This is a genomic window from Flavobacterium aquidurense (assembly GCF_001404985.1).
In the GTDB taxonomy this organism is placed as follows: Bacteria; Bacteroidota; Bacteroidia; order Flavobacteriales; family Flavobacteriaceae; genus Flavobacterium; species Flavobacterium aquidurense_B.
The window spans coordinates 173,014-288,356 of the sequence record NZ_JRLF01000015.1; the positions used below are offsets into that span (position 1 = coordinate 173,014).

Annotated in this window: 86 protein-coding genes (2 of these 86 only partly in view); 39 read left to right on the top strand and 47 right to left on the bottom strand. The window is 32.7% G+C overall.

From position 1 onward, the window contains the following. The 12 genes from RC62_RS19260 to RC62_RS19315 form a co-directional block, all read right to left on the bottom strand. Positions 1 to 938, bottom strand: partial view of a sensor histidine kinase gene (locus RC62_RS19260; protein ID WP_055097938.1) — the 5' portion only. 649 nt of this gene lie to the left of the window's left edge; 938 of the gene's 1,587 nt are visible here — the first part of the coding sequence; it begins with the start codon at positions 936 to 938; its stop codon lies off the left edge, out of view. 59 nt (positions 939 to 997) lie between these two features. Continuing rightward, a complete protein-coding gene (gene coaE / locus RC62_RS19265; protein ID WP_055097939.1) occupies positions 998 to 1,594 on the bottom strand; it encodes a dephospho-CoA kinase in 597 nt (198 codons plus the stop codon). A gap of 1 nt (position 1,595) precedes the next feature. After that, positions 1,596 to 2,594: a glycosyltransferase gene (locus RC62_RS19270; RefSeq protein ID WP_055097940.1), complete on the bottom strand. Its 999-nt coding sequence runs from the start codon at positions 2,592 to 2,594 to the stop codon at positions 1,596 to 1,598. A 124-nt stretch (positions 2,595 to 2,718) separates the two neighbouring features. Further along, positions 2,719 to 3,909: an enoyl-ACP reductase FabV gene (gene fabV, locus RC62_RS19275; RefSeq protein ID WP_055097941.1), complete on the bottom strand. Its 1,191-nt coding sequence runs from the start codon at positions 3,907 to 3,909 to the stop codon at positions 2,719 to 2,721. 65 nt (positions 3,910 to 3,974) lie between these two features. Next, positions 3,975 to 4,685, bottom strand: coding sequence for a hypothetical protein (locus RC62_RS19280; protein ID WP_055097942.1), 711 nt, complete (start codon positions 4,683 to 4,685; stop codon positions 3,975 to 3,977). Between the two features lie 54 nt (positions 4,686 to 4,739). Then, positions 4,740 to 6,392 carry a DNA repair protein RecN gene (gene recN / locus RC62_RS19285; protein ID WP_055097943.1) on the bottom strand — a complete coding sequence of 551 codons (1,653 nt, stop codon included), beginning with the start codon at positions 6,390 to 6,392 and terminating at the stop codon, positions 4,740 to 4,742. A gap of 54 nt (positions 6,393 to 6,446) precedes the next feature. After that, a complete protein-coding gene (locus tag RC62_RS19290; RefSeq protein ID WP_055097944.1) occupies positions 6,447 to 7,331 on the bottom strand; it encodes a DUF4835 family protein in 885 nt (294 codons plus the stop codon). Positions 7,332 to 7,401: 70 nt separating this feature from the next. Next, positions 7,402 to 8,616: a bifunctional phosphopantothenoylcysteine decarboxylase/phosphopantothenate--cysteine ligase CoaBC gene (coaBC, locus tag RC62_RS19295; protein WP_055097945.1), complete on the bottom strand. Its 1,215-nt coding sequence runs from the start codon at positions 8,614 to 8,616 to the stop codon at positions 7,402 to 7,404. 11 nt (positions 8,617 to 8,627) lie between these two features. Beyond that, the gene (locus RC62_RS19300) at positions 8,628 to 8,945 is read right to left on the bottom strand and encodes a DNA-directed RNA polymerase subunit omega (RefSeq protein WP_012025451.1); all 318 of its coding nucleotides are present in this window, start codon (positions 8,943 to 8,945) and stop codon (positions 8,628 to 8,630) included. 9 nt (positions 8,946 to 8,954) lie between these two features. After that, positions 8,955 to 9,749, bottom strand: coding sequence for an outer membrane protein assembly factor BamD (locus RC62_RS19305; RefSeq protein ID WP_055097946.1), 795 nt, complete (start codon positions 9,747 to 9,749; stop codon positions 8,955 to 8,957). A gap of 136 nt (positions 9,750 to 9,885) precedes the next feature. Continuing rightward, positions 9,886 to 10,767 (bottom strand): 4-hydroxy-tetrahydrodipicolinate synthase, encoded by an 882-nt coding sequence (gene dapA, locus RC62_RS19310; protein ID WP_055097947.1) that lies wholly within the window; start codon positions 10,765 to 10,767, stop codon positions 9,886 to 9,888. Between the two features lie 15 nt (positions 10,768 to 10,782). Further along, positions 10,783 to 11,295 carry a DUF6913 domain-containing protein gene (locus RC62_RS19315; protein ID WP_055097948.1) on the bottom strand — a complete coding sequence of 171 codons (513 nt, stop codon included), beginning with the start codon at positions 11,293 to 11,295 and terminating at the stop codon, positions 10,783 to 10,785. 47 nt (positions 11,296 to 11,342) lie between these two features. Between RC62_RS19315 and RC62_RS19320 the strand changes: the two genes are divergently transcribed. Together RC62_RS19320 and RC62_RS19325 are read left to right on the top strand one after the other, a co-directional pair. Then, the gene (locus RC62_RS19320; RefSeq protein ID WP_055097949.1) at positions 11,343 to 12,122 is read left to right on the top strand and encodes a 5'-nucleotidase C-terminal domain-containing protein; all 780 of its coding nucleotides are present in this window, start codon (positions 11,343 to 11,345) and stop codon (positions 12,120 to 12,122) included. 126 nt (positions 12,123 to 12,248) lie between these two features. Then, complete coding sequence (locus RC62_RS19325) at positions 12,249 to 13,160, top strand: bifunctional metallophosphatase/5'-nucleotidase (RefSeq protein ID WP_055097950.1); 912 nt, start codon at positions 12,249 to 12,251, stop codon at positions 13,158 to 13,160. On the opposite strand, the gene RC62_RS19330 is transcribed toward RC62_RS19325, so the two are convergent. From RC62_RS19330 to rpsF, 10 genes are all read right to left on the bottom strand, one after another. Beyond that, positions 13,146 to 13,841, bottom strand: a complete 696-nt coding sequence (locus RC62_RS19330) for a lysoplasmalogenase family protein (RefSeq protein ID WP_055097951.1) — start codon at positions 13,839 to 13,841, stop codon at positions 13,146 to 13,148. The two genes, RC62_RS19325 and RC62_RS19330, sit on opposite strands and share 15 nt — an antisense overlap. Then, complete coding sequence (gene ligA / locus RC62_RS19335) at positions 13,828 to 15,834, bottom strand: NAD-dependent DNA ligase LigA (protein WP_055097952.1); 2,007 nt, start codon at positions 15,832 to 15,834, stop codon at positions 13,828 to 13,830. The genes RC62_RS19330 and ligA overlap by 14 nt, the downstream gene beginning before the upstream one ends. Before the next feature lie 245 nt (positions 15,835 to 16,079). Continuing rightward, a complete protein-coding gene (locus RC62_RS19340) occupies positions 16,080 to 18,014 on the bottom strand; it encodes an OmpA family protein (protein WP_055097953.1) in 1,935 nt (644 codons plus the stop codon). A 12-nt stretch (positions 18,015 to 18,026) separates the two neighbouring features. After that, the gene (locus RC62_RS19345; RefSeq protein ID WP_055097954.1) at positions 18,027 to 18,959 is read right to left on the bottom strand and encodes a type IX secretion system membrane protein PorP/SprF; all 933 of its coding nucleotides are present in this window, start codon (positions 18,957 to 18,959) and stop codon (positions 18,027 to 18,029) included. A gap of 46 nt (positions 18,960 to 19,005) precedes the next feature. Next, a complete protein-coding gene (locus RC62_RS19350; protein WP_055097955.1) occupies positions 19,006 to 29,421 on the bottom strand; it encodes a gliding motility-associated C-terminal domain-containing protein in 10,416 nt (3,471 codons plus the stop codon). Positions 29,422 to 30,682: 1,261 nt separating this feature from the next. Continuing rightward, complete coding sequence (locus RC62_RS19355) at positions 30,683 to 31,156, bottom strand: DUF6495 family protein (protein WP_055097956.1); 474 nt, start codon at positions 31,154 to 31,156, stop codon at positions 30,683 to 30,685. Positions 31,157 to 31,268: 112 nt separating this feature from the next. Continuing rightward, entirely contained in the window at positions 31,269 to 34,439 is a 3,171-nt protein-coding gene (locus RC62_RS19360; protein WP_055097957.1) for a TonB-dependent receptor, read from the bottom strand. Positions 34,440 to 34,539: 100 nt separating this feature from the next. Continuing rightward, positions 34,540 to 34,980, bottom strand: coding sequence for a 50S ribosomal protein L9 (rplI, locus tag RC62_RS19365; protein ID WP_055097958.1), 441 nt, complete (start codon positions 34,978 to 34,980; stop codon positions 34,540 to 34,542). A gap of 67 nt (positions 34,981 to 35,047) precedes the next feature. Next, positions 35,048 to 35,344: a 30S ribosomal protein S18 gene (gene rpsR / locus RC62_RS19370; protein ID WP_002987043.1), complete on the bottom strand. Its 297-nt coding sequence runs from the start codon at positions 35,342 to 35,344 to the stop codon at positions 35,048 to 35,050. Positions 35,345 to 35,349: 5 nt separating this feature from the next. After that, complete coding sequence (gene rpsF, locus RC62_RS19375) at positions 35,350 to 35,691, bottom strand: 30S ribosomal protein S6 (protein ID WP_007810575.1); 342 nt, start codon at positions 35,689 to 35,691, stop codon at positions 35,350 to 35,352. 177 nt (positions 35,692 to 35,868) lie between these two features. Here rpsF and RC62_RS19380 point away from each other — a divergent pair, with 177 nt between their 5' ends. After that, positions 35,869 to 36,567, top strand: coding sequence for a LytR/AlgR family response regulator transcription factor (locus RC62_RS19380; protein ID WP_055097960.1), 699 nt, complete (start codon positions 35,869 to 35,871; stop codon positions 36,565 to 36,567). Here RC62_RS19380 and priA read toward each other — a convergent pair whose 3' ends face one another. From priA to nadC, 7 genes are all read right to left on the bottom strand, one after another. Further along, complete coding sequence (gene priA / locus RC62_RS19385; protein ID WP_055097961.1) at positions 36,568 to 39,018, bottom strand: primosomal protein N'; 2,451 nt, start codon at positions 39,016 to 39,018, stop codon at positions 36,568 to 36,570. A 58-nt stretch (positions 39,019 to 39,076) separates the two neighbouring features. Then, positions 39,077 to 39,481 (bottom strand): PIN domain-containing protein, encoded by a 405-nt coding sequence (locus RC62_RS19390; protein WP_055097963.1) that lies wholly within the window; start codon positions 39,479 to 39,481, stop codon positions 39,077 to 39,079. After that, positions 39,481 to 39,717 carry a hypothetical protein gene (locus RC62_RS19395; RefSeq protein WP_055097964.1) on the bottom strand — a complete coding sequence of 79 codons (237 nt, stop codon included), beginning with the start codon at positions 39,715 to 39,717 and terminating at the stop codon, positions 39,481 to 39,483. Before RC62_RS19395 ends, RC62_RS19390 begins: the two co-directional genes overlap by 1 nt. A gap of 79 nt (positions 39,718 to 39,796) precedes the next feature. Continuing rightward, a complete protein-coding gene (gene bla-B1-FLAV, locus RC62_RS19400; protein ID WP_055097965.1) occupies positions 39,797 to 40,531 on the bottom strand; it encodes a subclass B1 metallo-beta-lactamase in 735 nt (244 codons plus the stop codon). 15 nt (positions 40,532 to 40,546) lie between these two features. After that, complete coding sequence (locus RC62_RS19405) at positions 40,547 to 40,978, bottom strand: DUF2147 domain-containing protein (RefSeq protein WP_055097966.1); 432 nt, start codon at positions 40,976 to 40,978, stop codon at positions 40,547 to 40,549. A gap of 1 nt (position 40,979) precedes the next feature. After that, positions 40,980 to 41,903 (bottom strand): YihY/virulence factor BrkB family protein, encoded by a 924-nt coding sequence (locus RC62_RS19410; RefSeq protein ID WP_055097967.1) that lies wholly within the window; start codon positions 41,901 to 41,903, stop codon positions 40,980 to 40,982. A gap of 90 nt (positions 41,904 to 41,993) precedes the next feature. After that, positions 41,994 to 42,851, bottom strand: coding sequence for a carboxylating nicotinate-nucleotide diphosphorylase (gene nadC, locus RC62_RS19415; protein WP_055097968.1), 858 nt, complete (start codon positions 42,849 to 42,851; stop codon positions 41,994 to 41,996). A 235-nt stretch (positions 42,852 to 43,086) separates the two neighbouring features. On the opposite strand from nadC, the gene RC62_RS19420 reads away from it, so the two are divergent. The 7 genes from RC62_RS19420 to rlmH all read left to right on the top strand — a co-directional run bounded on the left by RC62_RS19420 (position 43,087) and on the right by rlmH (position 49,137). Beyond that, entirely contained in the window at positions 43,087 to 44,187 is a 1,101-nt protein-coding gene (locus RC62_RS19420) for a DNA alkylation repair protein (protein WP_055097969.1), read from the top strand. 420 nt (positions 44,188 to 44,607) lie between these two features. Further along, on the top strand, positions 44,608 to 45,489 hold the full coding sequence (locus tag RC62_RS19425; RefSeq protein ID WP_055097970.1) for a pirin family protein: 882 nt from the start codon (positions 44,608 to 44,610) through the stop codon (positions 45,487 to 45,489). A gap of 3 nt (positions 45,490 to 45,492) precedes the next feature. Then, positions 45,493 to 45,888 carry an OsmC family protein gene (locus RC62_RS19430; protein WP_055097971.1) on the top strand — a complete coding sequence of 132 codons (396 nt, stop codon included), beginning with the start codon at positions 45,493 to 45,495 and terminating at the stop codon, positions 45,886 to 45,888. A gap of 6 nt (positions 45,889 to 45,894) precedes the next feature. Continuing rightward, positions 45,895 to 46,179 carry a GNAT family N-acetyltransferase gene (locus RC62_RS19435; protein ID WP_055097972.1) on the top strand — a complete coding sequence of 95 codons (285 nt, stop codon included), beginning with the start codon at positions 45,895 to 45,897 and terminating at the stop codon, positions 46,177 to 46,179. A 504-nt stretch (positions 46,180 to 46,683) separates the two neighbouring features. Beyond that, entirely contained in the window at positions 46,684 to 48,099 is a 1,416-nt protein-coding gene (locus RC62_RS19440; protein ID WP_055097973.1) for a hypothetical protein, read from the top strand. Between the two features lie 175 nt (positions 48,100 to 48,274). Beyond that, entirely contained in the window at positions 48,275 to 48,577 is a 303-nt protein-coding gene (locus RC62_RS19445; RefSeq protein WP_055097974.1) for an antibiotic biosynthesis monooxygenase family protein, read from the top strand. A gap of 86 nt (positions 48,578 to 48,663) precedes the next feature. Beyond that, a complete protein-coding gene (gene rlmH / locus RC62_RS19450) occupies positions 48,664 to 49,137 on the top strand; it encodes a 23S rRNA (pseudouridine(1915)-N(3))-methyltransferase RlmH (protein ID WP_029269532.1) in 474 nt (157 codons plus the stop codon). Positions 49,138 to 49,167: 30 nt separating this feature from the next. On the opposite strand, the gene RC62_RS19455 is transcribed toward rlmH, so the two are convergent. Further along, positions 49,168 to 49,800: a hypothetical protein gene (locus RC62_RS19455; RefSeq protein ID WP_055097977.1), complete on the bottom strand. Its 633-nt coding sequence runs from the start codon at positions 49,798 to 49,800 to the stop codon at positions 49,168 to 49,170. Between the two features lie 157 nt (positions 49,801 to 49,957). Next, positions 49,958 to 50,782 carry a dihydropteroate synthase gene (gene folP, locus RC62_RS19460; protein ID WP_055097978.1) on the bottom strand — a complete coding sequence of 275 codons (825 nt, stop codon included), beginning with the start codon at positions 50,780 to 50,782 and terminating at the stop codon, positions 49,958 to 49,960. Between the two features lie 220 nt (positions 50,783 to 51,002). Here folP and RC62_RS19465 point away from each other — a divergent pair, with 220 nt between their 5' ends. The 4 genes from RC62_RS19465 to tpiA all read left to right on the top strand — a co-directional run bounded on the left by RC62_RS19465 (position 51,003) and on the right by tpiA (position 54,549). Next, positions 51,003 to 51,542 (top strand): DUF1599 domain-containing protein, encoded by a 540-nt coding sequence (locus tag RC62_RS19465; protein WP_055097980.1) that lies wholly within the window; start codon positions 51,003 to 51,005, stop codon positions 51,540 to 51,542. 49 nt (positions 51,543 to 51,591) lie between these two features. Beyond that, positions 51,592 to 52,713 carry a BT_3928 family protein gene (locus RC62_RS19470; protein ID WP_055097981.1) on the top strand — a complete coding sequence of 374 codons (1,122 nt, stop codon included), beginning with the start codon at positions 51,592 to 51,594 and terminating at the stop codon, positions 52,711 to 52,713. Positions 52,714 to 53,206: 493 nt separating this feature from the next. Next, positions 53,207 to 53,701 carry a TlpA family protein disulfide reductase gene (locus tag RC62_RS19475; protein WP_055098585.1) on the top strand — a complete coding sequence of 165 codons (495 nt, stop codon included), beginning with the start codon at positions 53,207 to 53,209 and terminating at the stop codon, positions 53,699 to 53,701. A 95-nt stretch (positions 53,702 to 53,796) separates the two neighbouring features. Continuing rightward, positions 53,797 to 54,549 (top strand): triose-phosphate isomerase, encoded by a 753-nt coding sequence (gene tpiA, locus RC62_RS19480; RefSeq protein ID WP_055097983.1) that lies wholly within the window; start codon positions 53,797 to 53,799, stop codon positions 54,547 to 54,549. 142 nt (positions 54,550 to 54,691) lie between these two features. Here the strand turns inward: tpiA and RC62_RS19485 are convergent, their stop codons facing one another. Together RC62_RS19485 and RC62_RS19490 are read right to left on the bottom strand one after the other, a co-directional pair. Next, positions 54,692 to 57,031 carry a hypothetical protein gene (locus RC62_RS19485; protein WP_055097986.1) on the bottom strand — a complete coding sequence of 780 codons (2,340 nt, stop codon included), beginning with the start codon at positions 57,029 to 57,031 and terminating at the stop codon, positions 54,692 to 54,694. Continuing rightward, positions 56,991 to 58,127, bottom strand: a complete 1,137-nt coding sequence (locus RC62_RS19490; protein WP_055097987.1) for a hypothetical protein — start codon at positions 58,125 to 58,127, stop codon at positions 56,991 to 56,993. Before RC62_RS19490 ends, RC62_RS19485 begins: the two co-directional genes overlap by 41 nt. 113 nt (positions 58,128 to 58,240) lie before the next feature. Here RC62_RS19490 and prmA point away from each other — a divergent pair, with 113 nt between their 5' ends. From prmA to RC62_RS19545, 10 genes are all read left to right on the top strand, one after another. After that, the gene (gene prmA, locus RC62_RS19495) at positions 58,241 to 59,074 is read left to right on the top strand and encodes a 50S ribosomal protein L11 methyltransferase (protein WP_055097988.1); all 834 of its coding nucleotides are present in this window, start codon (positions 58,241 to 58,243) and stop codon (positions 59,072 to 59,074) included. 136 nt (positions 59,075 to 59,210) lie between these two features. Then, a complete protein-coding gene (locus RC62_RS19500; RefSeq protein WP_055097989.1) occupies positions 59,211 to 59,486 on the top strand; it encodes an ATP-dependent Clp protease adaptor ClpS in 276 nt (91 codons plus the stop codon). A 300-nt stretch (positions 59,487 to 59,786) separates the two neighbouring features. Beyond that, on the top strand, positions 59,787 to 61,058 hold the full coding sequence (locus RC62_RS19505) for a sterol desaturase family protein (protein ID WP_055097990.1): 1,272 nt from the start codon (positions 59,787 to 59,789) through the stop codon (positions 61,056 to 61,058). Between the two features lie 6 nt (positions 61,059 to 61,064). After that, positions 61,065 to 61,742, top strand: a complete 678-nt coding sequence (locus RC62_RS19510) for a lysoplasmalogenase (RefSeq protein ID WP_055097991.1) — start codon at positions 61,065 to 61,067, stop codon at positions 61,740 to 61,742. Between the two features lie 131 nt (positions 61,743 to 61,873). Next, the gene (locus tag RC62_RS19515) at positions 61,874 to 62,326 is read left to right on the top strand and encodes a hypothetical protein (RefSeq protein ID WP_055097992.1); all 453 of its coding nucleotides are present in this window, start codon (positions 61,874 to 61,876) and stop codon (positions 62,324 to 62,326) included. A 41-nt stretch (positions 62,327 to 62,367) separates the two neighbouring features. Continuing rightward, positions 62,368 to 63,156 carry an arylamine N-acetyltransferase family protein gene (locus RC62_RS19520; RefSeq protein ID WP_055097993.1) on the top strand — a complete coding sequence of 263 codons (789 nt, stop codon included), beginning with the start codon at positions 62,368 to 62,370 and terminating at the stop codon, positions 63,154 to 63,156. 700 nt (positions 63,157 to 63,856) lie between these two features. Beyond that, on the top strand, positions 63,857 to 64,675 hold the full coding sequence (kdsA, locus tag RC62_RS19530) for a 3-deoxy-8-phosphooctulonate synthase (protein ID WP_055097995.1): 819 nt from the start codon (positions 63,857 to 63,859) through the stop codon (positions 64,673 to 64,675). A 19-nt stretch (positions 64,676 to 64,694) separates the two neighbouring features. Then, positions 64,695 to 65,606, top strand: a complete 912-nt coding sequence (locus RC62_RS19535) for a hypothetical protein (RefSeq protein WP_055097996.1) — start codon at positions 64,695 to 64,697, stop codon at positions 65,604 to 65,606. Positions 65,607 to 65,861: 255 nt separating this feature from the next. After that, on the top strand, positions 65,862 to 66,545 hold the full coding sequence (locus tag RC62_RS19540; protein WP_055097997.1) for a YiiX family permuted papain-like enzyme: 684 nt from the start codon (positions 65,862 to 65,864) through the stop codon (positions 66,543 to 66,545). 174 nt (positions 66,546 to 66,719) lie between these two features. Beyond that, the gene (locus RC62_RS19545) at positions 66,720 to 67,820 is read left to right on the top strand and encodes a PAS domain-containing sensor histidine kinase (protein ID WP_055097998.1); all 1,101 of its coding nucleotides are present in this window, start codon (positions 66,720 to 66,722) and stop codon (positions 67,818 to 67,820) included. A gap of 68 nt (positions 67,821 to 67,888) precedes the next feature. On the opposite strand, the gene RC62_RS19550 is transcribed toward RC62_RS19545, so the two are convergent. The 12 genes from RC62_RS19550 to corA all read right to left on the bottom strand — a co-directional run bounded on the left by RC62_RS19550 (position 67,889) and on the right by corA (position 88,834). Next, a complete protein-coding gene (locus tag RC62_RS19550) occupies positions 67,889 to 69,277 on the bottom strand; it encodes a M20/M25/M40 family metallo-hydrolase (protein WP_055098586.1) in 1,389 nt (462 codons plus the stop codon). Between the two features lie 97 nt (positions 69,278 to 69,374). Further along, positions 69,375 to 71,294, bottom strand: a complete 1,920-nt coding sequence (locus RC62_RS19555) for a family 43 glycosylhydrolase (protein ID WP_055097999.1) — start codon at positions 71,292 to 71,294, stop codon at positions 69,375 to 69,377. Between the two features lie 5 nt (positions 71,295 to 71,299). Further along, positions 71,300 to 72,088, bottom strand: a complete 789-nt coding sequence (locus RC62_RS19560; protein WP_055098000.1) for a glycerophosphodiester phosphodiesterase family protein — start codon at positions 72,086 to 72,088, stop codon at positions 71,300 to 71,302. Between the two features lie 111 nt (positions 72,089 to 72,199). Continuing rightward, positions 72,200 to 74,500: a beta-glucosidase BglX gene (bglX, locus tag RC62_RS19565; RefSeq protein WP_055098001.1), complete on the bottom strand. Its 2,301-nt coding sequence runs from the start codon at positions 74,498 to 74,500 to the stop codon at positions 72,200 to 72,202. A gap of 92 nt (positions 74,501 to 74,592) precedes the next feature. Continuing rightward, complete coding sequence (locus RC62_RS19570; RefSeq protein ID WP_055098002.1) at positions 74,593 to 75,306, bottom strand: prolyl oligopeptidase family serine peptidase; 714 nt, start codon at positions 75,304 to 75,306, stop codon at positions 74,593 to 74,595. An 8-nt stretch (positions 75,307 to 75,314) separates the two neighbouring features. Then, positions 75,315 to 76,688, bottom strand: a complete 1,374-nt coding sequence (locus RC62_RS19575; RefSeq protein WP_055098003.1) for a glucoamylase family protein — start codon at positions 76,686 to 76,688, stop codon at positions 75,315 to 75,317. A 68-nt stretch (positions 76,689 to 76,756) separates the two neighbouring features. Beyond that, the gene (locus RC62_RS19580; protein WP_055098004.1) at positions 76,757 to 78,220 is read right to left on the bottom strand and encodes a RagB/SusD family nutrient uptake outer membrane protein; all 1,464 of its coding nucleotides are present in this window, start codon (positions 78,218 to 78,220) and stop codon (positions 76,757 to 76,759) included. A gap of 4 nt (positions 78,221 to 78,224) precedes the next feature. Continuing rightward, positions 78,225 to 81,248, bottom strand: coding sequence for a SusC/RagA family TonB-linked outer membrane protein (locus tag RC62_RS19585; protein WP_082421333.1), 3,024 nt, complete (start codon positions 81,246 to 81,248; stop codon positions 78,225 to 78,227). A 244-nt stretch (positions 81,249 to 81,492) separates the two neighbouring features. Then, positions 81,493 to 84,237 (bottom strand): LuxR C-terminal-related transcriptional regulator, encoded by a 2,745-nt coding sequence (locus RC62_RS19590; protein ID WP_055098005.1) that lies wholly within the window; start codon positions 84,235 to 84,237, stop codon positions 81,493 to 81,495. Between the two features lie 99 nt (positions 84,238 to 84,336). After that, positions 84,337 to 85,521, bottom strand: coding sequence for an acetate/propionate family kinase (locus tag RC62_RS19595; protein ID WP_055098006.1), 1,185 nt, complete (start codon positions 85,519 to 85,521; stop codon positions 84,337 to 84,339). A gap of 86 nt (positions 85,522 to 85,607) precedes the next feature. Next, positions 85,608 to 87,701 (bottom strand): phosphate acetyltransferase, encoded by a 2,094-nt coding sequence (pta, locus tag RC62_RS19600; RefSeq protein ID WP_055098007.1) that lies wholly within the window; start codon positions 87,699 to 87,701, stop codon positions 85,608 to 85,610. Between the two features lie 62 nt (positions 87,702 to 87,763). Further along, on the bottom strand, positions 87,764 to 88,834 hold the full coding sequence (corA, locus tag RC62_RS19605; protein WP_055098008.1) for a magnesium/cobalt transporter CorA: 1,071 nt from the start codon (positions 88,832 to 88,834) through the stop codon (positions 87,764 to 87,766). Between the two features lie 1,154 nt (positions 88,835 to 89,988). On the opposite strand from corA, the gene RC62_RS19610 reads away from it, so the two are divergent. From RC62_RS19610 to RC62_RS19655, 10 genes are all read left to right on the top strand, one after another. Further along, the gene (locus RC62_RS19610) at positions 89,989 to 90,684 is read left to right on the top strand and encodes a hypothetical protein (RefSeq protein WP_055098009.1); all 696 of its coding nucleotides are present in this window, start codon (positions 89,989 to 89,991) and stop codon (positions 90,682 to 90,684) included. Further along, positions 90,681 to 93,032, top strand: a complete 2,352-nt coding sequence (locus RC62_RS19615) for a DEAD/DEAH box helicase (protein ID WP_055098010.1) — start codon at positions 90,681 to 90,683, stop codon at positions 93,030 to 93,032. The genes RC62_RS19610 and RC62_RS19615 overlap by 4 nt, the downstream gene beginning before the upstream one ends. Before the next feature lie 210 nt (positions 93,033 to 93,242). After that, positions 93,243 to 94,436: a hypothetical protein gene (locus tag RC62_RS19620; RefSeq protein WP_055098011.1), complete on the top strand. Its 1,194-nt coding sequence runs from the start codon at positions 93,243 to 93,245 to the stop codon at positions 94,434 to 94,436. Then, positions 94,429 to 96,732 carry a hypothetical protein gene (locus tag RC62_RS19625; RefSeq protein ID WP_055098012.1) on the top strand — a complete coding sequence of 768 codons (2,304 nt, stop codon included), beginning with the start codon at positions 94,429 to 94,431 and terminating at the stop codon, positions 96,730 to 96,732. The genes RC62_RS19620 and RC62_RS19625 overlap by 8 nt, the downstream gene beginning before the upstream one ends. Before the next feature lie 183 nt (positions 96,733 to 96,915). Further along, complete coding sequence (locus RC62_RS19630) at positions 96,916 to 98,475, top strand: ATP-dependent nuclease (RefSeq protein ID WP_055098013.1); 1,560 nt, start codon at positions 96,916 to 96,918, stop codon at positions 98,473 to 98,475. Further along, positions 98,460 to 99,497 (top strand): DNA helicase UvrD, encoded by a 1,038-nt coding sequence (locus RC62_RS19635; protein ID WP_055098014.1) that lies wholly within the window; start codon positions 98,460 to 98,462, stop codon positions 99,495 to 99,497. The genes RC62_RS19630 and RC62_RS19635 overlap by 16 nt, the downstream gene beginning before the upstream one ends. 460 nt (positions 99,498 to 99,957) lie before the next feature. Then, the gene (locus RC62_RS19640; RefSeq protein WP_055098015.1) at positions 99,958 to 101,061 is read left to right on the top strand and encodes a hypothetical protein; all 1,104 of its coding nucleotides are present in this window, start codon (positions 99,958 to 99,960) and stop codon (positions 101,059 to 101,061) included. A 1-nt stretch (position 101,062) separates the two neighbouring features. Then, complete coding sequence (locus RC62_RS19645) at positions 101,063 to 101,545, top strand: hypothetical protein (RefSeq protein ID WP_157472587.1); 483 nt, start codon at positions 101,063 to 101,065, stop codon at positions 101,543 to 101,545. Positions 101,546 to 101,668: 123 nt separating this feature from the next. Beyond that, positions 101,669 to 103,819 carry a P-loop NTPase fold protein gene (locus tag RC62_RS19650; protein ID WP_055098017.1) on the top strand — a complete coding sequence of 717 codons (2,151 nt, stop codon included), beginning with the start codon at positions 101,669 to 101,671 and terminating at the stop codon, positions 103,817 to 103,819. Positions 103,820 to 103,913: 94 nt separating this feature from the next. Further along, positions 103,914 to 106,856 (top strand): type I restriction enzyme HsdR N-terminal domain-containing protein, encoded by a 2,943-nt coding sequence (locus tag RC62_RS19655; RefSeq protein ID WP_055098018.1) that lies wholly within the window; start codon positions 103,914 to 103,916, stop codon positions 106,854 to 106,856. Positions 106,857 to 107,443: 587 nt separating this feature from the next. On the opposite strand, the gene RC62_RS19660 is transcribed toward RC62_RS19655, so the two are convergent. Together RC62_RS19660 and dnaK are read right to left on the bottom strand one after the other, a co-directional pair. After that, entirely contained in the window at positions 107,444 to 108,703 is a 1,260-nt protein-coding gene (locus RC62_RS19660; protein ID WP_055098019.1) for a site-specific integrase, read from the bottom strand. A 551-nt stretch (positions 108,704 to 109,254) separates the two neighbouring features. Continuing rightward, on the bottom strand, positions 109,255 to 111,138 hold the full coding sequence (gene dnaK, locus RC62_RS19670) for a molecular chaperone DnaK (RefSeq protein ID WP_055098021.1): 1,884 nt from the start codon (positions 111,136 to 111,138) through the stop codon (positions 109,255 to 109,257). A gap of 380 nt (positions 111,139 to 111,518) precedes the next feature. On the opposite strand from dnaK, the gene RC62_RS19675 reads away from it, so the two are divergent. The 5 genes from RC62_RS19675 to RC62_RS19695 form a co-directional block, all read left to right on the top strand. Then, positions 111,519 to 112,787, top strand: a complete 1,269-nt coding sequence (locus RC62_RS19675) for a Na+/H+ antiporter (RefSeq protein ID WP_055098022.1) — start codon at positions 111,519 to 111,521, stop codon at positions 112,785 to 112,787. Positions 112,788 to 112,934: 147 nt separating this feature from the next. Next, the gene (locus tag RC62_RS19680) at positions 112,935 to 113,597 is read left to right on the top strand and encodes a hypothetical protein (RefSeq protein WP_055098023.1); all 663 of its coding nucleotides are present in this window, start codon (positions 112,935 to 112,937) and stop codon (positions 113,595 to 113,597) included. Between the two features lie 32 nt (positions 113,598 to 113,629). Beyond that, the gene (locus RC62_RS19685) at positions 113,630 to 114,097 is read left to right on the top strand and encodes a hypothetical protein (protein WP_055098024.1); all 468 of its coding nucleotides are present in this window, start codon (positions 113,630 to 113,632) and stop codon (positions 114,095 to 114,097) included. 32 nt (positions 114,098 to 114,129) lie between these two features. After that, positions 114,130 to 114,804 carry a hypothetical protein gene (locus tag RC62_RS19690; protein WP_055098025.1) on the top strand — a complete coding sequence of 225 codons (675 nt, stop codon included), beginning with the start codon at positions 114,130 to 114,132 and terminating at the stop codon, positions 114,802 to 114,804. A 148-nt stretch (positions 114,805 to 114,952) separates the two neighbouring features. After that, positions 114,953 to 115,343 carry the 5' portion of an acyl-CoA thioesterase gene (locus tag RC62_RS19695; RefSeq protein ID WP_055098026.1) on the top strand. It continues 47 nt past the right edge of the window, so the window shows 391 of its 438 coding nt (coding positions 1–391); its start codon is at positions 114,953 to 114,955; its stop codon lies beyond the right edge, outside the window.

Below are 115,343 nucleotides of genomic sequence, written 5' to 3' on the forward strand. Positions count from 1 at the left end.
TCATGCGTCATATTATTTATAAAATCAGTTTTGATTTCAGAAATATGTTTCTGACGCAATAATTGATTCAACGCACTTGTATAGGCAACTATGATAATTAATGTAAAAATTATTGATAGTATTGTAATACTCAACAATTCAGACAGTAAAAATTTCTTTTTGTGAGGAAAAGTTATGAATAACTCATATTTACTATTTCCTTCGTTATCTGTATATATAGGAACATGATAGCTTGCATCTTTATCATAATGAAATCCGTCTGATTTAACCTTTGTTGCAAGGCCGCTATTAAGGACTCCATATTCAAACTTGGTTTTTACACCATATTCTTCCAGTTCTTTCTTTAAAAGTTTTTGAAGCTTATCTTTTGTAATTCTTCCTTCTATAGGTGTCAAAGAAGCAATATCTTTATATTGAATTTGCTGCTGTACTTTATTTAAGATATCTAAACTACCTGATTTTTCGATTTTTAGATCCGGAATTATACTTTGTCCCAGACTATTATTATCGATTCCGTTATTATTGTTATAAACTTCAGTTACTCTTTTAGAACTGAAATTCTTAAATCTCTCACTGCTGAATTTTTTATTAAATAGTGAACCATTAATATCGTAATCCTCAGAGGTAAGTGTATTCGAGTATACTATCGTTTTATTTGTTTTTGTATTTCTCTGAACATAGAGTACTTCAAGCAGATCTTCTTTTTTAGGAGTTTTACCAGTACTGTCTTTTATACGATTGTATTTGTCGTAAAAACTATATTCTTCTTGTTGTTCCAGTTTGTCAGCAACATTACCTATTACTTGTGTAACATGATATTTAAATTGCTCATCATTATTTTTGAACGAAGAATTGAACCAATATACCTGGACAAGAATAATCCCTATTAAGGACAAACTCATCAATAAAACAAGTATTCTAAAAAATAATTTATTCATCGAAACAAAATTAATATTTTAACAATATACTAAATAATACATTAACCAAATATTAACATTTAAGACTGATTTTGTTTTATATTTAAAATTTTAAGAATTTTAACAACTTCTTCTTTAGCAATTTTAAGATTACTGTTATTTATTACAAAATTGCTCAAAGAAATTCTTTTTTCGTCATTCCATTGCATTTTCATTCTGCTTAAAACTTGTTCGCGTGTGATATTATCCCGCTTAACAACTCTTTCAATCCTGATTTCTTCGGGTGCAGTAACAGTTACAATTACATCGCATTCTTTATAGCGGCCACTTTCAAACAAAATTGCGGCTTCATAAATTACATATTCATGTTTTTTATTCTCTAGCAACCACAATTCAAAATCTTTTTTTACAGCTGGATGAACAATGCTATTTAACTTGGCTAATTTATCCGCATTATTAAATACAATTTCGGCCAATTTTGACCTGTTTAAAATCTCCTTTTCAAAAAGAGAATCCCCAAAAGTTGTTTTTATTTGCTGTATAATATCTGCAGACTGCATTACTTTTTTAGCCGCATCATCAGCTATATAAACAGGAACTCCCATTTCTGCAAAATAGTTTGCAATAGTGGTTTTTCCGCTTCCTATTCCGCCTGTTAAGCCAATAACTTTTGTCATATTATACTTTAAAAAACATACGAGGAAAAGCTTCTTGTGGTTTTTTCTTTAAAAGAATAATTTTTATGAAAGATTTTAAAAATCCCGTACCATAACCATAAAACTGTTTCCAGACTGCAATTACAGATAAGTATCCAATTTTAATGCTTTTGTTCTGAACACTTGCTGTAAGAAAAATGATAACGAAATATACGAAATATATTTGTAATAATATATCAATATTGAAAATTAACAGTAAAAAAGCTAATAATAGACCTAGTATAAATACTGATGGAAAAAAGAAAGTTAACTTATTATGCTCTGGATACCAACTATTTAATATAGGTCTTGCTATACCAAATTTATTTACCTGAATAGAAAATTTTTCCCAGTCTATCCTGCGTTTATGATAAACATAAGCCTCAGGAAACAATCTGGTTTCAAATCCCAGGTTCCATAAACGAATAGAAAGATCAGGATCTTCTCCGGGATGAATGTTTCCAAAACCTTTTGAAGCTTCAAATGCTTTTTTTGAAATCCCCATATTAAAACTTCTAGGCTGGAATTTATTGATTTTTTCAGATCCACCACGAATTCCACCTGTAGTAAGAAAAGAGGTCATTGCAAAATTAATAGCTTTCTGAATATCAGAAAAACTGTCTAACGCTTTATCAGGGCCACCAAAACAATCTACATAATCTGCATTTAGTGCTTTTCGAACTTCTGTTAAATAATTGGATGGAATAATACAATCCGAATCAAAAATGATAAAATAATCACCACGTGCTTTTTGCATTCCGAAATTCCTTGAATCTCCTGGACCCGAGTTTTCTTTGAAATAATATGAAATATTCAATTTTCCCTGATACGTCATCACTACATCTTTACACGGTATTGACGAACCATCTTCAATAAGAACAATTTCAAAAGCTTCATTATAATCAGATTTTGACAGACTTTCTAAAAGTTCATCAACTTCATCTGGACGATTATACACGGGTATAATTAAAGAAAAAATCATAACGGGATGTGCGGTATTAGAGTGGCAATTTTTTAAATTCAAAATTTTAACAAAGATATGTTATATTCATAAAAAAACCATCAACTTTTGGTTGATGGTTTCCTATTTATAGTAATTCTTTTATCTACTTGATACTTTCGATTTCAACAACTTCATTTGCCTCTGCGCTGTAATCTACTCCTGCAAATTCAAATCCAAAAAGATTTAGAAAATCATTCTTATATCCTGCTAAATCTCCAATTGCAGGTAATGTTTCAGTTGTAGCCTCTAACCAAAGTTTAGCCACTTTTTCCTGAACATCATCACGCATTTCCCAATCATCAATTCTGATTCTCCCTTTTTCATCTACAGGAACTTCAGATCCATTATACAATCTGTCTTTAAACAAACGTTGGATTTGCTCAATACAACCTTCGTGAATTCCTTCTTCTTTCATAATTTTATACAAAAGAGAAATATATAATGGAATAACCGGAATTGCAGAACTTGCTTGTGTAACCAATGCTTTGTTTACAGAAACATATGCTTTTCCTCCTATTGATTTCAAACTGTCTGTGATCGAGAATGCAGTAGCTTCTAAATCATCTTTTGCACGGCCAATTGTACCTTTACGGTAAACTGCTTCTGTCAATGATGGCCCAATGTATGAATAAGCAACTGTTGTAGCTCCTTCAGCCAATAAATTTTCATCTTTTAAAGCATCAATCCACATAGCCCAGTCTTCACCACCCATTACCGCTACAGTATTAGTGATATCTTCCTCATTTGCCGGAGCAATCGAAACTTCTGTTACGTTTCCGGTATGAAAATCTACTGTTTTATTGGTAAAAGTTTGTCCGATCGGTTTCAAAACTGAACGGTGCAATACTCCTGTAACCGGATGTTGACGTACAGGTGAAGCTAAACTGTAAATTACAAGATCAACCTGACCTAAATCAGCTTTTATTAAATCTAAAGTTTGTCTTTTTATTTCATTAGAAAAAGCATCTCCATTGATACTTTTTGCATATAAACCTGCTTTGTGAGCTTCTGTTTCAAATGCAGCAGAATTATACCACCCTGGTGAAGCTGTTTTACCTTCTACTGGTGGTTTTTCAAAAAATACTCCAATAGTTGCAGCATCAGATCCAAAAGCACTTGTAATTCTTGAAGCTAATCCAAAACCTGTAGAAGCACCAATAACCAATACTTTTTTTGCACCTGCAATTGGTCCTTTTGATTTTATATACTCTATTTGATTTTTAACATTTTGCTCGCTACCTTTTGGGTGTGATGTCAAGCAAATAAATCCTCTCATTCTAGGTTCTATAATCATAATCTATATTATTTCAATTTAATTTGATCTAAATTCTTATTATATTGAGACACTTTTAAGCATCTTTATTGTATAATTTTTACAATATTCTCTCTAACTGATAAAATGTCTATTTTTTTATCTTTACAGTCAATTTGAGTACCGTTATATTTTTCAATAAGCAAATTTAAATCATTACATTCTCTAATGAAATTAAACTCTTTCTTATCAACGTCGAAAATAATCCCTTTCAAGGTGTTCAAATTTGCTCCTATTACTCCGCCTACTGCTCCACCACTACCATAGGCAAAAGCTTTAGACCAGCCATTTGCAAAAGGTCCTTCTAAATACAAAAACTTTCCGTCATTTAAAACTCTGTGATAGGAATTAGGATTATCCCCAGACATATTATGATCTTCTTTTGAAGCAAACTTTTCAAAATATCTTTGTTGAATATAAAGACTACCATTATAAGATATCGCAAAATAATCTGTAATTCTAACGTCATTTTTTTTCCAGTAAAAAAAAGCATGATCCACCACTGCATCTTTTTCTATTGACTTTCTCGAACCAACAATATTTCTTCTTTCCAGCGCATCCCCCATATATATAAATTTCTTTTCAAGAAAATCATCAAATGTTTTATACACACCTTCAGGATAATTTTTTATCAAATATAAAGTATTGTTAGCCTCTGTAGATTTTGGTTCTAATATCGTAGTGGAAACTAAATCTTGTGCTTTAATTTGAATTACGCAAAAAAACAAAAAACAAGTAACTGATAATTTTTTCAACATCTAATTATTCTGGTTTTATTACTAAAGTTAGTCGGGCAAATATAATTTAAATATTTAATTTAATAATTCTTTTGCGTGATTTAATACCGAATCAGAGATGTTTGCTCCTGATAACATTTGAGCAATTTCTATAACTCTTTCGTCCTGAGACAATAGCTTTAATTCTGATTGCGTATCGTCATCAACTGTAGATTTAAAAACTTTAAAATGAGAATCTCCTTTAGCTGCGATTTGTGGTAAATGTGTTATCGCAAAAATCTGCATTGTAGTACTCATTTCTTTCATGATCTCTCCCATTCTGATAGCAATTTCTCCAGAAACCCCTGTATCAATTTCATCAAAAATTAGTGTTGGTAATTTTGAATATTGTGCTAAAATTGCCTTAACTGCCAACATAATACGTGACATCTCACCGCCTGATGCTACTTTTTTAAGTAAACCAAAATCAGTTCCTTTGTTTGCTGAAAATAAAAATTGTAATTCGTCTTTTCCGTTTTGAAAATAACTTTCTGATGGTAAAAGTTCCATATTAAAACGAACATTTGGCATTCCTAATGTTTCTAAAATTGAAATCAATTTTTGAGATAAAACTGGAATTGCATTGGTTCTGTTTTGATGTATTGCTGCTGCAAAAGCATCTAACTCAATACCTTTTTGATCTATTGCTTTGGATAAAACAGCTATCTCTTCTTCAATATTATCAAGTTCCAATAGTGTATTTCCTAAATTCGCCTGAATTTCAATTAGTTCATCAACAGAGGTTACCTGATGCTTTTTTTGTAAGTTATAAATCAATTGCAATTTTTGACTTACCAGTTCTAATTGCGCAGGATCATTCAATAATTTTTCTGAAGCATTTTGCAATTCTTTCGAAATATCATCAAATTCAATCGCCAGACTTGTAATTCTTTCAAATACACTTTGATATTCTGGAGAAAAAAGGGCGATTTTTTGCAAAGCTGTTTTGATTTCATTTAGATTATGAAAAACTCCAAACTGCTCTTCATTAGCAATCACTAACGATTTATCAATAGCTTCTTTTATAATTTCGACATTATTTAATTTCTCAAAATCAGCTTCTAATTCTTCCTGTTCTCCTGATTTTAATTTAGCTGACACCAATTCATTCAATAAAAAAGTATTATACTCTTGCTCTTTTCCTGAATCGCTTTGTTTTTTCAACAAAGCATTTAATTTGGATTTATCCGCTTTATATGATTTTAGTACTTTTTGATAAGATTGAATAGTATCAAAATTATTTGCAATTGCATCAATTATTTTGAATTGAACACCTTCATCTGAAAGTTCATGAGTTTGTTGTTGCGAGTGAATATCGATCAAAAACAAACTTAAATCTTGTAATTCCTGAAGATTTACAGGACTGTCATTTATAAACGCGCGTGATTTTCCTGAAGGCAAAATTTCTCTTCTAATGATGGTTTCATCTTCATAATCAAGATCATTTGTTTCAAAAAACTCTTTAAGATTGTATTTAGAAATTTCAAAATGTGCTTCGATTACACATTTCTCTTCTTTATTTTTCAACGAAGTTAAGTCGGCTCTTTTTCCTAAAACCAATCCTATTGCACCCAATATAATAGATTTACCAGCACCCGTTTCACCTGTAATTATAGAAAAACCTCTTGAAAAATCGATAGTGAGTTTTTCAATCAGGGCATAATTTTTAATCGACAAGGACGTAATCATAAGGAAATTGTGTAAGTATAAAAATTAGTAAAAGAAAGTAAATTGAATAATCAATTAAAATTTAATCTGAGACCATTTAGTAGAATTCAAAGGCGACACTTTATTCAGCACATCTGTTAAGTCTCCTACAGGAATGCTAGGTCCTCCTGAAAAAATAGAAACTATTTCATCTGATTTTGCATCAAAAAATACTCGGGTCAAAAAAGCATTAGGCTTAACCGAATTCAATTTTCCGATGGTAAGTATTGCTGCTTTAATTTTTTCTTTGGATGTTTTTAAATCAAGGCTCATTCCATCTAAACCAGTGTGATAAGCATACATAGTCTGACGTAAATCACTATACATTGGCGAGGTCATATCGTTTATTAAATAATAACGATTCTGAAGTCCATCAGATTGGCTCCAACCTTTAAACCCGCCTTGTTGAGCAACATTAGCAATATTTTGAGCAGTTTCAAGATACTGATTTCCTGCTCCCATTTGAAAGGTATCTGCATCCATTGCTAAAATCAAATAACTGTAGAAAGAAACTACAGAAACTAAATTTGATTCAAAAGTAGTTGGATTAAACAACAAAGGTTCGTATTCTGTATATCTAAAATTAAAATCCTTATCGTTAAAATTAAATACCGGCGAAGAATAGGTCGAGTTATAGATCAATCGGGATGATTGTACCTGAATTGTACCAGTAAATTGATCTGAACTATTTGAAGACAACGTAATATACATCGAGCAATTGATTCGCTCGTTTTGTTTTAAAACTGATCCAGTCCAGTCTGTTTTATTTACAAATTCAGATAAAGATGTCTGAAGTGTTTTAAAAACTTGCTGATTTGGATTTGGCAACCTTTCAGTGTTAATAGTTACAGTACAATTTAACTGTTGTGCTTGTGTAAAGCCAAAAATGAAAAAAGCGAAAAGTGCAACTATTTTATTCATGTGAATGATACTATTTGGTTTAGCAGTAATAGATTTTACTACCCTTGCTTTAAGTTTTTATTCTAAATTGTTACGATTTAAAAAAATGCGCAATCACTTTATTTAAAATATCAACTGCAACAGATTCTTTTGCTTTTAATTCCATTGGTTCGATTTTAAAGTTCTGATCAATAAAAGTCACTTTATTCGTTTCTTTCTTAAAACCGGCACCTTCATCTTGTAAGGAATTTAAAACAATCAAATCTAAGTTTTTTTTCTGAATTTTCAACTTAGCATTTTCAATTTTATTTTCAGTCTCTAAAGCAAACCCTATTAAATACTGATCTTTTTTGATTGCTCCCAGCGATGCTAATATATCTTTTGTTTTTTCCAGTTCTATTGAAAATTCTTCTGATGCTTTTTTTATCTTTTGCAAAGCTACAACTTTAGGCCTGTAATCTGCCACCGCTGCAGCTGCAATAGCCACATCAACATCATTAAAATGCAAATGACAGGCATCATACATATCCTGGGCTGAAATTACATTAATAACTTCTATTGAACTGTTTTTCGCTTTGTAATGCGTTGGACCTGAAACCAGGATTACCTCTGCACCCAGACTAGCAGCCTGATTAGCAATATCAAACCCCATTTTCCCTGAAGAATGATTTCCTATAAAACGCACAGGATCTATAGCTTCGTATGTTGGACCTGCAGTAATTAGTATTTTTTTTCCTTTTAGCGGTAGTTTACTTTCTAAATCAGCTTCAAGAAAAGCAATGATATTTTCAGGTTCCGCCATTCGGCCTTCACCGGATAAACCACTTGCCAATTCTCCATTTTCAGCAGGAATCATTATATTGCCAAACTGTTTTAAAGCAGCAAAACTAGATAAAGTAGAAGGATGCTTGTACATATCCAAGTCCATTGCAGGAGCAAAATAAACAGGACATTTAGCTGATAAATAAGTAGCTATTAAAAGATTATCACAGTTTCCTGTAGCCATCTTGGATAATGTGTTCGCTGTCGCAGGAGCAATTAAGATTAAATCAGCCCAAAGTGCTAATTCAACATGATTGTTCCAAACGGCATCTTCATCATCCTGATTAAAGAAACTGGAATGTACAGGATTTTTTGATAACGTAGATAACGTAAGTGGGGTTACAAAATCCTTAGAAGCAGGTGTCATGATCACTTGGACATGTGCACCTGCTTTTATAAAAAGTCGTACTAATGAGGCTGTTTTATAGGCTGCAATTCCACCAGAAACACCCAGTAAAATTTTCTTCCCGTTTAAAACTGACATTATACTATATATTATTTATTTGAATTTCTGTGGTAAGTTTTACCGTCTAACCATTCCTGAACTGCTAAAGCGTGTGGTTTTGGTAATTTTTCGTAAAATTTAGAAACTTCAATTTGCTCTTTATTTTCAAAAACTTCTTCAAGACTGTCATTATATGTAGCAAACTCTTCTAATTTCTCAGTTAATTCTTTTTTAATTTCAGAATTAATTTGATTTGCTCTTTTAGCCATAATGGTAATTGCCTCATACACATTTCCTGTTGGCTCTTCAATAACTGTTTTATTGTATGTTATTGTATTTACAGGAGCATTCGTCTTTTTTAAATCCATGACTTTATTTTATTTAGTAAATTTTTGTAAATCTGTTTCTACTCTGGCATTCATTTCGTCTGCCTCTTTTTTATATTTTGTAGCGCTATTAAACTTAATTAAGTTGTTATAAGCCACTTTTGCAACATTTAAACGTTCTTCCATTTTTGCAGGAATACTATTTATTGCCAATTTATATGCTGAATCGTATTTGTAAAACAAAGCATCTTCTTTAAAAGGCGTTCCGGGAAAATCAGCTATAAAGTTATCAAATGCAATTAATGCTGATTTATAATCTGAAATTGTATTGTATCCTTTTGCATTTTCGTATGCTTTTTTCTCTAATTTTCCATTCAAAATTTTCACAGATTCATTAGCCTGAGCAATGTATTCTGAATTTGGATAATTATCAATAAAAGCTTGTAATTTCTCTAATGCTTTTTGTGTATCTGTTTGATCTAAACTATAAACCGGAGCTAGTTTTGAATAGCTGTAAGCTCCTAAAAAGGCAGCTTCCTGTACTTTTTCACTACGCGGGTAACCTGAAACAAAACTTTCGAACTGATAACCTGCTAAATAATATTGTTTTGATTTGTAATAAGACTGAGCAAACATATAAAACAGTTTTTCTGCCTGTGGCTTACCTCTATATGAAGGCGCTAATTGTTCAAAAAGTCGAATGGCTTTTGAATATTTACCAGCATCATACATTTTTGTCGCCACATCAAATTTGGCTGCAACATCTTCATTTTTTAATGCTTTTTGATATTCACTACAAGAACAAAAAAGGACAACAACAATTAATAGAGATACTATTTTTTTCATTTTCTTACTTTTATTATGATTTCTTAGACAATTATGCCAAAGCAAAATCACACCGAAGTTCCGGTGGCAAATTTAGTTATTAATTTAGCTACTACAAAATATTTTTTGGTATAATAAAATACCGGCAATCTCACTCTTATTTTATGCTGTTTTTTACAAATTCATTCAATCTTTCTGCCAGAGAATCATCAACGCTTACTAATGGCAAACGAACTGTGTTCTCAGCAATACCAAGGGCTTGAAAGACTTGTTTGATTCCTGCGGGATTTCCCTGCTCAAAAATCATATCAATACAATCTGATAAAAAGTACTGAGTTTTAAACGCTTCACTTACCTTTTTATTTAAACCTAAACGTATCATTTCTGTAAATTCTTTTGGAAAACCTTGTCCGATAACCGAAATTACACCTGCTCCACCGGCTAAAACAATTGGCAAAGCTATCATATCATCTCCTGAAATTACAAGAAAATGTTTTGGTGCATTTTTAATCAATTGCAAAGCCTGGGCCATATCACCTGCAGCTTCTTTTATTGCTACAATATTACTAAATTCATTTGCAAGACGAATTACAGTAGATGGCAGCATATTACTGGCCGTTCTTCCCGGAACATTATAAAGGATAACCGGAATTGGAGATGCCTCGGCAATAGCTTTAAAATGCTGATAAATTCCTTCTTGTGTAGGTTTATTATAATAAGGAGAAACAGAAAGTATGGCTTCAAAAGCAGAGAAATCCCCGGTTTTTAATTCCTCAACAATTTGCATTGTATTATTACCTCCAACTCCAAGTACCAAAGGCAACCTTCCTTTATTTACATCGATTACAGTAGTAATAACCAATTCTTTTTCGGCTTGTGTCAGGGTAGCATTTTCTGCTGTTGTTCCCATAACTACAAGATATTCAACTCCACCGTCTATCGAAAAATTAACGATACGCTGCAAAGCTTCGATATCAATTGAAAAATCTTTTTTAAATGGGGTTACAAGCGCAACACCAGTTCCTATTAATGATTGCATATTCTAATTTATATTTTATTTTATACTCTTTAAATATTTAAACAATTCGTGAACGAAAAGTTTGTAATTCTCTATTGCGGTATCAATCATCCATCGATTTAAATCTTTATCTACAGATGCAAACCCCACTTTGAACTTTGCTTTCGATTTATTGGTTATCATCATCAAAATGGCTGTTTCGATATCATAATAACTAATCAAAAGATCAAATTCTGTCTCTATAAATTCATTTAGAAAAACTGATGTAATTTCTCCATTCCAATTGATATGTTTTTTACCAAAAGCAGGCAGAGAATACGTTTCTTTTTCTTTAAATTTACTCCTATACGCAACAATTTTTATGTTTTGAAGTGCTATTCCCTGCAAAACTATTTCGTTTACTAACTCCTTTGAATGTATAAAATTACTCTCATCAATCAGCAAACCAATTGTTTGTATATTGCTTGTAAAGACTTCGTTTTTGAAATTATTCAAGTTATTATTTAATGTTTTTTTTACAAAAAATTCCTTTATATAATTTAAAAACATAGTACTTTTGCCAGATTACAAAATTAATTATTTAAGTCGCATTTAAGATGGTAAAACTAAAAAAGTATAACGGATTTTTAAAACTTTTTGTTATATTCTTAACACTTTTTTTCATATTATCCTGCAGTCAGAAAAACTACAATTTGACTAAGATAGAAGGAAAACAACTCCCAATCACTGAAAAAGGTAATGAAACCCCAAAAATTGAAGCTTTTATTAAACCTTATCGCGATCATATTAATAAGGATTTAGACAGCGTTCTTGCCTATTGCCCTGAAACGCTTGATAAAAGTACCGGAAAATGGCAAACCAGTATTGGTGATCTTCTGGCTGATGTTTGTGTAGAGAGAGGGAATCTTGTTTTTAAAGCAAGAGAGAAAAAAAGTATCGATTTATGTTTATTGAATCATGGGGGTATACGAGCAATTTTACCAAAAGGAAATGTTACTACAAGAACTGCTTTTGAAATTATGCCTTTTGAAAACAATCTTGTTGTAATAGGCTTAAAAGGTTCTCAGATTCTTGAAATTACTTCTTATATTATTAAGGTACAAAAAGCACAACCATTATCCGGAATGACTTTTACGATTGCAAAAGATAAGACTGCAAAAAATATTCTAATTCAGGGAAAGCCTCTTGACTTAAACAAAGTATATTATGTAGCAACAAATGATTATTTAGCAAACGGTGGTGATAGTATGACTTTTTTCGCAAAAGGTGTTGAAAAATTTGATTTGAATTATAAACTTCGAAATGTACTGATTGATTATTTTAAACAAGTTGATACAATTCCGGTAGCAAAAAATATCAGAATAACAGAAGAATAATAAACAATTAAGAAAAAAGTCCGCCACGAATTACACAAATTTGCACGAATTAAAAAATGCTGATTTATAAAAATTCCTGACAAATCGCTAACAAATACAATATCGTTTCCGCAAAAAATATATAAAATGAAAAGAAGAGAATTTATCGAAAAAACAGCTGCAAGTACTGCCTTATTAAGTTTAGGTTTGTCATTAAGCAGCTTTGAAACCAGCGATATTAAACACTTAACAATTCTACATACAAACGATGTTCACAGCCATATTGATCCGTTCCCGGCTGATGATCCTCGTAATCCTAATAAAGGTGGTGTTTCTCGCAGGGCAGCGCTTATCGAAACAATTCGTCAGGAAAATCCAAATGTTCTTTTGCTGGATGCAGGAGATATTTTTCAGGGAACCCCGTATTTTAACTATTATGGTGGTGAACTAGAGTTTAAGTTGATGAGTATGATGAAATACGATGCATCGACAATAGGAAATCATGATTTTGATAATGGACTTGATGGTTTGCACGCGCAAATGCCACATGCCACTTTTGAATTTATTAATTCAAATTATGACTTTAAAAACACGGTGATGGACGGACTTGTGAAACCGTATAAGATCTTTTATAAAAACGGAATTAAGGTTGGTGTTTTTGGTGTAGGTATCGAACTTGCGGGATTGGTCGACAAGCAGCTTTATAAGGAAACGGTTTATAATAATCCTGTAGAAATTGCTCAGGATATGACACAATTATTAAAAAAACAAGAAAAATGTGATTTGGTAATTTGTCTTTCCCATTTAGGATATAAATACAAGGACGACGAAGAAAAAATCAGTGATTTGAAATTTGCTGAGTTAACTCAGGATATCGATCTAATTATTGGCGGACACACGCATACTTTTTTAGATAAACCTACAATTGTAAAAAACAAAGCGGGACAGGATGTTTTAGTAAATCAAGTGGGTTGTTACGGAATAAATTTAGGCCGAATAGATTTTTACTTTGATAAGGATAAAGCGCACACTAATCAAGGTAAATCAATTATTGTGTAATGCCTTTTTTCGAATTTTGGCTTTTTCTAGAAAGTACTTCACCATAAAGAAATAAGCCAAAATTTGAGTTACATCCCGAATTAAAACCAATACGATTGAATAGGAAAAGTATTCATTGAAAATATAAAATATATCCGAAAATATATAGCTAATCGCCATTAATGACATTAAAAGGGTAATATGTGTTCCTTTAGTTATATAATTTACAAACGCAAAGTAACTCAAAATACTTAACACGATTCCGTACAAAGTATACAATACATTAAATTTCTTCATGTTATCTGATTGCAGGCTTAGTACTGAAACCAGCAGATAAACAATAAATATAACTATTATAGAAACGGGCAGAATATCTTTTCGCCTGAGTTTAATTTTTTCGTTATCTACTATTATCAGTTTTAAGATCAGGATGTAAACAATTAAAAAACTCACAACGCCTCCAATCTCAGAAACTTCAACATCCATTAAATCAAAAACCTGACCTACAAAGCAAAACAGAAACACTAAACTTTGTATTTTATTTATTTTAAATTCACTGCTTATTAAAAAATAAATAAAAATTGCAGGAAGTACAATAGTTTTAGCATAAAGTGCATAAAAATCCTGTTGTGTACAATCAAAAATAATGGTACACAGTAGCGCTGTAAAGAATAAAATCAAAGACGGTTTATTCGCTTTCATTCAATTTTTTTATAAAATCTTCTTCTGATAATATAGGAATATTTAATTTATTTGCTTTTTCTAATTTTGCCGGTCCCATATTATCTCCTGCAACTACAAAATCAGTTTTAGCAGAAATTGAACTTCCTACTTTACCTCCGTTATCTTCGATTGTTTTCTTTAAATCGTCTCTTGAAAATTGTGCAAAAACCCCCGAAACTACAAAAGTTTTACCTATAAATTTATTGGTAGCATTTGGGTTAATTTTTTCTACAATTTCAAATTGAACTCCATAACTTTTAAGGCGTTCAATTATTTTTTTATTTTCTTCGTTTTCAAAAAATTCGATGACACTTTTTGCAATTCTTTCTCCAATTTCATCAACCAAAATCAAATCCATTAAAGAAGCCTGACTTAAGGCGTCGATATTTTTATAATGCTTAGCTAATTTTTTAGCCACTGTTTCACCCACAAAGCGGATTCCTAGTGCAAAAAGAACACTTTCGAACGGAATTTCTTTTGATTTCTCTACACCATTTACCAGATTTTCGGCAGATTTTTTTGCCATTCTTTCCAGGTGCAAAATATCGTCTACTTTTAGTTCGTATAAATCAGCATAATTATGAACCAGATCATTTTTAAAAAGTAAAGCAACAGTTTCTCCTCCAAGACCTTCAATATCCATGGCTTTTCTTGAAATGTAATGTTGGACTCTACCTATGATTTGTGGAGGACAGCCATAGAAATTAGGACAATAATGATTTGCTTCGCCTTCGGTTCTCACTAATTCAGTCTGGCATTCCGGACAATGTGTGATGTAATGTGTAACTTCTGAATTTTCAGGGCGTTTTGACAAATCAACTGCGATAATTTTTGGAATAATCTCGCCTCCTTTTTCAACAAAAACAGTATCATTTATTCTGATATCTAATTTTTCTATTTGATCTGCATTATGCAAAGAAGCTCTTTTTACAATTGTTCCTGCCAATTGTACTGGCGCTAAATTAGCTACCGGTGTTATTGCTCCGGTGCGGCCTACCTGATATGTTATGGAATTTAGTTTTGTCGAAACCTGTTCTGATTTAAATTTGTAAGCAATGGCCCAACGTGGCGATTTTGCTGTGTAACCTAATTCTTCCTGATGTTGTATACTATTAACTTTTACAACAACTCCATCCGTTTCATATGGTAAATTATGGCGATGAACATCCCAATAATCTATAAAGTCAAAAACTTCTTGCATGTTATTGACTAATTTCGCTTCGACAGGTACTTTAAATCCCCATTTTCTGGCAGATTCCAGTCCTTCAAACTGAGATGAAAAAGGTAAATTATTTCCGGTTACAAAATACAGCAAACATTCTAACGGACGTTTTGCAACCTCAGCGCTGTCTTGTAATTTTAAACTTCCTGAAGCTGTATTTCTTGGGTTTGAATAGGGCGTTTCTCCTATTTCTATTAATTCCTGGTTCATTTTTTCGAAACCGGCAAATGGCAAAATAATTTCTCCTCTAATATCAAATCTTTCCGGATAATTTCCTTTTAGTTTTAACGGGATTGATTTTATGGTTTTGATATTATTGGTTACCTCATCTCCCTGAAAACCATCACCACGAGTTAGGGCTTGCACCAATTTTCCGTTTTCATACGTGATGCTTATCGATGCTCCATCATATTTTAATTCGCATGTATACTGCAAATTCACGTTTCCTAAAACTCTCTGGATTCGGTTTTCCCAATCAAGCAAATCTTCTTTAGAATATGAATTATCCAAAGAATACATACGGTATTGATGTGCAATTGTTTTGAAGTTCTTGGTTACCATTCCTCCCACTCGCTGAGTTGGCGAATGTTCGTCAAAAAATTCAGGATGTTTATTTTCTAAATCCTGAAGTTCTTTTAGTTTAATATCAAAATCGTAATCAGAAATTGTGGCATTATCTAATACATAATAATTGTAGTTATGTTGATTAAGTTCGTCTCTTAAAGTCTGAATTGTTTCTTGAATACTCATAAAATATTAAAATACTGGAGGTTGTGTTTTTGAATAACTGAATCTCAAAATTAGGATTATTTTTGTTGAAAAACAGTAAAAAAAGAAACTTTTACAAAATCAAAAATCAAGTTGCAAAACGATGCAACTTGATTTTCTTCTTGCCCATTATTCTTAAAAAGAATTAAACAAAACCAACTTCCAAATGGTTTCTTCGTTTTATATCTCAACACTGATTATCAACAACCTAGCTTGCAAATATAAAACTATTTCTGAATAATGATAAAGTCTGATCGTCTGTTTAACAAATGTTCTTCTTCGGTACATTTTACTCCATTTTTACATTTATTAATTAAGCGTGTTTCGCCATAACCTATGGCGCTTTCTATTCTTGAGGTATCAATACCCTGAGAAATAATATAATCTCGTGTTGATTTTGCCCTGTTATCAGATAGTTTCAGGTTGTAAGCGTCTTTTCCTCTGGAATCTGTATGTGCTTCTATTTTGATTCGAATGTTAGGAAATTTTCTCATTATAAAAACTACTTTCGACAATTCTTCTATAGCCAGAGGTGTAATGTCGTATTTGTCGTAATCAAAATAAATTGGATTAACATCTACTTTTTCAACTCCTTTCTTTTTGACTACTAAATCATCGTAATTACTCAATTCAAAATTAACATCTATAATTTCTCCTTCGTTTTCCTTGGTCGTTTCTACTGTTTTTTCGTCATCACTATAATTTGTTTTTTTAGCGACTAGTCGAACTGTTTTATTACAAGGAACTGTAACGGCATATTTACCTTCGAAATTTGTTTTTGTTTCTGCCAAAATCTCGTTATATGAATTATAGGCCACAACGGTAACATCGCTTATAGGTAATTTAGATTTTCTGTCTAGTGCTTTACCTGAAATATTCTGGTTACAAACCGGTTCTCCTTTTATAAACGAATAAATATCATCATCTCCTTTACCTCCTGCTCTGTTTGATGATAGATAACCATAAGTGCCGGTTCTGTCAATTATAAAAGTAAAATCGTCTTTGTTACTGTTTACCGGTGTTCCAAGATTTCTTGGTGTACTAAATGTTCCGTCTGAAAGAAATTTACTTTCGTACACATCTAAATCTCCTAAGCCATAATGTCCATCTGAAGAAAAATAAAGTACTCCGTTACGAAAAAATGGAAAAAGATCATTACCCAGAGTATTAATTTTTGGTCCCAGATTTTGTGGCGAACTCATTGTTCCATCATCTGCAATCTTTACCACATACAGATCTGTTTCACCATATCCGCCCGGCATATCTGATGCGAAGAAAAGCCATTGACCATCATCACTTAAACTAGGATGCCCAACAGAATAATCATCATTATCAAAGAAAACCTTTTGTGGATTTTCTACTTTTCCGTCGACCATTGTTCCTTTAAGGATTTGAAAATTATTAATCTTATCCCTGTCAATAACTAATTTGTTTTTCTTGATAATATTCGACGAGTAATAAATGGTTTTTCCACTGGCATCAAAACTTGCTGTTGCTTCATGGTATTTGGTCATTACATTAGGCATGAACAAATTTTCGTTAAACAAACTTCCATCGGCCGGATTTCTTTCTGCAACATATAAATTCAGGAAAGGCTGATTGTTCCAATTGTATAACTTCTCTCCAAAATTTGTTGTGTCTCTTGCTGATGTAAATACAATTCTGTCTTGATAAAATGTGGCTCCAAAATCTGATTTGCCGGTATTTATTTCTAAATTTTTAATTTGATACAGAGATTTTGCTTTCGCTATGCTATCGAGTTGTTTTTTTTGGGCAACATATCGATTAATCTCTTTTTGATCTCCTTTTTTATTTAGATATTCTTTTGTGATTTTATCGGCATCGTCATAATCCATAACTGCTTTCATTGTCTGAATGTAACGCAGGTAATAGATATCTGTTAGATTATTTCCTTGCACTTCATATAATCTTTTGTACCATTTTAATGCATTTCTGGCATCTGAAATAAAATAATAAGAGTCAGCAGCATTTTTTATCGTTTGAGCCGATGGATTCTCTATGTTTTGCAAACATTCTTCGTAAGCTTTTGAAGCATCTAAGTAAGAGTAGTTTTTAAACAAAGCATCGGCCTTTTTTAAATTAGTTTGAGCAAAACCAAATGTAAAACTCAATACTAAACTCAGGATATATAATTTTTTCATAGGTTTTTATATTTAGAAGAATCTAGGAGATTTGATTTTACTTTCTTTTTTATTGAATTGATAGCGTAAAATGATTTCATGAGTTCCATCATTGTACTTGTTCAAATCACTAACGGTGTAATCAAAGGCATATCCGATATAGAAACTTTTGGATATTTGAAAACCTGCCAATATACTCACAGAATCATCTGTTCGATAAGATCCTCCAATTACAAATTTCTCTGCAATCATAAAGTTCGCCGATATATCAGCCGTAAGTGGCGCTCCGCTTACTGCTTTTACTAAAAATGCCGGCTTAAACTTTAAATTAGGATTCAGATCAAAAACATAACCTCCCATTAAATAATAATGCAAACGATCGTAATCTATCGATTCCTGAACATCGTCGTAATAATCATTTTGAAGAAAGCTTGGAATAGAGAATCCCAAATACCATTTATCAGTATAATAGTAAACCCCGGCTCCTACAGCTAATTTCATTTGATTGTCAATGTTTTGATTTAATAAAACATCATTATTATTATAATATCTCCCTTTAGACCAATCTACATTCAACATTCTCATACCTGCTTTTAGACCAAATGCTAATCTTTTTTCATATCCTAACGGAATTGAATAAGAGAAATTTCCGTCCAGATATAATTCGTTCGATGGACCAATTTTGTCATTTACGACGCTTAATCCCAAACCTATCATCTCATTTCGCAGCGGTGAATGTATAGAAAACGATTGTGTTTCTGGTGCCCCATCTATTCCAACCCATTGAGAACGGTGTAAAAGTGTGGCTTCTAATGTTCCCGTAGATCCAGCATAAGCTGGATTTACGGACATTGTGTTGTACATATATTGTGTGTACTCCGGATCTTGTTGTGCACTGGCACAAAATGTAATAAAAGAACATATTAAAATGAAATACGTTTCTAATGATTTTATATATAGTTTCATAACGATACTTATTAAGTTTAATTAATTAGATGATTAATACAGCTGATTATCTCATTATGGATAACCATCCTTTTTTAGCCGATCCATCTCCAATGGTTATCACATAAAAATAAGTACCTGTTGGCAACATATCTCCTCTATTAACCACTCCGGATACATTGGCAGTTCCGTCCCAATCATTTTCATAATGTTGTTTACTATATACTAATGAACCGTATCTGTTATAAACTTTCAACTCATTGTTAGGATATGATTCGATACAATCAATTCTGAACAGATCATTAGCTCCATCATTATTTGGAGTGAACTCATTGTAAACTGTCAAACAAATTGGTTCAACAAAAGCTGAAGCCGAATTATTTGATGCATCAACATCTAAAGGAGTCGAAATTTCGACAGTTGCAACGTTAAGGTAATTACCACTTGGCAATACTTCTGCAACTATTGTAAGTACTACGCTTTGTCCGGCATTTAAAGTTGGAATTGTCCAAAGTTGTGTCCCTAAATCGTATGTTCCTACAGTTGTAGATGCACTTACTAAATCATAGCCGCTTGGTAATAACTCGCTTACGATTGTATTGATAAAATTACCCTGACCTACGTTATTTACTGTTACCGTAAATGTTATCTGCTCACCAAAATTAGGTGTAGGATTGCTAACTGTGTTTGTAATCGTTAGATCAGAACAAGTTGCTACAGTAACATTTAAAGTTTTAGTGGTAGTCTCATTGCAAGTATTTGTATACTTAACCTCAACTTTACCCGGTCCAATATCAGACCATGAAACTGTTACAGATCCGTCAGCATTTCCTCCCCCGGAAGTAATTGTTCCGTTGGTAATTGACCAAACGTAATCAGATTTTCCGTTGGCAATTGAATATGTGATTCCCTGAAAAACACATGGCGTATCATCTGTAGTCGTGATTGGTACCAAAGCATCATTTTCAAAAGCAATCGTTACTCCTAATCTGGTAGCGCTCTCACAACCATTTGTTGTATTATTAAGTGCTGCTGCATAATATGTTGTAGCAGTAAGTGGTGTATTTGCTGCTAATGGTGTTCCGCCAGTTGCAGAAGTATACCATACTACATTTGCCTCATTTACAATAATACTTGCAATTGTTGGAACTGCTGACAAACAAAATGTTTGTGTTGTTTTTGGTGTAGTAACAATACCTGGCGTATTTACATTTACTGTAACCGCTAATCTTGCAGGATTTTCACAACCTGAACCACTCGCAATAACACCGTAATAAATACCGCTGGCTAAAGCTGTTGTTCCAGGAATTGCTGTTCCTCCTGTAGGAGTACTGTACCAGATTACATTTGCTTCATTTACCTGAATATTAGAAACCTTTGGCGCATTTACAGAACAGAAGTTCTGAGTTAACGAATTCGTTGTTGGTGTCGCCATTGGATTCACAATCGTAATCATAACCGGTAAACGACTTGCACTTTTACATCCTGTTACAGGATCTGTAATTTCTCCATAATAAGTACCTGAAGTTAAAGCTGTAGTTGCAGGAATTGCTGTTCCGCCTGTAGCAGCAACAAACCAACTTACATTACTTTCGTTCACTTGAATACTTGCAAAGGTTGGAGCACTGGTTGAACAGAAGTTCTGAGCTGCATTATTAGTTGTAGGAGTATTTGAGTTTCCAATTGTGATGGTCACTTTTAATCTAATACTACTTTCACAACCTGTAATTGCATCTTTTAATGCTGCATAATAATCTCCATTTGCCAAAGCTGTTGTTGTAGCAATTGGTGTTCCGCCTGTTGGAGTATTATACCAAACCACATTGCTTTGATTTACCTGAATATTTGCAATAGTTGAATTATTTTCTGAACAAAAAGCCTGTGTAGCCATAGTAGTTGTTGGTGTAGCCGGATCAGTAACATTTATAGTTACTGATAATCTTGTAACACTTTCACAACTTGTAGTTGCATCTTTTAAGGCTGCAAAATAAGTTCCGCTTGTAAGTGGCGTTGTAGACGCAATTGCTGTTCCGCCTGTTAGAGCCGTATACCAAACGATATTTGCCTGATTAAACTGAACACTTGCAAAAGTTGGCGCATTTGCCACACAGAAATTTTGCGTTCCTGCAGTTACCAATGTTGGTGTTCCAGGATCTGTAACGCTAATGGTTACCGATAATCTTGTAACACTCTCACAACTTGTAACAGGATCTACTAATGCCGCAAAATAAGTTCCGCTTGTAAGTGGCGTTGTAGAGGTAATTGCTGTTCCGCCTGTTAAAGCCGTATACCAAACGATATTTGTTTCGTTAAACTGAACACTTGCAAAAGTTGGTGCATTTACAAGACAGAAGTTTTGTGTTCCTGCAGTTACTAAAGTTGGTGTTCCAGGATCTGAAACATTAATGGTCACAGATAATCTTACCGCACTTTCGCAGGTTGTAGTTGCATCTTTTAAGGCTGCAAAATAAGTTCCGCTTGTGAGTGGCGTTGTAGACGGGATTGCTGTTCCGCCTGTTAAAGCTGTATACCAAACGATATTTGTTTCGTTAAACTGAACACTTGCAAAAGTTGGCGCATTTACCAGACAGAAGTTTTGTGTTCCTGCAGTTACCAATGTTGGTGTTCCAGGATCTGAAACATTAATGGTCACAGATAATCTAACAGAACTTTCGCAAGCTGTTGTAGCATCTTTTAAGGCTGCAAAATAAGTTCCGCTTGTAAGTGGTGTTGTAGACGGGATTGCTGTTCCACCTGTTAAAGCTGTATACCAAACGATATTTGTTTCGTTAAACTGAACACTTGCAAAGGTTGGTGCATTTACCAGACAGAAATTTTGTGTTCCAGCAGTTACCAATGTTGGCGTTGCAGGATCTGTAACGCTAATGGTCACTGATAATCTTACAGCACTTTCGCAAGTTGTAGTTGCATCAACTAAAGCCGCAAAATAAGTTCCGCTTGTAAGTGGTGTTGTAGACGGGATTACTGTTCCACCTGTTAAAGCTGTATACCAAACGATATTTGTTTCGTTAAACTGAACACTTGCAAAAGTTGGTGCATTTACCAGACAGAAGTTTTGTGTTCCTGCAGTTACCAATGTTGGTGTCCCAGGATCTGAAACATTAATGGTTACCGATAATCTTACCGCACTTTCACAAGTTGTAGTTGCATCAAGTAAAGCTGCAAAATAAGTTCCGCTTGTAAGTGGCGTTGTAGAAGGAATTGCTGTTCCACCTGTTAGAGCTGTATACCAAACGATATTTGTTTCGTTAAACTGAACACTTGCAAAAGTTGGCGCATTTACCAGACAGAAGTTTTGTGTTCCAGCAGTTACCAATGTTGGTGTTCCAGGATCTGAAACATTAATTGTCACTGATAATCTAACAGAACTTTCGCAAGCTGTTGTAGCATCTTTTAATGCCGCAAAATAAGTTCCGCTTGTAAGTGGTGTTGTAGACGGGATTGCTGTTCCGCCTGTTAAAGCCGTATACCAAACGATATTTGTTTCGTTAAACTGAACACTTGCAAAGGTTGGTGCATTTACCAGACAGAAGTTTTGTGTTCCTGCAGTTACCAATGTTGGCGTTCCAGGATCTGTAACGCTAATGGTTACCGATAATCTTACCGCACTTTCGCAAGTTGTAGTTGCATCAACTAAAGCCGCAAAATAAGTTCCGCTTGTAAGTGGCGTTGTAGACGGGATTGCTGTTCCACCTGTTAGAGCTGTATACCAAACGATATTTGTTTCGTTAAACTGAACACTTGCAAAGGTTGGTGCATTTACCAAACAGAAGTTTTGTGTTCCTGCAGTTACCAATGTTGGTGTCCCAGGATCTGAAACATTAATAGTCACAGATAATCTTACCGCACTTTCGCAGGTTGTAGTTGCATCAAGTAAAGCTGCAAAATAAGTTCCGCTTGTAAGTGGCGTTGTAGAAGGGATTGCTGTTCCGCCTGTTAAAGCTGTATACCAAACGATATTTGTTTCGTTAAACTGAACACTTGCAAAAGTTGGCGCATTTACCAGACAGAAACTTTGTGTTCCAGCAGTTACCAATGTTGGTGTCCCAGGATCTGAAACATTAATAGTCACAGATAATCTTACCGCACTTTCGCAGGTTGTTGTAGCATCAAGTAAAGCTGCAAAATAAGTTCCGCTTGTAAGTGGCGTTGTAGACGGGATTGCTGTTCCACCTGTTAAAGCCGTATACCAAACGATATTTGTTTCGTTAAACTGAACACTTGCAAAGGTTGGTGCATTTACCAGACAGAAATTTTGCGTTCCTGCAGTTACCAATGTTGGCGTTCCAGGATCTGTAACGCTAATGGTTACCGATAATCTTACCGAACTTTCACACGCCATCGTAGCATCTTTTAATGCTGCAAAATAAGTTCCGCTTGTAAGTGGTGTTGTAGACGGGATTGCTGTTCCGCCTGTTAAAGCTGTATACCAAACGATATTTGCTTCATTAAACTGAACACTTGCAAAAGTTGGAGCATCAGCCAGACAGAAATTTTGTGTTCCTGCAGTTACCAATGTTGGCGTAGCCGGATCGTTAATCATTACTGTTGCAACTTTCAACTCTCCATTTTTATTCTGACATGTATTATCACTTTTAACAGCAACATAATAAGAAATAGGACTCATGGCAGTTGTTAAACCTGAAGCTGTTAAAACTCCTGTACTACTCACGGCATAAGTTACTCCATTAATTACCCCATTAGAAATAGGCTGTGTTTTATTTTCATCCAGATACCAAAAGAAAACCGGATTTACTAAACCGCTGGTTGGTGTTAATACTGCATCTGTATCATGACAAATAGAAGCGTTATCTACACTAATATCTGTTATTAAAGAAGTTGGTAAAATAGTAAATGTTACTTGTTTTCTATCAGCTGGTGCAGTTTCACAATATTCATCTGAACTAAGTCCAACATAATAGGTGTAAGTTCCCGGAGCTAATCCGGTTAATACTAATTTAGGAGCAGTTTCTCCCACTATTTCCTGACTGGTTGTACCGTCAAAGCTATACCAGTGATATACCGGATTTGTAAGTACTGGTGTACCATTTAAGACTGCATCAAGTGTTACTGTCCCATCTTCGGCACATACAATTGTACTATTTCCTCCGTTTATCGTTACGTTTGCTATTGTAGCTGCAGGCGTAGTGGCTCTAACTATTACCGTTACTTCACCTCTTTCTAATGCAGGACAACCATAACGAATTGGCTGAATGTAATATTTATACGTTCCGGCAGCTAATGTTTCCGGAAGTGTATAAATCTGACCACTGGCTAACACATTTCCGCCTGTTGGGGAATCATACCAGACATAATCCGCACAAGATTTAGGCGGAACCTGGAGTGTAATATCTGCTCCGGGACAGACTGTTATATTGTTATCAAGATCTCCACCAATAACTTTTGTATTGGTTACACGATCTATAGTATGAACTCTAAGTTGATCTAATACACTTGCTACACCTCCAAAAGTAATAACCGCTTTATCATAAGGTTGAGTTTGCGGCGCAACGATTGTCATTGCCATTGTATCGCCTGAAAGCAATTTTAAAGTCAATAAGCTACTTGTATTTTGTATTGGAGCTCCAACAGGAATATTTCCTGAGTAAAGCTGAATAGTAAATCCGGTAAGTAAGTTAAGATTTAAAAGTGTTCCCGGTTTAGAGATTGTAATTCTTAAACTATCTCCCACCATAGAAGGTGTTCTAAAAGTTGTTGTAAGTTCAGCAGCAGCAAGTACTCCTGCCCCACTAAACATCGTAGCATAGGTTGCAACATCTCCATCAGCAATATTCCAAGGGTTAGAAACCCCTACAGTTGCTGTTAATGCTCCTACGCCTAAATCTCTTACGCCAGAGAAAATATCCTGAATATCACCTTGACCACAAGCAATTTGTGTTACTTGTTTTTTATAGTAAGCATCATAAACATTAATATTTTGCGCTACACTTAAAACAGATCCCAATTCTACACGAATACCATCATAATCCTGAAGACCAGCAGTATTAGAAGGAACAAATGTATATTCGAATGAGTTTTGTCCCGGTAATAAATTCAATAATGATCCTGATACAGATTGTAATGTTCCAATATCAACCGGGTTATTTGATCCGTCACGTTTAGTACCTATTACCGAAATATTTTGCCCTACTGCAAGTAAGCTATTTTCTAAACCTATTTTTACTGTTACCGCAGTTCCTTTAGGAATAGTTGTTGGCCATTGCAGATTTTGCCATGTTGTGCCAATTCCTAAAAGTCCTAAACCTGTAGTAATTGTTGAATATGTACTAGGATCACCATCTACTGCCAAAGGTCCGTTTGTAACTGATCCAGTAACAACTGATCCGGATAATTGAGAATTGGCATACACTCTTTCTAATAATGCATCACAAGCAGCTGCATCAATAACACTAATCGTTACTGTTTGGCTGGTTGTACAAGTGCCATTGCTAGCCACTACAGTATAGGTATAAACACCTACAGTATTAAGAACTCCTGTATTATTTGATGGCAGCACGTTCCCTTGTGGATCATACCATGTAATTGTTCCGTTTGAAGTTGCTGATAAAGCTACCGAAGTTCCTGTGTTAACAGCAATTGAACTCGTTACTCCTGTTAATGTTGGCAATGGATTAACAGTTACTGCAACCGGTACTCTAGCTGACGGACAATCAACACCAACGGTTTGTGCCTGAATAAAATAAGTACCACTTACCAGAATATTTCCTGCAGCTTGCTCTGTAATTGGATTATTTGCTGAATCAAAGAAAGTATAAGTTGTATTTCCTGATGTATCAAAATTTGAAATAGCATCTTTTAAGTTTACTTTACCACAAGCTGAATATGGACTTGTAACTGTTAAAGCTGAACCTGCCGGATAATTTACTATAACTTCTTTTAAAGTTCCATTTAAGTTTTCGCAAGTGCCTCCGTTAAGTACAGATACATAATAAGTATAAGGAGCATTAGCCGCAACAAGCCCACTAATAGTAAGTGCTCCGGTTGTAGCATCTTTTGCATAGGTTACACCTGCTATTGTACCTGTTGTAATTTCTTGTGCTTTATTTTGATCTGTATAATATTTAAATGTTGCTCCCGCTAAAGCAGAGGTTGGAGTCAATACAATACCTCCCGCACATGAAGCAGTTACAGGACTTGTAATTGCAATATCTGCAACTGTTGGAATAGGCAATACAGTAATTGTTACCGGTTGGCGAACGCTATTAATACACCCTCCACGAGTGGCTTCTAAATAATAAGTAGTCGTAACATTTAAAGGTGTAGAATTAACCGCTGCCAAATTTCCTCCTGTTGGAGCATCATACCATGCAAAAGTTTCTGTTCCTGTAGAAGATGCTGTCAAAGTAGGAGTTGTTCCCGCACAAATTGGTGCTGTTGCGCCAGTTATTGTTGCATTTGGAAATCTATAAGAAACCTCATAAATATTTAAGGTCGTTAATAACCCTACCAATGCACCAAATCTAATTTCAACTTTATTAAAAACTGCAGATGTAGGAAAGCTAACTTTAAATTTATTTCCTGATAATACCTGTAAATTCAATAAATTATTATTGATTAAAAGTCTGTCGTTGTTAAATGTTGCTCCATTATAAGTCGCTATACTAACAGATCCTAATAAGGCTACATCAGCAATTCCTCCAGGTAATTCTAATTCAATATCTATAATATCTCCTGCCTGGCCTGGTGTGCCAAAAGTTAATTGTTGTTGTATATAAGCATTCAATACTCCCGCAGGAATAGTCAGACTGGCAAATGTATTAATGTTACCATCATAAGAATTAACTTCATTACTGGATGTACATAAAACACACAATGCAACTGGTAAATTCGTATCTACACTTACCGCTTGCGAGTTTGGTTGTAAACAGCTGCTTATTGTATTAGTTACTATAACATTTATTGCAGCTCTTGAAGCACTTATACAGTCTGTAGCTAAATTTCTTGCCTGCACATAAAATGTTTTATTTGCTGTTAAAGCCGGACTTGGAGTATAAGTACTTGAATTTGCCAATAAAAGATTCCCTCCTGTTGGAGCATCATACCAATCATAAGAAACTCCTGCACTAGTTGTAACAGATAAGGTAACAGTTTGACCAGACTGAATAATTACATTTGAAGATACCGGAACCGGAACTGAAGCAGCCGGATTAACAGTAACTGTTACTGCTGTACGGGTAGGACTTAAACAACTGCCAATTACAGCTTCAACATGATAAGTAGTTGTTGCAGTTAAATTAGGTGTTGTATAAGAAGTGCCTGTAAACAATAAATTTCCTCCACTCGCTGCATCATACCAATTATAAGTTGTGCCTGCAACCGGTGTGTCGATTGTTATTGTTGTTGTTTCGCCACTACATAAACTTGATGGACTTGCAACCACAGGAGTTGGAGCTACAGGATTATTTACTGTAACAGCAACAGGTGTTCTTTCACTATTTACACAACCATTTCGAGTAACCTCTACATAATAAGTTGTATTAGCAGTCAAAGCCGGAGTTGTAATAGCGGCTGTACTAAATAATAAATTCCCTCCTGTTAAAGCATCATACCATTTTATAGTTTCACCCAAAGCAGCACTAGCAACTAAAGTTGCCGTTTGTCCACTGCAAATTGTTGTATTTCCTGAAATTACAGGTGCTTTATATCTGTAAGTTGCCTGATAGATATCTAAGCTTGTTAATACTGCTACCACAGCACCAAATCTGATTTCTACACGATCAAAATTTGCTCCGGCAACAATACTAGCTCTAAATCTGTTTCCTGATAATAATTGTAAAGAAACCAGCGGATTATTAATAAAAACCCTGTCTCCGTTATAGGTTGCTCCATTATAAGTTGCTAAACTAACGCCTCCCAGTAATGCAACATCCGCCAGTCCGCCTGGTAAAGCCAACTCAACATCTACAATATCACCCGTTTTTCCAGGATTATTAAATTGTAATGTTTGCTGGATCCATCCATTTACTAAACCTATAGGCAAAGTTAGTCGTGCCGAAGTAGCACTATTTCCATCAACTGAATTATTTGGTGTTGTAGAAGAACAAAGCAAACAAAGTCCGTTTTGAGCAGTCTGCTGGCTATTTGCTTCTAAACATCCTCCTAATGGGTTAGCCACAACAGTTACTGTAACCGGAACTCTTGTTGTGCTGACACATCCGCCTGCACTATTGCGTGACTCTACATAATATGTTTTGGTCGCCGTAAGTATTGGCGTTGTAAATGTATTTGAATCTCCTAATAATTTAGTTCCTCCGGTAGGTACATCATACCAATCAAGAGTAACACCTGCCTGACTTGTCGAAGCACTTAAAGTCGCATTTTGACCAGATAATATCGAAACACTTTGTGTTAATATTGTAGCTGGTCCAGGAACAGGAGTTGAAGTAACCGTAACCTGAGTACGTGCTGATTTACAAGTACCAATTGAAGCTTCTACATAAAAATTAGTAACTCCTGTAGATACAGTTGGTGTATAGGTATTACCTGTAGTTAATAATGTTCCTGCTGTAGGCGCACTATACCAGGAATAAGTTGTTCCTAAAACCGGATTTACAACTGATAAAGTTGTTGCCTGTGTTGCTCCCGTAGAACAAATTGTTGTTCCTGCAGGACTAATAACAGGTAATACAGGATCTATTACATTAATAGTTACCGGTAAACGATCACTGCTTTCGCAGCCAGCAATTCTTGAAGTGCTTACATAATAAGTAGTTGTAGCTGTTAACGCAGGCGTAGTATAAGTGCTTACGTTCGAAAGTGCTGTAGTAGATGTTGGCGAATCGTACCATGCTACTGTTGTACCAGTTGCAGCAGTTGCCGTAAGTGCAACTGATTGTCCAACACATACAGATTGTGTTTCACCATTAGTAATGGTTGGTTTTGCAAATTGCAAACGCACATCATATATTCTTAAATTCGACAATAAACTAACAAGCCCGCCTACTTGTATTCTAAGTTGATCAGCATCACCAGTTAATGTGTATCTAATAACACCAATTGTGTTTCCGGACAAAAGCTGAATATTTAGCAAAGGGCTATTTAGTGCAACCGTAGCTCCATTAGTATTTGTTGCTGAATTTCTTGCCTGAATACTTGCGTTAGACAACAAACCAACATCTAACAATGGTGAATTTGAACCATAATAAATAACAATTTGATCACCCGCTCTGGCCGTTTGATTAAGTGTTACCGTTTCTTGTGCGAAACAAAGAACACCCAGTGAATTTGTCAGTGTTGCATAAGTGCTTAAATCAGCATCATATGCAAAAGACGGATTAATAATTTCCGTCGTACCCAGACACACACCTCCAATACCTGAAGTATTTGAAATAGGTCTACAAAAAGTTTGTGCAAAGTTTTTATTGCACAAAAGCAATAAAAACAATAAGCCTAATAATCTCTTCTTTACGATGAGATCATAGAAAGTAAAATTTTTTTTCATAATTTGGAAGATTAGAAAATGGACAATAAAATACCTGTTGCGATAAGCACGTATGCTTAGGCAATTTTAAAAAATACTAAAAATCAACTAGTTAAAATGAAATTTAAATCCGTAGTATACTAAGAATGTAAACTCCATCTGAGTAAAAAAATCATGTTGTATTGCGTATACCGAAGTATACTAAAGAGCAGATTTTATTCTGAAAGAATAAAAATTGTCTCAAAAATTTTAGGGAATATTGACCTACATCAATCTTCCAAACGGAGTGATTTGTTAGTGGACTAATTTTCATAAAAGAAAATTTAAGTTGATGTAGAACTGAGGGAATTCTTAATATATAGTATGAAGTCAATATTTATAAAAAGTTGATTAGGCAATCTATAAACTTTGTTGATTTAGAATAAGTTCTAAAAATTGAATTCATTAATTTTAATAGGAGGCATTTTTTACATTTAAAAAAATTTAAACACAAAAATACCTTTCGTCAACAAAGCCGATAATAGGACTTTGAAAATAAAAAACTGACGTAAATAGAAAACTGTTGTGAAAAATTTGTGCTCGAACGAAAATCAGATTTTAAAATAAAACTGAAGATTTTCGATACAATAAAAGATAAAGCTAAAATAATATGTATACCTAGTACAAACTGGATAAAGAAAGTAAATGTCAATTCCATAAGCAAACTAATTAAAGTTATTATTTAAATCTTCAATTTTAAATTTTGAAAAAAAACATAAAAATTGCAATCTGAATCTGTTTAAAAAACAGCAATTAAAATGATGTTCTATTTTATGTTTTTTCAAAAAGCACAAAAACTACTTTGTTTAACTTTTGTATTCTAAAATTAGAAAAAAGTAAAATGCAAAACAAGAATAAAATTCTTATTTTTTTAGAAAATTTAAAAAAAAGAAATGAAAATTACATCCATAACCTCAGAAAAACCGACGTTTTTAACATTAAATCAACTGTTATAATTATCATAAAAAAATGTGAATAAAATTTGTTAAATCTCTAAAAAGTAAGTTTTAGATTACTTTTTATCTTTCTTAATCGTTTGATTTCTAACTAAAAAAGCAAAAATGAAAAGTAAAACTTACATTTTAAATTCAATAACACATTTCTTTACATATTTCAAAAAAAAAGAGTGGAAATACGGGGTAAATAAAATATAAAAGTTTAAACATGTGTTAAAAAAATAAAAAAAGGTAAATAATTTAACATCAATTATTTACCTTTTTTAAAAATATTATACAGCTAAAATCTAGGATTCAATAATAGTATTGATTTGAGTAAATAATTGTCCATCACTCAAAAATGCACCTTGTTGAATTAATTCAAAAATTGAGGCATTTCTATCCTCTGTAAATACCTTTTTACCTACTTTCATTTCTATGTTCTCAGTAAACATATTATCACTCAACCATTGTAAACCGTCTTTAGTCAAAAAATCAGTTTCAGGAACTAATGATTTCAAAACAATAGATTGCACTTCGGTCTCAAAACATTGAAAAAGGAAAATATGATTTTTAGAAAAATGTTCTAAAAATTCAGCTCTTGACAAAACGCCTTCCCAAATTAAATCTGAAAAGACATCCAGCTCCTGTTCCGCCACTTCCGGTTTATTTATTTTAATAGAATCCCATTCTGCTTTATCTATGGCCTGAGTAGCTAAAAAGCTGGCAAATTCTGCATGCAATTCATCAAATTGCTCTTTTGTTAATCTTGCGTATTTCATTCGTGTTTATTTGTCAGATTTATTCAATAGCATTTTTATGCTATTTCAGACTTTTTATAATAAAAAAGCCCTCTTAATTTAAGAGGGCAAATTTACACTATTTTTTATTTTCCTAGAAAATATATCGTATACCAAATTGCATCTGCCATCTTGATGTTAAACTGGCATCATAGCTAAACGTTTTTGTTTGTGTATTGGTAAAAGTATAAGTAGGTGTATTTCCTGCTACAGTAACCCCAATTGGCTGTACACTGGTAGGAACCTGAACTACACCCCAATCTGAATTAATCAAATTACCAAGATTTAAAATATCAATACTGAACTGGATTGTATTCTTTTTTTCTGAAGCTGATGAAACCCTGAAATTATAATCCTGTAAAAATTTAAAATCACATCTTCCCCTCCACGGAGAAATTGCCCCATAGCGCTCAGCATATTGCCCTCTTCTTGTTTTTAAATATTTATCCTGCTCAATATATTTATCAAAAGCTTCTCCTTGTCCCGCTCCAGTAAATGTCATTTGTCCAATTTCAGCTGTTGTAGGGATATAAATCAAATCATTAACGGCAGAACCATCGTTATTAATATCTCCGCCATAAGTATAGTTAAAACGTCCTCCTTGTGCGTATTCAAAAAAAGCAGAAACTGTAGACGCCCACTTATCATTGCTTCCATATTTCCATTTTTTAGAAGCTACACCAATAAAACGATGATTATCACCATATTTAGAGTTCGAAAGAACATCTTTATTCACATTTCCCAATGCAGGGTTAAATGCAAAAGCATCGCCTGTAATTTCAGCCTCGATTGAGTTAACATCTTTAGATACTAAATAGTTATAAGCCACACTTGCGTATAAACCATTATCAAAATTTTTCTGAACTTTAACACTGGCATTAAAAGCAAATCCTTTATTAGAATTTGTCATAACATAGGCATTATTTGCTCCTTTATCTGCTGCAGTATATATCAACCTTGCATCTGCTCCGGAAAGAGTTCCTGTAGGATCTTTTAACCCCCAGTTTTGCACCTGAACACCATTTATATCCTTATTGTATGAAAAATCGAAAGTTAAAATATAATTGCTTTCAAATTTATGATCATATCCTAAACTTGTTCTCCAAACCTGAGGCCATTTGTAATCCGGATCCATAATCTGGAAAAAACTGTCATCAGCACCACTTACCTGATTTCCTAACCAAACAAACGGAATTCTACCGGTAAAAATTCCGGATCCACCTCGCAATTGCGAAGTGGCGTTGCCTTTGACATCCCAGTTAAAACCAATTCTTGGAGACCATAAAATTCTGTCACTAGGTAAATTGGTCGAAATTAATTTAACTGCTTCTCCGGTATCCGGATCATAATAATCAATATTATTATCCCTTCCGGCACCTCCGTTATCAGTATCAATATATTTCTGAATCAAATCAGCAGTATTAAAATACAATGGCTTATCGATTCTTAAACCCAAAGACAATTTAAAATCTTCAGTAACACTAAAATCATCCTGTGCATAAAAAGCCAATTGACCTACGTTTAGTTCCGCGAGTTTCCAGCCTCCATCGCTGCCAACTGCAAATTGACTTTTTGTATTAAAGGTGTCCTGAGCATATTGCAAATTTTGAGCAACTATACTTGTTGCATAGGGCTTTGCAGCATCATCCAAAAAATCCTGTGTAGTAAAATAAGGTGTAAAGAAAGTTCCGGCATAACCATTTGGATTTCCAAAATTGTCATATCCGCCTAAATTAAATGAATTCGCGAATTTAAATTTTTCAAAAGATGATCCAAACGTAAAAGAATGTTTTCCTACTGTGTAAGTTAAGTTGTCTGTAATCTGAATCACTTTCTGATCCAGCGTATTATTGATCGAAAATGGTTCATGACCTGCAATAATATAATTTGATCCCGCACCGTCCTGAATATTAATTACCGGAGCCGGAGTTGAAAACGGATCACGATAATCATTAAAATGGGTATAACCTGCCTGTAGTTTATTAGAAACTGATTCACTGAATTTTGAATTCAATTCCAGCAAAAATGAACTCAGTTTATTATTAATCTGATATCCCGAGTTTTGAAACTGCAAGATAGAAGCATTTGGTCCTCTAAACCCCAAAGCTGTTGGATGCGCAGGTTTATCTTTTGAAGCATCCAGAAAATTATAAATCACAGCTAACTTATGATTATCATTAATATTCCAGTCTACTTTTATAATTCCTTTACTGGAATTAGATTCATGGATAAATCCCTGATATGCACCAGTATTATATCCTAAATTCGCCAATGCATTAGAAACTGCAATCAGGTCAGATTCTAAAACCCTGGATTCATTAATTCCTGTAACGCCATCATTATTATTGGCTATAAAATTAGACCCTAAGTCACTTCTTTTGTCAATTTCAAAATTTCCAAATATAAATAACTTATCCTTTATAATAGGCGCTCCCAAACTAAATCCTGCCTGAGTCTGTTCCAGACTTGGTACAAAGATTTTTTCTCCTTTGATTTTACTTCCGGTTAAATCCTGATTTCTGTAAAAGGCATATGCCGTACCATGAAACTCATTTGTTCCGGATTTCGTAACAGCATTTACAGAAGCACCTGTAAAACCTGATAAAGTCACGTCGTAAGGAGCAGTTGCTACCTGAATTTGCTCAATTGCATCTAACGAAATAGGCTGTGCTCCGGTTTGACCTCCCGGAGTTGCGGCATCTAAGCCAAAAGGATTATTAAAAATTGCTCCGTTTAAAGAGTAATTATTATATTGATCATTTCGCCCTCCAAAAGAACCGCCGCTTGCAGTTGGTTCTAATCTGGTAAAATCTTCAGCTGATCGTGAAATAGTTGGCAGTGCCGTTAATTCCCTTCGTCCAATTGTGGTTTCTGCACCCGTTTTTCCACTCTTAAAAACTTTATCCTTAGATACGATTTTAACTTCTTCTAATGTCTGGCTTTCATCATTTAAAACAACATCTAAATTAAAAGCCTTACCCAAATCAAGATATACATCATTATATTCCTGATTTTGATATCCTACAAAAGTTACTAAGATTTTGTAAGGACCACCAATTCTCATATTTAAAATATTAAACCTTCCGTCTTCATTAGAAAGAGAAGAATATTTTGAACCCGTAGGAGTATGTATGGCGAGGATAGTTGCCCCGGGCAAAAGTTCGTTGCCTGAACTTTTTACAATACCCTTAATACTCGAAGTTGTGGTTTGCCCTGTAACCACAGTGGCAATAAAAACACATAATAAGGTTACGATTTTTTTCATTTTCCTGGTTTTGAGTGAGTTATTCCTCTCAAAATTAGGCAAAAAAAAATCACTCCTAAGAGTGATTTTCATATTTTATTAACAAGAAGTTAACAAAATGTTATTTTTCAGCGATGATCTCGTATGGTAAATCAACGATAACATCTCTGTGTAAACGGATGCTAGCTGAATATTTTCCTGTACGTTTTACGATACCACTAGTAATGAATTTTCTATCGATAGCGTTACCAGATTTCTCTAAAGCTTCAGCAATGTCGATGTTTGTGATAGAACCAAAAAGTTTCTCTCCACCAGCTTTTGCAGTAAGTTTAATCTCAAGAGCTTTTAAAGTTTCAGCTAACGCTTTTGCATCAGCAACAACTTTAGCTTCTTTGTGAGCTCTTTGTTTTAGGTTTTCAGCCAAAACTTTTTTAGCAGAAGGAGTTGCTAAAGCAGCAAAACCTTGAGGAATTAAAAAGTTACGTCCGTAACCCGCTTTTACAGTAACTACATCATCTTTAAATCCTAGATTCTGTACGTCTTGTTTTAAAATAAGTTCCATGTTGTTGTCCTTATATTTGAGAAGTTAGGTTCCATCTTACCGGAAACCAACAACTTTGTTTTTAATATTATTTTAATAAATCGGCCACGTATGGCATTAAAGCTAAGTGACGAGCTCTTTTTACAGCTACAGAAACTTTTCTTTGGTATTTTAATGAAGTTCCAGTTAAACGACGAGGAAGAATTTTTCCTTGCTCATTAACGAATTTCAATAAGAAATCAGCATCTTTATAATCGATATATTTGATTCCTGATTTTTTGAAACGACAGTACTTTTTAGTTTTGTTAGTTTCAATGTTTAAAGGCGTTAAATATCTGATATCTCCGTCTTTTTTTCCTTTTGCAGATTGCTCTATTGTAGACATAATAATTAAGCTTTAGTAGATTTTAATTTGGCTCTTCTTCTTTCAGCCCATGAAATAGCATGTTTGTCTAAACTTACAGTTAAGAAACGCATAACTCTTTCGTCACGTCTAAATTCAGTTTCAAAAGCAATTAGAACTTCTCCAGCTACTTTGAATTCGAATAAGTGATAAAAACCACTTTTTTTGTTTTGGATTTCGTAAGCCATTTTTTTCAGACCCCAATCCTCTTTTGATACCATTTCAGCTCCTCTACTAGTAAGAAATTCTTCAAATTTCGTTACTGTTTCCTTCACCTGAACCTCAGATAAAACGGGATTTAAAATGAAAACAGTTTCATAATGATTCATAAATACAATATTTATTTGTTAAAATTGGGTGCAAAAGTAACCATAAAATTTATATATACAACACTTTTTTGCTTTTATTCGTTGTAAAGTAAAAAATGCAGGCCGATTTTAGTTTTTTTTGCAAAAAAATAATACATTTACTACTGCTATCCTGAATTTATTCTAAATTTTAATGTTATGAAACTAAACTGTGTTGTTGTTGATGATAGTTCTATACAAAGGACCATTATTGCAAAATTAGTTAATAATCACCCAGGTTTGCACTTAATCGGGGATTTTTCTAATGCAATAGAAGCAAAAAGCTGTATATCTCTAAATAATATCGATTTAATATTTCTTGATATAGAAATGCCCGTTATTAATGGATTTGACTTTCTTGACGGCCTGAAATCTAAGCCGCAAATTATATTTATTACTTCTAAAGCTGAATACGCTTTAAAAGCTTTTGATTATGACGCAACTGATTATCTTCAAAAACCCATTGCCGTAGATCGCTTTAATGCTTCTGTCAAGCGGGCTATAGACATGCATTTACTTAAAAAAGATGTAAAAGAAGAAGAAGGCGAACATATATTTATTAAAAGTAATCTAAAAAAACTTAAAATTTTCACGGCAAAAATCAAATGGATTGAAGCATTTGGAGATTATGTGAGAGTCGTTACCGAAGATGATAGCAATTTGGTACTGTCAACAATGAAATCTTTTGAAAATGATTTATCAAAAGAAAAATTCATTCGTGTACACAAGTCTTATATTATTAATATCGATAAGGTTGAACGCTTCAACAGCAAATTTGCCGAAATAGGCATTACCAAAATTCCTTTAAGCCGAAACAAAAAAGAAGATCTGGTTAAAGCTTTGTCAACCTCGTCATAATTAATAAAAATCGACATTGGCAATAACCTTTATGGCGCGATACTGAGCAACAGCTTCGAAACTATTCATCATTTTCTGAATAGTTTTTTTTGTACTTCCCAATGGCAAATTCTGCGGAATCTTAATCAAAATAGTTCTGATATATTCGTTTCTTATTCTGCTGATTGCCGGTTCTTCAGGTCCTAATACGGGCATAGACAAGTTTTGACTTAAAACCTGATACAGCCACATCGAACCTTCTTTAAGTTTATCAAACTCACGATGTTTTAATGTCAGCTTTATGATCCTGAAATAAGGCGGATATTTATAAATCTGTCGATCATACAATTGCTCCTTATACATACCCATATAATTATGATGTGTAACTTGCTGAATTGTATTATGATTTGGATTATAAGTCTGAATCACAACTTTTCCTTGTTTTTCAGATCTTCCGGCTCTTCCCGCAACTTGTGTCATCATTTGAAAACTGCGTTCAAAAGCCCTGAAATCCGGATGATGAAGCATATTATCAGCATTCATAATCCCAACCAGACTAACATTATCAAAATCCAGGCCTTTGGCAAGCATTTGTGTACCGACCAAAATATCTATTTCACGGTTTTTAAAAGAGTCAATTATTTTCTCGAAACCAAACTTACCACGAGTTGTATCCTGATCCATCCTGCCCGTTTTGGCCTTAGGAAAAAGCGAAATCAATTCCTGTTCTATTTGTTCTGTCCCAAATCCTTTTGTTGTTAAATCAATACTGGAACAGCTATGGCAATGCGTTGGCTTTGCAATTGAATAACCGCAATAATGACAGCGTAATTGGTTTTTATTTTTATGAAAAGTCAAACTAACATCACATTGCTGACAATGCGGTACATGACCACAAGTCAAACATTCTATTATTGGCGAATATCCTCTTCTGTTTTGAAACAAAATTACTTGTTCACCCAAAGACAAAGCTTCTGTAATTTCTTCGATTAAAAGATCGCTAAAATGTCCTGTCATTCTTTTCCTGAAATGTTTGTCGGCTAAATCAACCAACACAATTTCAGGCATTCTAACATTATTATAGCGTTCTGTAAGTGTAACCAAACCGTATTTATCCGTTTGTGTATTAAAATACGTCTCAATACTTGGCGTTGCAGATCCCAGAAGGACTTTTGCATTATGAAAATTAGCTAAAACAATTGCCGCATCTCTGGCGTGATATCTTGGTGCCGGATCAGTTTGCTTAAAAGTCTGCTCATGCTCTTCATCAACAATAAGCAATCCTAAATTATTAAAAGGAAGAAATAAAGCGGACCTTGCTCCTATCACAATTTGTGCTTTATCGGCATTTTCAAGTGTTTGTTTCCAAACCTCAACGCGTTCGTTATTGCTGTATTTAGAATGAAAGACCGCCACTTTATCTCCAAAATAAAAACGTAAACGTGATACCAATTGAGTTGTAAGAGCAATTTCAGGCAATAAATAGAGAATTTGTTTTCCGGTTGCCAGGTATTCTTCAATTAATTTAATGTAAATCTCCGTTTTCCCGCTTGACGTTACACCATGAAGCAAACAAACCTCTTTCTCTAAAAAATTATTTTTAATAGATTCAAAAGCACCATTTTGCGCTTCACTCAACAACAACTGTTTATCACTTGCCTGACCTGTAAATGAAACGCGATCATGCTGCAAAAGGTATTCCTCGAAGATTTCTTTATCAATTAAAGCTTTTACTACAGCCGAAGATGAATTTGAAACCTCAACCAGTTTTTTTACCGTAATTGGTTTCTTTTCTGAAGCCATAAGCTGAAAATAAGTCAAAACAATTTCTTTTTGCTTATTGGCACTTTTCAAAACTTCCAACAACTGGGCTAAGCCATTTTCTGATTCGTATTTAGCATGTAATTTTACATATCTAATAAGTTTTGGCTTATAACTTTCTTTCATTTCTTCTTCTAAAACAATAATATCCTTAGATATCATTGTTTGAAGAATCGGTAAGATGTTTTTCTTATTTAGTATCGAAATAATCTCCTGAACTTTCAGTGAACTTTGATGATGCAATGCTTCATAAATTAAGAATTCATCATCAGAAAGTTCAGAATCATTTACTACGATTTCTGCTTTAAGCGAAACTATGGTTTCACTTTCCAGTAATAATCCACTAGGGAAAGCGCCGCGATATACATCGCCAATACCGCACATATAATAAGTAGCGACCCAAAGCCAGTGTTTTATCTGGATTTCGGTTGCAATAGGTTTTTCGTCTAATATTTGATGAATTTCTTTAGCATCATAAAGGCTTGGTTTATTTTGATGAATATCAATAACCAACGCCGTATATATTTTACTCTTACCAAAAGGCACCGCAACCCGCATTCCTTTTTTAATAAAATGAAATTCGGCTTCAGAAATACTATAAATAAAGGTTTTAGCTAAAGAAAGCGGTAGAACAACTTCGACAAAAAACATGTATGTATTTTAAAAAGATTAGGAAAACAATTTGGGCAAGAATTATAAAAATTGAAACTTAATTTCTTTCAAACCAATTCTCTATTTGAATTCCGCTTAAAAGCTTAAAATCCTTAACATTATCAGTAACCAGGGTTAATTGATTTTCAACTGCAGTTACACCTATTAAAAGATCAAATTCGTCATTTATTGGTTTCCCAATTTTTCTAAGTCTTACTTTTTCGATAGCGTATCTTTTTATTGATCCAAAGATTGGAATAATTATTAATCCTTTTAAAAAAACATCTACTGCTTTATTAGACTTAATTGGATCATCACTGTTTTCAGCACCAAACCGAAGTTCAGCAACTGTAATTTCAGAAATATAACAGTTCTCTAACCCGACTTCTTTTACTATTTTATCAAGATTCAATCTTCCTCTTAAAAAGAAAACACAAATGCTTGTATCAAGTAAATATCCCATTAAAATTTAATTTCAGTGTTTTTAAATTTTCTATTGGATTTAATTTCAGAAATAATTTCTTCTGCAGATTTTTCTGAAGAAAATGCACCAAAAGATTTATAAAAATTATTTTCTTTAGATTTAGTTGCTTTTAAAGATTTTGTTAGCCTTTCTATAAGTTCTAATTTATTGGAAAAACTTAGTCCTTCAAATAAATCTGAATAACTTTCAATTATATTTTTATCCGTAATAGTCATTTTACTTCAATTAAATTAATTTCAAATATAAGGAAATTAAACTATTTTAAATAATACAAATGATGAGCCATTTTAATAATTAATGCTGACTTGTATTATATTCCTGAACCAGCTTTAAGGTATGATTTAGTGATTCTGTATTTACCCAATCTTCATGCCCCGGAATAATATAGATTGGATTTTTAAATTTTGCCTGTACTTTTTTAATCGATTTTTCCCATTCCTTTACATCAGAATCCGCTAAATAGCCCAAATCTTTCGCACTTGTACTTTTAATAAAACAAGCTCCATAAAGTACTTTTTCTTTATTAAACCAAACAATAATATTATCCTGTGCATGCCCTTTACCCGGATAATAAACCTGAAAAGTATGCTGTCCTACAGTAAAAGTAGTATCATTTGGGATAATAAATTCTGCTCTATTTTTACCTTCTTTTTCAAGAATCTGATCGGTTAATTTTATCGTATAAGTTTTTATTCCTTTTTGTTTATAAAATCCCAAACCTCCAGCCCTGTCATCATGAGAATGTGTTGCAAAACACATCACAACATCTTTATTATGTTTTGCCTTAATGGTGTCTAATAAAGGCTGAAACTGCGTTTCATCCCAAGGAGCATCAAACAATACAACTCCTTTATTGGTAACAAGATACAAGGCATTTGCTGAAATCAGCATTCCGTTATAATCATGAAACGTTTTATAAACATAAAAGTCACCCGTAAGATGACTTATTTGTAATGGCGAATTCTTAGTTTGTCCAAAACTACTGGAGAAGATTACTAAGAACAAAAGTATCGATGCTAACTTTCGCATTTTATTTTTATGAAATTAATTCTTTACTCGGGTCCAATATTGTGTTCTTCCCATAATAGAAATTCCTACATAACCACGAAGCTTTAGTTTATCAGCAGAATCCAGGGTGATATAACATTTGTATTTTTTTCCGTTTGTAGGATCTAAAATAGTCCCTCCACTATATTCATCACCATCTTTTTTAAGTCCGTTGATAATTACCAAACCTAAAATGGGCTTATTTTTGTCAGCACCATCACATTTTACGCATAAATCTTTTTTATGATCGGCACGAAGTATTTCTACAACTTTACCATATATTTTTCCGGATTTTTCATAAATTTCTACAACTGATTTTGCTTCTCCCGTTTCATCGTCAATCGTTTTCCACTTTCCAATAACGCTTTGAGCTTGTATTGTGCTTAATGCAAAGAAAAAAACACCAATAGTTAACATCCAATTTTTCATATTATTTATCTTTTTTTTGTTTTAATTTTCTGATAGAAGCATTCAATTCGAACCCCAAAAGCAGAATCATACAGTTTATCCAAATATAAAACATTAGAATTAATAATGTACCAATTGAACCATAAAGTTCGTTGTATTTTGAGAATTTTATAACCCAAATCCCAAAAAAGAACGAAGAAATAACAATTAATATGGTTGTAAAAACAGATCCAATGCTAATAAAAGGCACTTTATTATACTGTTTTGTACCATAACGCAATAATATTGAAGATGTTATCAAAATCATTAAGATCACAAACAAATATCGTCCCAAAATAATCAACGGAATACGATCACTCAGAACATCCTGAATAATTGTTTTTTGAATAAATACCTCAAAAACAACAATTGTCGCAACCGTTACAAACAATATTATTGTCATGACAAGCGAAATCGCCAATGCTACTAAATATTGACTAAAAAAGCCACGTTTATCAAAAACATGTTTAGAGGATTCAAACCCGCTCAAAATCCCGTTAATACCATTTGCCATCAAAAATATAGAAAGCAAAAAACCTGACGATAGTAATCCTGAGTGACTATTATTTAAGATATCACTAATAATTTTACTAATTGCGTCATAGGTATTTGGAGGCACACTTTGCTGCACAAACTGCAGAAAATCAGCCTGAAAATTATCTATTGGAATAAACGGAATTAAGTTTAAAATAAACAGTGCAAAAGGAAACAAGGCCATAAAAAAACTAAACGAAACAGCACTCGCATGATACGAAAATGCACCTTCGAGAATACCCATTGTATACATCTCAAGCAAATCATATAAAGAGAACCCTTCCAGCCAAGGCAGTTTTATTCTCTTTAAAAGCCGGGCAAGAGTACGTATCACAGGAAGCTTTTCGATCCGATCTTCTATCTCTTGAGACATATTTTTTTTAGATTTTTAGATTACTGGTTGTTGGGTCTTTCGATTGTTAGATTAGTTATTAAAAGTTAAAATCAACAATTAATAATTAAATTAAAAGGCTTTTAAACTCAAATCCATGTTATAAACGGAATGTGTCAAAGCACCTGACGAAATATAATTTACACCACATAAACCATATTCACGAATCGTTTTTTCGTTGATATTTCCGGAAGATTCCGTTTGGCATTTAGTACCAATTAACTGAACTGCGGTTTTGGTATCTTCATAATTAAAGTTATCGATCAAAATTCTGTGTACACCGTCACTTAAAAGGATTTCACGAATTTCATCCAGGTTTCTGGCTTCAACTATAATTTTCAAGTCTAAATTATTCGCTTTTAGATATTCTTTGGTTTTCTTTATTGCCAAAGTTATTCCGCCGGCAAAATCGATATGATTGTCTTTGAGCATTACCATATCATACAAAGCAAAACGGTGGTTCTCTCCTCCTCCAATTTTCACTGCCCATTTTTCTGCAGCCCTGAAATTTGGAGTTGTTTTACGTGTATCTAATATTTTTGCGCCGGTTCCTTCTAATAACTGTACATACTGATCTGTTTTTGTAGCAATAGCAGACATACGTTGCATGGTATTCAAAACGACTCTCTCTGATTTTAAAATAGACTGAGAACTTCCTGAAACCTCAAAAACAACATCGCCATATTCTACATGCGTTCCGTCTTCTATATAAGTCTTGATTTTTAATTTAGGATCTACAAACTCAAAAATCATTTTTGCAAGAGCAACACCCGCAATAATTCCCTGGTCTTTTACCAATAATTTGGCTTGACCGTGAGCCGTTTCAGGAATACACGCTAATGAACTATAATCGCCTGTGCCTACATCTTCTCGAATTGCATTGCTGATCAATAGTTGTAATTCGGTTTGAAATTGTACTTCGCTAATCATTTTTATTACATTTTATAAGATGCTAAAGTAGGATATATTTTGTGGATTTGAAAGTTCAGGCAATATGAAAAAAAATTAACACCGTAAATTTTTCTTTTTTTCACCCTTAAGATATTAAGAGAAATTAAGCCTAATTCTTAATGAAACTTAATATCTTAATAGTTAAAATCTTTTTATTTTTTTGTTAGCCACCATCAAGAACATTAAATATCTTTGAGGTTCATTCAAACAAATTATGGGATTAATTAAAGATATTTACTCCGTTACTTTTTACGAAAAATTCAGTCAGGCTGTAGCCGATGTGCATCCAACTTTCGATAAACAGAAATTTATTGAAACCATTTATGAAGGTGATTTTGCCCAAAAAGAATGGAAGGACCGCATGAAACATACCACAGTTGTATTTCATCAATTTATGCCTGAAAATTTTACTGAAGCTGTTTCTTTAATTGATAAAATCATTGAAAACCTTAAGAAAAATAACTTTACAGAAGGAAATCTGGCCTTTATATTTTTTGCTGATTATATCGAAATGTATGGTTTGGATGATTTTAAAACTTCGGCAAAAGCCTTTGTTTCTATTACAAAATTTATCAGTTGCGAGTTTGCCGTTCGCCCTTTTATTTTAAAATACAAACAAGAAATGATCGACGAAATGATCAAATGGTCGTTGCATGAAAACCATCATGTTCGCCGATTGTCAAGCGAAGGAAGTCGTCCCAGATTACCTTGGGCAATGGCAATTCCGTATTTAAAGAAAGATCCAACTTCTATACTTCCCATTTTAGAAAATCTAAAAAACGATCCTTCAGAATATGTTCGCAGAAGCGTTGCCAATAACCTAAATGATATTGCCAAGGATAATCCTCAAATTGTACTTGAAATAGCTTCAAAATGGAAAGGTTTCAGCAAAGAAACCGATGCGATTATCAAACATGGCTGCCGAACTTTATTAAAACAAGGACATCCGGAAGTTCTAAGTCATTATGGTTTAGAAAGCACCAATATTGAACTTTCTGGTTTTGAAATTAAAACACCTGTAGTCAAAATTGGAGATTATCTACAGTTTCAATTTCACTTAAATAATAAAAACGAAGAAACTAAAACGATTCGTTTAGAATATGCTGTTCATTATAAAAAGGCAAAAGGACATCTGGCTAAAAAAGTCTTTAAAATCAGTGAGAAAAACTATCTGCCAAATCAATTAATTAAAGTTGATCGAAATCAGTCTTTCAAAATCATTACGACGCGTGTTTTTCATACCGGAATACATCAATTGTCGATTATAATTAACGGAAATGAAAGTGAAGCGCTGGAATTTGAACTTGTTGATTAAAATTCTCACAGTTTTGTCATTTCGAGGAACGAGAAATCTCCGCAAGTAACTCCGCAACGAAAATCCAATCTTTGTCGAGCTTCTAACGGAGATTTCTCGTTCCTCGAAATGACAAACTACACAACAATATTCTTATAAAAATGATTGTCCTGGCCCCGATAGAAGTGGAAATCCTTTTGTGGCGGCCCCGAGGCTTCGGGAGTTACAAAAGATTGAAACGGATAGCGGGATTAGCTCCTGAAAAAAAATGATTTTATCATAGAAATGACAAACAAAACTGCATGAAATAAAATGAATTTGAATTATTCCACATTTTCCTTACTTTTATAAATAATACAAAAACAACTTTTCTTAACCTAAATTAAGTTACAGATTTCTATCACAACTGTAATTTTGTTTTCAAATCAAATCAAAATAACCATGTCAAATATCAGTTTAATTATTGAAGAACGTGCTGCCAATATTGGCAATTTTATGGTAGGGAGATTATTGCCTTTCCGCGAAAAAAGAGCTGTTGGCCCTTTTGTGTTTATCGATCATATGGGACCGGCACATTTAAGTGATCACGAGAATATGGATGTTCCGCCACATCCACATATCGGACTTTCGACTTTGACTTTTTTGTTTGAAGGAAGCATTATGCACCGTGATAGTTTAGGAACTGAATTAGAAATAAAACCAGGCGCCGTAAACTGGATGACTGCAGGAAAAGGAATTGTACATTCTGAAAGAACTCCTGAGTACTTAAGACATTCTGACAAAATGCTTCATGGTTTGCAAATTTGGGTAGCATTACCAAAAGAATTAGAGCAAATGGATCCCAATTTTACTCATGTAGAAGCAGATGATATCCCGGCTTGGGAAGTGGACGGCGTTTCATATAAATTAATTGCCGGAGAAGCTTTTGGAAAAAAATCGCCGGTTCCGGTTTATAGTCCGTTATATTTTATTGAAATAAAAAGTACAGCCGCTAAAAAAATAAATATCGGAAATCATTTATTCGGCGAAAGCGGTTTGTATATTCTTGAAGGAAGCATCAAAAGCGGCGAACACGTTTATGATCCTAAACAAATTTTAATTACAAATGACAGTACACTTTGTGAGTTTGAATTAGCAGAGAATTCTACCGTTTATATTTTTGGAGGGACTCCGTTTCCTGAAGAACATTTTATCTTTTGGAATTTTGTTTCCTCAGATAAAAACCTAATCGAGAAAGCCAAAAAAGACTGGACAGAACAAACTTTCCCAAAAGTTCCGGGCGAAACTGAATTTGTGCCTTTACCTGAACCTAGAATTAAATAATATATGGATACAATATCAGCACAAATTGATACCCGTTTGTATCGAACGGAAATAAAATCAGCCAGCGAAAATATTTTAATTTCTGACGAACCTCAGGAATTGGGCGGTAAAAACTTAGGTTTAAATCCAACAGAACTTTTAGCAGCATCACTAGCTTCCTGCACCGTAATTACTTTACGAATGTATATCAATCGCAAGGAATGGAATGTTTCTGAAATAAATGTCAAAATCGACTTTGACAGGGATTCAGACCGAAATGTTTCTCTATTTACAAGAAAAATCGAAGTAATTGGTGAAGTCGACGAAACGCAAAGACAACGATTAGAAACCATTGCAAACAGTTGCCCAATTCATAAAGTACTAACACATTCAATCGAAATTAAAACCACATTAATATAACTTATAATGGAAATTCAACAAACAAACGATACAAGAAGAGGCTATTTTGAAGCTATAGAAGACGGAAAAGAAGCTGGAAAAATGACTTATACTTGGGCCGGAGATTCAAAATTCATCATTGATCACACTGAAGTAAGTCCGGATTTTAATGGAAAAGGTGTTGGTAAAAAACTGGTGTTGGCAGCCGTAGAATACGCCAGAACTAACAATGTAAAAATTATTCCGCTTTGTCCTTTTGCCAAAAGTGTTTTTGATAAGGTAGAAGAAATTCGTGATGTATTGTTTACTTAAGGTTCTTTTAAAGGTTCAAAGTTACAAAGCAACAAAGGTTCAGAGGTTCAACGGTTTGAACCTATATTAACGTAGAGACGCACAGCAGTGCGTCTTTTTTTGTGCGTAATTTGTCATTCTGAGGAACGAAGAATCTCCGTAAGCAACTCGACAAAGATTGACGACTTATTTTGCGGAATTTCTTGTGTGATTTCTCTCTTCGGTCGAAATGACAAGATTGTCGAAATTACTTGCGTTGAATGGATTAAAATCCATCCCTACAATATAGTTTGTTCCTCCGGAACGTTTATATAGATGCACCAACCTTAGCGAACTTTACTTCAACTTTATTATTAGCAAAAAGACTTTCCGCTCTTTGCGAAAAACCTTAGCGAACTTTGCGGTTAATTCATCTTCTACAAAAAAACTTTACAGTTAAATAAACAGTTCAAATGATCAATTTAAATCCACATTTTAAAATCTCCGCAGAAACTTGTATATTTGCATGTAATTTAAACTTAGAGTATGACGAGGATAATTACACTTTTCTGTATTTTCATAGCACAAATCGGCTTTTCTCAAACGGCTGAAAACTATTTAGAAAAAATTAGAAATAACGAAGCTCTCTTAACAGCTTTTTTTCAACAAATGCCTAAAGGCGGAGATTTACACCATCATTTTTCAGGATCAGTTTATGCAGAACCTCTTTTGGAAAGAGCGATTGCAGAAGATTTTTATTTGAATTTAGAATCGATGGCCGTCTCTAAAACAAAACCTGCAAAAGGCAATTGGCAAACTTTCTCCACTCTTAAAAACGAAGGAAAACTGGCTTTTTACGAACAACAAGTCATGCAAACCTGGTCTGTTAAAGATTACAATGGTTCTGTTCCTTCTGATGACCAGTTTTTTGATTCTTTTATGAAATTCGAACCTACTATTCAAGGTCATTTTACAGAAGGAATGTTAGAATTAAAAAAACGCGCACTTGCTGAAAATGTGAGTTATATAGAAACACAGTTATCCACGATTCCTTGTGATATGAATGTTTCTGACTTAACAGATTTCAATACGAAATTACGCCAGGCTGCAACTCAAAAAGATGAAAAAGCCGTTTTAAAACTTTTAGACGAATTGTATAAATCAATTCAGCAAAAAGATGCTAAAAAATATGCCACAGATTTCAATACTAATTTTATAGCAAAATTGCATAAAGATTTAAAAATTGACGATGAGCGTTTTACAATGCGTTACCAGAATTTTGTACTACGTTTTATGGATCCGGTTGATTTATTCAAGAATCTAACAATCGCTTTTATCTCAGCAAACGACAGTAAACTCGTTGCCGGCGTAAACATCGTTTCTCCGGAACATGGCGAGAACTCTATGAAAGATTATTGGTTACACATGTTAATGTTTAAATATTGCCACTCTAAATTTCCAGATGTAAAATATACGCTTCACGCCGGCGAATTAACCTTAGGATTAGTTCAGCCAGAAGATTTAACATGGCATATTAACGATGCAATTTATGTCGCAGGAGCAAATAGAATTGGTCACGGTGTAGACATTGCTTACGAAGCAAATTCATATGATTTACTGCGTTATATGGCAAAAAACAATATACCGATTGAGATCAATTTAACAAGTAACGAATTTATTTTGAAGGTAAAAGAAAACAGACATCCCTTTACACTTTATAAAGAATTCAATGTTCCCATCGTTATCAGTACAGATGATGCGGGAATTTTAAGAACGAATATGACAGAGCAATATGTTTTATTGGCTAAAAGATATCCTGATGTTTCGTACGCTACAATAAAACAATATGTTTACAACAGCATCAATTATAGTTTTATTCAGGACACATCGGTAAAAAAACAATTGGTGAAGGATTTAGATGCAAGATTTAAAACTTTTGAAGATAAATTTTCAAAGAACTAAAACTGTTCAATCTGTGTGGAAATTGCACGCAGATCTAAACTGATTTAAGCGGATTGACACAGATTTTTGTTTGTGAATACTTAAAATAAAATCTGCTCGATCTGCTAAATCTGCGAGAAAAAAATTACCTCACGCAGATCAAGCAGATCAAGCAGATAAAAATTCAATAATTTATATGATTCTAGAAGCCGTATTTCTTTATATAAAACCAGAGTTAGCACATCAATTTGAAGCTGATTTTGCAAAAGCAAGTCAATACATTTCGTCGATTGATGGTTATTTAGGACATCGCTTAGAGAAATGTCTTGAAGTCGAAAACAAATACCTTTTATTAGTTAACTGGAATACGCTTGAAGATCATACTAAAGGTTTCAGGAATTCTGAAGCTTATCTGGAATGGAAAAAGATTCTTCATCATTATTACGAACCGTTTCCTGTTGTAGAACATTTTGAAACCGTTTTTGAGAATAAAAAATAGTCCACAGATCATACGAATAAAACAGATTAACACAAATTTTTTAATTCGTGCTCATTCGTGAAATTCGTGGCAAAAAAAACTAATCAATGAATATCAAACTTATCGCCATAGGCAAAACAGATAATAAATCGCTTCAGACTTTGATTGACGATTATACCAAACGTTTGTCTTTTTATATCAAATTTGATCTGGAGATTATTCCGGATATCAAAAACGTAAAGAATTTATCTGAAAGTCAGCAAAAAGAAAAAGAAGGCGAGTTAATTCTCTCTAAATTAACGCCAACAGATCAGTTAATTTTATTAGATGAAAACGGAAAAAACTTTTCAAGCGTTGGTTTTTCTGAAGAATTACAAAAGAAAATGAATTCCGGAATCAAAACGCTTGTTTTTGTAATTGGTGGTCCATACGGATTCTCTGATACGGTTTACAGCAAAGCACAAGGGAAAATTTCGCTTTCATTAATGACATTTTCACACCAAATGGTCCGCCTGTTTTTTATCGAACAATTGTATCGCGGTTTTACGATTTTACGAAACGAACCTTATCATCATCAATAGTTTTATTTAAAGTTTTCTCAGTTTCAAGTTTTAGAAAATGAATTCTACCGGAAGCTTATCAAGATTGTAAGTTACATATTTTTGAAGTAAAATTTTATGTTGAATATATTCTTCATAACTCATGTTTTTATCAAATAAGAATACCAAATCTGGTACTTTTTGAAACTTGATGCTATAAAAATATTTTAATATTTCTGATGTTTTTATCTCCATATTTCCCATCAAAACCTGTTCTTTTCCTTTTCTAAAATAAAAGACAAAATTTCCTCTAGTCGGTTTTTCCATTTTATAATACACTTTCGTGAAAGGCAAAAAGGCTAAATTCTTTCCGATAGAATCTGCATAGGAATAATAATTTTCAGCATTTTCGTTTTTGTGAGCGCTGTCGGCTCGCTTTTTTTCCTGTAGTTTTATCACTTCAGGAATTACTAATCTTAAAGGCAAACGTTTGTCGATATTCAAAATCCAGTTGGTCGAAATAATGCTGTTTTTTCGGTTCACATCGGCAATTGTATCTTTTCCTTCTGTTTTAAAGAAAATGTAAATTGGCGAATGGTCCTGAACATCTTTTACAATTGAAACATTTGATTTTGGCAGCAAAACGTCTTCTTTTTTTCCGCAGGAGAAAAGAAGAATTATGAATATTAAACTGAAGTATTTCATATTTATTTTTAGTTAGAATATTAATTAACTCAAAGTATGTCATTCTGAGGAACGAAGAATCTACGCAAGAAACTCAGCAATCAAAAGCAAATCTTTGTCGACTTAGCAACGGAGATTCCTCGTTCCTCGGAATGACATATTAGGGCGTTTGTTTATTTTACAAATTCATTTTCTGAAACAAAGTAACACATTCCACCGCTTCTTTTACATCATGTACACGCAGGATTTTTGCACCTTTCGTTAAAGCAATTGTATTTAAAAACGTTGTTGCGTTTAAAGCTTCCTGCGGTGTGATATTAAGTGTTTTGTAAATCATCGATTTTCTGGAAATCCCAGCTAAAACCGGCAATTCTAATAAATTAAAAAGTTCCATTTTTTGCATGACCTCATAATTCTGATCTGTTGTTTTGGCGAAACCAAAACCTGGATCCAGAATCAAATCGTTAATTCCGAGACTTCTGGCTTTATTTACTTTTTCAGAAAAATAAAAAAGCATCTCTTTTACAATATCCTCATATTGCGTTAGACTTTGCATTGTTTGCGGATTTCCACGCATATGCATCATAATATAAGGAACGTTATAATGAGCAATGACATCAAACATTTTATCATCCAGTTCTCCCGCCGCAATATCGTTTATGATGGCCGCACCGCTTTCTATGCTCGCTTTTGCAACCTCAGCTCTAAAGGTGTCAATCGATAATAATGCTTTCGGAAAATGCTTTAAAATTAGTTCTATCGCCGGAACGATTCGGACAATTTCTTCTTGTTCCGAAACGAATTCGGCGCTGGGTTTGCTCGAATAGGCACCAATATCAATAAATGCTGCGCCTTCAGAAAGCATTTTATCTACCTGAGAAATAATTTCGCTTTCATTTTTATATTTCCCTCCATCGAAGAAAGAATTAGGCGTAACATTCAAGATTCCCATTACTTTAGGAATCGACAAATCTATAAGTTGACCTTTGCAGTTCATCAGCATATGTTTTGTTATTTTTGTTTCAGGTTTTAGGTTAACGTAGATTGCCCAAGCACTTGAACTTGAAACAAAGAAAACCTCAAACTTGAAACTTTTTACAGTTTCTAGTTGTTGGCATTAACACTTTGTTTAGAAAAAACTTGAAACAAAGAAAACCTGAAACTTGAAACTCTTTAATTTAATCCTTATTTTTGAAGAAATTTTAGCAAATATACAGCAATAAATGAAGAATACTTCCCTTGAATTTGATAATGTAATTACGGTTTGCCGCACTTTATTTATCAATAAAATGAAAGATTACGGCAGTGCATGGCGCATTTTAAGATTACCATCGCTTACAGATCAAATATTCATAAAAGCACAAAGAATAAGAAGTTTACAAGAAAACGAGATTCGTAAAGTTGATGAAGATGAAAAAGGTGAATTCATCGGGATTATCAATTATTCGATTATGGCTTTGATTCAGTTAGAGTTAGGTGTTGTAGATCAGCCTGATTTAAGTGTAGAACAAGCAACCGAATTATACGATGCTAAAGTTAAGTTGACCAAAGAGTTAATGGAAGCCAAAAATCATGATTACGGCGAGGCCTGGCGCGATATGCGCGTAAGTTCATTGACTGATTTGATTCTGCAAAAACTGCTTCGCGTAAAGCAAATCGAAGATAACAAAGGAAAAACCCTGGTTTCTGAAGGTATAGATGCAAATTATCAGGATATGATTAATTATTCCGTTTTTGCTTTAATACTTGAACCTATCAAATAAAAATAAAATTCCAAAAAAATAAATTGGAATTTAAATTAAACTGTATGCCATGAAAAACATTATTACCCAATTCTCAAGATTATTCGTTGGAGTATTATTTATAATTTCCGGATTAATTAAACTGAATGATCCGGTTGGATTCTCTTATAAGTTAGCCGAATATTTTAGTAAACCGGTTTTTAATATGCCTTTTTTAGAGCCATTGGCTTTAGGATTAGCCATCTTTTTAGTAATTCTTGAAGTGGTTTTAGGGGTAATGTTATTAGTAGGTTACAAATCAAAACTAACGATTTGGGCTCTATTACTATTAATCGTTTTCTTTACATTCCTTACTTTCTACTCGGCTTATTTTGATGTGGTAAAAGATTGCGGATGTTTTGGAGATGCCTTACACTTAACACCTTGGCAATCTTTTACAAAAGATATTGTATTGTTATTCTTTATTCTGATTCTATTTATCAATAAAAATCTTGTAAAACCTTTATTTTCAAGTGCAGTAACCAATATCATTACTTATGCAAGTGTTGTATTGTGTATTTTTATGGCAGTTTGGGTTTTAAATCACAATCCTATAAAAGATTTCCGTCCTTATAAAGTAGGAACAAACATCGAGAAAGGAATGGAAATTCCTGAAGGTGCACCAAAATCTGTAGTAGAAATGATTTTTATCTACAAAGTAAATGGTGTTGATAAAGAATTTACAGAAAAAGATTTAGCTAATATTCCTGAAGGTGCAAAATTTGTTGACAGAAAAGACAAAGTAATTACAGAAGGTTATGTACCGCCAATTCATGATTTTACAATGGTAAAAGATGATTCTGACTATAAAGAGGAATTATTAAAAGAACCAAAATTATTAGTTTTTGTGACATATGATCTGGCTTTATCTAATCCTGACGGAATGAAAAAACTGGAAGGTTTAACTAAAGATGCTAAAGCAAAAGGATATAAAGTAATTGCTATGACTGCTTCGGGAGCTGATGAAATTGCAAAAGCCAAAAAACAATATGGTTTAGATGTTGACTTTTATTTCTGTGATGCTACGGCTTTAAAAACTGTAGAAAGAGCAAATCCAAGTATTGTAGTAATACAAAAAGGAACAATAATTCAAAAAGTTCATTACAATGATATAAAGGATCTGAAATTATCTGATGTGTCGTATAGTCTTTAAAAAACACTAAAAATAAAGAACGCCAATATCTCTATCTTAGATTTATTGGCGTTTTTTGTATACTACATAATAGCACAATATGTTTCAACATATTTGGTAAATCCCGATTAATTTTGTTTTATTGGTTATTTTTATTGAAGGCTTTTTTTATACCAATCTGACGTTTTTTTCCCTCTAAAACTTCTTCATCAATAAAAAAATGCAACTTATTTTTACGGTTATTAAAATTGTTTTCCACAAAAAACGGTAAAATTGTAGTTTTCTGAACCTACTATTACGATTTCATTATTGTTTTTCTAACCAAAATTTTCCGTTTTGTGATAAAATAAAGCTGTCTTCAAATTTTGTTAATCTCCATTTCTCATTCGATTTGTTTGTTTAACTTTGTTCGGGATCTTTTTATTTTTTGAAATCAACAGGAATTGAAGTCTTAAAAATCAGCAGATCCAAAGATGAATTTAAATCTAAATTAAAAAGCAAATATTATCTCCTTATGAAACAAATAGCACTAGTTGTAATTGCATTTATTACATTTTCATGTTCACAAGCTCAGAAAACAAGTTTTTCTAAAGAAGCTTTGTCAGAAAAATTATTATCGACTGATGAAAGTCAGGTAACTTTTAAAAATATTTTAAAAAAATATAAAGGAAAAACTTTGGTTATCGAAGTTTGGGCTTCTTGGTGTGGTGATTGTGTAAAAGCAATGCCAAAACTAAAAGAATTGCAGGCTAACAATCCTGATGTATCTTACTTATTTTTATCTGCTGATAAAACTGCTGATAAATGGAAAGCAGGAATTGAGAAACACGAACTTAAAGGCGATCATTTTATGATGAACGACGGTATGAAAGGTGTTTTTGGAAAAGCTATAGATTTAGACTGGATCCCAAGATATATCATTGTTGACAAAACTGGCAAAATAGTATTGTACCGTGCTATTGAAACTGATTTTGATAAGATCAATGAAACTTTAAAAAGCCTGAAATAAAATTTACAACAAAGGCAATGTTAAAATTCAATATCAATATTATCATTAGCCTAACAAAACAATAAAAACAAAAAAATAAAATAAAAACTACCAAAATGAGAAAAAAGATTGTTGCAGGAAACTGGAAAATGCATAAAAACGCAGCACAAACTGAAGAATTATTAAGCGAATTAATTACTAAAATACCAGCTCATACTACAGCTCAGGTAATTGTTGCTCCAACATTTGTAAACTTACAGGCAGCTGTTGCAAAAGTTAAAAACACAACTATTGGAGTTGCAGCTCAAAACGTTCACCAAGCTGAAGGCGGAGCTTTTACAGGAGAAATTTCTGCTGATATGTTAACTAGTATTGGTGTTAATACCGTAATTCTTGGTCACTCTGAGCGTAGAGCTATTTTTCACGAAACTGACGCTTTAATCGCTAATAAAGTAGATACTGCCTTGAAACATGACTTAACAGTAATTTTCTGTTTTGGAGAAGAATTAAAAGACCGTCAATCAGGAAATCACTTCAATATTATTGAAAACCAATTGCGTGACGGATTATTTCAAATTGCAAAAGAATCATGGTCTAAAATTGTTTTAGCATACGAGCCTGTTTGGGCTATTGGAACTGGAGAAACTGCTTCACCGGAACAAGCACAGGAAATGCACGAATTTATCAGAGAAGTTGTTCGTAAAGCTTTTGGTGCTGATATCGCTGACGAAGTTTCTATTTTATACGGTGGTTCTGTAAAACCGGACAACGCTAAAGAAATCTTTGGTAAACCAGACGTAGACGGTGGTTTAATTGGAGGTGCTGCTTTAAAAGCAGATGACTTTTTAGCAATCGTTACTGCTATCTAATAAACATTTAGCTATAAAAATAACAAAGGCGTTCGCACTAGCGAACGTTTTTTTTTTACCATATAAGTGATATAAGTTCATTTAAAGTTTTTGAGTAAAGTCAAGCTTAAATTTTCTTATATAACTTATATGGTGAAAAAAATTAATTTATAAATGCTTTTAACAAAGGGCAATTGTATTTTCTGAAATTTGGTGTGGTTTTGTAAACCGAATAAAAATTGACTAACTCCTGCCCTGCTTTAAACGGATTTCTAGCTTCTTCTTCGGCAGAAATAATATTAGCATAATGACTATAATAATTACATTCAAAAATCATTAAGCTTGCCATTGCTTTTTCGTTGTTATTTTTAGACATCTTCAAGGCTTTTTCGTAATACATTTTAGCCATTGTTAAGCTGTAATAATTGCCTTTCTGATATGCTTTTTCATTCTCAGAATTATCACCATAAACATAATCTACATACGATTCTCCAGATGTCCAGTCGTAGGCAACCATCATCCAGGAATTTCCTAAATACGAAACATTAAAATAAGCGTGCGCCAATTGCAAATTACTTGTTGCTGTATTTTGCTTCTTTAACTGAATTAATTTTGCAATAAAATCCGCTTTATTAAAATGATAATCGAATTTTCGCTCTTTGTCATTTTGCAGAATTTTGGGCGTAAATGGATTTTCATTTAAATAATCTTTGTAGGCATAATTCTTATCCCAGAAATCTTTTGGCATACTTGCAAAGGTTTCATAAGCGAGTTCTAAATTGTTATTTCTAAAAGCAATTGTTCCTTTTAGGTCTTTATAATAATTTATATTTAGAGAAATTGTTCCGGAACAAATGTATTTTTCAAAAGGTGTTTTATTTTTCTTTTGCTGTAAAGCGATCAAACGATCTACATCTTCAACAGTTGCAGTTCTGTCAAAATAACCAATATAACTGTAGAGATAAGGATTACTTCCGTAATACGAATATTCTCCTTCGCTTTTAAGATCTGATTTCATCATTAATAATCCAGTCGTAACGCGATCGCCTTGTTTAGAGAAATCTGCGCTGGCAATACGATATAAACTGTATAAATTCTTGAATAAGCCATTATCTGTTTCAACCAGATTTTCTACCGAATCAAAGTATTTGAAAAGCTGATTCTGAATCTTCTCACTTTTCAAATCGTCTTGTTTTAAAGACACCAGAGCCAACTGAATATTTTTTTGCATTTGTATCGATGCATTGGCTTTATCAGAAATCATATTGGTGTATTTTTTACCTGAATCAATATCATCATCTATAAAACAAAGCTGTGCAATTGCTGCCGTGATATACTCTTTTTGCTCGCCTGAAGTTTGTTCCCGAATAGAAATAAGAAAATATTCTAATTCCCTTAAGTATAAGATATCTTTATTAAAGTTTTCCTTTTTGGCTTTAGCATAATTTCCATACCAGTCAGTTCCTTCAAATACAACCGAAGGGCTTCCGTCATTGGTATATTGTGGCGTAAAAATCCAGTCTTCGATTTTATTGATTTCTCTTCCAATCAAAAAACTCAAATTGATACTATTCGGACTTATTTTATAAACTTCTTCGATAGTTTTTAAATCCGGCGCAGGATTTCGAAAACTTTCTATAGAAAGAATTACGCTTCGTTCTTCATCATTTTGAGCCAGAGCCAAAGTTTGTTCTGTTAATTTCCAGTTATAATGCTGTAAAACAGCAAATGATTTCTCTTCACATGTTGCAAAAACTTTACTAAGCAAATAGTTTTGCAAAGGAAAATCTTCTATACATAAAGCTTTATAATACAAAGCCCAAGGTTCTAAAATCGTGTTTTTATTCTCGGTAAAATAAGTGTCGTACAAACGAATCACTTCATTTTTATCCTGCGCATAAAAACTATATCTTAAAATTAAAAAGGCATAACGTTGTTTTAAAAAAGCATCTTTGGCTGATTTTATTTTCTTTTCAAAATCTCCTGTTTCTGCTAATTTATGATCTTTGCTGTTATAACCAATCTGATTCCAGGATTCCCATTTTACATCAGTATTACTATTGTATTCTAACTTTTTGGCAAACAGAATATAGTTTAAGAAAGCTTTGTTTTTTGATAATAATAAGGCTTCGATAAATGTATTTTTTTCGAATGCTTTTTTTAATGTTTTGTTTTCATAAGCTGTTTCAAAAACTTCTCCATCGGTCTCGTACAAAATGGTATGAACATCTTTAGGATCAACTGTATTACCTAATTTTTTCTTCCATTCTAAACAATTCAATTCCTGATCGACGCCAGAAACGGTATTGGTCGAATAGTAATAATCTGCCGAATAATAGAATGGTGTCAGCTTAAAAAAACCTTCTCTTTGCGCTTTAAACAATGCCAAACGACTCGTTTCTGGCGACACACTCCAACCGCAGGCAAAAGAAACCTGAATGCTAAAAACTAAAAGTAAACTACTAAAAACTCTCATAATAGTTAGATATGTTTTGGGTTCCATAATCGTTGATGTATTTTTTATCGAAAGAGAAAAACGTCACTTTGGTTTGATTATCAATCTTGATTTTACTTTTTACAATCGAAATCATTTTCTCCAGTTCCTCTTCAGAAATTTTCTCAATTCTAATTTCGTCTCCGTTTCTTAAATAGGTTTGACCAACTAAAATATCATCTTGCAAAACATATTTTGTGTTTGAAACTTTCTTAAGTTTTATGGAATCATTCCGTAGCTGATCATAATCTGATAAAATTCCTTTGAACTGATTTCCTCTAAAAACAACTGCCCAACTATAAAGCGGTAAAGCAATATCTAATTTTAACTTATATTGATCGTGCGTAATATATTGTGCCAATTCTTCGCTTGTTCCAATGGAATTTTTGGTGCTAAAATCGTCCGGTTTCTCCAGGTTATAACACATTAACAAACCTTTGTCTACGGGAGGAATTCCTGCTTTTGAAGCATATTTATATTGCCAAAGTCGGATTGTAGACGAAATCTGAGCATTTGGAAATCCTTTTTTGATTTGTTTCAGTAAATAAAAGTAATTGTCTTTTGATTTTTCGGACCAATCGCAATCGATCAAAACTTCTTTAAAATCGACTTTTAACTTCGCTAATTCTATTGATTTTACTGAGTCATAATTGATGCGTTTATAGTTTTCCTGCTTATAATAATCTTTTGGATACACAATTGCATTGGCGATTTTATCCGCTTTTGCCTCATTTATATTTACGCCAATCTGCTCGACGCGTTTCGCAATTCTAACGGCTAAACTATCCAATTGTTTTTTATTGGCTTGCAAAACAACTTCATTGGTAATAAAAATACTTGGTGTAATTTCAGGATTACTTTCATTAAGACTTGTGTTTCTGACTGTTGCAACCGGCAAAGGTTCTTTGGCATAAGGATTCCAATCGACATCAAAAAAACGTACGTACATATGCTGTACTTTCAAATCTTTAATGAGAGAATCATCTTGATTTTCAAAATTCAAATCGGTTTTCCAATAACAAAATGACCTTATTACTTCATGTTCCTTCTCACAAGTTGCTCCGTTAAGTACGACAAAGAGCAAAATAAAAATGATATTCTTCATATTTTAAAAATCCTTACAAATTCAAATCAAAATTAACATTAATAAAGGTAAGGATGTCGATTATTTATGAACAACTTCTGCTTTGGATTCTTACCTTTGCAAAAAATTTATTTATGTCGAATATATATTTAGGATATCATTTTACGATTGAACCGAAAGAACCGGGTTCTGAAATTTTAATTGCTGAATTAGGCGAAAAAGCGTTTGAGACTTTTACAGAAACTGAAACTGGGATTTCGGCTTTTGTGAAGAAAGATTTATGGGATGAGAATATTCTGGATGACATTTATATCTTAGAATCTGAGGAGTTTAAAATTGAATATACGATTGAAGAAATCGATCAGGTAAACTGGAATGAAGAATGGGAAAAGAATTTTGAAGCGATTGATGTAGACGGAAAATGTCATGTTCGCGCTCCTTTTCATGAAAAAACCAATGCCGAATTTGATATTGTAATCGAGCCAAAAATGAGTTTTGGAACGGGTCACCACGAAACAACTCACATGATGATCCAGCATTTACTTGAAATGGATGTTAAAGGACTGAAAACCCTTGACATGGGTTGCGGAACTGCGATTCTGGCTATCCTTGCCGAAATGAAAGGTGCTGAACCAATTGATGCGATCGATATTGATAATTGGTGTTATTTGAATTCTATCGAAAATGCTGAACGCAATAATTGCAAACATATTACCGTTTACGAAGGCGATGCAGCTTTATTAGCAGGTAAAAGTTATGACCTGATTATTGCAAACATCAACAGAAATATTTTATTGAATGATATGCAAAGCTATGTTGACTGTTTAAACAAAGGCGGTATTATATTGTTTAGCGGTTTCTATGAAGAAGATATTCCGTTTATTGATGCTTCCTGTACAGAAAAAGGGCTGACATATGTTAAAAAATTTCAAAGAAATAACTGGGTTTCATTAAAATACGTAAATTAGATAGTTAATTATCTGAATATAAATGGCTCACAGATTGATCAATCTGCATATTTACAGCGATTTTAGTTTTAATAATAAATATGTAATCTGCGACAAAACAAATTAGTAATTACAAAAAGTACAAAAACCTAAAAAAATGAGTACTAAAGAAAAAGTAAGAGAAAGAGTTCGCGAAAAGGAAGCGACGGGTTTCAATAACGAAATCATTGTTTATAACGACGATGTAAACACTTTTGATCACGTAATTGACACTTTAATGCGTGTTTGCAGTCACACGCCAGAACAAGCAGAACAATGTTCCTTAATTGTACATTACAACGGAAAATGCACTGTAAAAACGGGGTCAATGGACAAGTTAAAGCCTCAATGTACACAACTTTTGGAAGCCGGATTAAGCGCCGAAATTGTTTAATTGTAAAATATTTTTTAAAAAAAGCATTCTGTTTTATTTTGAATAAAAACAGAATGCTTTTTTATTGAGAGATTAAATATAGTTCTTTTCAAATTTTTAAGGAATGTATCAGCTTTAAGATAAAAAATTAAAAAGATAAAAAATTACACTGCAAACAATTTTCCTAACTAATTGACAGCTTTACGGCTGACTTAAATAAATCATAATTGAATATGATTTATTTATAAGTCGTTTAATTGAAAATAATTTAAAAAACATTCTATTTTATTCTATATTTGAATAAAATAGAATGCTTTTTTTATGGAAGAATATGGAAAGATATTGATTATCGCAACGCCTATTTTTTTAGTATTAATTATAATCGAAAAAATATACGGCATTTACAAAAAGGACGATACCGCTCCTTTAATCGATAGCGTATCGAGTATTAGTTCCGGAATTACCAATTCTGTAAAAGATGTTCTTGGGCTAAGCCTTACGTTCATATCTTATGAATGGATGGTTTCTAAAATTGCAATCTACCACCTTGAAGCTAATGTTCTCTCTTATTGCATTGCTTTTTTTGTTATTGATTTTTATGGTTACTGGAGTCATCGATGGGCGCATCAAATTAATCTTTTCTGGAATAAACATGCGATTCATCACAGCAGCGAAGAATTTAATCTTGCATGTGCTTTGCGTCAGCCTATTGCAAGTTTAGTTAATCTGTTTACTTTTTTGCTAATTCCTGCAGCATTATTAGGCGTTCCCGCTACTGTTATTGCAATTACTTTACCACTGCATTTATTTTTGCAATTTTGGTATCACACCAAACATATTAAAAAAATGGGATTTTTGGAATATATTCTCGTTACACCATCACATCATCGTGTACACCACGCCATAAATCCGGAATATTTAGACAAAAACCATTCGCAGATTTTTATTTTCTGGGATAAACTCTTTGGCACTTTTCAAGCTGAGTTAGCCAATGTTCCGCCTGTTTTTGGTATTACAAGACCTGCAAATACCTGGAACCCGATCCGGATTAATTTTCAGCATTTGACTTTATTGATTAAAGATGCCTGGAGAGCTGAAAACTGGAAAGATAAATTTACCATATGGTTTAAACCAACAGGATGGCGACCTGAAAATTTTGAAATTAAATATCCTGTAAACAAAATTGATAACGTTTTTGAATTTGATAAATACGGAACACAAAACTCGCAACAACTAATATATTGGTCAGTTGCACAAGTTTTAATTACACTTTTGTTTGTGACTTATTTATTTGATAATATTGCAAAAATTGGCTTGCCAAACATTTTTATCTATGGTTTATTTATTTTGGTCACAATCTATAGCTACACAGAGTTAATGGACAAAAGCAAATATGCCCTTTTCTGGGAAGGTTTGCGATTTGCTGTTGCCATTGCTATTATCATATATTATGGAGACTGGTTTGGTTTAAATCATGTTTTCTCTATGAGTAATTACGTTATCATGAGTTACCTAGGTTTATCATTTTTAATTACGATTTACTTTGTCACTACCCATTTTCAGAACCCCAATAAATCAAATATAAATTCATAACCGCTTATGAAAAATGTTACTTTTTTAAAAATATACATTATTTTTAGTATTGCATATCTCATCATTCTATTTTTAGGAGATGATAATTTAGATTTATTTTTAAAACCTGTGTTAATTCCATTATTAGGCTTTGGAGTTTACTTTCATCAAAAATTCAGCTCCCGGAAAACCCTTTTAATTGCATTATTATTTTCTTGGATTGGAGACGTTATTTTGCTTTTTGCTGATATCGCCGAAATCTATTTTATTCTAGGCTTAATTTCTTTTTTAATTGCTCATCTTACTTATTGCTCCCTTTTTAATAAACAAATTGTGGGCGAAATTCAGATCAACAAATTCTTATTTGGCATTGGAAGCCTTCTGATTGCTTTCTACCTCATTGCAATGGTTTTGTTTTTGATGCCTAATTTAGGTGATTTAAAAATACCCGTAATTGTTTACGCTGCCGTAATTTCGATTATGGTTTTATTTGCTTTCAATGGGTATTTAATTTGGAAAAAACCGGGAAGATTACACGTTTTTTTAGGTGCCACAGCTTTTGTAATTTCTGATAGTATTCTGGCAATCAATAAATTTCATGCAACAATAGAAAGAAGTTCATTTTTTATCATGCTAACCTATCTTGTGGCACAATATCTGATTGTAGTTGGTATTTTAAAACTGAATGCAAAAGAGACAGAATAGCCAATATATAAACCATGTTTGCAGTTTTTTTTGCAACAAGATTTGAGGATGAAAGAAGATTTTAAAAAATTTTATAATTCTTTAATCTGTAGCTGAAACATTTTACATTTGCATTACCAATATTTTTAACCATGAAAAAAATAGTCCTTTTTATCGTTTTGTTAATCACTGTAACTTCTTGTGTGAGTACAAGATCGACCTTAAAAAATGTCGATGATAATGCTCCTGATTTAGTTTTAAAGAAAGACAATACTTTTGTTATTACTCTTTTTAGCAATGATAAAAAATATGGCTACGATCCTGATTATCCTGTAAATATATTTTATAGAAATACAAAAGATGAAGCTTTGAACGAAATGCGTTTTTTAAACGCTTTGGCAGGACCAAACGGAGAAAAAATTACGTATACGCGTTTAGAAACCTGTTGTCCTTTCCCTACCAAAAGAAGCGATATGGGTGCGGGATTCCTGAATGTTTATGAATTAAGATGGGATGGACAAAAGAAGCCTGTAAAATTATATCTGAATATTTATGAAAAAGGAATTTTAATGGTTCCGATGGGATTGAGTTTGAAGAAGGAGTGATATTCTTAAATTTCGCAGAGAAATGCATAAAATTTAGTATAATGAAACAATCCAAAAAATATAAAATTGAATCTTCAAGTTTCGATTTACAGCAATATCTAAAGAGAATCAATTTTACGGGAGAAATTGAATTGAACTTAAAAGGCATAAAAAAATTGATGCAAAGCCAGCTATTTAGTGTGCCTTTTGAAAATATCGATGTTCAGGCGGGAAAAACTATATCACTTATTGGTGATGACATTGTAAACCAGATTATAAATAAAAATCGTGGTGGATATTGTTATCAAATTAATGGTATCTTTTCGTTAATGCTTCAGGAAATTGGAGTTCTGCATTATTATATTGCAGTGCGTCCGCTTGTTAATCCGGGTGAGAATGCTAAGACTCATTTGGCAATAATTGCTACAATCGAAAATGAAGATTATCTGATTGATTTAGGGTTTGGCGGCAACAGTATTAGAGAGCCATTGAAACTGAGTGAAATTGGAACTGAAATTCAACAGGGTTATGATACTTTTACTTTGGTTAAAACGGAAGAAGATGAATATTTACTGCAAATACTTATCGAAAAAGAATGGTCTAACTTATATTCGTTTGATTTAACTCCTCAAAGGTGGATCGATTTTAAGCCTGCAAATCATTATAATTATTCACACCCTGATTCTACTTTTACTCAAAAATTAATTGTTGTTTTACAAAATCCATTAGGTAAAAAAATAGTACTTAAAAATGCCGTAAAATCAGTAACAAATGGGGTTACAGAAATTATTCCTTTTGAGGACAATCAATTGAATACTATTTTAGAAAAGGAATTTAACCTGAAGGTATAATTTAAGTTTTTTTTGAGGAGATATTACGTATCAATTTAAAAATAAAACTTTTAGAAATAAAAATCAATTAAAAAAAAGTACTATGCCTCAAATTTTAGTTATTCTTCCTTTACTATTTCAAATTATAGCTGGCAGAAAAGCAATTGGCGAAACTATATCTTTAAAATTCGGAACGGTCTGTTTAATTAGTTTTTTTTCACAAATAGTGTTATCGATAGTAGCTTTTTACATTTCCTCTTATAATTTTAATAGACTTTTAGAAGAAAACCCAAATTCTATTAGATGTGGCATGGGATTTCTTGGCCTCATTATGTTGTCTCTGCTCTTAACTTTTATTCTCATAATCGTCATAATTGTACAGTACTACATTAAAAAATCTTATGAAAATTAATTCTTTTTTGTAAGCTTATTACAACTATTGATTTATCATACTAAAGTCTAATTGAGGAAATATTCCCTGTTGAAAACGATAATTCCACTAAACTCCTAGCCGTGATAGCAGCGAAAATCATTTTTTGAGAAAGCCTGTTTTTTCTGGTTTTAGCAGAGCGACCGGAGGAAGCTCCTGCAAAGACCAAGAAAAAAGGGTTTAGAGAAAAATATTGCAGCGGATAGCGCGATTAGCTTCTTAAAATAATCTTAAATCTTAATCTCGTATTCATAAATCATAACTACCTTTGCACTGTCAAAAAATCATATTATGAACATACAACATATTCCACAAATTAAGCATACTGAAAGCGGAAATTTCTTTTTATTAGCAGGGCCTTGCGCTATTGAAGGAGAAGAAATGGCTTTAAGAATTGCTGAAAAATTAGTTGGTATTACCGACAAACTTCAGATTCCTTATGTATTTAAAGGATCATTTAAAAAAGCCAATCGTTCCAGAATTGATAGTTTTTCTGGAATTGGTGACGAAAAAGCATTAAAAATTTTAAGAAAAGTTTCTGAAACTTTTCATGTTCCTACTGTAACAGATATTCATACAAATGAAGATGCTGATATGGCGGCGCAATACGTTGACGTTTTGCAGATTCCTGCATTCTTGGTACGTCAAACTGATCTAGTTGTAGCTGCGGCTAATACAGGAAAAGTGGTGAACCTGAAAAAAGGACAATTTATGAGTCCGGAAAGTATGAAACATGCTGTACAAAAGGTACTTGATTGCCAAAACGAAAATGTGATGGTTACAGATCGTGGTACTATGTTTGGGTATCAGGACATGATTGTAGATTTTAGAGGAATCCCTACTATGCAGCAATATGCAAGTACGGTTCTTGATGTTACGCACTCGCTGCAACAACCTAACCAAACTGCCGGTGTTACGGGCGGAAGACCTGATATGATTGAAACTGTTGCCAAAGCAGGTATTGCTGTAGGTGTCGACGGTATTTTTATCGAAACTCATTTTGACCCTGCTAATGCAAAAAGTGATGGCGCTAATATGTTACATTTAGACTATTTTGAAGGCTTAATGACTAAATTGGTGGCTATTAGAAAAACAGTTAATTCATTCTAATCATTTTTAAAATAAATAATTGAAAAATAAATTTTTATTCTTGCCTTTCTTCTTAATGTGTTTTGCTGTGAACATGTTTGCTCAGGATGAGATTGCAATACAAGATAAATATACAGCACATAATAAAGGTAAGTTCTTTGTTTCGTGGGGTGGTAATAGAGATAGTTATACTAAATCTGATGTAAACTTTAGAGGTAAAGATTATAATTTTACGGTTGCTGATATGAAAGCTCATGACAAACCGAAAGGATATCATATTGATTATATAAATCCGGCTAACATGACGATTCCTCAGACTAATTTTAGAATGGGATACTTTTTTAGCGATCATTACAGCGTTTCGATTGGTTGGGATCACATGAAATATGTGATGACTCAAAATCAAATCGCTAATGTTACCGGTAATATTAACTTACCTGCTGATCAGGCTGGATCTTATTACAACGGAGATTATAATAATACACCAGTAGATATGTCTCAACATGGCGCTCAGGAAGGTGGTATTGCGGGTGGTACTCAGGGAAATCCTCCTGCTTTTTTAATGTATGAACATACAGATGGTTTGAACTATATTAATACTGAGGTTTCACGACATGATGATATTTCGAATTGGCTGGGTTTACCAAATATTGATAAAGTACAAATTAATTTAACTGAGGGTTTAGGTGCAGGACTTTTATATCCTAAAACAAATACAACTCTTTTAGGAAAAGAACGTCATGACGATTTTCATATTTCCGGTTATGGTTTATCTGCAAAAGCGGGAATTAACTTTACTTTCTTTAAGTATTTTTACTTGCAAGGTGAGCTAAAAGGCGGTTACATCAACATGCAGGATATTAGAACTACACAAAGTAATGATGACAAGGCTTCGCAGGACTTTTTCTTTTTACAGAGAATTATTGCTGTAGGCGGAATCTTTAGAATTTAATATTTCTCTTAAAAACATATTTAAAAATAGTTATCATTTTGGTAACTATTTTTTTTGCCTTTTATTTGTTGGGATTAATAAAAAAAACGCTCAAAGTCGCAGAGTCGCAAAGTTTTTTGTTTCACGCAGATTTAGCAGATTACAGCAGATATAATCTAAAAATTTGCTATTGTAATTATCTGCGTGAATCTGCCTGAATCTTTTTAAAATCTGCGTGAAATATAATTTTGCGATAAAATACCTTAAAACTAAAACATGAAAAAATCAAAATATTTATTTGTTGGCATTACATTTTTACTGAGTTTTGGCTGCGCATTGTTTATTGCAATGCAGGTTTTCCCTAATAATCCATTTTCTGGAAAGCACTCCAAAACTGAAAATACTTTACAGAATAAAATTCAGGATGGTGATCTTATTTTTCAAACTTCTGAATCGAGTCAATGTGAAGCGGTTCGAATTGCAACTAATTCGAAGTTTTCGCATTGCGGACTTATCTATAATATAAATGGAAACTGGTTTGTTTTTGAAGCCGTTCAGCCTGTAAAACTAACTCGCCTTGAAGATTGGATTCAACATGGAAAAGCGAATAAATATCTTGTAAAAAGACTCAAAAATGCTGATAAAGTATTAACTCCTGCAACATTACAAAAAATGAAAGATTACAGTCAGGTATTTATGGGCAAAGAATATGATGCTTATTTTGATTGGTCAGATACCCGAATTTATTGTTCTGAACTGATCTGGAAAATTTATAAAAATGGTGCTGGTATCGAATTATCAAAATTGAAGCAACTAAAAGATTTTAATTTAACTGATCCCCGAGTACAAAAATTAGTAAAGGAAAGATACGGAAATAATATTCCGCTTGAAGAAAAAGTGATTGCTCCGTCTGATTTAGTCGATTCTGATTTGTTGAAAACAGTTATCGATACTTATTAGTGAAATAAGAAAAACCATTTATAAGATTTTACTTCTACAATATTTTATCATTTTTGTTGTTCAACGAATTAAAATGTTTTTGAACGAATATCCAATTAAAATGTTAAAAACACGACATAACTGTAAATTTTTAATGTTATTTTAGTGAAGTAATTTCAAAATTAGGTTTTATCTATGAATAATAGCGTACCTAACCTCACTAAAAAAACTGTTGATTTTTTCAATCAGTTTGAAGAGTTTTTTGATTCTTCGCCGGATCTATTATGTGTCGCCGGATTTGACGGATACTTTAAAAGAATAAATCCATCTGTATCAAAATTGTTAGAATACAGCGAGGAAGAGTTATTATCAAAACCAATAAACGATTTTGTTTTTGAAATGGATAAGGTAACTACAGCTAATTCGAGAAAAAATCTGACACGGAAAATTGGTTTATATAATTTTGAGAATCGGTATGTTACAAAAAGCGGCAATATAGTTTGGTTATTATGGACATCGTTTCCCATACAAAAGGATAAACTTGTTTTTGCAATCGCCAAAAATATCACGTTTAAAAAAGAACTGGAACAAGAACGAAACGCTCATTTAACTGAACTTACTAAAATAAATAATGAGCTTAAACAACTTACTTACACTACTGCTCACGATTTAAGATCTCCTGTTAATAATTTATTGGCTGTTTTTGATCTTCTGGATACATCGACTATTACAGATCCGGAAACACTTGAATTAATTTCGATAATCGAAATCGCAACACACAGCTTAAAAAAAACATTGATTGATCATGTCGCTATTTTGGATAAAAAAAATGAAGAAGACAATCAATTAGAGGTATTAAATCTGGATTTGATTTTAAAAGAAGTTTTGTTTTCTATAAACTCTTTAATTCATAATTCAAAAGCAGCAGTAACCATAGATTTTTCAGAAGCTGAAACTGTTATATTTAATAAAACTTCCTTAAAGAGTATATTCCTGAATTTAATTACCAATTCAATAAAATATTCGCAACCGGGATCTTTGCCTATTATTAATTTTAATTCACACCGGTTTAACGGATCTACGCAACTAACGATTACAGATAACGGAATTGGTTTTGATATGGAAAAGGTAAAGGATAAAATTTTTGGTTTGCATCAAAAGTTCAATTCGCGGGAAGATAGTAATGGTATTGGATTATATCTGGTATACAATCATGTGACTAATCTGGGCGGACATATTTGTCTGGAAAGCAAAATAAATGAAGGAGCAAAATTTACTATTATTTTCAAGGACTGATTTCATAAATTCACAAAAAAAGCTATGAGTAAAACCCATAGCTTTTGTTTATTTGATATTTAGTAAATTTAGTTTGCTGTAGGCAGAACAATTCCGTTTTGATCTATTAAATAAATCAACGAAGTCATTGTTGCAGCACCAAGTTCTAATTCTCTTTTATTAATTGCATCAAATTTATCATTTGCTGCATGATGATAATCAAAATAACGTTGTGAATCTGGCATTAAACCAGCTTTAACAATGGTTTTAGACGTTAAATGCTCAATATCTGATCCGCTGTGTCCTTTTATGAAACTATTTACAAAATACGGCTCAAAAAGAGTTGCATATCCTTGAATTTTTTTCAAATTAGCATCATCTGCTTCTATAGAAAATCCTCTTGGTGTAAATCCGCCTGAATCACTTTCTAAAGCAAAAATATGATTCTCGTTCTTTTGTTTTGAAACTTCTTCATATTTAGCACCACCTTTTCCTCCGTTTTCTTCGTTCATGAACAAAACTACACGAATTGTATTTTTAGGCTTGTAGTTTAAGTTTTTCAGGATACGAACAACTTCCATACTTTGTACTACTCCTGCTCCATCATCATGAGAACCATCAGCCAGATCCCAGGAATCTAAGTGACCGCCTACAACCAGAATATTTTCCGGTGTTACTGTTCCTGTCAATTCTCCAATTACATTATACGATTGTACATCAGGTAATGTTTCGCAAGATTGTTTAAAGTAGAGTTTTAAACCGGGAGTACTTTTTAATAATTTACTCAATAGTTCTGCTCCATTAGTACTAATTGCAGCTGCCGGAATATATTGTTCTTTTGGTAAATCACCATAACTTTGAGCTCCTGCATGAGGAAAATCATCTAAACGAAGGTTTAATGAACGAACAATCGCTCCTATTGCACCAAATTTAGCCGCTTCTTTAGCTCCACTGCGTCTTTGATCTCCAGCCTCAGAATAGGATTCAAAAGTTGCCACATTTTCAGGATTCATTGGTCTGTTAAAGAATACAATTTTACCTTTTACTTTATCTCCTAATTCGTTCAGTTCTTTAATACTTTGCACTTCAACAACTTCTGCAGTAAGTCCGGTTTTAGGAGTTGCAATTGATCCTCCTAAAGCGCAAATTGGCACATTGGTTTTTACTTTTCCGTCCAGAATAAAAGCAGTTTCTTTTTCGCCACGAACCCAATGCGGAACCATAACTTCTTGTAAATAGACTTTATCAAGACCTAATGTTTCAAGCTGTCTTTTGGTATACTCGACACCTTGTTGTGCGCCGGTAGAACCTGATAAACGGCTACCAATGTCATTAGACAAGTATTCTAACCAAGTATAACATTTAGCCTCGGTTAAAGCTTTTTTATAAAATAACTTAATATTTTTTTCATCATTTGACTGTGCAAAAGATGTCAATCCGTTTAAAACTAAAACAGTTAAAAGAATCGTTTTTTTCATAGGTTTAATAGCATTTTTTGGGTTGTTACGCAAAGGAACAAAATTCTTTAGAACTGCCACAGGTTTTATTTAACGATTTCTCAAAATATAATTAAAATTATTTAACTTCAATTAATTCGTTTTTAGTACTAATTCCATTTTCATTAAAGGCTTCAATAGTAAAATAATACTTGGTTCCTTTATCCAAACCTCTAAAATCATATGAAGTTTCATCATATACCATAATAGTATTGTATAATTTATCAGGTGTAATGCCGTAATAAATATTATAACCTATTGCATCTGTTTGTTTTTTCCAGGAAATCATTGCATTGCGCGAATCAGATGCATTTCTGTCTACTTTAAAATCAGTAACGGATTTTGGTTTTTCTGCAAGTCCATTACCAAAAACCCTAAAATCAGAAATAGCAAATAATCCTGAGGCATTATGAATATTTTCCATTTTGATGTAACGTGCTTTGATTGCTTTTGTTAATTCAACATAATCATGCGGAACATCTTTTGCATTTTTAGACTTGTCTACTACCAATTTCCAGTTTACAGCATCATCAGACATGAAGATTTTATATTGATAATAAATATCCATCGCTTTATTATACTGCGTTGCTTTATGATCTGCATAATTAATCTGCAGCGCCTTAATCTGCATTTGTCTGCCTAAATCTAGCTGTAACCATTCTCCGGGACGATCTGTCTTTGCTGACCAATAAGTTTGAATATTTTCATCGGTTAAATTATCGGCTCCATAACAAAACTTCTCATATACTTTTTTACCTCCGTTATCTACTCTGTGGGTTTCGACCTCCATACATTCTTCTGAAGAAGAAACTGTCACAGGCTTTTTGTACGAAAGCAACATCCAGCCTGAAGAAGCTCCTTTTTCCTGATTGCGCTTTTTGGTTGGTAAAACTATAGGAAAATCTCCATAAGAAGTAATAGAATACATTACATCATCTTTATCAAATCCTGCAGGAAACATATCGATACGACGCTCAAAACGATCTTTAATCGATATTTTGCAGGTTCCGGTATTCCAATAATTTCCATAATTATCAGCAAAGGTATTTCCGTGTCCGGCTCCAATTACAAATCCGCCTGGTTTATAAGACATTGGATTGTGTTTTTGATATTCAAAAGGTCCCAACGGACTGTTTCCCACATGAACACCATTTGCATACCCTTTGTACTCTGTTGCCGGCGCTCCGTATTGCATATAATATTTACCGTTGTGTTTGGTCATCCATGCTCCTTCAATAAAATTACCCCAAGGTGCGGGTTCCATATCGTTATTAGGTCCAAAACGTTCCCAACCGTGAGAAGCCGGATCAAGACCTACAACTTCTTTAATTTGACCATATGGACGTTGAATATCCTCAACTTCTGTTGCTTTATATAATTTTTCGTAATCAGCCTGATTCCCTTTTGGAAGCCATGTTTTATAATCTACTTCTACACCAACAAGAGGTAATTTACCACTTGAGCCATAATACATATATACTTTTTTATCATCATCCTGAAAAATAGCAGGATCCCAGGTTGGCAGCATTGCTTTATCTACATGTCTCAACCATTGACCAGATTTTGGATCTGCAGTTTTCCAGATCGGATGGTCTCTTTTCCAGGTTGAACCTACATAAAATAAAGTATCATTTACAACCCACGCGGCAGGTGCGCATTGATCATCATCTGCAGGTTTTCTTTGAAAACTTCCGTAAACAAATTTCCAGTCAGACATGTCTTTACTCCAGAAATATCCTGCCTGGTTTGTAGCAAACAGATAATACTCACCTTTATAAGTAATAATTACAGGATCAGCGCTGGAACGACGGGATTCAGGAATGCCATTATGATTTTCAGTAGTATAATTATACCCTATATTAACTGGATTACAGTAAGTCGTTGCTTTTTTATTAGGATCAAACCATTCTGTTTTTCCGGGAATATTCGTTTTTTGCGCCCCACTATTATTGCATACAAACAAGAGCAATAAAAGTGGTATTGAAAGTAGTTTATGCATTTTTTCTATTTTTTATTTTTTATTCTTTTATTTAATAGTTCAGGTTCATTTGTGGTTATGTAATCGAATTTATTTTCAATAATCCAATCCATAATTTCAGGGTCATTAACTGTCCAGACATTTAAAATAATCTTATTGTCTTTTGCTTCTTTTATCCATTCAGGATGTTTTTGGAAAACGGAATAATGAAAATCAATTCCTGAAATATGATCTGATTTTACTTCTTTTGGAGACTTATTTCCTTCCAGATATTGCAAAGAAGTTACAGGATCTATTTGCCTGATTTGCTTTAGAATTTCATAATCAAAACTGATGTAGCAGGTAATTTTTTCAGCATTAAGTTTTTTAATCGTTTGAACAGTTTTTAAGGCTGTTTGTTTTCCTCTTTCCTTGCTGATTTCCGAAGGTTTTATTTCGCATACCAACAAAGTATTTTTATTGTTTTTTTTACCCTCAGTAATATATTCATATAAAGTTGGCAGTTTTTCTCCGTTGGAAAGTTTAAACTTTATCAAATCAGCGTAGGTAGTTTCTTCAATAAGTAATTTATTAAAATGAGCGTCGTGATTGATTATTAACGAATCATCTGCCGTTCTCCAAACATCAAACTCTGAACCTGTAAGTTTTAAATCTATAGCATGCCTAAGAGAAGCAATTGAATTTTCAGGAAAATTATTTTGCTTCCAGGCACCGCGATGTGCTACAATTCCATTTTTCTTTACAGCACAAGAAGAAGAAAAAACAAGTACTATCAAGACTAAAAAAAATAATTGATATTGTTTATTGGCATTCATTTGTAGAAAATTAAAATTGTAAAAAATTACTGTACTTTTTAAGACTAAAAAGCTAAAAAAAAGCCCTTCGCTAACCAAAGACGAAGGGCAATTAACTAATTAACAAACCAATTATTTAGCTAATTCAAAACTAACTTTCTTATCGGCATTTGAATTTCCTCCAACGAAAATATCAAACTGTCCAGGCTCTGCTACGAATTGTAAATCAGAGTTATAAAATTTTAAATCTTCAACCGTGATATCAAAAGTCACCGTTTGTTTTTCACCTTTTTTAAGTGTTATTTTTTGGAAATTTTTCAATTCTCTAACTGGTCTTGTTACTGAACCTACTAAATCTCTAATGTATAATTGAACGGTCTCTTTTCCGTCATAGATACCTGTATTCGCTACATCAACTGTTACTTTCAATTTTCCGCCTGCATTCATTTTATCAGATGAAATTTTCAGGTTAGAATACTCAAATGAAGTATAACTTAAACCAAAACCAAATGGAAATAATGGCTCGTTTCTTTCGTCGATATAATTAGATCTGAATTTTTCGAATTTGCCTTCTGTGTTAGAAAGTGGTCTTCCTGTATTTTTGTGAGCGTAGTAAATTGGCAATTGTCCAACGCTTCTAGGGAAAGTTGTTGTTAATTTTCCGGAAGGATTTACATCTCCAAATAAAACATCTGCAATAGCATAACCAGCCTCAGAACCTGCGAACCAAACATTCAAAATAGCAGGAACAGTTTCGTTTTCCTCTTTTAAAACTAAAGGACGACCATCAAATAAAACCAATACAACTGGTTTTCCTGTTTTTAATAATGCATTTAATAAATCTTTTTGTGCTTGCGGAATTTCTAAATTTGTACGGCTGCTTGATTCTCCGCTCATTTCTGCAGATTCTCCAAGTGCAGCAACAATTACATCTGACTGATTGGCTACTTTTAAAGCTTCTGCCAATAATTCTTCTTTTGAACGTGCATCACGGTGTAAGGTTTTACCAAACATTGTTGCGTTAGTTTCAAAAGTTTCATCGTAATCTAAGTTACTTCCTTTAGCATATAAAACTTTCGCCGTTTTTCCAGTTACTTCTTTGATTCCTGTTAATAATGATATAGCATTTTCCATTTTTGTAGCTACACTCCAAGTTCCCGGCATATTCTCTTTTGCATCTGCCAATGGTCCGATTAAAGCAATTGTACCTGATTTTTTAAGAGGCAATACCTGACCTTGATTTTTTAATAAAACCAATGATTGTGCAGAGATTGATCTTGCTTCTTTTCTGCTGCTTGCTGTAAAGATTTCAGTTTTTGCTCTGTTAGCATCGCAATATTTATATGGATCCTGGAACAATCCTAAATCATATTTAGCTTCTAAAATAAGCTTAACTGCATTATCGATAGTTTCGATTGTTACTTTTTTCTCGTCTAATGATTTTTTCAAAGTTCCTAAGAAACCTTCTCCAACCATATCCATTTCAACACCTGCATTTAGCGATAAAGCAGAAACTGCTTGTAAATCACCCATACCATGTTCAATCATTTCTGGAATTCCGGTAAAATCAGTTACTACAAAACCTTTAAAACCCCATTGTTTTCTTAAAACATCTGTCATTAACCATTTGTTTCCTGTTGCAGGAATTCCGTCAACCTCATTAAAAGAAGCCATAACAGATCCTACACCTGCATCAACAGCTGCTTTGTAAGGAGGGAAATAATCATTAAACATTCTGATGTGACTCATATCAACCGTATTGTAATCACGTCCTGCTTCTGGCGCACCATACAAAGCGAAGTGTTTTACACACGCCATAATCGAATTATTTTTTGAAAGATCGTGTTGTTGATAACCATTTACCATTGCTTTTGCAATTTGGCTTCCTAAGTACGGATCTTCACCTGAACCTTCAGAAACTCTACCCCAACGAGGATCGCGAGAGACGTCTACCATTGGCGAGAATGTCCAGTTAATCCCGTCAGCACTTGCTTCCTGAGCAGCAATTTGAGCACTTCTTTCGATTAACCCCATATCCCAGGTACAAGATAATCCTAACGGAATTGGAAATGTTGTTTCGTAACCGTGAATAACATCCATCCCAAAAATCAATGGAATTTTCAAGCGGCTTTGTTCAACAGCAATTCTTTGAACTTCTCTAATTTTTTGAACAGATTTAATATTGAATAAACCTCCAACTTTACCTTCAGCAATCTTTTTAGCCACATCAGAACTGTTTGCTTGTCCTGTCGTAATATCTCCGGAAGTTGGTAAATTAAGCTGACCTAATTTTTCATCCAATGTCATTTTTGACAATAACTCTGCTACAAACTCTGATTTTGGTTTAATTTTTACTGCACTTTTAGTATTCTTTTTCTGGGCATAACCCAAAACAGCACATCCTAAAAATAGTAAGACTAATTTGTTTTTCATGTGTATTTAATATTTGTATTTTTAATGGAGTGTGGAATCGCAGTTCTTCATTGTAATTCAAATTTGGAATCATTGCGATTTCATTCTATTATTTATTTGTTGGTATTCTTTTTTATCTGCTTAAACATCCAGTCATATATTTCCGGATTGTCATAAACTCTTGTCCAGCTATCGTGTCCTGCGTCATCAAAAATGGTCAATTGAACATCTTTAGCATTGCATTTTTTCAATTCTTTATAAATACTTATGGCGTAATCAACTTTTACCACATCATCTAATAATCCGTGAAAGATCCTGGTTGGGATATTCGCTATTTTACAGGCACTTTCCATCTCGATCAAATCAACAAAACCAGAAATAGGCACTATTGCAGCAAACATATCCGGATATGAAAGGGCTAAATTCCAGGCTGCCCAACCTCCGGAGCTTAATCCTGTAACATATATTCTTTGAGAATCTATTTTGTTCTCTTTTTGGATTTTCAAAATCAATTCATGAATAGATTCAATATTCCAATTCTCATCTTCCTTACATTGTGGTGCCAAAACATAAGCATCTAATTGATGTGTTTTTAGATATTTTAGAGGTCCATTGATTTTTACTTTTTCAATGTCCGTTCCTTTTTCTCCATCACCAGAAATAAAAACTACTAATGGTTTTTTATCTTTTGTACTGGCTGGCTTATGTAATGCGTAACCTAATTCATAATTGGTTACGACAACTGTTTTTATTTTTCCTGTTGTCTCGCTTTGTGCAAACCCTACAATAGAAAACAACAGTGTAAAAAGTGTTAACTTGAAGTTCATTCTAAATACTATTTAATTCCGTATTTTTCAGATTTAAAGCCCAGCTTCACTAAACCTTGTTTTACTTCGGGAGCATTCATGAATAATTTCCATAATAAACCCGTACGATAGTTTTCGATCATAACGACTTCAGGTCCCTGATCGATAGCCAAATAGCGTTTTGCTGCCCAATTATTGTTCTGTAAACTCAAAGCATCATAAAAACCGGCATTTCCCCAGGTTTCTTTTTTATGATTATCATATAAATTGCGAATTACAGCCATTGATTCTTTTGGTGTATATACAATTGAACTTATTGCAGCAGTTGGCGACATAACGCCTTGATCGTTGCTTGGCATATGCGCATTGTAACCAATAGATCCGTCAGGATTTCTTGAATACGAAGCACTTAGTCCCCAATAATCAGCAGTATATCCATTTTTTGGATTTTCTAAACAATATTCATAATTGATTTTTGTCTGATTGACATTCAGATCCCAATAATTAGCATATTTATCTGTTAATTGATTTGGATCTAAGCCTACATAAGAATAATGTGCCCAGAATAATGGCCCTCCAAATTCCTGGGCTCCATTATGTTTTAAAACTAATGGAATATTATATTTTGTTTTAGAAGAAACAATTTCACCACTTCTGGCCCATCCTTCATGGTATGCTTTTGCATCAATTGAATGTGTTGGCGAAGATGCTGCAAGCACGTAAGTAATCAAACATTCATTATATCCTTCTAAAGGAAAATTCATTTGCCAATCATACGTTGGTGACCAATGCCAATACAATACATTTTTATTATTGGTGTACCATTGCCAGTCTACCCCTTTCCAAAGCGCGTCATATTTTTGAGCTACAGCTTTCTCTTTATCCGAACCGTCTTTTAGATATTCGCGAACAGTAATCATCCCTGCAACCAAAAATGATGTTTCGACTAAGTCTCCACCATTATCCTTGGTTCCAAAAGGTTTTACTTTTCCGGTATTTCCGTCTATCCAGTGTGACCATGCTCCGTGAAAACGATCTGCTTTGCCTAAAAAATCAGCAATTTTGTTTAATCGCTCAACTCCTTTTTCTTTAGTAATATAACCTTGCGACATTCCTGAAACTACAGCCATTAATCCAAAACCTGAACCTCCGGTTGTTACTATATTTGCATCATTTTCAGGATAAACTCCATCCGGATGATAACGTTCTCTTGCTAATCCTGAATTTGGCTCAGCATAATCCCAAAAATATTTAAAGGTTTGTTTTTGAACAGTAGTTAAAAGTTCCTCATCTGTTAATTTTACAGCAACTGCCTTTTCTCCTTCATTTTCTTTTGATTTATCAGCATTGGAGCCACAACCAAAAAATGTAAAAACTAATAATAAAACTGAAATTCTAACCATTATAAAAAATTTAAAATTTAATAAATAATCACTTCCTCCAAGATCTTGAAGGAAGTGATATATTAATATTAATTGTAACCAGGATTTTGAGAAGACATTCCTTCTGCTATTAAAAGAAATGATGCCGGAATTGGGAATAATTCGTTTTTACCTACTGTAAATACTTTTCCATCTACCGTAAAAGCATCTTTTGCCTGACCAGTTCTAACTAAGTCAAAGAATCTGTCAAATTCAAAGGCTAATTCAACTCTTCTTTCTTTCCAGATTGCAGTTCTAACTGCTGCCTGAGAAGTTGCCGGAGTATCACCTAAACCAGCTCTGTGTCTGATTACATTTAATAATGGAATCGCTTGTGAAGTTTGTCCTAATTCATTTAAAGCTTCAGCTTTCATTAATAATACTTCACCGTATCTTAAATATTTAATGTTAGCATCTGTTTCCCATGCACTTGTATATGCAGAAGAATAAGCTTTTAAATTATATCTCGGATTAGGATCATCTGCACTTATTACAGGAATTACTCTTCCATCATATAAAGTTGCACCTCTAAAAATAATCGTTGCATCTTTTCTGACATCTCCAGTTTCATAAGCATTAACTAAACTTTGAGAAGGCTGATTGAATCCCCATCCCCATGCATCACGAACACCCTGAACGTTAGAATATCCTTGAATTCCACGAGCTGGTACTGCACCATTACCGTTTATTTCAAAAATAGATTCTCCATCATTTTCTCCTTCTAATCTGAACATTTTAGCATAATCCGGAGAAATAATATATCCTGTAACCATATTACAGTTATCTACAACACTTTGCCATTTTTTTTGATACAAACTTACTTTAGCCAATAAAGCATAAGCTGCACCTTTTGAAGCTCTTGCCTTTTCAGCATCAGCATATTGAGATTTATTTGGTAAAACTGCTGCAGCCTCAGTCAAATCTTTTTCAATAAAAGCATAAACTTCAGCAGTTGTTTTACGAGTCAGCTGCATAGCTTTATTTTCTGCTGATAATGGAATACTAGCTACTCGATCTACAATTGGAACACCTCCATAACATTTCACCAAAGTAAAGTACATGAAAGCTCTCAAAAATTTTGCCTCAGCCATTAATCTTTCTCTTAATGCCGGATCAGCTTTGTCTAATTTTGGAAGAATAGCTAATGCCTGGTTACATCTATTGATTCCGTCATAATTAGCATTAAAAGTACTTTCAGCAGATGGATTTGATGCATTATAAGTTAACGCATCCAAAACATCTTTATCAGTACCTGTATCACTTGGAGTTGAGCCTTTATCAGCATCATCAGAGGTAATACTTGCTAAACCTATCCATCCGAATGAACTCATATCCCAGTCTAAAAATTTACTGTAGATTGAGGTTACAAATGTTTTTGCTCCACTGTCATTGTTAAACAGCTCGATATCATCTGTAGAAATAGTTTCTGTTTGTTTAACATCTAAGTAATCATCTGCACATCCGGTGAATGTAAATGCTGATAACACGAAGATTGATATATATATCTTTTTCATAATATTAAAATTTTAAATTAGCACCAATTACAAATGATCTTAATGTTGGATAAGCATCCAATTCTACCCCTTGTGTCCCATAAGGATTACCATCTCCATTTAACTCAGGAGAGAAACCAGAATATTTCTGTGTTATAAAAGGGTTGATTGCATTAAGATAAATTCTGCAAGAACTAATAAACTGGTCATCTTTAAGAGGAAGTTTGTATCCTAAAGTAATGTTGTTAATTCTAAAGAAATCAGCAGACTCCATATAATAAGTCGAAGCAACAGGAACTGTATTAAATGGTCTTGGATTCTGAGATGTTGTATTTGTTGGACTCCAATAATCATTTGTCATAGAAGCCTCGACGTTTTCACCTCCAAAACGCTGTGCTTTTTTACCATTATATACTTTTGCTCCACCTGTTCCATATCCGTCAACTGAAAAATCAATGTTTTTGTAAACAAGTCCTAAAGAAACTCCGTAGTTAGCTTTTGGTAAAATTGAACCTACATATTTTTTATCAGCTGTTGCAGATAAAGCATCCTGAGTCACTTTAGCACCAGAAGCATTATAATAAAGCATGTTTCCATTTGCCGGATCTACACCTGCATATTCATAAAGATAAAAACTACCTAATGGCTGACCAACTGAGTTGTTGTATAACAATTTAGTATCTTGACCATTTCCTAAATTACCTCCAATAACCTGAGATAATGAAATATCTTTTAAGCTTGTAAGCTCATTTTTATTGTGTGAGAAGTTACCTCCAACCCAGTAGCTTAAATCTTCAGTAATTTTATCATCCCAACGTAAAGCAATTTCATAACCTTTGTTTGAAACTTCACCAACATGAGAAGGAGAAGCAGTTGTAATTCCAGAAGTTGGATAAGGTTTTACATATAAAATTACATTATCTGTATTTTTGTCATAAACATCAAATGATCCTTTCAATCTGCTGTCTAAAAATTCAAAATCAATACCTGCAGAAGTCTCTTCAGTAATTTCCCATGTTAAAGTAGGGTCAATTTGAGAAGTGATACTTGATCCTTCATATAAAATTGAACCTCCCAGATAACTATTTAATCCAGAATTATAACTTTGACTGTTCAACGGTACATTTTGGTTACCCAATTTACCCCAGCTTCCTCTTAATTTGATTAAATTAACTCCTTTAATATCTGACAAGAAACTTTCTTTAGTCATAATCCATCCAAGACCTACAGATGGGAAAGTTCCCCAACGATAATCTTTATTAAAGTTTGAAGATCCATCACGTCTAATAGTTCCAGTTACTAAGTATTTATCCATCAATTTGTATTGGAAACGTCCAAAATAAGAAGCTAATTTACTCTCATTGAATACAATATCTTGTAAATTTGTAACAGTACCAGAGTAATCTACTCCTTTTGCATCTGTAGCATTATATAAAGACCAATAGTTAGAATCAGGACTTACATTTTTTCTTGTAATAACTAATTTTTCTCTTGGACCTTTTACAGAAGTTTCGATACCTGCTGTTAATTCAACATCATGAATTTGAGAAAATACTTTATTATAAGTGAAATAGTTAGACAAGTTCCAGTTAAAATATTGCTCTCTGCCTCTAGTCAATAAATTGATAGGATCAGTACTTGAATAATCTCCATCTTTACGAGTTGGATTAGCAGCTAACCAAACATTTTTAGTATCCTCGAAATTATAATTTTTCCAAGTATAGTATTCACCATTAAATTGTGAAGTAAACTTTAAACCTTTTAAGATTTCATAATCTAATTTCAAACCACCCTGAAGTGTAATACTTCTTTGTTGTTCATTGTAAAAATCTAATTGTGCTACAGGATTACCAACATTGTTAAATGAAGTACCTGTTGGGCTTGCTACTCCGCTTGCATCTGCAAAAGGTGCTCCATATTGACCATTTGCAAAACGAACAGGAACAATTGATGACTGTTTGTATGCATTTGTAAATGCGCCTAATGGTTTTGGTGTAGAATTAGCCGAAGTAAAGCTAAAGTTTTGATTTAAAGTAACTTTTTTAGAAAGTTTAAATTCATTGTTGTTTCTAAAACTTGTACGGCTGTAATCTAAGCCGTTAAGAATTGCTTTTTCCTGATAGTTACCTGCACTAAAAAAGTATTTAACATTTTCTGTAGCGCCAGAAATAGAAATATTATTTTGAGTATAAGTACCAGTTCTTGTAATTTCATCAAACCAATTTGTATTAACAGGTTGATTTGTTGAAAATCTGTTTGTTCCTAAAGAAGCATTAGAATAGCTTGCATATTGATTAGCATCTGCCATTTTTACTTTCTTAAGCGGTGTTCTGACACCACCAAAACTTTCCACTTCTACAGATATTTTATCACCTTTACCTTTTTTAGTAGTAATAATGATCACCCCGTTTGCAGCTCTGGTACCATAAATAGCTAAAGATGAAGCATCTTTTAGAATTTCATAAGATGTAATATCATTTGTATTGATATTATTGATGTTTTCCGTTGGCATACCATCAACAATATACAATGGATTTCTTCCTCCTAACGCTGTACCTAAACCTCTAATAACAACTGAAGGTGTACTACCAGGAGCATCTGAAGAAGTTACCTGAACCCCGGCAGCTTTACCCTGAATAGCCTGAGAAGCATTTAATACCTTTGTTCTTGTAACATCCTCAGCTTTTAAAGAAGTAATAGCTGAAGTATTATCAATTTTTTTTCTGGTACCATATCCTATTACTACTACTTCTTTTAACGCAGTATCTCCTGCTTCTTTTAAAGTAATTGTCATAGGAGATGTAGTTGCTGCTATAGAAACAGCCTCAAAACCTAACATTGAGATCTTTAAAATCTCGCCCTCTTTGGCATTTATTGTAAAATTTCCGTCGAAATCAGCATCAGTCGAAGTTCTGGAATTAGAAGCAGCGATAACTGCTCCAGGAATTCCCATTCCGCTACTGTCTACTACTTTTCCTTTAATTGCTTGACCAGACATGTAAGCTGGCAGTAGCAAAAGTGCTAAAAAGCTAAAAATAAAATTTTTCATACAGTTTGTAATCGTTTAAGTTAGTAGAGCCAAATTAAACAATTACAACGTTGTAGTACATCAAATACCACTACTACATAGCTACATCATTATGTTAAAAAACAAACATATAATATTGATTATTAAAACAATAAATGTTAATTAAATTTTATTAACATTACGTTATGATGTAGTAATGATGTATTGGAATTATATAAAAAATGATGTGTAAAAATATAATATCCTTAAAATTTAAATGCAAATCTTACAGACTTAATAAAAACTTTGAGAGGTTTTCGTCCTGAGTAAGGTTTAATTTCTTTCTTAAGCGATATCTGTGCAATTCTACGCCTCGAAAAGAGATATTCATCAGAGGTGCAATTTCCTTTGAAGAGAGGTTCATTTTAAGATAAACACATAATTTTATATCTTTTGGAGTAAGGTTTGGGAACTTCTTAGACAAGCTTATTATAAATTCATTGTGAATTTGATTTAGATTGGTTTCAAAGATTTCCCACTCGTGTTTATTTACTTCATTTATCTTAATAGCTTTTTTAATTTCACTTTTAAGCTTATTAAAATCTTTTTCTGAATCTAAAATACTTTGAATGTTTTCGATCATTTCACTTTGCTTTGCAATAGATAAAGATTTTCCAGCAACTTCAGATGATTTTGTTTGTAATTCAAGTTCTAAGATATGTTTTTGATATTCCTGAATATTTAATTCATTCTCTGCTTTCAATTCCATTTCAAGAATTTCTCGCTGATGTTTTAGTTCTTCTGCTTGCAATTTTAATTTTTGCATATAGCGAAGTTTATTCCATTTGTAATAGAAAAATAATACGGTACCTACTATCAGCATATATAACAAAACCATCCAAAACGAAAAATACCATGGTTCTGCAACACGAAACTCAAAACCCGAAACTTTTTCATAAGTAGCTCCATCATGTTTGTATACAATTATAGAATGATTGCCGCTACTCAGATTATTAAGTACAATCAATCCGCCAGAAATCTGAATGAAGTCATTACTTTTATTCAGCTTATAAAATAAATTAGGTTTACTTGCTCCGTAAATACCCGATATTACATTTATCTTGAGCTCTGTATTATATTTAATTTTAGAATCATTAGAAACTAATGTCCCGTCATTATACGCTTCTATTTTAACATCAGAATTTTGTTTGTTTTCATATTTTAACTGAAGAGAAATAAATCCGTCATCAAGATTTAGCAAATAATGATTTTGAGTTTTAAAAATTCTCAAATTATCATTGATCAATTTTCCTTTATAATATTTCTCCTGAATAATATTCCAGACAAATTTATTTCCTGAAGCCTGAATATGATATAAAATTCCGTCCTGAAGCACCATAAAATGATCTTCATCAATGGCTACAACATCAGTTATATTTTTAAAATTAACGTTAAAGAGTTCATTGCCTTCCAGCTTGTTTGTAATAGAATTATAAGTATACCAGGAATTGTTGATTAGAAAAAGAATCTCGTTTCTAAATTCGAAGATTTTAACACCAAAATCATTTTTTATTTTGCTTTGCTGTGTAATATTCTCCACTTTTTTAGTCTTATAATCGTCAGTATACAAAACACGATATAATCCCCGATAATTATCAGCTGCCCAGATTTCATTTTTTTTATTCTGAGCTACGTATTTTATAGGTTTCGAAAGATCTTTTATTACCGTATTTTGAGTAAGTTTCGAAATATCATCATATACTAAAACACCACTGTAAGTAGATTGAAAATAGGTATTATTAATACTGCTTTTAGACAAATTCCAACCTCCGCTAATGTTGTTTGTTTTTGTTAAAGAACCATTATCATAACAAAATGTACCATCGTTATGACCTATAATGTACTTATTATCAATTTTAGTAATATTCCATGCCTGACCTTGAGTATTGGGCATCATATGAAATTTACCTGAATCAAATTCAAAAACACCATGATTAGAAGCTATCAAATAACCTTTGTTAGTTGTTGCTACTGAGTAAACTGAGCCCAAAAGTCCTGAATTATCATAAAAAAATGAGATTGGAGAATTTACTTCAACATGTGCAATTCCATTATCCAGACCCAGCCATAAATCATTTTCCTTATCAAATCCAATACTCAGAATTGAATTATTCATCAAAACATTATTCCTGTCGATATTTTTATAGGTATTTGTAGTAAAATCATAGATATAAAGACCTCTGTTTCCTGTTCCTATAACCAGTTTGTTTCCTTTAATGAATTTAGCAACATTAATTGTCGCTGCTTTCAGGGTTTCATTTAATGGATTATTCCAGGGTTTTAAACCATCTTTTTCTACAATAAATATTCCTTTTTTCTGAGTAAAAATATATGCCTTGTTTTGATATTTTTCGATAGCATGAACTACTGTTTTCTTTAAGACATTCCAACCTTTTGGATTTGTAATTCGGGAACCTTTTAATCTAAACATGCCTTTTTCTACTGATGCTACATAAACATCATTATTGACTACAAAGCAATAGGATATTAAGAAAGGAAATTTTATTTTTTGAATGTGTTTCCCATTATAGATAAAAACATCATTAAAGGATTGAAAATAAATAGACCCGTTAAATCTGAAAATTTTCCAAATTTCTTCGTTGTCTTTTTCATCAAATAATCTTAGATTTTTGGTAATCGAAACATAATGCATTTTTCCATCTTTCCTGTACCAATAACCAAACTCTTTATAAGATCCGGAATAGATTTTATCACCCTCGATCATAATCGAACGGATAATAGTTTTATTAGGTAATGTATATTTTTCCCAAACCACTCCATCATATCGCAATAAATAGTGATTATTGGCAAAATACATGGCATCATCTTTACCCTGAACAACATTCCAGATTTGATTGTCGCCCTGATAATCTGATTTATTATAATTTTCTACAAAAGGAAGTAATTCTTGTGCCTGTATTTGTGAAACAATGAAAAAGAAGAAAAATAGTTTTAAAAGTGTAGATTTCAAAATATTCGAATTTATCTTCAAAGGTACTGACAAATATTTAATCCTAAAACATAAAAAAAGCTCCTCTGTAAAGGAGCTTTTTTTATATATAGAAGATATTTAACTTTCAAGCAAATGATAAACCTGATTTGCAATTTCATATTCTTCATCCGTCGGAACCACTAATACTTTTGTTTTTGAATTTATTGTACTGATTTCTCTAATTTCTTTAGATCGGATTTTATTTTTCTCCTGATCCAGTTCAATTCCAAAATAATCCATATCCGTACAAACCAACTTACGCATGTATGATGAGTTTTCCCCAATTCCGGCTGTAAAAACTATAGCATCCAAGCCATTTAAAGCAGCTGTATAAGAACCAATTGTTTTTCTAATTCTATAAGCATTCATTAATAAAGCCAATTGACAATCTTTATTGCCTTTTTCAGCTTCTGACTCAATATCACGCAAATCACTATAACCTGTTAACCCAAGCATTCCGCTTTGTTTCAATAAAATTGCATTTACTTCGTCTGGCGTATAATTCAGGTTTTTTATCAAGTAAAAGATAACTGACTGATCGATATCTCCCGCACGAGTTCCCATTATTAATCCATTTGAAGGCGAAAAACCCATTGTATGATCGATACTTTTCCCATCTTTAATTGCGGTCATACTACAACCATTTCCTAAGTGGATCGTAATAATTTTTGAATTGTGATCTAAATAATCAATTGCTTTTTCAGAAACATATTTATGACTCGTTCCATGAAAACCATATACACGGACTTTATTCTCTGTTAAAAGATAATTAGGAATCGCATATTTATAAGCCTCAACCGGAATAGTCTGATGAAAAGCAGTATCAAAAACTGCTACTTGTTTTGCTGATGAAAAAATTTCCTCGGCTACATTTATTCCAACTAAATGTGCTGGATTATGTAATGGAGCCAGTTCTGAAAGTTCTTTTATTTTTTCTTTTACTTCCTCGGTAATAATTGTGGTGTCAGAAAAATAACTTCCTCCGTGCACGACACGATGACCAACCGCACCAATTTCCGAAGTAGATTTTATAACTCCTTTTTCAGGATCTAAAAGCATTTCGGCTACTTTTTGCAAACCAACTTTATGCGATGTAATTGGTAATATTTCCTCAATAGAATCAGAGGAAGTTTTATAGGTAATATTCGAAGTTTCGAGCCCAATTCTGTCAATCATACCGGAACAAATTACTTCATTTGTTGGCATAACCATTAATTGATATTTTATTGACGAACTTCCTGAATTTATAATTAATATTTTCATTGTTTATTTATTTTTAGCTGCTAAGATGCTAAGGCGCTAAGTTTATTTAATTCACTAAAGAGGCAAAATTTATAATTAATAATTATCTAAAGTCCCTGCGCCTGAATAGCTGTAATTACAACAGTATTGATAATATCATCTACTGTACAGCCTCGGCTTAAATCGTTTACAGGCTTATTTAAACCTTGTAACATTGGTCCAATGGCTAAAGCTCCGGTTTCTCTTTGTACTGCTTTATAGGTATTATTTCCTGTATTTAAATCCGGAAAAATAAGTACACTCGCCTGCCCTGCTACTTCAGAATCCGGCATTTTGCTTTTCCCAACTACTTTATCAACGGCTGCATCATATTGAATTGGTCCTTCAATTTTAAGATCCGGTCGTTTTTGCTTTACAATTTCGGTAGCAGTTCTAACTTTATCCACTTCATCCCCTTTTCCAGATGCTCCGGAAGAATAGGAAAGCATGGCAATTTTTGGTTCAATACCGAAGGCTGAACTTGATTCTGCTGATGAAATTGCAATTTCTGCCAGTTGTTCTGCAGTTGGATTTGGATTAATAGCACAATCCCCAAAAACAGAAACTCTGTCTTCTAAACACATAAAAAACACGGATGAAACGACAGATGAATTTGGTTTAGTTTTTATGAATTGTAATGCCGGTAAAATGGTATGCTGCGTTGTATGTGCTGCTCCGGAAACCATTCCGTCAGCGTGACCTTTATACACCATCATCGTCCCAAAATAAGATACATCCTCCATTAAATCCCTTGCCATTGTAATACTTACATTTTTCGCTTTTCTAAGCTCATAATAAGTATTAGCATAATCCTCGTAAAGTTCAGATTCTTTTGGATTGATAATATTAACTTTTGAAAAATCAAATGTAATTCCTAACTCGGCAACCTTGCTTTCAATATGTTTTTTATCGCCAATAATCGAAATATCTACTACATCCATATCTAGTAATCTTGAAGCGGCAGTGATAATCCTGTCATCATATCCTTCCGGTAAAACAATATGTTTACGATGCTGTTTGGCCCTTTTTACCATATTGTACTGGAACATTTTTGGAGTCATTCCTTCTGGTACAAACGTAATTAATCTTTCAGATAAAGTTTCGACTTCAACATACTTTTCAAAAGTGGTAATCGAGGTCTCAATTTTATGTGTATTATTGGCATAAATCTCTGATCTGATTGCTCCAATTTTGTTTGTAATATGGTAAGTACCACCATCAACAGCAATAATAGGAACGATAGCAGAAAGTCCTTCGATAAGTTTTAAAATGCTTTCTTCAGGAACAATATTTCCTGTTAAGATAATTCCTGAAATGGTGGGATAATTAGCCGATTCATTGGCTTGCAAAGCTCCCAGAATAATATCTGAACGGTCTCCCGGTGTAATTACAAGGGCATTATCATGTAAATGAACTAAGTAATTATGCAATTGCATCGCACCAACGCTAAAATGCCCAATTTCATTGTTTAGATAAGCGTGTCCAAACAATACTTTTGCATCGAGCTGATTGACAATTTCCTGCATCGTTGGATTATTCAAACTTGAAATCAACGGAATTGTATTGATAAGAACATTGGCAGGTAAACTTTTCTGTAATCCCTGGGTAACTAATTCTATATTCTCAAACTGAACTTTGTTAGCAATCACAGACAATACCTCAACTTCTTTTACTTTAAAAGAATCATAAACCAAATAAAGGCTATCCACTAATTCTTCTAATGTTTTTCCAACTCCTGAACCTATGATTATAGTTGGAATTCCGAGATTTTTGGCAATTAAAACATTCAAATCCAGTTCTATTGAAGTTCCTTCTCCGGTAAAACTTGTTCCTTCGACCAAAACAAAATCAAAACGTTCTTCCAGTCTTTTATATTTTTCAATAATCAGATCTAAAACTTCGCCTATTTTACCTTTATTTTTCTTCTTTATTAATTTGCTTTTGGTAATTGCGTATGCATCTTCAAATTTAATATCAAGATCAAAATGTGACAAAACTGTTTCTATATGATTGTCTAATTCCCCATCAATAAAATCTTCGATAATTGGTCTAAAATAGCCCACTTTTGCTGTTTTACCAATTAAAATACTCATCAAACCGAGTGTAATAATCGATTTCCCGCTATTTTGATCACTAGTAGCTATATATATCGCTTTACTCATAATTTATGTGTTATATCTAAACAAATGTACTTTAAATCGTGTTTTTATTATTGAAACAAACGTTAAAACCAACGTCTTTTTTTGAAATAAATAATCAGGGCGATTACTAAAAAAAACATCGCAATCATTACGCTGTGATATCCATATTTATATCGAAGTTCCGGCATATTCTCGAAATTCATTCCGTAAACCCCAACAATAAAAGTAAGCGGGATAAAAATTGCCGAGATAATGGTTAACGTTTTCATAATCTCATTCATCTTACGGCTTTGCTCTGAAAAATAAAAATTCGAAGCGCTTTCCAGCGAACTCATATCCGACTCAATTTGCTCTAAAAGCTCTAAACTTTTTTGATGTAGTCTGACAAAAAAATTAAAGGTGTCTTTTTGAATTAAGCTGTTTGTATCATCATCTTTAATTGTTTTTAGATAATACAGCGAATCCCGAAGCGGAACTATAGCGCGTTTTAGAAAATTGAAGTTATCCCGATGATTTTCAATTTTTTCCAATATTACCGGATCTGCTCCTTTTTTGGTTAAATTGATTAACTCTTCTATTTTCTCTTCTTCATCTTCAATTGTAATGTAAAAGTTTTCTATTACGGCATCTAATAATAAATACAGCAAATAATCCACTTTTTTAGTTCTTACAATTCCGGCATGAGTGCGAAGTCGTTCCCTGATGTGCGTAAAAAAATCACTTCGTTTTTCCTGAAAAGAAATTAGAATTCCCTCTTTCAGGATAAAACTAATTTGCTCTACACTAATATTATCGGAATATTCAGAAGGCAAAAGCGATTTTATATTAAAAAATAAAACATTTTGTTGCTCTTCGAGTTTAGTTCGCTTAGTGGTATTTAAAATATCTGCCAGTAAAAAATCGTCCAGCTTAAAATGAGAACCAATAGTTTTAAGTAAACTTATATCATTTAATCCATGAACATTTAGCCAGTTATTCTTTGTATAATCAAAACAAGAATTTAATGCAGCCACGGTAAACTTTTCATATTCAACAACATCTGCATCGTCATATACAAAAAGCTGCATCTCGGTTTCATGTTCTTTATGCGTTCCTGTATACTCTAAGGTAATGTGCTGCAACTTGCGTCCTTTCTTGTATTTTATCTTTCTCATTCAAAAATATTTACAATAGTAATATTACGAAAAAGAATCTGATTGGGAAATGACATTTATCATTTTGTGATTATAAATGCGTGGTAAAATGCCAAAAAAAAGACGCACTGCTGTGCGTCTCTACAATATATATTCACAATAATACCCATAAAAAAACCGGACTATTTCTAGTCCGGTTTTCCTTATTGTGAAAGAAGAATTATTTTACTTCTTCAAAAGTAACAAACCTATATATACCAATACATTACAAAGCAATGGTACAAATAAGGTACAAATAAATCCGCAAAATAACAGGTAAAAATACTACTAAATTAAAGTTTTGTCCACTCATTGGATCTCAAAAGTTTCCGAGTCTAAAAAAAGACTTAATTAATCAAAACCCATTCAAAAGATATAAGTTGCTAAAAATCACATATAAGAGCTAAACATCAGTAAACACAGGGATTTTCGCGGATTTTATTCTATTATATTCCCGTTTTTCAACACACCTATTAATTAAAAGCTTAATTTGATTATCTTCAAAACCGCTCAAATTTTACATGCATAAAAATTTGAACTACACTTTTTTATTAACTCCTTAATAAATAATTTCATAAAACCTTTTAAACACTATTAATACAAGAAATTAAATGCGGAGCCATTGTCCGTATTCTTTCTATCTTTCTTTTGTAATACTTTCGAAGGGTAGTTTAGTGACATTATTATCAATAAAAATCGCATATTACAACTATTACATAGAATACAATTCGGTATAGTTTTAAATTTTTTTAGGAACGATTTTTAAATATTTTTAACAAATAAACCTTAAAAAATAGAAGTAATTCAATCTGTTAAGTAGATTATTTTTGAAATAACCTATCGAATTTAACTTCACCTTAATTTGTTTATTATTTTCTTTATTGCCAAAATCAGCAAAAGCATTAAAATCTTTCTATTTATATACTTTAGGAATTCTCTTCAAGCTATTGTTAAAAAAGTAAACTCATTTAAAATTACATGACTAAGTCATATCTTACTTATCTTATAAATAGTCCTAAAATCAGGTATTTCTACGGAGCTATTTCTAATATTAAAAGTTCATTTTTGTTATAATACGGAAATCCGTAATTTTTTCATCTAAAAGTTACATAATTTCGCCATAACCTCTCTACAATATGAAAATAGATGTAATTAAAAAATCAGATTATACAGATCTTTCATCAGTCTGTAGTTGCGAGATTAACTGTATTCACATAAAGATTAGCGATTACAAACCCATTATAAAGGAATTTGAAAAGCAGATTACCAACACTAGCTGGATAAATTCACTTGATGAATTATCAAAACTTGCCTTCAAGGCCAACGCTAAGAAAACAATTGATAAGATTGTTAATGACATAATAGCTAAAGTTACTACCAGCCTTACCGTTGATATTGGAGAATACATTGTCTCTTATGCTGCCCAGAACGCATTGGAACTGAAGTTCAGTCATACAAAAATTCCTCTCGCAGAATTATTGAAAGAAAAGATTTCTGGAAATCCAGGCTTTGATTTTCATTCTATCAGCTCGAATATGTACTTAATTTTTGGAGAAGCAAAATTTAGTATGGATGGTACTCCGAGAGCAAAAGCATTAAATCAAATCAGCGAATTTATAGATGATAGAGACCATGCGGAATTGTTATGGCTAAAACCTTTTTTACACAATGATACTATTACCCATATTACGAACGGCCATAGAGGATATGCCGCCGCTTTTTCCTTTAATGGCAGGAATGTTTTGAAAATTCTCAATAATGCTTTAGCCTCTGATGCAATAAAAGAAGTTGTAAAACACAAAGAACTTTACCTAATAGCAGTCGAAATATGATAAGTGAACAAATTTTTCAACCGCATTTTCATCGGGAGATCATTGATGAAATTCTATATGATTTTCATAAGCAGGGTCCAGTGAATCAAAGTCATTTAGAAACCTTAGCATACTTCAAAAAATTTAAGCCCGATTCATTTAAAAACTATGAAGCCAAATTAATGTTTCTCATGGGACTTTTTTACAAAACAGCTGAACCAAACTCTTTTTTAGAGGCTGTTTATAGTTCTTATGCACAGGCAATTATTGAAGATACTGGTCATAATTTTAGTCCTGTGCAGGCGGATGCATATAATTCAATTAAAAAGTTTACTAACTTTTCATTTTCAGCTCCTACCAGCGCCGGAAAATCTTTTTTGTTCCAAGAAATAATAAAGGAATCCACTGGAGATATTATAATTGTAATACCATCCCGTGCATTACTTTCAGAATATTTAATTAAAGTAAAAAAACTTGTACCAAAAGAAACTCTTGTCTTAGCATTTATAGAAATCGTAAATACAAAAAGAACCAAAAATCGGATTTTCATTATTACACCCGAAAGAGGAGAAGAATTATTCAAAAACTTAGACAAATTAAATATTGAATTGATTTTACTTGACGAAGCTCAGCTTTCAGAAGAAGGCATCAGAGGAATGAAGTTTGATTCGTTTGTCCGTAGAATTGACAAGAAGTTAAATAATGTAAAGAAAGTTTTCACCCATCCTTTTATAACAAATCCTGAAGCTCAATTTCTAAAACATAATATTATCAACAATACTGACTATGAAACATATAATCAAAAAACAGTCGGAAAAATATTTATAGAACATTTAAACAAAAATTTTAAATATTTTTCTCCATTTGATGATCAGATTGGAGGCAGAAATGTTGAAGGAAATATTATTAAAGAAATCATACAAAAAAATGGAACCGCTCTTATTTTTATTTCAAAATCAAAAATATACGATGGAAGTTTCATGGACTCTTACGCTGAATACGTTGAACTTTGTGAAGATATTGAAAACCAAGAAGCTATTAACTATATCAATAAATTAGAAGATTTTTTCGGAACTACAAATGACAACGAGAAACAATCTCTTCTAATTTATTTAATGCGGAAAGGAATAGTAATACATCATGGATCTATTCCCCTTAAAGCCAGATTAATTATTGAGGATTTTGTAAATAATAAGCATGCCCGCATATGTTTTTCTACTTCAACCCTTATTCAAGGTATTAATATGCCTTTTGATCTAGTCTGGATTAATAACTTCACATTTAATGGCAATGAAGACCAAAAAGCACTAAATCTAAAAAATTTGATTGGTCGGGCAGGAAGAACAACTTTAGAAAATAATTACTTTGATTATGGATATGTTGTAATCGAAAAAAAGAATAAAAAATTATTTGTCTCAAGATTAAATATGGAGTCGTCCATATCTGAAACTTCTGAACTTGATATTGAAAGCAATAGTAATAATGAAGATTTTGCCGATGTTGTAGATGCTATCAAAAATGACACTTTTAATACTGACCTTCATTTAACTGAATCACAAATCGACAGAATAAATAATTCGGATATCGATGAGGACATTAAATTTGTTTTGGATAATTTTCTAAATGCAGAGAATAAACCTTTGACAGCAAAAGAATATTATCACCTGAAAGAGTCTAAAAGAAGAAACTTAAAAAAATCTTTTGAAAACATCTACAAAGTCCATCTGAGAAGACAAGATCTTACAAATGGAGAAAAGCAGGTTTTAAGTACATCTATACCTGTTTTATTGTGGTTAATACAGGGTAAATCTTTTGCAGAAATTATTTCACTTCGTTATGCCTTCTTGTCTGAAAAAGATTTTAGAAGAAAACTACGAAATCAACTAATTAAAAAAGAAATTACATTAAAAGAATATAGAAAACTTTTAAATGAAAAGAAAGTACGCTATTCATGCATAGCAAATACATTACCGGATATCAACTTTAAAAAAGGCGTCCCATTATTCTCAAACAAGACTCACATCCTTGAAGTGGATTTTGATAAAGTTGTTTATGATACTTACGATTACATAGACAAAGTTTTATCATTATCCATTAAAGATCCCGTTAGCAGTGTATTTATTTTGTACTTTCAAAAAACCTCAGATCAAAGAGCAAATATAATAAGCAATTATATAAAATATGGCACCGACGACGAAACCGAAATATGGTTGCTGAAATATGGTTTTACATTTGATGAAATTGAGGAACTAAAAAAGCATATTATGAAAATAGATGAAACAGAAATTATCTTTAAGGAATCGATAAGCGAATACATTTTGGATGAAGATAACTTTAAATTGATTGAACGTTATTTATATATGGTATAAAACTGTTCATTTTATTAATTCCTGACTAGAGCCAGTTCTCATTAAAATGAATAAATATAATTGTGAACAAGTAAAATTCGTGCTTACCTTTAAAAAAAATCGCTAAATAAACTCAGCCATAAATAAAAATAGGTATTTTAATCCTGCTCTTGGTTTTAAAATATTTCTATTACAGAAACAACTAGTCTTATAGAACTTAAATTATCTAAAATGAAAAAATTAAGCAAAACACTATCTGTAAATGATTTTGAAGAACTCTACTCAGAACTCTATTCCAGCAAAAGTCCTTTTGATTTAGTTTTACCTAGTTCACTCAAAAGTCTAGATTTCGGCATCACTACCCTTTTGATACAATATATAAATACCTGGTTCCGCTTGAAATCTGGTAATTTAATTCTTGATGTAAGGGATGATCTTTCCGATCTTGAAGATATTGTAAAACAGGACTATATTTTCCCATCTTTAATAATGTCATGGGATAGAGGGATTTTTGATAGAAACAAAAACAATATCAAGTCAAGTATACGGCCATTTAATGAGCAGATTATTGAATCCATGCAGTCATTGGAAAACATTCCGCTGTTCAATAAAACCTTTATAAGACAGAAAGGCCTTAAATCACTGCTAACATGTTTTGACCATCTTCCCCCTGAAAAAGGGTACTTGGACTGTTTTTACCTAAATCAAAATTTCATACCCTCAGAGGAATATTTATCTAATTCTTTGGAAGATACTCTTGATTATGTTTTGTCATTTAACAGCAAAGGGAAACAAAATACCAAGCCAATTAAAAATGATCTGGTGAGTATAATATTTGAGCTTATGAAAAATACTCACGACTGGGCAAGAAAAGATAATAAATCAATCACTTTACGACCAAATACAAGAGGTTTATTTATCAAATTTTTAAAAGGCTCTAAGGAAAGCTATACTGAGAATTATAGAGATCACAAGGGTTTAAAAACTTATTTTGACAGTTTGATTCCAAATACTAAAAATGAAATTTATTTCATAGAAATCTCGGTATTTGATAGTGGAATTGGGTTTGTTAAAAAGTACACCTCCAGTAATGAAGATGTCGAAATTGACAGACAGGTGAAAATTATAAAGCAATGTCTAGTGAAGCACAACACTTCAGATAAAAGTTTAGAAAAAGAGAACAAAGGAATTGGATTGGATAAAATTATGCAGATCCTAAATCACAAAGGTTTATTTATAATTAGAACTTCAAATGCCTTTGTATTTAGAAATATGAAGAAAGATCCGCATATTGTAACAAATGATGAAGAGGATATTGAACTTTACGATTGGTACACTTCTTCGAATAAATCTTTTACCAAATTCACCGAATGTGTTGGGAGTAATATTACTATTGTTTATCCAATTATTATAGCTAATGAATAATTTTTATTTATATCGTTTTGTTTACGATAAGCAAAATCAAAATCAAGATGCATGTCCTTGCTCAGCCACTGTAATATTTTGTCCTGGCGAAAGTATCGATAAAAATAATTTACAAATTGAAATAAAATTATTCTATCAGAAAAACCATCACACTGATGAAATCTATGTCATTGGCGGGCGAAATATAAAAAACGAAATGACCAAAATTTTCAAAACGGAACGTGATGAAGTTTTTCAACATTTACATAAGGCTGATAAAGATTTTTTAGACCATAATTTACATCTGATAATTTATGATAAAAATGGTGTTTTAAAGAATGGCAAAAATAAGCTTGATGATGAAATTCAAGATCGATTGCTTAACGAAGGACTGCAGCATATTTTTTTAACCAGAGGCGGATTTGTAGAATCTAAAGGTGCACATCATTTTGTCTTTCCTTCTGGTAAGCATTGCAATAAATTTCTAAGAACCGGAAACATATTATTACATACTTCCGAAATATATTTTATAGCTTTTACATTATTACGCTTTTACAATGAAGAAAAACATACTCAGATTTACTGTGACACCTCATCCATAAATACTATAGCTTTTGCATTATTGGAATTAAAACGGCGTTTGATCGAAGATAACAGTTTTAAACCTGTGCCAATTGAAAGTTTTTCTTCATATGAGGGTTTACAAGATTCCAAAAATAAATATTTTGCAAATTCTTTAATATTGATTTCCGCATCAACATCCGGAAACATATTGGATAAAATAAAAAAAGCCAATAAGCTTGCAAAAAAGCAGAATATGATAATTCTATTCTTCTTAGGTAGTAGAGATGCTTACGAAACCAACTCAGAGCAAATACTTTGTAATCTGACCCATTCAGATCAAAATACAAATGGTATTCATTACTATAAAACATTTGATGAGTCAAATTGTGAACATTGCCAATCTGGTTCTTTCCCTGTTAATGTTTTGGGAGATGTGTTTCTGCTTGAAAAACCAAAAGTGAATTTGATAACTCTTGGGGTTAAAGACAGTCCGAAAGACCTCGCACGATTTGTCAAAGAATTTAAATCAATTCAATATAACACAAAAAATATATTCAAAGTATCATATAAAGAAAATGAAAGAGAAACAAATATAAAGTACGAAATCTATTTTGATTTCTATCAGGTCTTAAACTCTCTGGAATCCTATAAAGATTTTTCGAAAAAAATAGATGATTACATCAACCAATATATTCCAAGTAATACAAAATATCTGATTTATCTAAATGACAAAGGATCTGAACTGTTAGCAAATCTTATATTTGAGAAAATTAAAATAAATTATAATGAAGATAATCTGCCAGTAAGAATTTCACAAGATAAAATTAACGAAATTGAATCCTCAAAAATAGGAGCCGCCGTTGTAGTGGCATCTTGTATTTCAAATGGTAAAAATTTACTTTATATAAGCCGCTCTCTAAGAACAAATGATAATTTGCGAATAATATATTTCATTGCCTTAACAAGAACTAAAAATGAGGAGCAGTTAAATTTTCTGAAAAGCAATCTTAAACAAGGAGGTTATGGAAATGAAACAAATTCTTTTGTGAACGTTTACAATTTCTATATGATCAATAATTCAGTTGATACCACGTGGATTAATGAGATAGTATTTCTGCAAAGAATTAAGGAATATTATGACCGATCAAATGGTGACGACGAGTCAATACAAAAATTCTTAGATAATCGAATTTCAGAAATTGAAGAAGCATCAGGTGATGAAAGTAAAGGTTTAACAGACAATCTATTCTATCCCGAAATTATAAAGGGAGAGAGACAAAGGCTTAGGAAAAATTTCGCTTTTTTAAGCTTCTCGGATCTGAGCCAGGCTGATGTCTATTTTACAATAGGTTCAATAATAAACAACTTGAGAAACTCTTCTGATTTGTCAAGATCATTGATTCAGACAGAATATGTCAGAAACATTTTAGAGCCTGGAAATTTTAACCGCTTTAATGATGGAGTAATTCAAAGTTCAATTCTAAGACTTGCTACCAAAAATGAATTGTCATACCATTTAGAATACGACATTAGTAAAAATATGTTTGATATCTTGTCGATTATGATTAAAAACTATCAAACAACTCAAGCTGAGGCTCTATTTGAATTTTTATATGCTCTGACAACACAAAAAATGACTTTAAAAAAGCCACACTTAGAGAAAATATGTGGATTAATTAAAGAAAATATAAAACATAATGTATATCACTTATTTGTAGATTATATTGAAAATGAAATCCTAAAAACTGCCTAAAAGAATTATAATATTGAAGAAAATTAGCCTTTCAATTATTCGCCTCCATTCTCCAATAATGAAGTTTTAAATATTTAAAATATAAATTCCAATTATCAAATAGCCCATTCAAAACAATGTAAAGATTGAGACTAATTGGACTTTTAATATTTACACTCAAATCTTAAATCAATATCAAGAAGTATGAATCACATTTTAAAAATTAAATTAAAAAATTTTAAAAAATTCAATCATTTTGAGGTTCCTTTTGATTCAGAACTCAACATTATTGTTGGTGATAATGAATCTGGTAAAAGTTCACTTCTTGAAGCCATTGATCTGACAATGAGCGGCAGCAGACATAAGGTAGAAACTAAAGGTTTAGAAAATTTATTTAACGCCGCAGTTATTGAAAATTTCATGCTGTCGGATAGAAAATACGAAAATCTGCCTGAATTATTTGTTGAATTATATCTTAGTGACCAATTTGAACCAGATCTTAATGGCAAAAACAATTCTGACATTAAAACCTGTGATGGCATTAAATTACACTGTATTCCCAATCATAACTTAGGAAAAGAAATTAACGCAATTCTTTCTCATCCTGATGCAATTTTTCCATTTGAATTTTACTCAATTAATTTCACCACTTTCTCTGGAGATGCATATTCATCCTATAGAAAATTTTTAAGACATTTAGTAATAGACAACTCCCTGATGAGCAGCGAATATGCTATAAAGGAATATGTTCGCGTCATCTACTCGAGCATAGCGAGTCCAGTACAGAAAAGTAAACACCATCATAGCTACCGTAAGCACAAGGATGAATTCAGAAAAAACAGTCTTCAGGAATTAAATTTGAATCTTGATGGATTTGAATTCCTGATTAGAAATAATTCAAAATCAAATTTAGAGACAGACCTGGCATTATCTGAAAACAAAATAAATATTGAAAACAAAGGCAAAGGCATACAATGCTTTATTAAAACCAAATTTGCATTAAATAGAGGCAGTAATTTGATTGAAACAGTACTGCTGGAAGAGCCTGAAAATCATCTGAGCCACATAAATATGCGTAAAATGATTGATTTGATTCGATCTTCAGCTGACAAGCAGATCTTTATTTCAACCCACAGCAATTCTATTAGTGCCCGTTTAGATCTAAGAAAATCAATTCTGCTTAATAGCAGCATGACCCCTGTTCTCCTTAAAGATATTGATGAGTCCACTGCCAAGTTTTTCATTAAAGCTCCAGATAAGAATCTATTAGATTTTGTACTTTCTAAAAAAGTCATATTGGTTGAAGGAGATGCTGAATATATATTACTGGATGCGTTGCATCAGAACATCTATAAAGAGGAATTGCATGATTCAGATATCGCAATTTTATCGGCAGATGGTACCAGTTTTAAAAGATATTTAGAAATTGCCAAAATTCTGCAGATTAAAACAGCGGTTATCAGAGACAATGATGGAGAATATCAAACTAACTGCGTTGATAATTACAGTACTTTTAACAAATTTGATAATATTAAAATTTTTTCAGATCAAAATAATTCAAATAAAACGTTTGAAATCTGCATTTACAATCTTAATAAGGATCTTTGTGATAAATTATATACAACACCTGGAAGAAAACTTGAAATACAGGAATATATGTTAAAAAATAAGGCAGAAGCCGCATATACATTACTAGACAAAAAATCAGCTGAAATAAAAGTGCCGCAATATATAAAAGAAGCTTTCCAATGGATAAAAGAGTAGTATTTGCAGTAGCCGGTTCTGGTAAAACAAAACTAATAATAGATCAGCTTGTCGATAATAAAACCGCAGCTGTTATTACATACACTACAAGCAATCATGAAAATGTTAAAGATAGAATAGTAAATAAATTCGGATATTTTCCAAATAATATCAGACTTTACACTTATTTCTCCTTTATATATTCATTTTGCTATAAACCTTTCTGCCATAATCAGCTTCGGACTAAGGGAATAAATTATAAAATACAGCCAAGCCTATATCTTCAAAAAAATACTAGGGAGCATTACATTGATAAGTTCGATAGATTATATTTCTCACGAATTTCAAAATTGATACTGGACAATGGTGTTATTGATGAAGTCATACTAAGAATAGATAAATATTTTGATCAGGTTTTCATTGATGAAGTACAAGATTTTGCAAGTAATGATTTCAATTTTATTATTGCGCTAGCCAAATCAAAAACTAAAATGCTTTACGTTGGAGATTTTTTCCAGCATACTTTTGATACCAGCCGTGATGGGTCGACCAGAAAAAACTTGCATTCGGATTATCTCAATTATCAAAAAGAATTTAATAAGTCTGGAATTACTGTAGATACGATAAGCTTGCTAAAGAGCTGGCGCTGTACAATGACTATTTGTAAGTACATTTCAGAAAATCTAAAAATACCAATCCAATCGCATCATACACACGATACAGTTATTAAAGAACTTGTAGATACCAATGAAATTAAAGAAATCTTTGAAGACAATAATGTCGTAAAACTATTCTACCAAAAGCATTACTCCTACGATTGCTTTTCTAAAAATTGGGGAGACTGCAAAGGTGAAGACCGCTATTATGATGTCTGCGTGGTTCTTAATAATACTACGTATGAAAAATTCCTCCTAAACAAACTTGAAGATTTAGCTCCATCCACTAAAAACAAATTGTACGTCGCAATTTCCAGATCTAAAAACAACCTGTATTTTGTCTCTGAAAAATTATTAAAAAAAATAGCAGGTATGCAAACAAACTAAAGAAAGGGAAAAAAGAATTAAACATAAAATATAATCTAATTCTCATGCAAAATTGGTTTTAAACAAATAATAAACCTTAAAAAAATTGTAAACTGTTTTTTTTATAAATTGTATAAGTTTGTTGGCGAGCTGAGACCAATTTTAATTTTTGACCAATATTTCTAAAAAAAGGCCTTAAGCATTACAAAATAATTTGTTTTGTTTTCCTATACTATTTGCGAAAGCGCCAGTTGCAATATCTTTTCTTACATGGCTTCAAAACCACTTAAACTTTTTTTATAGATGGATTTTGAGGACTTTTAGCTGTTGGAATTATGGCAGAGAAATACCTTTCTATAATTACAGCAATAAATCTCTTCACATAGAACCATCTTAGATTTTCCATAACTTTCGATTTGTTTAATCGCTGGTCCTGAAATAATATTTCAAAAAATTGTATTATTGTATTAAATAGGATTATATGAAAAAACAATTACCAATCGTACTCTTTCTATTATTATCAGCAATCTCCAGCGCAGAGGAAAATAAAGCTATTAACCCAAATAAAACAATTTCAAATACTGCCGCTGCAGATACTAAAAGAGATACAATTATTGCTGCTATTAAAACGGCCCCACTGCTTGCTACGCATGATTCAAAGAAAACTATTGAAATAATCCTGCTCAAAGAACCAACAAATGGGACAGATTGGGCTAAGTATATTTTACCTATTGTCACTCTCTTTTTAGGAATTGCAATTAACAGATTAATCGACTGGATAAATAAGAGAAGTGCCACTGTAAGAAGTGGTGAACGATGGGTTGTTGAACTTAGAATTACAGAAGTTCTTATAAAGCAGCAAATGACAGATTTAATTGAATTTAAAGACCGCTTAAGCCTTACAGAGCTATCCATGCCTGAAATAAAGGCAATGACAAATGTGAAAGGCGACGTCTTTAAATCATTAGACAAAAATGAACTTACAAAATTTATTGAAATAAAAAACTCAAAACCACAATACAAACGAATTTTCTTTACTAAGGCTGAAAAAGAAAAAGCCTACGGCGACGTGATAAACATATCAAATTATACCCATGGCCACATTGCAATAATGGAGCATCAATTTAATCTGATTGGTGAAAAATTCAATTCATATACGAAAAGCACTTCGGAATATGTTCATTCTTTCAATCAGCATCTACAGGAATTTCTGACAGAATATGGAATGTATAATCTTAATTACGAAAAGGAAGGTGTAAATATTTTTACAGATGAAAGGACAGGTCCATTAAGTGTTTTATATGCTTCTCAAATTGCTCCTTACATGAAGACTGGCAGATATAATCCATTTAAGTTACGAGATGATTTTTTTGTACCAGCTATAACACATCTGGCACATTTTCGATTCGAAGAAAGCACTCTTCCGCTTGCCAAGTGTATTACTACCTGCTTAAATGATATTGCTGGTATTGAAATCGCAGTTGTTCACATGACTAAAAATATAAATATTATTCTGGAGCGCTATACAGAATTATTAGACTCCTTACCTAAATTAATCACTGAAATAGTTGGAAATAAAAAGTAGTATGAAATTAATAAAGAAAAAGTTTAGATTAAATGTTATTATATCCTATCCTAAACATGTAAACATCTATAGCTATCGAAACCCTATTCATGCTATATTGACGAACTTTGCATGGCTCTATAAACTTGAATACAGCATTGATCCCAGCACTAAATTATTTACTAATTTAATTGAGGCAGATTCATATTATGCAGATCCGGATATTATATATTTTCGTTCGACAGGGGAATCAGCTATTGAGCTAAAAGCTTTTCAAAAATTAATTAAAGATGTATTTAAATACAATCCAAAAATGGGAGGAGTTGAAGTCGAATACCAATTGCAAAAGGTTTTAAAAAACTATCCATTCCCCAATACTTATATAAAACCTTTAAACTACCCCTATATAGAAGTATTTGAGAACGGCAAAGGAAATATTATGATTCCAGAAGTAGAATTGCATCAGCTCATTGACCTAACAAAAGAAAAGAATACAAACTGCTAATTTACCATATTTTGATTACATATCTCTGAGAACATTTATCAAAGTTTTTTAATCAATAATAGAAATCCTCCATATAAATATTTGTAATTTTAAAATTAAAAACTAAAAAACAGAAAATAAATCATGTCGAATAATATCCATTTTTTAGATGATAATGCAATAAGTAAACCGGAACAGGATCTATTTAATTTTAAATTTTATGCAGATAAAGTTCAAAAACTTATCCAGCTAAATTCGAGTAATCCAGATCCAATCACAATAGGAATTTATGGTAAGTGGGGAGAAGGGAAAACTTCATTTTTAAATCTAATTGAAAACAAAATAGATCATTTTGAAAAAAAAGAAGGAGACAAAGAGTATTTGATTTTTCATTTTAATCCTTGGAGATATTCAAATGAAGATGAAATGATATTTGATTTTTTTGACAGTCTTGCTAAAAGATTTTATGTAGAGAAAACGACAAATACACAGAAAGTAGGTAAAGAATTGAGAAAATATGGTAGATATCTCAAAGCTATTAAAATATCATCATCGATTGGAATACCCTCAAAATTTGGAACAAAAATTACATTTGATCCAGGACTTATACTTGAAAAATTAGGTGAAGATTTAGAAGGCCAGGAAATTACATTAGAAATATTAAAAGACAAAATTAACGCTCGTTTAGTAGAGGTTAATTTTAAAGTTGTTGTTTTTATTGATGATTTAGATAGATTAGATAAAGAAGAGATTTATACTATTCTAAAATTAATTAAATTAAATGCAAATTTTAAAAATTTTATTTTTATAGTGAATATTGACGGTGATCACGTAGCAAAAGCTATAAAGAATCGTTATGGAACTAATATTATAGATGGTTATCAATTCTTGGAGAAAATCATAAATATCCCTATTCATCTTCCTAGAATTGAAAAAGAAGATTTACAATATTTTTTTGATGTCAAACTTAGATCTGTCATTGATAAATTAACTTTTCTACAAGACATAAAAGATGATACGTTAAACGATATTAGTCTTGCATTTTCTGAAGCGAACTTTGATTCTCCACGGGAAATTATAAAAGTTCTAAATAGTTTTTTAATAAGTGCTTTTGCACTTGAAAAAGAAGCAAATATCGTAGATGTATACTGGATTGAATGGCTAAAAATAAAAAATATAAAATTATATAATTGCATTAAAAACTATAAATATGACAATAGTTTTATGCCTATATTTTCTAATCAGTATCCAACAATCAACTTTAATGACGAATTTGGCATTACCAATTATCCAAATGGAACAAGAAAGAAACTAATTGATGATTTTAAGGATTATGAATGGTTTTTAGATAAGATGTTTCCTTCGAATATTAGGCCTCAAGATATCCCAAGTGATAATTTAATACCTCATATAAATCTACAGGATCATTTTGAGAAATATTTTTCATATCATACCCTTAGAAAGATTTCAAATATTAAAATTGAGAAAATTAAAAATTTCATAAAAGAAGATAAAACCGATGGAATTGCGGATATAATTTTAGATTTTATAAATAATGGTATTGAAGAGCACAAAATAATTTATAAAATTGAATCTTTAATAACTTCAGTAGGAGTTGATGAAGGTCGAAATTCATTTTATATTTTTCTATTTGAAAAATATATGCATTCTAGTGGTATATTTAATGATGGTAACAAGATTCGTTTAATTGAATCAATCTCCAATGTCTTAGATAAAGATGTCGAGAATAATAATGAGTCAATTTCACTGGAGTTAGCAAATAAACTTAATGTAAATCAATTATGTCATTTTACAAGAAAATTTGATAATTCCAAATCTTATAAAAAAGACTTAGAAAAGCTCATTGCAGCAAAAGCCCAAAGTACTTTTAATCTTGAGAATCTTGTATATAAAGATCCCTTAAATCCAACTAATCGAATGATTATGCAACATTGGAAATTAGCTGATAAAGATGCTTATGATAATTATATGGAATCAACACTTTTAGATGAAAAAAACATCCGCCTTTTAATTCGAAATTTTCCCACTTATTGGAATTCATCTTTTTTTGGTCCGTTAGATGCAAGTAATTACGACTACTTAAAAAATCTCGCGAATGTAGAATTGATTTATAAAAAAATTAATGAATTCAATCCCGATTTGGTAAATCAAATAAATCCGCAAAATTATAATTTCCCTGACATCGAATCTAATACCGAAGAGCAAAATTTAGAGCAATTTATTTATTGGCATAAAAAAAATAAGGAATCTGGAACTAAAACAGGAGCGCTCTAGAGTTATTAAATAATTCATCATAATTTGTTACCCAGAAAGCGAATTAAAAAGAGGCTTATCAAATCGACAGAGAATTAAACAGATTTAAGTACTTATGAGCGAATTTGACATTACGGGCAAAATTCTATTGCCATATCTGAAAGATTTAGGAATCGATTCTTCAGAAATATCCTTTGAAGATTCCTTTACCATACGTCTTGGAAGAAACAAGCATGCAACAGGCAGATCAGATATGCTAGTCAAAAGACATGGAAGGAATCTTTTTGTCATTGAAGTAAAAGCTGACTCGAAACAGCTTACGGATGCAGATAGGGATCAAGGAATTTCCTACGCAAGACTACTGGATGAAATAGCTCCTTTCACCATAGTTTCAAATGGGATTTCGACTAAAATATTTGACTCCATTACAAAAGAAGAACTATCAGGGACCATTTCAGAAAAATCTGCCTTTTATAAAAATGGATATACCTTGTCTACAGATGAAGAATTAAAGCTTAGATATGAGGCCCTTAAGAACTTCATTGCAATGTCTCCTGAAAACCTGAAGATCTTCTGCGAATCAAATGTTAATGACCGGATGGGCATGATCATTGGCGATTCCAACAGTCGCTATGCGAAATTTATACAAAAATTATACGTTCAGCGAAAAGCGCTGATAGACTCATTCGAAGTCTTTATGGCTTCCGGTGATTCTGTCTTTGGTCTAGTGGGCGATGCGGGGGTGGGCAAAACTAATACGATGTGCTCCCTAGCCCTACAGAAACTGGAAGATTCCTTCGTATTTTTCTACAACTGCGCCATCATTACTTCTCCCTGCAAATGCATTGCACAGGATCTCAACATTACTTTTTCTACCAAGACAGAAAAAGATGTTGCGCTGAAAAAACTTGATGAATTGGGCCGTTATGCAGATAAGACCATTCTCATATTCATCGATGCTGTTGATGAGAGCACCAATCCTAACATAGCCCAGGAATTAAGCGAAATGGCTCTAATTGCAAAAAATGCTGATAAAATAAAGATTATTATCAGCTGCAAATCCAATATCTGGAATAACGTTCTGAAAATCAAAAACAAACCTACGCGATTATATGACGAGATAGACAGCTTCCACAATTATAACAGCAGTTTGGAAAACCCCGGATATCACTTAACTGAATTCTCCGATGAGGAATTAACCTCAATTCTTCCCCTGTATCAGAAAGAATTCGATTTAAAAGGTGAAATTTCGGATGAACTCCTTCCTGAACTAAAGAACGGGTTCTTTTTAAAGATATTCTGCGAAGTCTACACTGGAAAACAGATTCCGCGAAAGGTCAGCGACAGAGAACTTATCGCAAAATACTTGAAACAAACCCTTGAAGAAACTGAGATAGGCTACGAGGCTGGAACAAGAACACTTTCCGCCATAGCAAACCTATTGATGAATTATACATATTCTCATACGGAAATTCATAAAAATGATGGTATCGATGTGAACCATATCGTTGAAAGATTAAACTATTCTCTGGACCAGAAAATACCCGAAGATCTTTTCACCCGAAACATCCTAATCAGATCCAACAAAGAGGAATTCTACAATGTTTCATTCTATTACTCGAAAATCCGTGATTATATTATCTGTTTCCTTATTCATAAATTGGATAAAAAAAGCAATGCAGATTTTTATGATCTCCTCACCTATTTTTATCAAAATCATATTGGTAAAAGCGCCTTGGACTTCTACGTCGAAAATGCATCTCAATCCCATAAAAATACACTGATTACATTTAAAAAAGACAAGTGTCTTTCATACCTTTCTGCCTACAATTCTTATCTGGATGAAAACTTTTCCACTTTCAAAGAAAAGTTCGCTCCACATACAGCAGGTGAAATCGGTATTATCCTGCCCGAAGATCTCATTAACGGCGATGGCTACGCTTTCTTTCCACTGATGGAAAAGCGTAATTCCAACGTGGTATATCTTGATCTCCGCAAGCCGTTAGATGCTCCTTTTAATAGCAATCCATTTTTACAAACAGGTGCTAAATCCTATACTACAAGCAATATCTCCCTATTGGCAGAAGACCATGATAAGATTGTTAAGCAGGCTATCTTTAGCCAGCTCAGAGAAATAATCGGTAAGGAGATCATCGACACTTTTACTCCGGATGTCCTTCTATTGGAGCAGCTGGCAGCCATAGTATATCACTACAATGAAGAATTAAACTACCGCACCAAAATTGACGATTATTACATGCCGCGATATGAGGAAATTTACCCAATTGACCTTTTGGATTTGAAAAACAGAATAAACCTATTTAAGATCAGGGAGCATTATAAATACAAAAATGTTACAAGTGAGGAACTAGCACAGCTTATTGAAAAAACTATAAGGGAAAATCTGCCAATTCCTAAATTTACAACAAAAGGGCAGGTTCCTCCATTTGAGGGACTTTCAAAAATAGTGGATATGCTACTAGCAAAAGGATATCGGCAGATTGACGAACACTATCTACCACTGCCCGATATTTCCATAAAGGAAACAAAAGAAATGTACCAACTGAACAGACTGCAGAACTCAAACCGCATACGGACGGTACAGTTCAGTGAAAGTCAGGCCAAGGAATATACTACCAGCTTCTTCAGGCATCTGGAATACTGTTACAAAGAATTTGTGGAATACAGCTTTCCGACTTTAAAAGATTCTTTTAAATTCTATAATACCATGCCACACGAGTACATTGTTTACCTTAAAAACGCTGACATTCTTCAGTGGGGCGGCGTTGGTTATCGGCAAACGCAGAGCGGTAGTTTTGCTTTTTATTTCAAAGATTTAGAGGCGGAAGAAAATGCATTTATTGAAGAAAGCATTATAAGCATAAGGCATTTTTCAATGGAATCAATACTAAAGGTCAATGAGTCATATCGATATAATGTCCAAGTGTTCGAAGGAATAAGCGCTTCAAAACTTGAGGAAAACTGTATTATAAGAAGCTGGTTATACAAAATGCTTGAAAGTGACATGGACGATATACTAAAAATGCATGAGCATTAAATTTTGGTTTAAAAATGTAGAAGCATTAGAATAAGTAAACAAATTATTCAGCATCTGCATTTCTAGACATTTACGAACAAGCACTGCCACAAAAAGCGGCTAAAACGAAATGAATAATGCTAATTCTTGTAGCTAGTTCTTACTTAAATTTAAACGTATGTTGTTTCCTTTAAATACCAGCTGACAGAACCATTTTTGTAATTGATTAAATTATCAGGAATAAGACTAAGAATATAATGGAAAAAATTAACTAGTTCCTTTCCCAGTCATTTCAGACATCCCAAGCCTCACCGGCCAAAACAACAAAAAAAATATATGGAAAGCTAAAGAAGACACAGATTAAAAATTCAAACATTCTAAACAAACTATAATATTTGTTAAGACAATTTGTTAAAATTCTGAGGTACACTTTTTTTCTATGTCTATTCTGAAATAACATATGAAATCGAGTATCTACTATCATTTCTCATAATTCGAAGCGGAACCTCTTTCTCCCCTCCTTATATCGAGATGATTATTTCTAGTTAGAATATTATTTTCGGTTTTATATCAGAATTGTGGCTCATTGCTTTTGGACTTGATATATTTTACACTTCTTTTTTCTTTAAAGATTCCAATTGTATAGCTTCTGATGCCTTGATTTTCTTCTCATCTATTACTTTTGCATAGATTTCAGTAGTTTTTACGTCGGTATGACCCAGCATTTTACTGACCGTATAAATGTCTGTACCGCTCGCTAGCTGCAGTGTTGCAAACGTGTGGCGGAAGCAGTGGAAGGTAATATTTTTTTTAATTCCTGCCAATTCAACCCATTTTTTCAGGGGGCGCGAAATCCACGTTATGTCTGTTAAGTCCTCAAAAACAAGCTGCTGGGGAAGCCTCGGTTCTCCGCAGAGCTGGAAAGCCTGCTGGGAAATAGGCATATATTCAACAGCCTTTGTCTTTTTCTGTGTGAAATGCAGTTTAGCCATGCCATATTCCACAGTTATTTCTTTCCAGCGGAGCTTCTGAATGTCGGAATGTCTCAGTCCTGTAAGCGCTGAGAAAAGTGCGGCTCTTTTAAGGACGTCTTTTTCGCATGCTGTTGATGCCAGTACATTCAATTCTTTAATGGTCAGATATTCACGTCTTGATTCCTGCTCAGGGATGCCTTTTATTCTTGAAGATAAATCAACCGTTAAATATCCGTCTATAAAAGCTTGTTTCAAAGCCGCTTTAAATATAGAAAAATAGGTTCCCGCACTGTTGCTGGAAATCATTCCTTTTCTATTTCCTTCTAGTGGAGCAGCTAATAAAAACAGTTTAAAATCTTCTGCCATTCTGTAATCAACCTGAGAAAATATAAGGCTGTCTCCTGAATAGCTTTTTAAAAATTCTCTGGTCCGCTTCCAATTAATCTGTACAGATTTTGAACTTCGAGCATGTCTTTTAGCCGCCAAAGCTTCAATGTATTTAATAAAATCCTCCTGTCTTTTTTCTTTCTGTTCAACTAATATATTCTCAGCATCACTGTATAGATCTCTATTATCATATTCTTTCTGCCGAACTTTACGGATTCCGTCAGCATACAGCATTATTTCACGGTCGCTATCGCTTCTGCACATTATTATTCCGTTATCGTTGCGCTTTGGTTTGTAGGATTTGGTTCCCTCTGCATCTGTTCGGGCGGTTCTTTTTTTGTCCCACTCCACTGTTGTTACGGATCTGTTTATATATTCGCGGATTCTTTGGGGAGTTTTCTTTCCGGAAACCTCAACAGGATAGCTTTCTATGTAAACATACCATTCATTTTTGTTTTCTGCTTTTCGAAGACGCACAGTTGCCTTGGTTTTCAGTAATTGTTTCATACAAAATCATTTCTGTTATACAAGTTATCAATTTCCATTGGAGCACTTACATACTTTCCGCTCTGTCTGGTTGGTATTGAATATTTCCGGATATGGCTGTAGACAGTACCTTCAAATATTTGAAATTTCTCAGCTATTTCGCTAATGGAATAGCAGTCCTCTTTTTCAAGTCTGTATAATTTTTTCTTCAGTGCACTTTCAGATTCCCGCAGTAAGTCTGTTGTAAATGGCAAACATCTCGGGCATGATTTTGCGGTCAATCACTACAAGGCGGGTTCCAAGATTAACTGAAGGAATTTTTCTCCGCAAAAAGACATTCTTTATTTTTCTCTTTTCATCGCCTATTTCCCTTTATTAAGGTACAATAAGTATACATAAGAGACACTTTGTCTCCACTTAAGTGCCGGTGCAAATGTGGTACAAATATATGATGAAAAACGATTAAAAAAGAGCAGAAACAATAAAAAAGAAAAAAGAAAAACCGCTATAAACATTAAGTTTACAGCGGTTTAGCACTTATTATTAACCGATGTTAATCGATGTTAATTAACCTACTTGACTTCTTCGAATTCAACGTCTTCAACATTGTCACCTTGCGATTGCTCTTGTTGTGGAGCTGCTTGTTGACCTTCACCACCTTGAGCGTACATTGCTTCTGTAGCTACTTTCCAAGCTGCATTTACATTGTCTAATCCTTTTTGGATTGCTTCAATATCTTGAGATTGGTGAGCAAATCTTAATTCAGTTAAAGCAAATTCGATAGCTGTTTTTTGATCGTCTGTTAATTTACTTCCCAATTCTTTCAATTGACTTTCAGTTTGGAAAATAGTACTATCAGCTTCGTTCAATTTCTCAGCTCTTTCTTTAGCTATTTTGTCAGCGTCAGCATTAGCTTCAGCATCTTTTTTCATTTTTTCGATTTCTTCAGCTGTTAATCCAGAAGAAGCTTCGATACGGATATCGTGAGATTTTCCAGTTCCTTTATCAGTTGCAGAAACTTTGATGATACCATTCGCATCGATATCAAAAGTAACCTCGATTTGAGGAACTCCTCTTGGTGCTGGTGGAATACCATCTAAGTGGAAACGACCGATAGTTTTGTTATCAGCAGCCATCGCTCTTTCTCCTTGTAATACGTGAATTTCAACAGATGGTTGAGAATCAGCAGCAGTAGAGAATACTTGAGATTTTTTAGTTGGAATAGTTGTGTTAGACTCAATTAATTTAGTCAATACACCACCCATAGTTTCGATACCTAAAGAAAGAGGCGTTACGTCAAGTAACAATACATCTTTTACATCTCCAGATAAAACTCCACCTTGAATAGCAGCTCCAATAGCAACAACCTCATCAGGATTAACTCCTTTAGATGCTTTTTTACCAAAGAATTTTTCAACTTCATCAGCGATTCTTGGCATACGAGTAGAACCTCCAACAAGGATAACTTCGTCAATATCAGATGTAGATAAACCTGCATCTTTTAATGCTTTAGCAACTGGCTCCATAGAACGTTTTACTAAAGTATCAGATAATTGCTCAAATTTAGCTCTTGATAATTTTTTTACTAAGTGTTTTGGTCCTGAAGCAGTAGCAGTTACGTAAGGTAAGTTGATTTCAGTTTCAGCAGAAGATGATAATTCAATCTTAGCTTTCTCTGCAGCCTCTTTCAAACGTTGCAATGACATTGGATCTAAACGTAAATCAATACCTTCTTCAGATTTGAATTCGTCAGCTAACCAGTCAATAATAACCTGGTCAAAATCATCACCACCTAAGTGAGTATCACCATTTGTAGACAATACTTCAAAAACTCCGTCTCCTAATTCAAGAACAGAGATATCAAAAGTACCTCCACCTAAATCGTAAACAGCAATTTTTTGATCAGTTCCTTTTTTATCTAATCCGTAAGCAAGTGCAGCAGCAGTTGGCTCATTGATGATACGCATAACTTTAAGACCTGCAATTTCTCCAGCTTCTTTAGTAGCTTGACGTTGTGCATCGTTAAAGTAAGCAGGAACAGTAATAACCGCCTCAGTTACAGTTTGACCTAAATAGTCTTCAGCAGTTTTTTTCATTTTTTGAAGTGTCATTGCAGACAACTCCTGAGCAGTGTATAAACGACCGTCAATATCCACACGTGGCGTATTGTTGTCACCTTTTACAACACTGTAAGGAACTCTTTTTGCTTCTTCTGTAGTTTCAGCAAAAGTGTGTCCCATAAAACGTTTAATAGAAGCAATCGTTTTTGTAGGATTCGTTACCGCTTGTCTTTTTGCAGGATCACCCACTTTAATTTCTCCACCTTCAACAAAAGCGATGATAGATGGCGTTGTTCTTTTTCCTTCTGCGTTAGGAATAACAACTGCTTCGTTACCTTCCATTACAGAAACACAAGAGTTCGTCGTACCTAAGTCAATTCCGATTATTTTACCCATTTTTTATATATTTAATTTTGATATACTAATTTATAACTCAGGTGGCATAAGTCAATCTTTGTGCCAATATAAAAAACCAAAGTAAATTGTCAGTTTTACTGTCGGCACATGAAAAACAATCTGACAACATGACATTTTTAAAACCTGACATCCGTGGCATATCAGCACTTTACGTGTCATTATAAGGAGCTGTTTCCTGCTTTCCTTCCAAATCTTTTCCTTGCTAAACAAGCAAGAAAAAGGATTTTCCCTCCAATCAGGGCTAGACATTAGGTTTCATCAGAAAATTATCTTTATTTGATATTTTAATGTCTTTCTATATTTTCAATTAAAGACTGAAATATATACATTAGCAACTTCTTCAATTCAATATCAGCCATATGGAAAACTACAGCATTATCATTTTTATTCTCGCCATCGTCATAGGACTATCTGCATTTGCTGATACGATAAAATTACCACAGCCCATTCTTCTTGTTATCGTAGGAGTTGCAATTGGTTTTATACCTACAATGACCGAGATTGAAATTAATCCTGAAATTATATTCCTGATTTTTCTTCCGCCACTATTATATGATGCATCCTTTAATATCTCACCTAAAGACTTCAAAACCAATATTAATACCATTGGCACACTTGCCATATCGCTGGTTTTCCTGACTACTATTGGTATTGCAGTTGTCGCTTATTTTATGATCCCGGGAATGACCTGGCCATTAGCGTTCGTTTTAGGCGCCATACTTTCTGCAACTGATGCTGTTGCAGCAATAAGTATCACAAAAGGACTCGGAATATCGCATAAAACCTTAACCATACTCGAAGGCGAAAGTCTTATCAACGATGCATCTGCACTTGTTGCATATCGTTTTGCGGTAGCTGCCGTAATGGGATCAGCTTTTATAATCTGGAAAGCAACTTTACAGTTTTTACTATTGCTTGGAGGCGGATTTTTAGTAGGTTTTGTAATGGCGAAAATCCTGTCTTTTATATTAAACAGAGTTCACAAAAATGCAAACGTTACAATTAGTTTTATGCTCTTAATGCCATTTGTCACCTATCTTATTGCAGAGCATTTGCATGTTTCCGGAGTTATTGCAGTGGTAATTTTAGGACTGGCAATTGCACGATTCAGTAAAAAGATATTTCCTGAAAGTCTAAAAAACCAATCCAGAAGTCTTTGGGACATAATTATTTTTTTACTCAACGGATTAATCTTCATTTTAATTGGGCTTAACTTTAGATATATTCTAAAAAATATTGACGACCATATGATTTTACCGTACATAGGATATGCTGTTATCATAACGATTGTCGCTTTACTTATTAGAATGGCAAGGATATTTCTTCAAAAAATCAATCTTCAAAAAGCATTTCATAATAATAAAGGAAAAAGAAGAGTAAGCGAACATGCGCTTTTAGATTTCAATAACAGCATTATCCTGAGTTGGTCTGGAATGCGCGGGATTGTTTCTCTTGCAATCGCAATTGGTATTCCAAAAGAACTCGAAGACGGCTCCCCTTTTCCTGAAAGAACCGTTATTATATTCATTTCTGTCGCCGTAGTACTTTTAACGCTTATTGGACAAGGACTTACTTTGCCCTGGATTGTCAAAAAACTGAGCATTAAAAAAGAAGAATCACATTCGTAACTTTTATTTCAACATTCTAAAAGTTCCTGTTTCATTCAGTATTTAAAAACATTTCAATAAATAAAAATCATTTAAATATTTGTAATGATTTTTCTATATTTTTACCTGAATAAAATACCAATTTAACTAAAACCAAATACCACATTAATGAATGATAATTTAAAATATGTTACTAAACTATTTAGTAGCGCAACCTTTAGTTTTTTCAAAATCAATATCCTCGGACAAATACTATATGCCATTATAGGAGTATTTACCTTATTCACCATTATTTATCAATCAGGTACAGGACTGGGACATGTATCAGCTTCATCTGTTATACTTCTATTATTTGCATTACGTCCAATTGGCTTTGGTTTAACCGTAATCTCAACATTTATAGGTCCGTTCATATTATTTTCTTTTGGTAATAAATATATAATATCAAAAACCATCCATAAATTATTATCAGATAAGGGAGAAACTCTATTATTCCCTATTATTGATAAAGTACTAAATAAAGTCAAGACTAACCAACCTGATTTACTAAAACAAGGAGCTGATAAAACCAAATTACAACTTAAGTTAATACAGGAAATTAGAGATTCTAATGATAATAAATGGTTGAAAAAAATAATTATTTATGGTTTAAAAAAAATAAAGCTGGACGAAGTCGATTTTAAAGATGAAAACGTAAATTTTCCTGACATCATAAAAGGTAAAATAATTACTGGCTTAAAAAATGTTTCACAGCCAAGCAGAAACTTTTTCTGGATTATCTTAGGAATACAACTAACTATTTTAATCCTGATTCTTACGCAGGTTATATAATTCAGGACGTATTAAATAAAACAAAAAATATAATGAATCAGGAATTAGAAAGCCACTTTGACGAATTCGATAAACTACCCGTAATCAGAAGAAAACTTTTGCCGTGGTGGATTAAAACATTTTGCTGGATTTTTATGATTTTAGCAATTTGCGCTTTAAGCTCAATTTTAATGAGCTTTTTCATATCAAACGTAAATATTTCTCTTTATGGTTTTTCGAGTAATACAGCTCTTTCACCAATAGGAATGTTTATTGTTGCCATTATGGTATTTAAAGGTTTTGCCGCATATTCTCTTTGGTTTGAAAGAGCCAATGCAATCTCAATAGGGAAAATTGATGCTGTTCTGGGAGTCGTGATTTGTATCGTTTCTATGTTTATACTTCCTTTTGTAACCAGTGGTGGTCATTTCGCATTAAGATTAGAGATCATATTACTTATTCCGTATTACAGGAAACTGGACAAGATAGAATATGAATGGGATAATTTAGAAAGTTTGTAAAACACAATAATATTTAAGAAAAAAAGTCGAAAATGAAAAAATCAATTTTATTGCTAATTCTTATTTTTAATCTGGGTTTTGCTTTTTCACAACAAAAAACAGGCAACAAAACCACAAAAAGCAACCCCGTTAAAAAATATGATACTTTTAACGAAAGCATCAAAGTTACCAGCCAAAAATTAAAGTTATTTATTCCTAAAGGTTATGAGGCTATTATAGAAGAAAAAGGCGATTTGAATCTGGACAAAATAGAGGATTGTATTTTGGTTTTACGCAAAGCTACAGAAGAAACTACTTCAAATATGGATCAGGGCAAACCTGACAAAAGACCTTTACTTTTATTATTAGGCCAAAAAGACGGAAGTTACAAATTAGCCTATAAAAACGAAAATGCTGCATATTGTATTGATTGCGGAGGATTATTTGGAGATCCGTTTAATGCAATTGCAATCAAAAACGGTTATTTTTCTATCGAACACAGAATCTCAGGCGGCCATCATTGGGAACATATCACAACTTTTAAATTTAACAAAACAAAAAACAACTGGTATTTATATAAGGATCATTTTATCAATTATATCCTGAATCCAAGTCAGGATCCTAATGCAGAAGCTCTAATAGCAAATGTTGATAAACTGGAAACGGTTAAAGATTTTGGAGAAATTTCGTTTCAGCAATTCAATATTTATTCTAAAAAAGGACATTAATTTCTGCTCAAAAAAATAAGACTTTAAACTTTCTGACAAACAATTTCCTTTTTTATTTGTAATTTCGACTTTCATTAAAACGAATGCTTTTTAGAGAAAATAATCGTTGCAAAAGCATTTACAATACACTTATAAATACAAATAAATAATGGCTTCATTTAAAAAAGAAATATCATTTCGCTGGTCTGATCTTGACCCTAATTTTCACGTTCGTCATAGTGCTTATTATGATTTTGGTGCACAACATCGTATTGAAATCCTTGAAGAACTGGGATTAACTTTAAAAGTAATGCAGACACAGGGTTTTGGTCCCGTTTTATTTAGAGAAGAATGTGTTTTTAGAAAAGAATTAAAACTTTCTGATAAAATATTCATTCACACTAAAACTTCAAAAATGAAAGCTGATGCTTCGCGTTGGTCCATTATTCATGAATTTAGAAGAGAAGATGATACACTTTGTGCTGTTATTACGGTAGATGGTGCCTGGATGGATACTAAACTTCGTAAATTGGCTTCACCAACTCCGGAAATAGCAATAG

Bases quoted from the DNA above. Each gene is read 5' to 3' on its own strand.
- RC62_RS19320 (WP_055097949.1), top strand. From the start codon at position 11,343: ATGGTAAAACTAAAAAAGTATAACGGATTTTTAAAACTTTTTGTTATA.
- bla-B1-FLAV (WP_055097965.1), bottom strand. From the start codon at position 40,531: ATGCGAAAGTTAGCATCGATACTTTTGTTCTTAGTAATCTTCTCCAGT.
- RC62_RS19575 (WP_055098003.1), bottom strand. From the start codon at position 76,688: ATGGTTAGAATTTCAGTTTTATTATTAGTTTTTACATTTTTTGGTTGT.
- RC62_RS19425 (WP_055097970.1), top strand. From the start codon at position 44,608: ATGTCAAATATCAGTTTAATTATTGAAGAACGTGCTGCCAATATTGGC.
- folP (WP_055097978.1), bottom strand. From the start codon at position 50,782: ATGCTGATGAACTGCAAAGGTCAACTTATAGATTTGTCGATTCCTAAA.
- RC62_RS19465 (WP_055097980.1), top strand. From the start codon at position 51,003: ATGAAGAATACTTCCCTTGAATTTGATAATGTAATTACGGTTTGCCGC.
- RC62_RS19570 (WP_055098002.1), bottom strand. From the start codon at position 75,306: ATGAACTTCAAGTTAACACTTTTTACACTGTTGTTTTCTATTGTAGGG.
- RC62_RS19280 (WP_055097942.1), bottom strand. From the start codon at position 4,685: ATGTTGAAAAAATTATCAGTTACTTGTTTTTTGTTTTTTTGCGTAATT.
- prmA (WP_055097988.1), top strand. From the start codon at position 58,241: ATGTCGAATATATATTTAGGATATCATTTTACGATTGAACCGAAAGAA.
- RC62_RS19630 (WP_055098013.1), top strand. From the start codon at position 96,916: ATGAATCACATTTTAAAAATTAAATTAAAAAATTTTAAAAAATTCAAT.
- RC62_RS19505 (WP_055097990.1), top strand. From the start codon at position 59,787: ATGGAAGAATATGGAAAGATATTGATTATCGCAACGCCTATTTTTTTA.
- dnaK (WP_055098021.1), bottom strand. From the start codon at position 111,138: ATGGGTAAAATAATCGGAATTGACTTAGGTACGACGAACTCTTGTGTT.
- RC62_RS19690 (WP_055098025.1), top strand. From the start codon at position 114,130: ATGAAAAAATCAATTTTATTGCTAATTCTTATTTTTAATCTGGGTTTT.
- RC62_RS19430 (WP_055097971.1), top strand. From the start codon at position 45,493: ATGGATACAATATCAGCACAAATTGATACCCGTTTGTATCGAACGGAA.
- RC62_RS19315 (WP_055097948.1), bottom strand. From the start codon at position 11,295: ATGTTTTTAAATTATATAAAGGAATTTTTTGTAAAAAAAACATTAAAT.
- RC62_RS19500 (WP_055097989.1), top strand. From the start codon at position 59,211: ATGAGTACTAAAGAAAAAGTAAGAGAAAGAGTTCGCGAAAAGGAAGCG.
- RC62_RS19445 (WP_055097974.1), top strand. From the start codon at position 48,275: ATGATTCTAGAAGCCGTATTTCTTTATATAAAACCAGAGTTAGCACAT.
- nadC (WP_055097968.1), bottom strand. From the start codon at position 42,851: ATGATTAGCGAAGTACAATTTCAAACCGAATTACAACTATTGATCAGC.
- RC62_RS19420 (WP_055097969.1), top strand. From the start codon at position 43,087: ATGGGATTAATTAAAGATATTTACTCCGTTACTTTTTACGAAAAATTC.
- RC62_RS19410 (WP_055097967.1), bottom strand. From the start codon at position 41,903: ATGTCTCAAGAGATAGAAGATCGGATCGAAAAGCTTCCTGTGATACGT.
- RC62_RS19625 (WP_055098012.1), top strand. From the start codon at position 94,429: ATGAATAATTTTTATTTATATCGTTTTGTTTACGATAAGCAAAATCAA.
- RC62_RS19520 (WP_055097993.1), top strand. From the start codon at position 62,368: ATGAAACAATCCAAAAAATATAAAATTGAATCTTCAAGTTTCGATTTA.
- RC62_RS19585 (WP_082421333.1), bottom strand. From the start codon at position 81,248: ATGAAAAATTTTATTTTTAGCTTTTTAGCACTTTTGCTACTGCCAGCT.
- RC62_RS19680 (WP_055098023.1), top strand. From the start codon at position 112,935: ATGAATGATAATTTAAAATATGTTACTAAACTATTTAGTAGCGCAACC.
- RC62_RS19355 (WP_055097956.1), bottom strand. From the start codon at position 31,156: ATGAAATACGCAAGATTAACAAAAGAGCAATTTGATGAATTGCATGCA.
- pta (WP_055098007.1), bottom strand. From the start codon at position 87,701: ATGAGTAAAGCGATATATATAGCTACTAGTGATCAAAATAGCGGGAAA.
- rlmH (WP_029269532.1), top strand. From the start codon at position 48,664: ATGAATATCAAACTTATCGCCATAGGCAAAACAGATAATAAATCGCTT.
- rplI (WP_055097958.1), bottom strand. From the start codon at position 34,980: ATGGAACTTATTTTAAAACAAGACGTACAGAATCTAGGATTTAAAGAT.
- priA (WP_055097961.1), bottom strand. From the start codon at position 39,018: ATGTTTTTTGTCGAAGTTGTTCTACCGCTTTCTTTAGCTAAAACCTTT.
- RC62_RS19440 (WP_055097973.1), top strand. From the start codon at position 46,684: ATGACGAGGATAATTACACTTTTCTGTATTTTCATAGCACAAATCGGC.
- RC62_RS19360 (WP_055097957.1), bottom strand. From the start codon at position 34,439: ATGAAAAAAATCGTAACCTTATTATGTGTTTTTATTGCCACTGTGGTT.
- RC62_RS19595 (WP_055098006.1), bottom strand. From the start codon at position 85,521: ATGAAAATATTAATTATAAATTCAGGAAGTTCGTCAATAAAATATCAA.
- RC62_RS19660 (WP_055098019.1), bottom strand. From the start codon at position 108,703: ATGAAACAATTACTGAAAACCAAGGCAACTGTGCGTCTTCGAAAAGCA.
- RC62_RS19390 (WP_055097963.1), bottom strand. From the start codon at position 39,481: ATGGGATATTTACTTGATACAAGCATTTGTGTTTTCTTTTTAAGAGGA.
- kdsA (WP_055097995.1), top strand. From the start codon at position 63,857: ATGAACATACAACATATTCCACAAATTAAGCATACTGAAAGCGGAAAT.
- RC62_RS19270 (WP_055097940.1), bottom strand. From the start codon at position 2,594: ATGATTTTTTCTTTAATTATACCCGTGTATAATCGTCCAGATGAAGTT.
- RC62_RS19550 (WP_055098586.1), bottom strand. From the start codon at position 69,277: ATGAAAAAAACGATTCTTTTAACTGTTTTAGTTTTAAACGGATTGACA.
- RC62_RS19345 (WP_055097954.1), bottom strand. From the start codon at position 18,959: ATGAAACTATATATAAAATCATTAGAAACGTATTTCATTTTAATATGT.
- RC62_RS19555 (WP_055097999.1), bottom strand. From the start codon at position 71,294: ATGCATAAACTACTTTCAATACCACTTTTATTGCTCTTGTTTGTATGC.
- RC62_RS19380 (WP_055097960.1), top strand. From the start codon at position 35,869: ATGAAACTAAACTGTGTTGTTGTTGATGATAGTTCTATACAAAGGACC.
- corA (WP_055098008.1), bottom strand. From the start codon at position 88,834: ATGAGAAAGATAAAATACAAGAAAGGACGCAAGTTGCAGCACATTACC.
- RC62_RS19475 (WP_055098585.1), top strand. From the start codon at position 53,207: ATGAAACAAATAGCACTAGTTGTAATTGCATTTATTACATTTTCATGT.
- RC62_RS19610 (WP_055098009.1), top strand. From the start codon at position 89,989: ATGAAAATAGATGTAATTAAAAAATCAGATTATACAGATCTTTCATCA.
- bglX (WP_055098001.1), bottom strand. From the start codon at position 74,500: ATGAAAAACAAATTAGTCTTACTATTTTTAGGATGTGCTGTTTTGGGT.
- RC62_RS19485 (WP_055097986.1), bottom strand. From the start codon at position 57,031: ATGGAACCCAAAACATATCTAACTATTATGAGAGTTTTTAGTAGTTTA.
- rpsF (WP_007810575.1), bottom strand. From the start codon at position 35,691: ATGAATCATTATGAAACTGTTTTCATTTTAAATCCCGTTTTATCTGAG.
- RC62_RS19350 (WP_055097955.1), bottom strand. From the start codon at position 29,421: ATGAAAAAAAATTTTACTTTCTATGATCTCATCGTAAAGAAGAGATTA.
- ligA (WP_055097952.1), bottom strand. From the start codon at position 15,834: ATGAGTATTCAAGAAACAATTCAGACTTTAAGAGACGAACTTAATCAA.
- RC62_RS19620 (WP_055098011.1), top strand. From the start codon at position 93,243: ATGAAAAAATTAAGCAAAACACTATCTGTAAATGATTTTGAAGAACTC.
- RC62_RS19405 (WP_055097966.1), bottom strand. From the start codon at position 40,978: ATGAAAAATTGGATGTTAACTATTGGTGTTTTTTTCTTTGCATTAAGC.
- RC62_RS19580 (WP_055098004.1), bottom strand. From the start codon at position 78,220: ATGAAAAAGATATATATATCAATCTTCGTGTTATCAGCATTTACATTC.
- RC62_RS19325 (WP_055097950.1), top strand. From the start codon at position 12,249: ATGAAAAGAAGAGAATTTATCGAAAAAACAGCTGCAAGTACTGCCTTA.
- RC62_RS19675 (WP_055098022.1), top strand. From the start codon at position 111,519: ATGGAAAACTACAGCATTATCATTTTTATTCTCGCCATCGTCATAGGA.
- rpsR (WP_002987043.1), bottom strand. From the start codon at position 35,344: ATGTCTACAATAGAGCAATCTGCAAAAGGAAAAAAAGACGGAGATATC.
- RC62_RS19455 (WP_055097977.1), bottom strand. From the start codon at position 49,800: ATGAAATACTTCAGTTTAATATTCATAATTCTTCTTTTCTCCTGCGGA.
- RC62_RS19395 (WP_055097964.1), bottom strand. From the start codon at position 39,717: ATGACTATTACGGATAAAAATATAATTGAAAGTTATTCAGATTTATTT.
- RC62_RS19290 (WP_055097944.1), bottom strand. From the start codon at position 7,331: ATGAATAAAATAGTTGCACTTTTCGCTTTTTTCATTTTTGGCTTTACA.
- RC62_RS19545 (WP_055097998.1), top strand. From the start codon at position 66,720: ATGAATAATAGCGTACCTAACCTCACTAAAAAAACTGTTGATTTTTTC.
- fabV (WP_055097941.1), bottom strand. From the start codon at position 3,909: ATGATTATAGAACCTAGAATGAGAGGATTTATTTGCTTGACATCACAC.
- coaE (WP_055097939.1), bottom strand. From the start codon at position 1,594: ATGACAAAAGTTATTGGCTTAACAGGCGGAATAGGAAGCGGAAAAACC.
- RC62_RS19330 (WP_055097951.1), bottom strand. From the start codon at position 13,841: ATGAAAGCGAATAAACCGTCTTTGATTTTATTCTTTACAGCGCTACTG.
- RC62_RS19305 (WP_055097946.1), bottom strand. From the start codon at position 9,749: ATGAAAAAAATAGTATCTCTATTAATTGTTGTTGTCCTTTTTTGTTCT.
- RC62_RS19340 (WP_055097953.1), bottom strand. From the start codon at position 18,014: ATGAAAAAATTATATATCCTGAGTTTAGTATTGAGTTTTACATTTGGT.
- dapA (WP_055097947.1), bottom strand. From the start codon at position 10,767: ATGCAATCATTAATAGGAACTGGTGTTGCGCTTGTAACCCCATTTAAA.
- RC62_RS19685 (WP_055098024.1), top strand. From the start codon at position 113,630: ATGAATCAGGAATTAGAAAGCCACTTTGACGAATTCGATAAACTACCC.
- RC62_RS19490 (WP_055097987.1), bottom strand. From the start codon at position 58,127: ATGAAGAATATCATTTTTATTTTGCTCTTTGTCGTACTTAACGGAGCA.
- RC62_RS19650 (WP_055098017.1), top strand. From the start codon at position 101,669: ATGTCGAATAATATCCATTTTTTAGATGATAATGCAATAAGTAAACCG.
- RC62_RS19515 (WP_055097992.1), top strand. From the start codon at position 61,874: ATGAAAAAAATAGTCCTTTTTATCGTTTTGTTAATCACTGTAACTTCT.
- tpiA (WP_055097983.1), top strand. From the start codon at position 53,797: ATGAGAAAAAAGATTGTTGCAGGAAACTGGAAAATGCATAAAAACGCA.
- RC62_RS19635 (WP_055098014.1), top strand. From the start codon at position 98,460: ATGGATAAAAGAGTAGTATTTGCAGTAGCCGGTTCTGGTAAAACAAAA.
- coaBC (WP_055097945.1), bottom strand. From the start codon at position 8,616: ATGTCAGTTTTAAACGGGAAGAAAATTTTACTGGGTGTTTCTGGTGGA.
- RC62_RS19540 (WP_055097997.1), top strand. From the start codon at position 65,862: ATGAAAAAATCAAAATATTTATTTGTTGGCATTACATTTTTACTGAGT.
- RC62_RS19655 (WP_055098018.1), top strand. From the start codon at position 103,914: ATGAGCGAATTTGACATTACGGGCAAAATTCTATTGCCATATCTGAAA.
- RC62_RS19560 (WP_055098000.1), bottom strand. From the start codon at position 72,088: ATGAATGCCAATAAACAATATCAATTATTTTTTTTAGTCTTGATAGTA.
- RC62_RS19645 (WP_157472587.1), top strand. From the start codon at position 101,063: ATGAAATTAATAAAGAAAAAGTTTAGATTAAATGTTATTATATCCTAT.
- RC62_RS19615 (WP_055098010.1), top strand. From the start codon at position 90,681: ATGATAAGTGAACAAATTTTTCAACCGCATTTTCATCGGGAGATCATT.
- RC62_RS19640 (WP_055098015.1), top strand. From the start codon at position 99,958: ATGAAAAAACAATTACCAATCGTACTCTTTCTATTATTATCAGCAATC.
- RC62_RS19510 (WP_055097991.1), top strand. From the start codon at position 61,065: ATGAAAAATGTTACTTTTTTAAAAATATACATTATTTTTAGTATTGCA.
- RC62_RS19435 (WP_055097972.1), top strand. From the start codon at position 45,895: ATGGAAATTCAACAAACAAACGATACAAGAAGAGGCTATTTTGAAGCT.
- RC62_RS19300 (WP_012025451.1), bottom strand. From the start codon at position 8,945: ATGGATTTAAAAAAGACGAATGCTCCTGTAAATACAATAACATACAAT.
- recN (WP_055097943.1), bottom strand. From the start codon at position 6,392: ATGATTACGTCCTTGTCGATTAAAAATTATGCCCTGATTGAAAAACTC.
- RC62_RS19470 (WP_055097981.1), top strand. From the start codon at position 51,592: ATGAAAAACATTATTACCCAATTCTCAAGATTATTCGTTGGAGTATTA.